The sequence below is a fragment of the Microbacterium paraoxydans genome (assembly GCF_020524545.1).
Lineage (GTDB): Bacteria > Actinomycetota > Actinomycetes > Actinomycetales > Microbacteriaceae > Microbacterium > Microbacterium paraoxydans_C.
Genome location: NZ_JAIVLG010000006.1, coordinates 112,828 through 225,492 on the forward strand (window position 1 = coordinate 112,828; position 112,665 = coordinate 225,492).

General features: G+C 68.7%; 108 protein-coding genes (2 of these 108 cut by a window edge). 58 read left to right on the plus strand and 50 right to left on the minus strand.

Annotated features, from left to right (window positions below):
• The 4 genes from LC041_RS13175 to LC041_RS13190 all read left to right on the plus strand — a co-directional run.
• Positions 1-1,084: the 3' portion of a hypothetical protein gene (locus LC041_RS13175; RefSeq protein ID WP_226533543.1), read on the plus strand. The gene continues 296 nt to the left of window position 1, outside the view; the window shows 1,084 of its 1,380 coding nt (coding positions 297-1,380); its start codon lies beyond the left edge, outside the window; it ends in the stop codon at positions 1,082-1,084.
• A gap of 130 nt (positions 1,085-1,214) precedes the next feature.
• Positions 1,215-1,976: an SDR family NAD(P)-dependent oxidoreductase gene (locus tag LC041_RS13180; RefSeq protein WP_226533544.1), complete on the plus strand. Its 762-nt coding sequence runs from the start codon at positions 1,215-1,217 to the stop codon at positions 1,974-1,976.
• Complete coding sequence (locus LC041_RS13185) at positions 1,973-3,049, plus strand: mandelate racemase/muconate lactonizing enzyme family protein (RefSeq protein WP_226533545.1); 1,077 nt, start codon at positions 1,973-1,975, stop codon at positions 3,047-3,049. Before LC041_RS13180 ends, LC041_RS13185 begins: the two co-directional genes overlap by 4 nt.
• Before the next feature lies 1 nt (position 3,050).
• Complete coding sequence (locus LC041_RS13190) at positions 3,051-3,842, plus strand: SDR family NAD(P)-dependent oxidoreductase (protein WP_226533546.1); 792 nt, start codon at positions 3,051-3,053, stop codon at positions 3,840-3,842.
• 12 nt (positions 3,843-3,854) lie between these two features.
• On the opposite strand, the gene LC041_RS13195 is transcribed toward LC041_RS13190, so the two are convergent.
• Positions 3,855-4,685 carry a zinc-ribbon domain-containing protein gene (locus tag LC041_RS13195; RefSeq protein ID WP_226533547.1) on the minus strand — a complete coding sequence of 277 codons (831 nt, stop codon included), beginning with the start codon at positions 4,683-4,685 and terminating at the stop codon, positions 3,855-3,857.
• A 106-nt stretch (positions 4,686-4,791) separates the two neighbouring features.
• Between LC041_RS13195 and dinB the strand changes: the two genes are divergently transcribed.
• Positions 4,792-5,988 carry a DNA polymerase IV gene (gene dinB, locus LC041_RS13200; protein ID WP_226533548.1) on the plus strand — a complete coding sequence of 399 codons (1,197 nt, stop codon included), beginning with the start codon at positions 4,792-4,794 and terminating at the stop codon, positions 5,986-5,988.
• A 143-nt stretch (positions 5,989-6,131) separates the two neighbouring features.
• Here the strand turns inward: dinB and LC041_RS13205 are convergent, their stop codons facing one another.
• Positions 6,132-6,476: a nuclear transport factor 2 family protein gene (locus tag LC041_RS13205; RefSeq protein ID WP_226533549.1), complete on the minus strand. Its 345-nt coding sequence runs from the start codon at positions 6,474-6,476 to the stop codon at positions 6,132-6,134.
• Positions 6,469-7,215 carry an SDR family NAD(P)-dependent oxidoreductase gene (locus LC041_RS13210; protein WP_226533550.1) on the minus strand — a complete coding sequence of 249 codons (747 nt, stop codon included), beginning with the start codon at positions 7,213-7,215 and terminating at the stop codon, positions 6,469-6,471. The genes LC041_RS13205 and LC041_RS13210 overlap by 8 nt, the downstream gene beginning before the upstream one ends.
• A gap of 88 nt (positions 7,216-7,303) precedes the next feature.
• On the opposite strand from LC041_RS13210, the gene LC041_RS13215 reads away from it, so the two are divergent.
• Together LC041_RS13215 and LC041_RS13220 are read left to right on the plus strand one after the other, a co-directional pair.
• Positions 7,304-8,278, plus strand: coding sequence for a C-terminal binding protein (locus LC041_RS13215; protein ID WP_226533551.1), 975 nt, complete (start codon positions 7,304-7,306; stop codon positions 8,276-8,278).
• Positions 8,279-8,292: 14 nt separating this feature from the next.
• Entirely contained in the window at positions 8,293-9,147 is an 855-nt protein-coding gene (locus LC041_RS13220; RefSeq protein ID WP_226533552.1) for a fumarylacetoacetate hydrolase family protein, read from the plus strand.
• A gap of 191 nt (positions 9,148-9,338) precedes the next feature.
• Here the strand turns inward: LC041_RS13220 and LC041_RS13225 are convergent, their stop codons facing one another.
• The 6 genes from LC041_RS13225 to LC041_RS13250 form a co-directional block, all read right to left on the minus strand.
• Positions 9,339-10,187, minus strand: a complete 849-nt coding sequence (locus LC041_RS13225) for an SMP-30/gluconolactonase/LRE family protein (protein ID WP_226533553.1) — start codon at positions 10,185-10,187, stop codon at positions 9,339-9,341.
• Positions 10,184-11,014: a hypothetical protein gene (locus tag LC041_RS13230; RefSeq protein ID WP_226533554.1), complete on the minus strand. Its 831-nt coding sequence runs from the start codon at positions 11,012-11,014 to the stop codon at positions 10,184-10,186. Before LC041_RS13230 ends, LC041_RS13225 begins: the two co-directional genes overlap by 4 nt.
• 43 nt (positions 11,015-11,057) lie before the next feature.
• On the minus strand, positions 11,058-11,495 hold the full coding sequence (locus LC041_RS13235) for an SHOCT domain-containing protein (protein WP_226533555.1): 438 nt from the start codon (positions 11,493-11,495) through the stop codon (positions 11,058-11,060).
• 84 nt (positions 11,496-11,579) lie between these two features.
• A complete protein-coding gene (gene manD / locus LC041_RS13240; protein ID WP_226533556.1) occupies positions 11,580-12,818 on the minus strand; it encodes a D-mannonate dehydratase ManD in 1,239 nt (412 codons plus the stop codon).
• Positions 12,815-13,999 (minus strand): N-acetylglucosamine-6-phosphate deacetylase, encoded by a 1,185-nt coding sequence (locus LC041_RS13245; RefSeq protein ID WP_226533557.1) that lies wholly within the window; start codon positions 13,997-13,999, stop codon positions 12,815-12,817. The genes manD and LC041_RS13245 overlap by 4 nt, the downstream gene beginning before the upstream one ends.
• Entirely contained in the window at positions 13,996-14,778 is a 783-nt protein-coding gene (locus LC041_RS13250) for a 6-phosphogluconolactonase (protein WP_226533558.1), read from the minus strand. Before LC041_RS13250 ends, LC041_RS13245 begins: the two co-directional genes overlap by 4 nt.
• 139 nt (positions 14,779-14,917) lie before the next feature.
• Between LC041_RS13250 and LC041_RS13255 the strand changes: the two genes are divergently transcribed.
• The 7 genes from LC041_RS13255 to LC041_RS13285 all read left to right on the plus strand — a co-directional run bounded on the left by LC041_RS13255 (position 14,918) and on the right by LC041_RS13285 (position 22,331).
• The gene (locus tag LC041_RS13255; RefSeq protein WP_226533559.1) at positions 14,918-15,934 is read left to right on the plus strand and encodes a LacI family DNA-binding transcriptional regulator; all 1,017 of its coding nucleotides are present in this window, start codon (positions 14,918-14,920) and stop codon (positions 15,932-15,934) included.
• 44 nt (positions 15,935-15,978) lie between these two features.
• Positions 15,979-16,980 (plus strand): Gfo/Idh/MocA family protein, encoded by a 1,002-nt coding sequence (locus tag LC041_RS13260; RefSeq protein WP_226533560.1) that lies wholly within the window; start codon positions 15,979-15,981, stop codon positions 16,978-16,980.
• Positions 16,981-17,026: 46 nt separating this feature from the next.
• Positions 17,027-18,058, plus strand: a complete 1,032-nt coding sequence (locus LC041_RS13265; RefSeq protein WP_226533561.1) for a Gfo/Idh/MocA family protein — start codon at positions 17,027-17,029, stop codon at positions 18,056-18,058.
• Positions 18,059-18,073: 15 nt separating this feature from the next.
• Positions 18,074-18,937: a Gfo/Idh/MocA family protein gene (locus LC041_RS13270; protein WP_226533562.1), complete on the plus strand. Its 864-nt coding sequence runs from the start codon at positions 18,074-18,076 to the stop codon at positions 18,935-18,937.
• 234 nt (positions 18,938-19,171) lie between these two features.
• Positions 19,172-20,449 carry an extracellular solute-binding protein gene (locus tag LC041_RS13275; RefSeq protein ID WP_226533563.1) on the plus strand — a complete coding sequence of 426 codons (1,278 nt, stop codon included), beginning with the start codon at positions 19,172-19,174 and terminating at the stop codon, positions 20,447-20,449.
• Positions 20,449-21,429, plus strand: coding sequence for a carbohydrate ABC transporter permease (locus tag LC041_RS13280; protein ID WP_226533564.1), 981 nt, complete (start codon positions 20,449-20,451; stop codon positions 21,427-21,429). Before LC041_RS13275 ends, LC041_RS13280 begins: the two co-directional genes overlap by 1 nt.
• Entirely contained in the window at positions 21,426-22,331 is a 906-nt protein-coding gene (locus LC041_RS13285) for a carbohydrate ABC transporter permease (RefSeq protein ID WP_226533565.1), read from the plus strand. Before LC041_RS13280 ends, LC041_RS13285 begins: the two co-directional genes overlap by 4 nt.
• Positions 22,332-22,461: 130 nt before the next feature.
• On the opposite strand, the gene LC041_RS17380 is transcribed toward LC041_RS13285, so the two are convergent.
• Entirely contained in the window at positions 22,462-23,814 is a 1,353-nt protein-coding gene (locus LC041_RS17380; protein ID WP_226533566.1) for a mannitol dehydrogenase family protein, read from the minus strand.
• Between the two features lie 47 nt (positions 23,815-23,861).
• On the minus strand, positions 23,862-24,995 hold the full coding sequence (locus LC041_RS13295) for a GntR family transcriptional regulator (RefSeq protein WP_226533567.1): 1,134 nt from the start codon (positions 24,993-24,995) through the stop codon (positions 23,862-23,864).
• Between the two features lie 242 nt (positions 24,996-25,237).
• Between LC041_RS13295 and LC041_RS13300 the strand changes: the two genes are divergently transcribed.
• The 3 genes from LC041_RS13300 to LC041_RS13310 all read left to right on the plus strand — a co-directional run bounded on the left by LC041_RS13300 (position 25,238) and on the right by LC041_RS13310 (position 29,041).
• Entirely contained in the window at positions 25,238-26,896 is a 1,659-nt protein-coding gene (locus LC041_RS13300; RefSeq protein WP_226533568.1) for an Ig-like domain-containing protein, read from the plus strand.
• A gap of 169 nt (positions 26,897-27,065) precedes the next feature.
• Positions 27,066-27,941, plus strand: coding sequence for an alpha/beta fold hydrolase (locus LC041_RS13305; protein WP_226533569.1), 876 nt, complete (start codon positions 27,066-27,068; stop codon positions 27,939-27,941).
• A complete protein-coding gene (locus LC041_RS13310) occupies positions 27,938-29,041 on the plus strand; it encodes a M20 family metallopeptidase (RefSeq protein ID WP_226533570.1) in 1,104 nt (367 codons plus the stop codon). The genes LC041_RS13305 and LC041_RS13310 overlap by 4 nt, the downstream gene beginning before the upstream one ends.
• Positions 29,042-29,138: 97 nt before the next feature.
• Here LC041_RS13310 and LC041_RS13315 read toward each other — a convergent pair whose 3' ends face one another.
• Positions 29,139-29,855: a TetR/AcrR family transcriptional regulator gene (locus tag LC041_RS13315; RefSeq protein ID WP_226533571.1), complete on the minus strand. Its 717-nt coding sequence runs from the start codon at positions 29,853-29,855 to the stop codon at positions 29,139-29,141.
• Between the two features lie 194 nt (positions 29,856-30,049).
• On the opposite strand from LC041_RS13315, the gene LC041_RS13320 reads away from it, so the two are divergent.
• From LC041_RS13320 to LC041_RS13355, 8 genes are all read left to right on the plus strand, one after another.
• Positions 30,050-30,661 (plus strand): hypothetical protein, encoded by a 612-nt coding sequence (locus tag LC041_RS13320; protein ID WP_226533572.1) that lies wholly within the window; start codon positions 30,050-30,052, stop codon positions 30,659-30,661.
• Between the two features lie 193 nt (positions 30,662-30,854).
• Entirely contained in the window at positions 30,855-32,699 is a 1,845-nt protein-coding gene (locus LC041_RS13325) for an alpha/beta hydrolase family protein (RefSeq protein WP_226533573.1), read from the plus strand.
• A gap of 119 nt (positions 32,700-32,818) precedes the next feature.
• A complete protein-coding gene (locus LC041_RS13330) occupies positions 32,819-34,519 on the plus strand; it encodes an ABC transporter substrate-binding protein (protein ID WP_226533574.1) in 1,701 nt (566 codons plus the stop codon).
• A gap of 43 nt (positions 34,520-34,562) precedes the next feature.
• Positions 34,563-35,528, plus strand: a complete 966-nt coding sequence (locus LC041_RS13335; protein ID WP_226533575.1) for an ABC transporter permease — start codon at positions 34,563-34,565, stop codon at positions 35,526-35,528.
• A complete protein-coding gene (locus tag LC041_RS13340; protein WP_226533576.1) occupies positions 35,525-36,427 on the plus strand; it encodes an ABC transporter permease in 903 nt (300 codons plus the stop codon). The genes LC041_RS13335 and LC041_RS13340 overlap by 4 nt, the downstream gene beginning before the upstream one ends.
• On the plus strand, positions 36,424-37,431 hold the full coding sequence (locus LC041_RS17385; protein WP_226533577.1) for an ABC transporter ATP-binding protein: 1,008 nt from the start codon (positions 36,424-36,426) through the stop codon (positions 37,429-37,431). The genes LC041_RS13340 and LC041_RS17385 overlap by 4 nt, the downstream gene beginning before the upstream one ends.
• Entirely contained in the window at positions 37,428-38,426 is a 999-nt protein-coding gene (locus LC041_RS13350; protein ID WP_226533578.1) for an ABC transporter ATP-binding protein, read from the plus strand. Before LC041_RS17385 ends, LC041_RS13350 begins: the two co-directional genes overlap by 4 nt.
• A 104-nt stretch (positions 38,427-38,530) precedes the next feature.
• Positions 38,531-39,616, plus strand: coding sequence for a tartrate dehydrogenase (locus tag LC041_RS13355; RefSeq protein WP_226533579.1), 1,086 nt, complete (start codon positions 38,531-38,533; stop codon positions 39,614-39,616).
• Positions 39,617-39,710: 94 nt separating this feature from the next.
• Here LC041_RS13355 and LC041_RS13360 read toward each other — a convergent pair whose 3' ends face one another.
• From LC041_RS13360 to LC041_RS13370, 3 genes are all read right to left on the minus strand, one after another.
• Positions 39,711-40,148: a VOC family protein gene (locus LC041_RS13360; RefSeq protein ID WP_226533580.1), complete on the minus strand. Its 438-nt coding sequence runs from the start codon at positions 40,146-40,148 to the stop codon at positions 39,711-39,713.
• A 9-nt stretch (positions 40,149-40,157) separates the two neighbouring features.
• On the minus strand, positions 40,158-40,508 hold the full coding sequence (locus LC041_RS13365; protein WP_226533581.1) for a TraR/DksA family transcriptional regulator: 351 nt from the start codon (positions 40,506-40,508) through the stop codon (positions 40,158-40,160).
• Positions 40,509-40,645: 137 nt separating this feature from the next.
• Positions 40,646-43,192: an MMPL family transporter gene (locus LC041_RS13370; protein ID WP_226533582.1), complete on the minus strand. Its 2,547-nt coding sequence runs from the start codon at positions 43,190-43,192 to the stop codon at positions 40,646-40,648.
• Between the two features lie 69 nt (positions 43,193-43,261).
• On the opposite strand from LC041_RS13370, the gene LC041_RS13375 reads away from it, so the two are divergent.
• Complete coding sequence (locus LC041_RS13375; RefSeq protein WP_226533583.1) at positions 43,262-43,834, plus strand: TetR/AcrR family transcriptional regulator; 573 nt, start codon at positions 43,262-43,264, stop codon at positions 43,832-43,834.
• Between the two features lie 35 nt (positions 43,835-43,869).
• On the opposite strand, the gene LC041_RS13380 is transcribed toward LC041_RS13375, so the two are convergent.
• Together LC041_RS13380 and purL are read right to left on the minus strand one after the other, a co-directional pair.
• Positions 43,870-44,010, minus strand: a complete 141-nt coding sequence (locus LC041_RS13380; protein ID WP_165875457.1) for a hypothetical protein — start codon at positions 44,008-44,010, stop codon at positions 43,870-43,872.
• Entirely contained in the window at positions 44,007-46,337 is a 2,331-nt protein-coding gene (gene purL, locus LC041_RS13385) for a phosphoribosylformylglycinamidine synthase subunit PurL (protein ID WP_226533584.1), read from the minus strand. The genes LC041_RS13380 and purL overlap by 4 nt, the downstream gene beginning before the upstream one ends.
• Before the next feature lie 136 nt (positions 46,338-46,473).
• Between purL and LC041_RS13390 the strand changes: the two genes are divergently transcribed.
• Entirely contained in the window at positions 46,474-47,544 is a 1,071-nt protein-coding gene (locus tag LC041_RS13390) for a hypothetical protein (protein ID WP_226533585.1), read from the plus strand.
• A 149-nt stretch (positions 47,545-47,693) separates the two neighbouring features.
• Here LC041_RS13390 and LC041_RS13395 read toward each other — a convergent pair whose 3' ends face one another.
• The 9 genes from LC041_RS13395 to LC041_RS13435 form a co-directional block, all read right to left on the minus strand.
• A complete protein-coding gene (locus LC041_RS13395) occupies positions 47,694-48,422 on the minus strand; it encodes an SGNH/GDSL hydrolase family protein (RefSeq protein ID WP_226533586.1) in 729 nt (242 codons plus the stop codon).
• The gene (locus LC041_RS13400; protein WP_226533587.1) at positions 48,419-49,594 is read right to left on the minus strand and encodes a DUF4185 domain-containing protein; all 1,176 of its coding nucleotides are present in this window, start codon (positions 49,592-49,594) and stop codon (positions 48,419-48,421) included. Before LC041_RS13400 ends, LC041_RS13395 begins: the two co-directional genes overlap by 4 nt.
• A gap of 50 nt (positions 49,595-49,644) precedes the next feature.
• Positions 49,645-51,762 (minus strand): hypothetical protein, encoded by a 2,118-nt coding sequence (locus LC041_RS13405; RefSeq protein WP_226533588.1) that lies wholly within the window; start codon positions 51,760-51,762, stop codon positions 49,645-49,647.
• 25 nt (positions 51,763-51,787) lie between these two features.
• Positions 51,788-52,600 carry a carbohydrate ABC transporter permease gene (locus LC041_RS13410; protein WP_226533589.1) on the minus strand — a complete coding sequence of 271 codons (813 nt, stop codon included), beginning with the start codon at positions 52,598-52,600 and terminating at the stop codon, positions 51,788-51,790.
• Positions 52,600-53,475 (minus strand): carbohydrate ABC transporter permease, encoded by an 876-nt coding sequence (locus LC041_RS13415; RefSeq protein WP_226533590.1) that lies wholly within the window; start codon positions 53,473-53,475, stop codon positions 52,600-52,602. The genes LC041_RS13410 and LC041_RS13415 overlap by 1 nt, the downstream gene beginning before the upstream one ends.
• 8 nt (positions 53,476-53,483) lie before the next feature.
• Positions 53,484-54,752 (minus strand): ABC transporter substrate-binding protein, encoded by a 1,269-nt coding sequence (locus LC041_RS13420; RefSeq protein ID WP_226533591.1) that lies wholly within the window; start codon positions 54,750-54,752, stop codon positions 53,484-53,486.
• Between the two features lie 130 nt (positions 54,753-54,882).
• A complete protein-coding gene (locus tag LC041_RS13425; protein WP_226533592.1) occupies positions 54,883-56,721 on the minus strand; it encodes a class I mannose-6-phosphate isomerase in 1,839 nt (612 codons plus the stop codon).
• Entirely contained in the window at positions 56,718-57,599 is an 882-nt protein-coding gene (locus LC041_RS13430; RefSeq protein ID WP_226533593.1) for an ROK family protein, read from the minus strand. The genes LC041_RS13425 and LC041_RS13430 overlap by 4 nt, the downstream gene beginning before the upstream one ends.
• 181 nt (positions 57,600-57,780) lie before the next feature.
• On the minus strand, positions 57,781-58,803 hold the full coding sequence (locus LC041_RS13435; RefSeq protein WP_226533594.1) for a LacI family DNA-binding transcriptional regulator: 1,023 nt from the start codon (positions 58,801-58,803) through the stop codon (positions 57,781-57,783).
• A gap of 263 nt (positions 58,804-59,066) precedes the next feature.
• On the opposite strand from LC041_RS13435, the gene LC041_RS13440 reads away from it, so the two are divergent.
• The 6 genes from LC041_RS13440 (at position 59,067) to LC041_RS13465 (ending at position 62,869) form a co-directional block, all read left to right on the plus strand.
• The gene (locus LC041_RS13440) at positions 59,067-60,254 is read left to right on the plus strand and encodes a MalY/PatB family protein (protein WP_226533595.1); all 1,188 of its coding nucleotides are present in this window, start codon (positions 59,067-59,069) and stop codon (positions 60,252-60,254) included.
• A 95-nt stretch (positions 60,255-60,349) separates the two neighbouring features.
• Complete coding sequence (locus LC041_RS13445; RefSeq protein WP_047523674.1) at positions 60,350-60,577, plus strand: hypothetical protein; 228 nt, start codon at positions 60,350-60,352, stop codon at positions 60,575-60,577.
• 47 nt (positions 60,578-60,624) lie between these two features.
• Complete coding sequence (locus LC041_RS13450; RefSeq protein WP_226533596.1) at positions 60,625-61,347, plus strand: 3-keto-5-aminohexanoate cleavage protein; 723 nt, start codon at positions 60,625-60,627, stop codon at positions 61,345-61,347.
• 35 nt (positions 61,348-61,382) lie between these two features.
• Positions 61,383-61,541: a hypothetical protein gene (locus tag LC041_RS13455; protein WP_226533597.1), complete on the plus strand. Its 159-nt coding sequence runs from the start codon at positions 61,383-61,385 to the stop codon at positions 61,539-61,541.
• Between the two features lie 96 nt (positions 61,542-61,637).
• Entirely contained in the window at positions 61,638-62,543 is a 906-nt protein-coding gene (locus LC041_RS13460; protein WP_226533598.1) for a hypothetical protein, read from the plus strand.
• Positions 62,544-62,572: 29 nt separating this feature from the next.
• Positions 62,573-62,869: a hypothetical protein gene (locus LC041_RS13465; protein ID WP_226533599.1), complete on the plus strand. Its 297-nt coding sequence runs from the start codon at positions 62,573-62,575 to the stop codon at positions 62,867-62,869.
• A gap of 62 nt (positions 62,870-62,931) precedes the next feature.
• On the opposite strand, the gene LC041_RS13470 is transcribed toward LC041_RS13465, so the two are convergent.
• Positions 62,932-63,933, minus strand: a complete 1,002-nt coding sequence (locus LC041_RS13470) for an SDR family NAD(P)-dependent oxidoreductase (protein ID WP_226533600.1) — start codon at positions 63,931-63,933, stop codon at positions 62,932-62,934.
• Between the two features lie 75 nt (positions 63,934-64,008).
• Here LC041_RS13470 and LC041_RS17200 point away from each other — a divergent pair, with 75 nt between their 5' ends.
• Complete coding sequence (locus tag LC041_RS17200; protein ID WP_308012785.1) at positions 64,009-64,578, plus strand: TetR/AcrR family transcriptional regulator; 570 nt, start codon at positions 64,009-64,011, stop codon at positions 64,576-64,578.
• Positions 64,579-64,581: 3 nt separating this feature from the next.
• Here the strand turns inward: LC041_RS17200 and LC041_RS13485 are convergent, their stop codons facing one another.
• Together LC041_RS13485 and LC041_RS13490 are read right to left on the minus strand one after the other, a co-directional pair.
• Positions 64,582-65,499 (minus strand): hypothetical protein, encoded by a 918-nt coding sequence (locus tag LC041_RS13485; protein ID WP_226533601.1) that lies wholly within the window; start codon positions 65,497-65,499, stop codon positions 64,582-64,584.
• A 47-nt stretch (positions 65,500-65,546) separates the two neighbouring features.
• Positions 65,547-66,050 (minus strand): DUF4188 domain-containing protein, encoded by a 504-nt coding sequence (locus tag LC041_RS13490; protein WP_226533602.1) that lies wholly within the window; start codon positions 66,048-66,050, stop codon positions 65,547-65,549.
• 70 nt (positions 66,051-66,120) lie between these two features.
• Here LC041_RS13490 and LC041_RS13495 point away from each other — a divergent pair, with 70 nt between their 5' ends.
• A complete protein-coding gene (locus LC041_RS13495) occupies positions 66,121-66,735 on the plus strand; it encodes a MerR family transcriptional regulator (protein WP_226533603.1) in 615 nt (204 codons plus the stop codon).
• A 17-nt stretch (positions 66,736-66,752) separates the two neighbouring features.
• On the opposite strand, the gene LC041_RS13500 is transcribed toward LC041_RS13495, so the two are convergent.
• The 6 genes from LC041_RS13500 to LC041_RS13525 form a co-directional block, all read right to left on the minus strand.
• Positions 66,753-69,857 (minus strand): type I restriction endonuclease subunit R, encoded by a 3,105-nt coding sequence (locus LC041_RS13500; RefSeq protein ID WP_226533604.1) that lies wholly within the window; start codon positions 69,855-69,857, stop codon positions 66,753-66,755.
• On the minus strand, positions 69,854-71,074 hold the full coding sequence (locus LC041_RS13505; RefSeq protein WP_226533605.1) for a restriction endonuclease subunit S: 1,221 nt from the start codon (positions 71,072-71,074) through the stop codon (positions 69,854-69,856). Before LC041_RS13505 ends, LC041_RS13500 begins: the two co-directional genes overlap by 4 nt.
• Complete coding sequence (locus LC041_RS13510; RefSeq protein WP_226533606.1) at positions 71,071-72,639, minus strand: type I restriction-modification system subunit M; 1,569 nt, start codon at positions 72,637-72,639, stop codon at positions 71,071-71,073. The genes LC041_RS13505 and LC041_RS13510 overlap by 4 nt, the downstream gene beginning before the upstream one ends.
• 57 nt (positions 72,640-72,696) lie before the next feature.
• A complete protein-coding gene (locus LC041_RS13515; protein WP_226533607.1) occupies positions 72,697-73,917 on the minus strand; it encodes an McrC family protein in 1,221 nt (406 codons plus the stop codon).
• A gap of 8 nt (positions 73,918-73,925) precedes the next feature.
• Positions 73,926-76,067 (minus strand): McrB family protein, encoded by a 2,142-nt coding sequence (locus LC041_RS13520; protein ID WP_226533608.1) that lies wholly within the window; start codon positions 76,065-76,067, stop codon positions 73,926-73,928.
• Positions 76,068-76,195: 128 nt separating this feature from the next.
• Positions 76,196-76,579, minus strand: a complete 384-nt coding sequence (locus LC041_RS13525) for a hypothetical protein (RefSeq protein ID WP_226533609.1) — start codon at positions 76,577-76,579, stop codon at positions 76,196-76,198.
• 247 nt (positions 76,580-76,826) lie between these two features.
• Here LC041_RS13525 and LC041_RS13530 point away from each other — a divergent pair, with 247 nt between their 5' ends.
• On the plus strand, positions 76,827-77,342 hold the full coding sequence (locus LC041_RS13530; protein WP_226533610.1) for a hypothetical protein: 516 nt from the start codon (positions 76,827-76,829) through the stop codon (positions 77,340-77,342).
• A 30-nt stretch (positions 77,343-77,372) separates the two neighbouring features.
• Here LC041_RS13530 and LC041_RS13535 read toward each other — a convergent pair whose 3' ends face one another.
• Positions 77,373-78,551 carry an FxLYD domain-containing protein gene (locus tag LC041_RS13535; RefSeq protein ID WP_226533611.1) on the minus strand — a complete coding sequence of 393 codons (1,179 nt, stop codon included), beginning with the start codon at positions 78,549-78,551 and terminating at the stop codon, positions 77,373-77,375.
• A gap of 320 nt (positions 78,552-78,871) precedes the next feature.
• Here LC041_RS13535 and LC041_RS13540 point away from each other — a divergent pair, with 320 nt between their 5' ends.
• The 7 genes from LC041_RS13540 to LC041_RS13570 all read left to right on the plus strand — a co-directional run bounded on the left by LC041_RS13540 (position 78,872) and on the right by LC041_RS13570 (position 87,854).
• On the plus strand, positions 78,872-79,774 hold the full coding sequence (locus LC041_RS13540) for a Rossmann-like and DUF2520 domain-containing protein (RefSeq protein ID WP_226533612.1): 903 nt from the start codon (positions 78,872-78,874) through the stop codon (positions 79,772-79,774).
• The gene (gene panC, locus LC041_RS13545; RefSeq protein ID WP_226533613.1) at positions 79,771-80,658 is read left to right on the plus strand and encodes a pantoate--beta-alanine ligase; all 888 of its coding nucleotides are present in this window, start codon (positions 79,771-79,773) and stop codon (positions 80,656-80,658) included. The genes LC041_RS13540 and panC overlap by 4 nt, the downstream gene beginning before the upstream one ends.
• Positions 80,655-81,524, plus strand: a complete 870-nt coding sequence (gene panB, locus LC041_RS13550; RefSeq protein WP_226533614.1) for a 3-methyl-2-oxobutanoate hydroxymethyltransferase — start codon at positions 80,655-80,657, stop codon at positions 81,522-81,524. The genes panC and panB overlap by 4 nt, the downstream gene beginning before the upstream one ends.
• 226 nt (positions 81,525-81,750) lie before the next feature.
• Positions 81,751-83,091 (plus strand): HNH endonuclease signature motif containing protein, encoded by a 1,341-nt coding sequence (locus tag LC041_RS13555; RefSeq protein WP_226533615.1) that lies wholly within the window; start codon positions 81,751-81,753, stop codon positions 83,089-83,091.
• A 226-nt stretch (positions 83,092-83,317) separates the two neighbouring features.
• A complete protein-coding gene (locus tag LC041_RS13560) occupies positions 83,318-83,971 on the plus strand; it encodes a PadR family transcriptional regulator (RefSeq protein WP_226533616.1) in 654 nt (217 codons plus the stop codon).
• Positions 83,972-84,016: 45 nt separating this feature from the next.
• The gene (locus tag LC041_RS13565) at positions 84,017-85,708 is read left to right on the plus strand and encodes an ABC1 kinase family protein (RefSeq protein WP_226533617.1); all 1,692 of its coding nucleotides are present in this window, start codon (positions 84,017-84,019) and stop codon (positions 85,706-85,708) included.
• Positions 85,709-85,844: 136 nt separating this feature from the next.
• Positions 85,845-87,854: a BCCT family transporter gene (locus LC041_RS13570; protein WP_226533618.1), complete on the plus strand. Its 2,010-nt coding sequence runs from the start codon at positions 85,845-85,847 to the stop codon at positions 87,852-87,854.
• Between the two features lie 5 nt (positions 87,855-87,859).
• On the opposite strand, the gene LC041_RS13575 is transcribed toward LC041_RS13570, so the two are convergent.
• Positions 87,860-89,398 carry an SDR family oxidoreductase gene (locus LC041_RS13575; protein ID WP_226533619.1) on the minus strand — a complete coding sequence of 513 codons (1,539 nt, stop codon included), beginning with the start codon at positions 89,396-89,398 and terminating at the stop codon, positions 87,860-87,862.
• 120 nt (positions 89,399-89,518) lie between these two features.
• On the opposite strand from LC041_RS13575, the gene LC041_RS13580 reads away from it, so the two are divergent.
• From LC041_RS13580 to LC041_RS13590, 3 genes are all read left to right on the plus strand, one after another.
• Entirely contained in the window at positions 89,519-90,739 is a 1,221-nt protein-coding gene (locus LC041_RS13580) for an MFS transporter (RefSeq protein WP_226533620.1), read from the plus strand.
• 111 nt (positions 90,740-90,850) lie between these two features.
• Positions 90,851-91,333, plus strand: coding sequence for an SRPBCC family protein (locus LC041_RS13585; protein WP_226533621.1), 483 nt, complete (start codon positions 90,851-90,853; stop codon positions 91,331-91,333).
• Positions 91,330-91,647, plus strand: a complete 318-nt coding sequence (locus LC041_RS13590; RefSeq protein WP_226533622.1) for an ArsR/SmtB family transcription factor — start codon at positions 91,330-91,332, stop codon at positions 91,645-91,647. Before LC041_RS13585 ends, LC041_RS13590 begins: the two co-directional genes overlap by 4 nt.
• Before the next feature lie 188 nt (positions 91,648-91,835).
• Here the strand turns inward: LC041_RS13590 and LC041_RS13595 are convergent, their stop codons facing one another.
• Positions 91,836-92,390 carry a MarR family winged helix-turn-helix transcriptional regulator gene (locus LC041_RS13595; RefSeq protein ID WP_226533623.1) on the minus strand — a complete coding sequence of 185 codons (555 nt, stop codon included), beginning with the start codon at positions 92,388-92,390 and terminating at the stop codon, positions 91,836-91,838.
• A complete protein-coding gene (locus tag LC041_RS13600; RefSeq protein ID WP_226533624.1) occupies positions 92,387-92,629 on the minus strand; it encodes a hypothetical protein in 243 nt (80 codons plus the stop codon). Before LC041_RS13600 ends, LC041_RS13595 begins: the two co-directional genes overlap by 4 nt.
• Before the next feature lie 129 nt (positions 92,630-92,758).
• Here LC041_RS13600 and LC041_RS13605 point away from each other — a divergent pair, with 129 nt between their 5' ends.
• Positions 92,759-93,202 carry a MarR family winged helix-turn-helix transcriptional regulator gene (locus LC041_RS13605; protein ID WP_226533625.1) on the plus strand — a complete coding sequence of 148 codons (444 nt, stop codon included), beginning with the start codon at positions 92,759-92,761 and terminating at the stop codon, positions 93,200-93,202.
• A gap of 67 nt (positions 93,203-93,269) precedes the next feature.
• Positions 93,270-93,596: a DUF7882 family protein gene (locus LC041_RS13610; protein ID WP_226533626.1), complete on the plus strand. Its 327-nt coding sequence runs from the start codon at positions 93,270-93,272 to the stop codon at positions 93,594-93,596.
• Positions 93,597-93,742: 146 nt separating this feature from the next.
• On the opposite strand, the gene LC041_RS13615 is transcribed toward LC041_RS13610, so the two are convergent.
• Positions 93,743-94,495 (minus strand): SDR family NAD(P)-dependent oxidoreductase, encoded by a 753-nt coding sequence (locus LC041_RS13615; RefSeq protein WP_226533627.1) that lies wholly within the window; start codon positions 94,493-94,495, stop codon positions 93,743-93,745.
• 148 nt (positions 94,496-94,643) lie between these two features.
• Entirely contained in the window at positions 94,644-95,396 is a 753-nt protein-coding gene (locus tag LC041_RS13620; protein WP_226533628.1) for a GntR family transcriptional regulator, read from the minus strand.
• Between the two features lie 216 nt (positions 95,397-95,612).
• Between LC041_RS13620 and ehuB the strand changes: the two genes are divergently transcribed.
• From ehuB to ehuA, 4 genes are read left to right on the plus strand one after another with little or no spacing between them, the layout of a single operon-like run.
• Positions 95,613-96,503, plus strand: coding sequence for an ectoine/hydroxyectoine ABC transporter substrate-binding protein EhuB (gene ehuB, locus LC041_RS13625; protein ID WP_226533629.1), 891 nt, complete (start codon positions 95,613-95,615; stop codon positions 96,501-96,503).
• 12 nt (positions 96,504-96,515) lie between these two features.
• Positions 96,516-97,235: an amino acid ABC transporter permease gene (locus tag LC041_RS13630; protein WP_226533630.1), complete on the plus strand. Its 720-nt coding sequence runs from the start codon at positions 96,516-96,518 to the stop codon at positions 97,233-97,235.
• The gene (ehuD, locus tag LC041_RS13635; RefSeq protein WP_226533631.1) at positions 97,232-97,888 is read left to right on the plus strand and encodes an ectoine/hydroxyectoine ABC transporter permease subunit EhuD; all 657 of its coding nucleotides are present in this window, start codon (positions 97,232-97,234) and stop codon (positions 97,886-97,888) included. Before LC041_RS13630 ends, ehuD begins: the two co-directional genes overlap by 4 nt.
• A complete protein-coding gene (gene ehuA, locus LC041_RS13640; RefSeq protein ID WP_226533632.1) occupies positions 97,872-98,663 on the plus strand; it encodes an ectoine/hydroxyectoine ABC transporter ATP-binding protein EhuA in 792 nt (263 codons plus the stop codon). Before ehuD ends, ehuA begins: the two co-directional genes overlap by 17 nt.
• Positions 98,664-98,744: 81 nt before the next feature.
• On the opposite strand, the gene LC041_RS13645 is transcribed toward ehuA, so the two are convergent.
• The 5 genes from LC041_RS13645 to LC041_RS13665 are packed head-to-tail and all read right to left on the minus strand — an operon-like array spanning position 98,745 to position 103,947.
• Positions 98,745-100,340, minus strand: coding sequence for a carbohydrate-binding domain-containing protein (locus LC041_RS13645; RefSeq protein ID WP_226533633.1), 1,596 nt, complete (start codon positions 100,338-100,340; stop codon positions 98,745-98,747).
• Positions 100,322-101,170 carry a VTC domain-containing protein gene (locus tag LC041_RS13650; RefSeq protein ID WP_226533634.1) on the minus strand — a complete coding sequence of 283 codons (849 nt, stop codon included), beginning with the start codon at positions 101,168-101,170 and terminating at the stop codon, positions 100,322-100,324. The genes LC041_RS13645 and LC041_RS13650 overlap by 19 nt, the downstream gene beginning before the upstream one ends.
• A complete protein-coding gene (locus LC041_RS13655) occupies positions 101,167-101,769 on the minus strand; it encodes a DUF4956 domain-containing protein (protein WP_226533635.1) in 603 nt (200 codons plus the stop codon). Before LC041_RS13655 ends, LC041_RS13650 begins: the two co-directional genes overlap by 4 nt.
• Positions 101,766-102,896, minus strand: coding sequence for a glycosyltransferase (locus tag LC041_RS13660; protein WP_226533636.1), 1,131 nt, complete (start codon positions 102,894-102,896; stop codon positions 101,766-101,768). The genes LC041_RS13655 and LC041_RS13660 overlap by 4 nt, the downstream gene beginning before the upstream one ends.
• Before the next feature lie 4 nt (positions 102,897-102,900).
• Positions 102,901-103,947: a phosphodiester glycosidase family protein gene (locus LC041_RS13665; RefSeq protein WP_226533637.1), complete on the minus strand. Its 1,047-nt coding sequence runs from the start codon at positions 103,945-103,947 to the stop codon at positions 102,901-102,903.
• A gap of 223 nt (positions 103,948-104,170) precedes the next feature.
• On the opposite strand from LC041_RS13665, the gene LC041_RS13670 reads away from it, so the two are divergent.
• The 5 genes from LC041_RS13670 to LC041_RS13690 all read left to right on the plus strand — a co-directional run bounded on the left by LC041_RS13670 (position 104,171) and on the right by LC041_RS13690 (position 109,283).
• The gene (locus tag LC041_RS13670; RefSeq protein WP_226533638.1) at positions 104,171-104,905 is read left to right on the plus strand and encodes a response regulator transcription factor; all 735 of its coding nucleotides are present in this window, start codon (positions 104,171-104,173) and stop codon (positions 104,903-104,905) included.
• Entirely contained in the window at positions 104,902-106,350 is a 1,449-nt protein-coding gene (locus LC041_RS13675; protein WP_226533639.1) for a sensor histidine kinase, read from the plus strand. The genes LC041_RS13670 and LC041_RS13675 overlap by 4 nt, the downstream gene beginning before the upstream one ends.
• Positions 106,351-106,405: 55 nt before the next feature.
• A complete protein-coding gene (locus tag LC041_RS13680) occupies positions 106,406-106,795 on the plus strand; it encodes an ArsR/SmtB family transcription factor (protein WP_226533640.1) in 390 nt (129 codons plus the stop codon).
• A 1-nt stretch (position 106,796) separates the two neighbouring features.
• Positions 106,797-107,774 (plus strand): SRPBCC family protein, encoded by a 978-nt coding sequence (locus tag LC041_RS13685; RefSeq protein WP_226533641.1) that lies wholly within the window; start codon positions 106,797-106,799, stop codon positions 107,772-107,774.
• 156 nt (positions 107,775-107,930) lie between these two features.
• Entirely contained in the window at positions 107,931-109,283 is a 1,353-nt protein-coding gene (locus LC041_RS13690; RefSeq protein ID WP_226533642.1) for a flavin monoamine oxidase family protein, read from the plus strand.
• On the opposite strand, the gene LC041_RS13695 is transcribed toward LC041_RS13690, so the two are convergent.
• Together LC041_RS13695 and LC041_RS13700 are read right to left on the minus strand one after the other, a co-directional pair.
• Positions 109,274-109,999: a Pr6Pr family membrane protein gene (locus tag LC041_RS13695; RefSeq protein WP_226533643.1), complete on the minus strand. Its 726-nt coding sequence runs from the start codon at positions 109,997-109,999 to the stop codon at positions 109,274-109,276. The two genes, LC041_RS13690 and LC041_RS13695, sit on opposite strands and share 10 nt — an antisense overlap.
• Positions 110,000-110,028: 29 nt before the next feature.
• Entirely contained in the window at positions 110,029-110,592 is a 564-nt protein-coding gene (locus LC041_RS13700; RefSeq protein ID WP_226533644.1) for a TetR/AcrR family transcriptional regulator, read from the minus strand.
• Positions 110,593-110,629: 37 nt separating this feature from the next.
• Here LC041_RS13700 and LC041_RS13705 point away from each other — a divergent pair, with 37 nt between their 5' ends.
• A complete protein-coding gene (locus tag LC041_RS13705; RefSeq protein ID WP_226533645.1) occupies positions 110,630-111,814 on the plus strand; it encodes an FAD-dependent monooxygenase in 1,185 nt (394 codons plus the stop codon).
• A 16-nt stretch (positions 111,815-111,830) separates the two neighbouring features.
• Here LC041_RS13705 and LC041_RS13710 read toward each other — a convergent pair whose 3' ends face one another.
• Positions 111,831-112,583, minus strand: coding sequence for a ribonuclease H family protein (locus LC041_RS13710; RefSeq protein ID WP_226533646.1), 753 nt, complete (start codon positions 112,581-112,583; stop codon positions 111,831-111,833).
• Between the two features lie 39 nt (positions 112,584-112,622).
• Positions 112,623-112,665, minus strand: the 3' portion of a protein-coding gene (locus tag LC041_RS13715) for an LLM class flavin-dependent oxidoreductase (RefSeq protein ID WP_226533647.1). Its footprint extends 1,061 nt past the window's final position; the window shows 43 of its 1,104 coding nt (coding positions 1,062-1,104); its start codon lies off the right edge, out of view; the stop codon is at positions 112,623-112,625.

Here is a 112,665-nt window from a genome sequence, read left to right on the forward strand (position 1 = left end):
TCAGCTGATGCTCTCGCTCTCGCATACCCACGCCGGCGCGGTGCTCTGCGCGGCCGATGTGCACCTCCCGGGCGGGGAGCTCATCCCGGACTACCTCGAGGCGCTCGCGGCAGCGGGCATCGCAGCCGGGCAGGACGCGCTCGACGGGGCCGTTCCGGGACTCATCGAGTGGACGACCGGGCGCTGCGCGCTCGCCGCGGACCGTGAGCTCGACGTGGACGGTCGAGCGCTGGTGGGGTACAACCCCGCGGGGACGGCGGATGACACCGTGATGATCGGTCGGCTCAGCGTCGACGGCACCGTGCGCGGCACGCTCGTGAACTATGCGTGCCACCCGACGACGCTCGCCTGGCAGACCCGCGAGGTGTCGCCGGACTACGTCGGCGCGATGCGTGAGATCGTCGAGTCCGCGACGGATGCGCCGTGCCTGTTCGTGCAGGGCGCATCGGGCGAGCTGGCTCCGCGCGAGCAGTACACCGGCGACGTCGTGGTCGCCGACCGGCACGGACGCTCGCTCGGGCACGCGGTGCTCGCCGCTCTCGATGCTCTGCCCGCTCCGGGCGAGGTGCTGACGCTCGACGGCATCGTGGAGTCCGGCGCTCCGCTCGCGATCTGGACCGGGCGCGCAGCCGGTGGAGGTGAGGGGGCGGCCTCGTCGGTGACGAGCGTGGAACTGCCGCTGCGTGACCTTCCGACCCTCGAGGAGCTCGCCGAGGAGTGGCGGGACATCGATCCGCGCTCGCGTGAAGAGCGTCTGGGCCGAGCCCGCAACCTGCGCGACGGGTACATCGACGGTCCGACCGTGCAGCATCCGGTCTGGGCCTGGCGGCTCGGAGACGCCGTGATCGTGGGGCATCCCGGCGAGGCCTACTCGCGCCTGCAGACCACGCTGCGCGCACGGTTCCCGGAGACGCCGATCGTGGTGATGAACCTCACCAACGGCCCGGGGTTCGTGTATCTGCCGACGCGGGGTGCGTACGACCGCGGTGCGTACCAGGCCTGGCAGACGCCCTTGGCGCCCGGGGCACTCGATCTGCTCGAGGAGCACGCGGTCGCTGTCGTGGCCGAGCTGCTTGATCGCTGACCCCCCGGCCTTCGAATCGCGTGAATGGTCCGATCCTGGGCCGGAATGGGGCGATTTGCGTTATTCGAAGGCGGGAGGCCCCGTCGGCCCCTAAACTTGCTATAGCAAAAAAGTGATCGTGAGGAGAGACATGACCGTGCAGCGCCCCGTCGCCATCGTCACCGGAGGCTCGGCCGGCATCGGCTGGGAGATCGGGCGACGGCTCTCCTCCGACGGCTATCGCGTCGTCGCTGCCGACCGCGTCCCCGGACTCACGGAGGATGACCACACCGCGGGCATCCTGTGGCGCGAGCTCGATGTGACCGACCATTCCGGTGTCGACCGCGTGTTCGGCGAGATCGAGGCCGAGCTCGGGCCGATCGAGGTGCTCATCAACAACGCCGGTATCCAGCGTCACCGCGGCATCGAAGACCTCAGCTGGGACGAGTGGTCGGCCGTGGTCGACGTCAACCTCCACGGGGTGTTCTCCGCGTTGCAGGCAGCGGGGCGGCGGATGCTGGAGCGTGGCGAGGGGCGCATCGTCAACATCTCCTCCATCTCATCCCGTGGCTCTGCGGGGCGCGCCCCCTACGCCACGACCAAAGCCGCCGTCATCGGCCTGACCTCGACGGCGGGTGCCGAGTGGGCCTCCCGCGGGGTGCGGGTCAACGCGGTCGCACCCGGCTACGTCGACACGGGCGTCTTCCGCCAGGGTGTCGAGGCGGGGACGCTCAGCCTCGACACGATCCTGTCGCGCATCCCCGCGAAGCGTCTTGCCGAAGCGAGCGAGATCGCCGCCGCGGTCAGCTTCCTCGTCTCCGACCAGTCGCGGTACATGAACGGGCAGACCCTCTACGTCGACGGCGGGTTCATGGTCGACTACGGCGTGCCCCTGGCGAAGAAGCCCGAATGATGACGATCGCCCGCATCGACACGGCGACGGCCGTGCTGCCGCTCCCGGCACCGCTGCACCTGGGGGCGATGACCGTGACCCGCCGGGAGTACAGTGCGGTGAGAGTGACGGCCGATGACGGCACCGTCGGTGTGGCCTACTGCCTGTCCAGGGAAGCGCCGATGGCCGAGATCGTCGACCGCCTCGTGGCGGTGCACGCGGTGGGGGCGGATGCCGACGACCCGGCTGCGACGTGGGGGCGGATGCTGCGCGGCAGTGCCATCGTCGGACGGGTGGGTCTCGTGCGGCGGGCGATCGGCCTGGTCGACATCGCACTCTGGGACATCGCCGCCCAGCGTGCCGGTGTGCCGTTGTGGAGGCTGCTCGGAACGGGCGACGGGCCGCGCGAATCGATGCTGGTCGCCGCGTACCCCTCCGCGGACCGGTCTCCGCGGGAGGTGGCCGACGAGGTTCTCGCTCAGGCGGACGGCTGGACGAACGTGAAGATCTCCCGCATGCCGGATCCGGCATATATGCGGGAGCTCCTCGCTCTGCTGAACGCCGAACTCCCCGACCCGACAGGACTGGTCGTCGACGTGGGCTTCGGATGGCCGGATGCCGACACGGCGCTGAGGGAGGTCGCGCAGTGGGGTGATCCCCGGCTCGCATGGCTCGAAGATCCGCTGCTCCCCGAGGATGCCGCCGGCGTCGCGCGCATCCGCCGCGAATCGGGGCTGGCCGTGGCGGTCGGCGACGAGGTCACGGATCCGTCGGTGCTCAGGGCGCTGGTCGAGGTGGGCGGCGTCGAGGCCCTGCGGCTCGATGCGGTCGCGATCGGCGGCGTGACGCCGGCACTCGAGGTGATCGCGTGGGCGGCCGAGTGCGGGGTGCCGGTCTCCGGTCACGTCTATCCTGAGGTCACCGCGCATCTGGGCATCGGCGTAGAGACTTTCGCGCGCGGCGTGAACCCCTACGACCCGGCGCCGTCGTTCATCGTCGGAGGTCCGTCGTTCGATGGGCGGGTGCGCCCGACGGACGCCGCGGGCCTGGGCTTCACGCTCGATCCCGGCGTCTTCCGATTCGAGGAGGACTGAGATGACGGATTCACCCCGCAGCGTCGTGGTGACGGGCAGCGGCAAGGGCATCGGACGTGCCATCGCGGAACGCCTCACGGCCAGCGGCTGGATCGTGGTCGGGATCGAGCGCTCCCCGGGCTCCGGCACCGTCGAGGACGGCATCGTCGCCGGGGTCGTCCTCGGAGACGCGGCCGATCGCGCGACGCACGAGCGTGCGGCTGCTGCGGCCCGGGCCAGGGCTCCGCTCGCCGGCTGGGTCAACAACGCCGGCATCACCAAGCGCACACCGTTGCACGAGCTCGACGAGGACACCGTGCGCGACGTGGTCGGCATCAACGGCCTCGGCTACATCTGGGGATGCTCGATGGCCGTCTCGGCCTTCGTCGACCAGGGCGTGCCGGGCGCGATCGTGAACATCGGCTCCATCCACGGACGCGCCAGCTTCACCGACCACGCCGCCTACGAGTTCACCAAGGGTGGCATCGATGCCTTGACCCGCAGTGTGGCGGTGTCGTATGGCGGATTGGGCATACGCGCGAACACGGTCGCTCCCGGCGGGGTGCGCACACCTCATCTGGAGGCGCAGATCGCGCGGGCGGCCGACCCCGAGGCTGAAGAGCGGGCGCTCGCGGAAGGTCCGCCGATGGGCCGTATCGCACGTGCGGACGAGGTCGCGGCGGTGGTGGCGTTCCTGCTCTCCGACGAGGCGCCCTACCTTTCGGGGCAGTCGATCGCGGTCGACGGCGCGTGGACGGCATCGTTCGGCGACATCGCCATCGACCCGGCTCTGCGGGAGCGCTTCGAGGGGTGATCCGCGGCCTAGCTACCGCAGATACGCGTCCACCATCAGCGCTCCACGAATGGCCCGCAACTCGTCGAGGATGCGGGCGATGCTCTTCGCTCCCACCGAGGACAGAGCCAGGTCATGCGGTCCGAGGGGTTCGAGTTTCCCGGTGCGGATGCGGATGACTTCCCAGCCCGCAGCACGGAGGGCACGGTCCTTGCGCAGGTCGGCGTCCTCCCGCTTGCCCACGTGTTCCAGGCCGTGACGGCCGACCGTGTCGTATTCGAGAGCGACCCGCAGCTCGGCGAACACGACATCGGGCCAGACCTCGGTGTGGCGGAAGAACGGGCGCGACACCTTCACGGCATTCACAGCCGGGTCGAAGTCGATGGCCGCGGCAAGCGCCGCGCGCAGGCGGCCTTCAGCGGCGGAGGCGGGTTTCGGGGCGCACGCGCTCACGAACGCGGTGCCGGCGGGCAGGTCGGGGGTCTTCGTGCAGAGCGCGGGCGTGGTGCGACGGGGTCTGCGCGGAAGCGCGCGAGCTTCGCCGAGCACGACGGGTTGCGGTCGGGCGAGCGCTGAGCACTCCGGGCACCACGAGGAGCGGCGCCGGACCGTGCCGGGACGCTCGCGCTGTTCGGTCGGGGTGGCGGCGAACCGATGCCCGACCGCACACTCCCAGCACAGCAGCACGTCGGCTGCGAGTGGGATCTGCGACAGCACGATGCCGTGGTTCAGCTCCGGGTGGTATTGACGTACCAGTTCCGGATACGCCGCCCAGCCGGCGCGGTAGGTGCCCACGTCATAGGGAACAGCGCGACCGCGGGAGAACTGCCGTCGCGCCCACCACTGCTTCACCGGTTCCGGCACGCACCGACGATAACCGCGAGCACCGACACCGCGTCCTCTCCTCGGTGACCGCGCATCCCGATGTCCCCGGTTCGTGCGACGATCCGCACGTCGACGGGAGAGCAGGATGCGCGGGGAAGCGACGGTGCTGCACGCCGACCTCGATGCGTTCTATGCGTCGGTCGAGCAGCGCGATGCGCCCGAACTGCGCGGGCGCCCCGTCATCGTCGGGGGCGGGGTCGTGCTGGCGGCGAGCTACGAGGCGAAGGCGCGCGGCGTGCGCACCGCGATGGGCGGGCGGCAGGCGCGAGAGCTCTGTCCGGACGCCGTCGTCGTCCCTCCGCGTATGGAGGCATACTCCGCGGCGAGCAAGGAGGTGTTCTCGATCTTCCGCGACACCACCCCGCTCGTGGAGGGGCTGTCGATCGACGAGGCGTTCCTCGAGGTCGGGGGACTGCGACGCCTCGCAGGAAGCCCCGAGCAGATCGCGGTGAGATTGCGGGAACGCGTGCGGAAGGAGGTGGGGCTCGCCATCTCGGTCGGGGTCGCGCGCACGAAGTTCCTCGCGAAGGTCGCCAGTGCCGTGAGCAAACCCGACGGTCTGCTGGTCGTGGATCCCGAGCGCGAGGAGGACTTCCTTCTCCCGCTCCCCGTGGAACGGCTGTGGGGCGTCGGCAAGGTCACGGCTGAGAAGCTGCACCGCTACGGCATCCGCACGGTCGGCGAGCTCGCCGAGCTCGAGGCGGCGACTGCGGAGCGGATGCTGGGCAAGGCGACGGGCGCGCACGTGCACGCGCTCGCGCGCCTGCGGGATCCGCGACCGGTCGACACGACTCGGCGGCGCGGGTCGATCGGCTCGCAGCGCGCGCTCGGCACCCGCCCCCGTTCGTCCGCGGAACTCGATCTCATCCTCACGCAGATCGTCGACCGGCTGGGCCGGCGACTCCGCGACGGTGACCGTGTGTGCCGCACCGTCGTGCTGCGTCTGCGCTTCGGGGACTTCTCGAAGGCGGCCCGCTCCCGCTCGCTCCGCGCTCCGACCGACCGCACCGCGGTGCTGCTGACCATGGCCAGGACCCTGCTGGTCGCCGCGCAGCCCGAGATCACCGACCGCGGCATCACGCTGCTGGGCATCTCGCTGTCGCACCTGGACCGCGCCGACCGCGTGCAGCCCGAGCTGCCGATCGACTGGGGTGAGGAAGCGCGTCTCGACACGGCTCTCGACTCCCTGCGTGACCGCTACGGTGCGGCTTCCGTCTCGCGGGCGGCTCAGCTCGGACGCGACCCCGGCTGGTCGTCGCCAATCCTGCCCGAGCACGAGTGATCCACAACGGGCCTCGCACGTTCCGAAGGAGAACGCGCGGGATGAAGGAGGCTTTTCGCGACGCGCTCCTTCGCGCCGCGAGAACTCCTTCGCGACGCGCTCCTTCCCGCCGTGAGAACTCCTTCGCGGCGTGGGGTGTGCGATCACGCCTTGAGCATCGAGGCGCGCGCGATCACCCCGTCGACCACGTCGAAGGTCGCGATCGTCTCGGTGGCGACGCCCGCGTTGATGACCTGCTCCTGCGCGACGACCCACCGGGTGCCGAACAGCACGCTGGTCTCGATCACGCACGAGAGCTCCGGGTTCTGCAGGCGAGGCTCATAGAACGCCCGGATCGCTGCGGAGCCGACCACGGGTTCGGGGGCGACCCCCGTGATCACGGCGTCCTCGGCGTAGGTCGCGACGAACGCGTCGAGGTCGTGCGCGTTGAAGGCGTCGAGCTGCGCCTGCACGGTCTCCAGGGCAGAGCGGGCGTTGTGGTCAGTCAATGCGAACCCCTCCGTTGACGTCATAGGTGGCGCCGGTGATGAAGCGGGCGCGCTCCGACGCGAGTGATGCGATGATCCAGGCGACGTCCTCCGGCTGTCCGAACGCCCCGAGCGGGATGCCGGCCTCGAGCTTCGCGCGCCCCGCGCCCTGCAACTGATCGGTGATGGCGCTCGCCACGGGGCCGGGGGTGACGGCGTTCACGCGGATGCCCTCGGGAGCGAGGTGCCTGGCGAAGCTCCGGGTGATCGCGAGGATGGCCCCCTTGCTGGCGGCGTAGTGGATGCCGGTCTGCAGGGCGCCGACCTGGCCGGCGATCGAGGCGATGTTGATCACGGACCGATCGCCCTCGGCGGCCCGGAGGAGCGGAAGGGCTCCGCGGGTGAGGAAGAAGGTGCCGCGCGCGTTGGTCTCCAGGACCATGTCCCACTCATCGGACTCGATGTCGTCGTAGGGCGTGTACGGGCAGACGCCGCCGTTGTTGACGAGCACGTGCAGTGCTCCCCACGCGGCCACGACCTCCTCGAGCAAGGTGTCGATCGACGCGCGCTCGCGCAGGTCGAGGCGCGAGACGTGAACCTCGGGCGAGCCGGCGTCCCGGCACTCCTCGGCGATGCGCACGGCTTCGGCCTCCCGTCCGGCATACGTGATCCAGAGGGCGGTGCCCTCGCGGGCGAGTTCGAGGGCGGCGGCGGTTCCGATGCCGGAACTGGCTCCCGTGATCAGTGCGCGTCGAGTCATGACCTCGATGCTATAGCAAAATTTCACGTCAGGGCGAAGGGATGTTCGCGCTGTACAACCATTTGCTAGATGCTATAGCATCGCATGCATGACCGCGCCATACATCCTCGTCAGCGACTGCGACCTGCCGGGAACCGTCATCGAAGACACGCTCCGGCAGGCGGGCCTGCGTGCCGAGCGGGCCGCCTCCGGAGCCCTCGAAGACATCGCCGCTCTCGGAGCCGATGCCGAAGGTCTCGTCGTGCAGTGGGCGCAGATCACGGGTGAGGTGATGGATCGGATGCCGAACCTCCGCATCATCAGCCGGGTCGGGATCGGCTACGACATGGTCGATGTCGAGGCGGCATCCGCTCGCGGCATCGCCGTCGCGAACACTCCGAGCTACTGCATCGAAGAGGTCGCCGCGCACACGATCGCGATGATCATGACGCAGGCGCGCGGACTCCCCGCCTACGACCGCGGTGTGCGCGCCGGCGTCTGGAAGGCGGTCGATGCCCACCCGCTCGCCGTGCGCCCCTCGGCCACCACGGTCTCGGTCCTGGGCTTCGGCCGCATCGGCTCGATGGTCGCCCGCGGGTGTCGTGCGCTCGGCTTCCGTGTGCTCGTCGCCGACCCCTACGCCTCCCCGGACGCGGTGCGCGAGGCCGGATGCGAGCTCGCCGAGGTTCCGGATGCCGTCGCGCGGGCCGACGTCCTCACCCTGCATGTGCCGCTGACCGCGGAGACCCGCCATCTGATCGATGCCGCAGCCCTCGCGAGCATGAAGCAGGGAGCCGTCGTGGTGAACACCTGCCGCGGTCCGCTCATCGACGAGGAGGCGCTGGCCGCGTCCCTCCGCTCCCGGCACGTGGGTGCCGCGGCGCTCGACGTGTTCGCGGGAGAACCCCTCGCCGCCGATTCCCCGCTGCGTGACCTCGACGGCGTGCTGCTCACTCCGCACGCCGCCTGGTACTCGCCCGAGGCGCTGGCGGACCTGCCCGTGCACGCGGCCGAGAACATCATCCGCTACCTGGCCGGCCAATCGGTGCCGATCGTCAACCCGACCCACGCTGCTGCGCGCTGACCGGAAGATCATCCATGGAACTCCTGCGGCTCGGCCCCCTCGGCCACGAACGTCCCTTCGTGCGGAAGGCGGGCGTCACCTACGACCTGTCACCGCTCACCGCCGAGATCGACGGCGCCTTCCTCGCCGCAGACGGCATCGCGCGCGTGCGTGATGCCCTCGGGCGGGGAGAGCTCACTCCGGCTGCGGTCGACGGACTGCGCGTCGGCGCTCCGATCGCCCGCCCGACCGCCGTGGTCTGCATCGGCCAGAACTACGCGGCCCATGCGGCCGAGTCCGGATCCGAGCCGCCCGAGCACCCGGTGATCTTCTTCAAGCACCCCAACACCGTGGTCGGCCCGGACGATGTCGTGCTCCTTCCGCCGGGCGCGGAGAAGGTCGATTGGGAGGTCGAGCTGGCGGTCGTGATCGGCAAGACCGCACGATACCTGTCCTCACCGGAGGCTGCCCGCGAGGTCATCGCCGGGTACACGATCTCGAACGATGTCTCGGAGCGCGCGTATCAGCTCGAGGTCTCGGGAGGCCAGTGGTCCAAGGGGAAGTGCTCCGAGAGCTTCAACCCGCTCGGACCGGCACTCGTGCCCGCAGACGAGGTCGACCCGCAGGCGCTGCGGCTGCGCTCGTTCGTGAACGGCGAGCCACGCCAGGACTCGTCGACGGCGGACATGATCTTCTCCGTGCTGCAGATCGTGCACGAGCTGAGCCAGTATCTGGTGCTCGAGCCGGGGGACATGATCAACACCGGGACGCCGCAGGGCGTCGCGCTGTCCGGCCGCTTCCCCTACCTGCAGGACGGCGATGAGATGACGATCGAGATCGACGGCCTCGGGCGGCAGCACCAACGCACCGAGCGGGTCGTCCTCGGCTGACCTCGAGGTATCCCCGGCGGCCTGTGCCCGGGGCACGGTTTCTTTCGCTGAGTGCACCGTGCCTCGGGCAGAGGCCGTCGCGATGGGGGAGCATCGCCTCGCGTGCTCAGGCGTTCCCGCCGCATCAGGCCGTTGCGTTCGACATCAGCCTGTTCTCGCGGGATCGCCTGATGCGGCGGGAGCGAGCGACCCTAGCCGGCGAAGGGCAGGACCGGGACGCCGCGCACGCCGGGGCGTACGGCGAACACCGACCCCGCTTCGGTGCCGTGATCGGCGGGCAGGCCCTGCGCGGAGGTCGTGATGTAGAGCGTGCCGAGGTCGTCTTCGCCGAAGGTGCAGGCCGACACCTGCGGAACGGGCAGGGCGATCCTCTCCCTCAGCGCCCCGGAGGCGTCATAGCCATGGACCGCGCCCCCACCCCAGAGCGCGACCCACACGCTGCCGTCCGCAGCGACGGTCAGGCCGTCGGGCAGCCCCAGGTGCTCGGGAACCGTGACGAAGGTGCGCCGTCCGCGCAGCTCGCCCTCGTTCACGTCGAACACGTCGATGCGGCTGGTCATGGTGTCGACGTAGTACGCCCGGCGACCGTCTGGCGAGAAGCCGACGCCGTTCGAGACCGTGGTGTGCGCCAGCACCGTCGTGACCGAGAGGTCCGCGTCGATCCGCAGCACGGTCCCGGCATCGGGCGTCGCGTCGTAGGCCATCGACCCCGCGAGCAGGCGTCCTTGAGGGTCGCAGCATCCGTCGTTCAGGCGTACGCGGTCATCGTCGAGCAGGGTCGCGACCGCTTTCGCGTCGCCGTCGGCGTCGTCGGCGAGGTACACGGTGCGGGCGCCGACGGCCACCAACCCGCCGCCGACCCGGGGGCGTGCGAACGCGAGGTATTCGTCATCGATGTGCCGGCGGATCACGCCGTCGTCGCGCAGGGTGAGCAGGTCGCCGGCTCCGCCGTCGACCCAGCGCAGTCCACCCCATCCGGCCCACCACACGGGTCCTTCGGCGTGGTGGGCGACCGGGCCGGTGACGTTCTCCGCGCTCATGCGTCGTCGCGCGGCGGTGCGGGACGCAGCGGGTCGGCCCGGGGAATCCGCTCCGGCTCCGGTTCGGGCGCGGTGTCGGCGGCGGTGGCGTGCGCCGGCAGCTCCCGCGCGACCTGCTTCTCGAGCACGGTGACGGCATCTTCGGAGAGCAGGATGAGTCCGTCGAGCTCCTCGCGTACACGCTTGTACGCGACGTTGCGCTCGGCCTGCGTGGCCGATTCGTCGACGGCGACCTTGAGCAGCTGCTGCGCCCGCTCGAGGCGCTTGCGCTCCGGCTCCGTGAAGGTCGAGTCGCGGAGGCGCCTGGCGTCCTTCTCCGCGATCTCGAACGCGACGGCGTAGTCGCCGACCGCCTGCAGGTACTCGGTGATCTGCTGCTCCGACACCTTCGCGTCGGCCGACGCCGGTCGCAGGGCATCCGCGGTCTTCTTCGCGCGCAGGAAGGCGGCGGTCAGGGGCTGGCGTCCGTCGCTCATGGCCGGGAAGGCGATGAGCTTCGCGACGTCGAGCTCGTAGTCGAGCCAGCGTGCGGTGATCTCGTCGTGCTCGGCGAACAGGCGCGCGAGCAGATCGTTCGGAGCGACGGATGCGGTCGTGTCGACCACGGCAGGGCCGCGGCGCTTGGACTGCTGGTTCAGGGCGCGCGCCTCGATCTCGGCGGTCTTCAGCTGCGCCTTGATGCGAAGGGTCTCCAGACGGCGCTCGTGACGGCGCTTGGAGTTGCGCTCCCAGGCCTTCGCCGCACCGCCGGCCATTCCCATGATCGGGAAGATGAGCCACCAGTAGTTCCCCGCGAAGTTCCAGAAGCCCTGGATGAACTCTTCCATGATGGGCTCAGCCTACTGCGCTGAGCCCATCACGAGAGGGCTGTCAGCTCAGCGCCTTGGCCTTGAGGGCGTCGTACTCCTCCTGGGTGATGGCCCCGGACTCGTGCAGCGCACGGGCCTTGGCGATCTCGTCGGCCGCGCTGGTGGCGGTGCCGCCGGCCACCGACTTGATGTACTCGGACTGCGCGTCCTGGATGCGCTGTGCCTGTGCGGCGCTGCGCTCACCCATGCCGCGTCCGCGCGCGATGAGGTACACGAGGGCGGTGACGATGGGGAAGAAGAGCAGGAAGATCACCCACACCGCCTTCCACCACCCGTTGAGCTTGTGGTCGCGGAACAGGTCGCCGATGATCGCGACGAGCACGAACAGGTAGCTGACGAAGACGAAGATCGTCAGGAACCACCAGATGATGTCCCAGAACGAACCCCAGAAGCCCTGGTACTCGTAGCTGATCGGGGTGATGGTCTCGAGAAGTCGCATGTCTGTTCCCTTCAGAGCGACGGTGAGCAACAGCTCACGGTATCGTCGCGCGACCCTCGAACGCCATAGCGGATGTCGAAGATGTCACCAGTCGTGAACGGTCCCGTCGCGCAGGCGGTTGTACGGCAGATAGGCCCGCTCGTACGGATACCTGCCCGCTTCGTCGATGTCGAGCTCGACTCCGAGGCCGGGCTTGTCGCCGGGGTGCAGGCAGCCGTCGGACCAGGTGAACGATTGCTGGAACACCTGGTCGGTGCGTGCACCGTGCTGCATGTACTCCTGGATCCCGAAGTTGTGGATCGACAGTCCCAGATGCATCGCCGCGGCCATGCCGACCGGGGAGATGTCGGTCGGGCCGTGCATGCCGGACTTGATCTGGTACATCGCCGCGTAGTCGAGGGTCTTCTTCAGGGCGCTGATGCCGCCCATGTGGGTGACCGCGCCGCGGACGTAGTCGATGAGCTGTTCGCGGATGAGGTCCTTGAAGTCCCAGACCGTGTTGAAGATCTCGCCGATCGCCAGCGGGGTCGTGGTGTGCCGACGGACCAGACGCAGCGCCTCCTGGTTCTCGGCGGGGGTGCAGTCCTCCAACCAGAACAGGTCGTACGGCTCCAGGTCCTTCCCCAGCCGCGCGGCCTGGATGGGCGTCATCCGGTGGTGTCCGTCGTGAAGCAGCGGCAGGTCGGGGCCGAACTCGCCGCGCACGGCCTCGAACACGCCGGGCAGGTGATTCAGATAGGCGCGGGTGTCCCAGTCCTCCTCCACGGGCTTCGCGCCGCGGCGGGCGGGCTCGTGGTCGTAGCGGGCCTCGCCGCCGAACGTGTCGGCAGTCTGCGAGGCGATGCCGTAGATCGCCTTGAGGCCGGGCACGCCGGTCTGCACCCGGATCGCCCGGTACCCCTGCTCCTGGTGCGCTCGGATCGAGTCGAACAGCTCGGGCAGCTCCTTGCCGGAGGCGTGCCCGTACGCCAGCAGCCCGTTGCGGGAGGCCCCGCCGAGCAGCTGATACACCGGGAGGCCGGCGACCTTGCCCTTGATGTCCCACAGCGCCATGTCGACGGCCGCGATCGCGGCCATCGTGACGGGTCCGCGACGCCAGTAGGCGCTGCGGTACAGGAACTGCCAGGTGTCCTCGATCCGCGACTCGTCGGCACCGATCAGCAGAGGCACGACGTGCTCGGTCAGGTAGGCGACCACGGCGAGCTCGCGCCCGTTCAGGGTCGCATCGCCGAGTCCCGTCACCCCGTCCGCGGTCGTGAGCTTGAGGGTGACGAAATTGCGGTCGGGGCTGGTGACGATCACCTCGGCCTTGTCGATGGTCATGCGATCCCTCCTGCGGTGGCGTGTGCACCGGTCGTCGTCTCGATGAGCTCGCCGGCGATGCGCACCTCGCGCGGGCGGATGCAGGCATCTCCGGGCGCCCAGTCGAACAGCAGCACGTCCGCGCGCGCCCCGATGGTCCAGTGCGGGCCGTCGGCGAGGACCGCGGCCGGTGCCGCGCTCGCGAGCCGCATCGCCGTGCCCAGAGACCCCGTCACGCGCGCGACGGTCGCGACACCCACGTCGAGCGTCTGCACCGATCCGGCGAGGAACCCGGTCGAGACGTGCCGCAGAGCGCCGTCCTCGGCGAGGTACACACCGCCACCGACGGTGGACAGGCCGCCATCGCGGAGGGCGGCGGGAGTGGCCACGGCGTCGCTCACGAGGAACACTCCGTGGTCGCGCTTGGCGGCGATCATGGTCGCGAGCGTCGCATCGGGGAGGTGGTGTCCGTCGGCGATGACCCCGGCGGTCAGGCGGGACTCGGCGAGCTGCGTCCACAGGTAGTTCGGATGCCGCGGGAGAACGGCGTGCGCGCCGTTGCCGAGGTGCGTGGAGAGGGTGGCCCCCGCGTCGACCACGGCGGCGATCTCGGCGTCGGATGCGTGGGTGTGCCCGACCGCGACCCGCACCCCGTGGGCGACGAGGAATCGCGTCGCCTCGATCGAACCGGGGTGATGCGGCGACAGGGTCACCACGCGCAGCAGTCCGGGTGCGGCATCCAGCCAGGTCTGCAGCTCGGCGGTCGACGGTGGCCGGATGTGGGCGACGGGGTGCACCCCGCGCGGACCGTCCTGTTCGGACAGGCTCGGACCCTCCACGTGGATGCCGGCGACCGCGCGCGAGGCCTCGGTCGAGGTGCGCACCGCCTCTCCGATCGCACGGATGCGGGCGCGCATCTCCTCGTCGGACGCGGTGATCACGGTCGGCAGGAAGCTGGTCACCCCGCGCGCGGCGAGCGAGTGCGCCATGGCGGAGATCTGCGCCGGATCCGGTTCGGCGGCGTTGGCGTCGCCGTCGAGATGTCCGTTGACCTGCAGGTCGATCAGACCGGGACCGATCCAGGGTGCGCGCTCCCCGGGGTCGACGGTGGGCGTGAGAGAGCGGATGCGGCCGTGTTCGATCGCGACCTCGAGCCCTCCGGCGCCGAGCGCGTTCCGGCCGCGCAGGGTCTCGATGCTCATCGCGCCGCCTGCACGGCTTCGATCGCGGCGGGATGCAGCAGAGAGGCGGCGTCGCGGTCGACGTGGACCTCGCAGCGGGAGTGCCGGCGCAGCACGGTGCAGGGCCAATGCGCGCTGATCGGCTCTTCCACGAGAGCCCTGACGGCCTCGGCCTTCCGGGCATCCGGCACCGCGCACACCAAGTGGGCGCCGGCCATGAGCGCGGGGATGGTGAGGGTGAGCGCATGGGTCGGCACGGCGTCGAGGGTATCGAAGCACTCGTCGTCGACCTGCTGCACGCGGCTGGCGAGGTCGAGCTGCACGGTGCGCACGGGGCACGGGTCGGTGAGGTCGGCGTCGGGCGGGTCGTTGAACGCGATGTGCCCGTTCACCCCGATGCCCAGGCACACGAGGTCGACCGGGCCCTCGTCGAGCAGGGCGGAGTACTCCGCGATGGCCGCCTGCGTGCCCTGCTCCGTGCGCATCGGGTGGAACGCGGCGGCCCGCACGACGTCGACCAGATGGGCCCGCAGCCAGTTGCCGAAGCGCTGGGGAGCCTCGGCGTCGAGTCCGAGGTACTCGTCCATGTGCAGCACGGTGATGCGGTCCCAGGGTACGTCGGGCTCCGCGGCGAGAGCGCGGTAGACGTCGAGCTGGCTGGGGGCCGCGGCGGCGATCATGCGCGCCGATCCGCGAGCGGCCACGGCTTCGCGCAAGGTCCGGGCCGCGGAGCGCGCGGCAGCGGCACCCATCGCGGTGCGGTCGGGATGGGTGTGCAGGGCGAACGTCGTCGTGCTCATGATTCGCTAGAGTAATGCAACCGCTTGCAAAGTCAAGCCCCAGATCGAGGGGTGCCCCGGTGCGCGGCCACGGGTGGCGTCGGCGGGGAAGAGAACGCGATCGCGCGCGGGACGGCGCCCCGGGCTTAGTGTGTGTGTCGTGACCGCCAACAGGAAGACGCCATCCGGATCAGCGACGATCGGCGACATCGCGGGTGTGGCCGGAGTGTCGCGCTCGACGGTGTCGCGCGCGTTCAGTCGGCCCGAACTGCTCAACCCCGAGACGGTCCGGCGGGTCAAGGCCGCGGCCGAAGAGCTCGGCTACGTGGTCAACCATGCTGCCCGTGCTCTCTCGACCGGCCGCTTCGGCAACGTCGCCGTCGTCGTCCCGGACATCGCCAACCCCTTCTTCCCGCCGCTGGTCCGGCGCGTGCAGACGCTGGCTGACGCGGCCGGGTACGCCGTGTTCCTCGGGGACTCCGACGAGATCGCCGACCGGGAGGCGAACCTCACCTCGCGGCTGAGCGCGCAGGTCGAGGGCTTCGTGCTCGCCTCTCCGCGCCTCGACGAGGAACGCATCCGCGAACTCGATGCGGCACGCCCCGTCGTGCTGGTCAACCGCGACATCGAGGGGCTCGCCCGGGTGCTCATCGATCCGAGCGGCGGTCTGGACGAGGCGGTCGCGCACCTGCACCGTCTGGGTCATGAACGCGTGGTCTATCTCTCGGGCCCGCGGGAGTCGTGGTCGGACCAGCAGCGCCGCGCGGCGCTCGCGAAGGCCGCGGAGCGTGCGCGACTCGAGGTGATCGTGCAGGAGCTGGGGCGCCCGAGTTCCGCGGGCGGACGGGACGCGGTCGGGGGCATCCTCGCCTCGGGGGCCACGGCCGTGATCGCGTTCGACGATGTCGTGGCGCAGGGCGTGATGGCGGGACTCGCGCTGCGCGGGGTCGATGTGCCCCGCGACATCAGCGTGATCGGCTGCGATGACACGCTCGCCTCCGGCACTCATCCGGCCCTCACCACGATCTCCGCCGCCTCAGCGGCTGCGGGCGATGCGGCGGCAGAACTGCTGCTGGGAGTGCTCTCCAGCGGCGAGCGCTCGGCTGCTCGCGTGACGATCGCCACGCACCTGGTGGTCCGTGCCACGACGGAGGCCGCGCGACCGAGCACGACCTGACGACCGGTTGACACTGCAACCGGTCGCATGATTCACTGTCGCCCATGCCTCGGATCGCGATCATCGGTGCCGCCCATCCGCACGTCGACTACGTGCTGGACGAGCTGGAGCGCGCAGACCGCGCCGCCTACGAGCTCGTCGGCGTGCAGGACGCCGACCGCGCGACAGCCGAGCACCACGCGGCCCGCTTCGGTGTTCCCGCCTTCGACAGCGCGGCGGAGCTGCTCGCCCTCGGCGTCGACGTCGCGGTGATCGCCGGCGTCTACGGCGACCGGGGAGACGACGTCGTCGCCGCGCTGCACGCCGGGGCGCACGTTCTCGCCGACAAGCCGCTGTGCACCTCGCTCACCGGGCTCGAGCGGATCGAGATGGCTGCCGCAGAGTCCGGCCGCACCGTCAACCTCCTGCTCGAGAAGCGCGGCTACCCGGAGACACTCGCCGCCGAGGCCGTCGTGCGCGCCGGCGAGCTCGGCGACATCGTCGGGATCACCTCCTCCGGTCCGCACAAGCTCAAGCGGGACGAGCGGCCGAGCTGGTTCTTCCAGCGCGAGAGCTACGGCGGCATCCTCGCCGACCTGGCGGTGCACGACCTCGATGCCGCGCTGCTGTTCGCTCCGGCCGCGGCGGGCACCGTCTCCGGGGCGGTCTCGGCCCCGCTCGATGGCGCGGAGGGTTTCGCTCGCTTCGGCGCCGTCACGCTCACGACTTCGACCACCGTGGTCGCCGCCGAGGTGAGCTGGCTGACCCCGCGGGCCTCCGAGGTGCACGGCGACTACCGCCTGCGGCTGATCGGCACGCGTGGCACCGCCGAGCTCTTCTGGGCACGCGGGAGGGTCGAGGTGACGACCGACGAGCGCCCGCTGCGCGTGCTCGAGCTGCCGCCGGGCCGTCGTCCTGCCGAAGAGGCCCTCGATGCCTTCGCTGCGGGCCGGACGCCCGAGGTCGGCACCGTGACCTCCATCCTCGCGGCGCGGCTCGCACTGCTCGCTCAGGCCTCCGCCGACCAGGGCGGTGCGGTGCTCGACTGGGCGCACGCCGTCGACTGATCCTCCCGCCCCCGCCGACTCCCCACCCCTCACGACAGGAGCCACCATGACCGAACCGCTGCGTATCGCCGTCGTCGGCGCGGGGGTGATCGGCGCCGTCCATGCCCGCCTTGTCGCAGCACTCGGAGACGAGGGGCGTCTCGTGGCCGTCGTCGACGTCGACGAGGAGCGCGGGCGCGCGCTCGCCGCCGCCCACGATGTGCCTTTCCATTCCTCGGCCGCAGAGGCCTACCGGGGAGAGCAGATCGACATCGCATCGATCTGCCTGCCCAGCGCCTTCCACGCGGATGCGGTCGTCGAGGCGCTGGAGGCGGGGGTGGACGTGATCGTCGAGAAGCCGATCGACGTGACCCTCGATGCGGCCGACCGTGTCCAGGCTGCGGAGCGCGCCACCGGACGCACCGTCTCGGTCATCAGTCAGCGCCGCTTCCAGCCGGTCGCCTCGTTCATCCGCCGGTCGATCGATCAGGGGGCGCTCGGACGGGTGACCTCGGGTGTCGTCGAGTCGGCGTTCTTCCGGCCGCAGGAGTACTACGAGTCGGGGGACTGGCGGGGGACGGCGTCGATCGACGGCGGCGGTGCGCTCATGAACCAGGGCATCCACGCGCTCGACCTGCTGCTGTGGATGCTCGGCACCCCGGTCTCGGTGAGCGCGAAGACGGGTCGTCTCGCACACGAGGGCATCGAGGTCGAGGACGTCGCCGGCGCCACGATCGAGTTCGAGAGCGGCGCGATCGGCCTGCTGCTGGCGAGCACCGCCGCCTATCCGGGGCTCCCGGTCCGGCTCGCCGTGCACGGGTCCGCGGGCACTGCGGTCATGGAGAACGACGGCCTGTCCTTCTTCTCCTCCGCGACCGCTGCCGAGCCCGCACCCGACACGCTCGTCGAGCATGCCGTGCCGGAGGGGTGGAGCGACGTCGACGTGGCGCATCATCGGCAGTACCTCGACGTCATCGCGGCGATCCGCGACGGGCGTCGTCCGGCGATCACCACCGACGACGGGCGGCGCGCGCTCCAGGTCGTCCTCGCGGTCTACGAGTCGGCGCGCACGGGGCGTCCGGTCGATCTCCACGAGTGAAAGAGGATGAGGAACATGGAAACGAAGAACGTCGCGATCGTCGGCATCGAGAACAGTCATGCCGAGGAGATCATCCGCTACCTCAACGTCGAGCAGCCGTCCGACGTGCCCGTGCGCGTCGTGGCCCTGGTCGCGGGTGAGGACGAGCGCACGCGAGAGCTCGCGAGACTCGGAGGGATCGAGCGCATCGCCGCCGACTCCTCCGAGCTGCTCGGCAGCGTCGACGCCCTGATCGTGACCTCGCGCGACGGCGCGCAGCACCGGGCGCACGCGGTGCCGTTCCTCGAGGCGGGGACCCCCGTGTGGGTCGACAAGCCGCTCGCCGCGAGCATGGCCGATGCGCGGGAGATCCTCGCGGCGGCCGAGCGAGGAGGCACGACGCTCACCTCGTCATCCGCCCTGCGCTGGGTGGCCGACACGGACGCCGTCGCCGAGGAGCTCGTGACGATCGGTGAGCTGCAGGCCGTCACGGTCACCGGCCCGGCGGATGCGGCGAGCCCGTACAGCGGCATCTTCTTCTACGGCATCCACATCGCCGACGTCGCCCAGCGCCTCGTGCCCGGCGAGCCGGAAGACGTCGAGGTGCAGCAGCTGCCCGGCGGCCTCGTCGCGCGGTACCGGGTCGGCGGAGTGCTGGTGACGCTCGAGTTCATCCGTCCGGACGGGGAGGGCCAGGTGCCGTTCCGCGCCACGGCGGTCGGCGGCCACGGCGTCGTCAGTCGCGACATCGTGCTCGGACACGACTACGTGCAACCCGGTGTCGACGCCTTCGCGCGCATGCTCGCGACCGGGGCGCGCCCGATCCCCGACGCCCAGCTCCTCGCACCGATCGCGGTGCTGGAGCAGGTCGCCACAGCGGGAGCGCCGCTGCCAGCCTGACCCGTGCAACGCAGTGCACACTCCCCCCTCGCATCGGGCAGCATCGAGGTGCGCCCGGTGCGGGACCGAGGTCCCAAAGCCCGGAAATACAACAGAAACACAACCGTTACACCCTATTCAATGAAGAAGCCCTTGTAATGCAACCGATTGCACGTTAGCGTGAGAAACGGTTGAACCACCCGTTCATCGGGCACCCTCTCGGTGCCCGTCGAGGAAGACCATGGAGGAACGAGAATGGCAAGACGCACCCTGATCGCGGCAGCCGCTTCACTGGCCGCAGTGCTGGCCGTCACCGGTTGCAGCTCCGGCAGCGGCGACGGTGACGGCGAGGCCGAGAGCGGAGACCTCCGCGTGTGGCTGATGCAGGACTCGGTGTCCGAAGACGCGGTCGCGTGGCTCGAAGACGAGTTCGCGGCACAGAACCCGGGTTCCACCCTGACCGTCGAGATGCAGCCGTGGGACGACATCGTGTCGCGCTTGCAGACTTCGCTCGCCAGCGCCTCCGAGACCCCGGACATCGTCGAGATCGGCAACACGAAGACCGCGACGTTCGCCAATGTCGGCGCTCTCGCGGACATCTCCGACCTGTATGACGAGGTCGGCGGAGACGACCTGATCCCCAGCTTCGTCGAGCAGGCGACGCTCGACGGCAAGACCTACGCCTACCCCCTCTACGCCGGCACGAGCGTGGTGTTCTACCGCACCGACCTGCTCGAGAAGGCGGGGATCGAGGCGCCCGAGACGCTGGACGACCTCGTCGCCGCCGCCGCGACGGTGCAGCAGGCGAACCCGGACGGGGTCGACGGTTTCAAGGGGATCTACTTCCCCGTCGTCGACGTGCACGGGCTGGAAGGCTGGCTGTTCTCGCACGGCGCGAACTACGCGATCGAGAGCGACGGCGCCTGGAAGAGCGGACTCGACACCCCGGAGGCGAAGGCCGCGCTCGCCCAGATGCAGAGCATCTGGCAGACCTCGGCCCTGGGCGCCCTCGACGCCAAGGAGACAGCGGGCAACCCCTGGGTGCCGTACAACAACGGCGAGGTCGCGATGTTCTCCTACCGCGTGTTCGCACAGGACAGCATCGATCCCGAACTCGCCGACGTGACCGGCGTCATGGCGCTCCCGCCCGTGGAGGCCGGCGGCGAGAGCCACCAGTTCCTCGGCGGCTCGAACGTGGGGATCGCCGCGAACTCCTCGCAGCAGGGACTCGCGAAGAAGGCGATGAAGCTCATCCTCAGCGAGGACTTCATGAGCCAGCTCGCCGAGGACTCCGGCTGGGTTCCCGGCAACACCCAGTACGCCTCGTCCATCCCCGACGGCATCGTCGACGCCGAGTTGCAGCAGCAGATCGCCGAGACGAGCGCCCTCACCCCGGCAGCCCCCAACTGGGCGATCGTCGAGGGCAACAACATCCCCGTCGATCTGTACTCGGCGATCGCCAAGGGCGAGGACATCGACGACGTGGTCGCCCGCATCGGCGCGAAGATCGAAGAAACCCTCAACGCGGACTGATGATGGCCACCCCCGTGATCGACGTCGAGGCCGCACCCGAGGCGCCCCCGCAGCAGTCCGCTCCCCGCGCGCGCGTACGCCGCGCGCGGGGAGCGCTGCTCCCGTACCTTCTGATCACCCCGCTGATCGCCGCGGTGCTGATCGCGCTGGGGTGGCCGCTGCTGCAGCAGTTCCTGATGTCGCTGCAGAAGTTCGGACTGGCGCAGCAATTCGGCGCCGAACCGGAATGGGTGGGCCTCGCCAACTACGGCAAGATCCTCACCGATCCCAACATGTGGGTCGTGTTCTTCCGCTCCGTGGTGTTCTGCGCCGTGTGTGCGTCGCTGTCGATGGTCATCGGGATGCTGATCGCCCTCTTGCTGACGAAGGTGAGCAGCTGGGCGCGCATCGCCCTGCAGATCACCCTGCTGCTTGTGTGGGCGACACCCGCGCTGGTGACGATGGTCATCTGGCAGTGGCTGTTCGACGCCCGCTACGGGCTGGTGAACTGGATCCTCGCGCGCATCGGCTTCCCCGACATGGCCGGCTACCCGTGGACGTCCACCCCGATGGGCGTGTTCACGATCGCCGCGATCACCGTGATCTGGGGCAGCCTCCCCCTGATCGTGTTCATGATCTACTCCGCCCTGACCCAGGTGCCCGCGGAGGTGCTCGAGGCCGCGGAACTCGACGGCGCGGGGCCGTGGGCGCGTTTCCGCAACGTCACGCTGCCCCTCATCACCCCCGCCGTGATGATCGTCGGACTCCTGCAGATCGTGTGGGACCTGCGCGTCTTCACGCAGATCTACGTGCTCCAGCAGGCCGGCGTGTCGATCGAGGAGACCAACCTCCTCGGCACCTACATCTACCGGATCGGCATCGGCCAGGGGGAGTACGGCGATGCGTCCGCGCTCGCGACGGTCGTGCTCATCCTCACCCTGCTGCTCACCTGGAAGTACATCGCCAAGATGTTCGCCCAGCAGAAGGAGGTCTCGGAATGAGCGCCCCGACCATGACCCGAACCACCGACATCCCCGCCGTCGTGCCTCCGCGCTCGCGCCGGACGATCGGCAGTCGCAACGACGCCCGACGCCGTACGTGGAACGGCGTCGCCGTCGCGGCCGCGTTCCTGCTCGTCTTCCCGATCTACTGGATGGTCAACACCGCCCTGTCGGAGAACGAGGAGCTCTTCTCGCGCACACCGCGATTCTTCCCCTTCCCGCTCAGTTTCGACAGTTTCGCGGGGATCCTGGCCGATGGCGGGTTCTGGTCGGCCCTCGGTATGAGCGCGGCGGTGACCGCGGTCGTGGTCGTCGTCGCCGTGCTGTTCGGGTTCTTCGCGGCCATCGCCGTCAGCCGCTTCCGGTTCAAGGGCGGCGGGGTGATCATCCTGCTCGTCCTGATCGTGCAGATGATCCCGACCGAGGCGCTGTTCATCTCTCAGTTCCGCATGCTCGACGGCTGGCACCTGCTCAACACGGTCGGGGGCCTGTCGCTGCTGTACATCGGCACCGTCGTGCCTTTCACAGTGTGGCTGCTGCGCGGTTTCATCCACGGTATCCCGGCCGACCTCGAAGAGGCCGCGATGGTCGACGGCTGCAGCCGGTTCGGAGCGTTCATGCGGGTCACCCTGCCGCTGCTCGGGCCAGGCATCGTCACGGCATCCGTCTTCGCGTTCCTGCAGGCGTGGAACGAGTACACCCTGGCGCTCGTCGTGATGACCAAGCCCGGCAACGCCACCCTGCCCCTGTGGCTGCAGACGTTCAGCAGCGAGCTGTCGGCGACCGACTGGGCAGGCATCATGGCCGGTGCCACGCTCATCTCGGTGCCCGTCGTGATCCTGTTCCTCATCGTGCAGGGTCGTCTCGGCGCAGGCATGATGGCCGGAGCCGTCAAGGGCTGACCCCCCGTCCCCCCCCGTCCCCCCGTCCCCGCCCCCTCCCGCGGTGCGGGATCAGAAACGGTCCTCCGGAAGCGTTCGGAGGACCGTTTTCGATCCCGCAGTTTCGATCCGGCGGCTTCCGGCGGCGGTGTCAGGCGACCGCGGCGAGGTCGGGGGCGAGGAGCTCGATCAGTGCGAGGCGCGGGTCGGATGCGCGGGCGCGCCGGGTCAGCTCGGCGGACGCGACGTCATCGAGGGTGCGTCCGGCGCGGGTCTCGGCGACGACGAAGCGCGCCCACGCGTCGACGAGCGCCCGTGCGGCCGTGTCGTCATGGCCCTCCTCCCGCGCGCGCCGGAGCGGATCGACCGCGCGTGCGCGCAGTTTCACGCTGCCGTCGCTCGCGATCTGTCGCAGTCGGTGGGCGATGGCCGGATTCGAGAACCGTTCCATGAGCGCGTCGCGGTAGCCGGGGAGGTCGAGAGCGGGCCCCGCGGGCGCCAGGAGAGCCTCGTCCAGGTCCCACAGCTCCCGCACGCGGGCGGCGCAGGCGGGGTCGGCGATCGCTTCGGCGACGGTCTCGTGACCGCGCAGGAGTCCCTCGTAGGCGAGCGAGGAGTGCGCGCCGTTCAGCAGCCAGAGCTTCCGGCGCTCGAACGGGCGGATGTCGGAGACGAACGCCGCACCGGCATCCTCCCAGCGCGGGCGTTCCCCACGGACCTGCCCGGAGAGGATCCAGCTGTGGAAGGGCTCGGTGACCACGAGGGCCTCATCGCGGACCCCCGTGCGCGCCGCCGCCGCGTCGATCTCCTCCGCCGTGGTGCGCGGGGTGATGCGGTCGACCGAGGTGCTCACGACATCGACCTGCGCCTCGAGCCAGTCGCCGAGCGCGGGGGAGACGGTGTTCGCGAGGTCGCGCAGGACGGTGCGCAGCGCGGTGCCGTTGTCGTCGATGTTGTCGCAGGGGATCAGTGCGATGGTCGCGTCGGGCAGGGCGCGGCGTCGCGCCTCGAGCCCCCACAGGAGCCGCCCGGGCATGGTCGCGAGCGCACCCGGTGCCACGATCGGCGCGTCCGCGGTGAATGCGGCGGCCAGCACACTCCGGTCGGAGGAGACCTCCGGGTCGTCGAGGTCGAGCCCGCCGCCGGCCGCTCGGCGGTAGCCCTTCTCGGTGACCGTCAGGGTGACCACCGTCACCTCGGCACGGGCGAGGTAGTCGCACAGGGCTTCGGTGTCGGCGCCGTCGTGCGCGGCGACGATGCTCTCGATGGTCTCGGTGGTGTTCTCTGCGCTGCCGCGGGTGACCAGCGTGTACACGCAGTCCTGCCGGTCGAGTGCCGTGGCCGCGGCGGGTGAGCGGCCCGTGAACGCGGCGATCCCCCACTCGTGTCCGGGGTCGGCGTGTGCGGTGTACCAGGCCTGGTGCGCGCGGTGGAATGCGCCGAGGCCGAGGTGCACGATGCGCACGGGGGCGCGGGGGGAGCGGCGGCTCGGGGTGTCGGGCACGGGTCACCTCTGGTGTGCGGGGGCCGGATGCGTCCCTGCATCCCAATCTATGATGCGACCGGTGACAATGCAAGCGATTGCACTGCGCCGCTTCCTGAGGGGCTTCCTGCGGGCGCCGTCGAGGCGCGGGTGCGCACGGTCGGCTGCACCATCATCCGCACGGGTGCGCCACCGTCTGAGCGGGCGATCCGCCGCAGCAGCGTGGATGCGGCCAGGCGCCCGATCTCCCGCTTCGGCGGCGACACGGCGGTCAGCGGCACCACGGCATCCGCTGCCTCCTCGTCGTCGTAGGCCACCAGCGCGACGTCGTCGGGAACGCTGAGCCCCGTGCGCTGCAGGTGGGGAAGCAAGGCGGCGGCCTCGCGATCGCCGAGGCAGACCACCCCGTCCAGGCGCAGCGTGCGCGCCGTCTCGGCGTAGTCGGCGAGTGATGACGGCGACCACTCGTCGCGCCGCACGGATGCCAGCGGGAGGTCTGCGACGGCGAGGTCGTCGACGGCGCGGCAGAACCCCCGCCAGGCCGCGTCGGCCGTCGCGGTGTCTCGGCGTCCGAGGAAGCCGATGCGCCGCCGCCCCTGCCCGACCAGGTGGCGCACGGCCGCATAGCCGCCCGCCACCACGTCGGTGCACACGGCGGAGAGACGGTCGTCGGGCGGGGAGTCGCGGGGCAGTCGCTCCATCAGCACGACCGGCACCGGAAGCGCGCGCAGCAGGTCGAGCCGTGCGGAGGGGTCGGCCAGGTGCAGGGTGGGCGTGATGAGCAGGCCCGTGCAGCCGGCGGTCAGCAGCGTGCGGATGTGGCGGACCTCGAGGGCGTCGTCGTACTCGCTGGACTCCACCCGCAGCGCCGCACCCGCTGCCTCGGCGACCTCGGTGATGCCGCCGACGACCGACGGGAAGTAGTACGCACGCGACGGCACGATCACTCCGATGACCGCCCGCGCGCGCCGGTCCTGCGCGGAGAGGTACGTGCCCGAGCCCTGGCGGCGCACCACGATGCCCTCCGCGACCAGCAGCCCGATCGCACGGCGGACCGTGTTCACCCCGACCGCATGGGCCGCCGCCAGCGCGGTCTCGGGCGGCAGGCGCTCGCCGGTCGACCACTCGCCGGCTCTGATGCGCTCGCGGAGCTGTTGCGCCAGGCTCACGAACAGCGGCTGCGTGTTGGGAAAAGCTCCCATGTCGCCCTCCTCGGCCGTGGATGCCCCGCGCTCTCCAATGCAACCGTATTCATTGCGGCATGCCCAGGCAAGGATCTGCCGCTCTCCGTGCGGCGCGTGCACCGTGCGCAGAGGCCGGGCCCTGCCCGAGTCCTTCCTCGATTCCTTCCCCCTGCTCAGCGGATCGTTGACCCTCGCCGGGTCCCGGGTCACGGTGGCAGTCACGACGCCTCCGCACTCGGCGGAGCGGAAGGGAGACACCGATGAGACGCACACGCTGGTTCTCGGCGCTGGTCGCCGCGAGCCTTCTCGCCGCAGGCGCGGTCGCCGCGGGCGCGCCCGCGCCCGCGCAGGCCGTCACGACCGAGCTCACCATCACGTCGCCGGTCGACGGCGACACCGTGAGCGGTTCGACGCTCACGGTCGAGGGCACGTTCGCGAACACGTCCGAGCTGGTTCTGGTGGTGGGCGCGCAGGAGCTCGTCCCGATCCCGGTCACCGGCACGCAGGGCTCCTGGACGGTCGACATCGACATCGCCGACGTCGACGGGCGGCTCGACCTCGCCGTCCGGGCGCGCGACCTCACCACGCTCTACACGACGTGGTCGGAGTTCCTCGCCGTCGAGGTCGACAACCCGGCAGCCTCCCGACCGGTCGTCACCATCACCTCGCCGTCCGAGGGGGCGTACGCGGGGACGACTCTCGACGTCGAGGTCGACGTCGCCTCGGACCGTGCGCTCGACGCCGTCGAGGTGCGGCTGAACGGCGGGGCGTGGCAGAGCGCGACGGCGCAGGGCGGATGCGCCTATGCGGCATCCTTCCCGGTCACCGGCTCCGGATTCGCGAGCATCGAGGCGCGGGCGACGGACTCCTCCGGCCACACCGCGGACTCCTCGACGACCTACGTCGCGCTCGGCGGCGCCACCCCCGCACCGCCGGTCGTCTACCACCAGGACCGGGCGATGTGGATCTGGGAGCGCGCCTCCTACGAGGCGGTCTTCGACGAGGATGCGCGTGATCGGCTCGGCACCGTGATGGACGACACCGCGACCTTCGGGTCCGACCCCGTCCGCACCATCTACCTCGGCGTCGACGCGTACGGCTCCACGGACATGCTGCGTGACTCGCGAGCCGAGGTCGCGGCGTTCGTGGAGTGGGCGCGGGGGCGCGGATACCACGTGCAGGCGACGGTCGCGGGAGGCACTCGCCCGCCGTACCTCGGTGCGCTGGAGCAGTTCGAGCACTTCGCGGTCGACGAGTTCGAGAAGGTGCTCGACTACAACCTGGCCGTGCCGGCGGCCGCGCGCTTCGACGGCATCAACGTCGACATCGAGCCCTACATCCTCAGTGCCTGGAAGGAGGCGGGGAACGGCGGCCTCCCGAACCGGTGGCTCGAGATCCTCGACACGCTGATCGAGCGCCGCGACGCCTCGGGGCTCCCGGTGCTCGTCGGTCCCGCCATCCCGCGCTGGCTGGACTCGTCGACCTGCTGCACGTCGATCACCTGGAACGGGCAGACCAAGGCGCTCAGCGATCACATCCAGGACATGACCGACTACATCGCGATCATGGACTACCGCGACACGGCTGAGGGAAGCGCGGGGATCATCGCCCAGGCGCAGCACGAGATCGACTACGCGAATCAGATCGGCAAGCCGGACTCGGTCGTGGTCGGCATCGAGACCAAAGACCTCTCCGGTACGGGTGACCCCGAGACGGTGACGTTCTGGGAGGAGGGGCGAACCTACCTCGAGGGCGAGCTCGACAAGACGTACGCGGCGTTCGATGGCGACGCGTCGTTCGGGGGCATCGCCATGCACCACTACGACGACCTGCTGATGCTGCCCTCGGCGTGGGACGACACCCCGCCGGTCTACTATCCCGTCCCGGGTGCCGGTCCGGGTGGCCCCGCGCTGCCCTGATTCCGCTCCATTCCCCGCTCCCGTCGCACTTTCGCGCGTCGATCGATCCGATCGCGCGGGAAAGCGCGACGGGAGCTGGCGCTTTTCCTGGTCAGCGGTATAGTCAACGGGAATGACTTGATGAGTGAACCCGCACGCGGACCGCGCGCGAGACCGGAACGAGTGAGCGATGATGACACCTTCGGCCCCCACGACGACGACCTTGGACTGCGACGGCATCGGGATCGCCGCCGAGATACGCGGCTCGGGGCCCGCGGTGCTGCTGCTGCACGGCTATCCGGAGACCAGGGCCATGTGGGAGGCCGTCGCCGCCGTGCTGGCCGAGACCCGCACGGTCGTGGCAGCGGACCTGCGCGGCTACGGGGACTCCGCCAAACCCCGGGGTGATCACTACGCCAAACGGGACATGGCTCGCGACCAGGTGGCGCTCATGCGCCGGCTCGGTCACGAAAGTTTCGCGGTCGTCGGACACGACCGCGGCGGACGCGTCGGGCACCGCCTGGCGCTCGACCATCCGGAGGCCGTGACCGCGCTCGCGGTGCTCGACATCGTGCCGACGCTCCACATGTTCGAGCATGTCGATCGGGAGATGGCGACGGCCTACTTCCACTGGTTCTTCCTGGCGCGGGGTGACGGGATGCCCGAGGCGCTGATCTCGTCCGCGCGGGACACGTGGCTGCGCAGCCGCTTCACCGGACGGCGCCACGACGGCGACCGTCTCCCGGATGCGTACGACGAGTATCTGCGCTGCTTCGACGAGGACACGGTGCACGCGTCCTGCGCCGACTACCGGGCCGCGGCGACGGTCGACCTGGAGCACGACCGCGCCGACCGCGACGCAGGTCGCGCACTCGACATCCCGGTGCTCGCGCTGTGGGGCGCGCACAGCTATGTGGGGCGGAGCTTCGACGTGCTCGAGACCTGGAGGCCATACGCCCCCGGCATCGTGGGAGCCGCGATCGAGGCGGACCACTACCTCGCGGAAGAGGCGCCGGAGACCACGGCCGTCGCGCTGGACTCCTTCCTCGCGGACGTGGCCGCATGAGCCCGCACGAGCAGGCCGTCGCCCGTCTCGACGCGCTCGTGTCGATCGAGACCCCGACCGGAGATGCCGCGGGGCTCTCCGCCGCGCAGGACCTGGTGCGTACGTGGCTCGATCCCGTGCTCGGTGCCGGTGTCGTCGAGACCGTCGAGGGCGTCGATCACCTGCTGTGGCGGGGTGGACCGGCGCCGCGCGTCCTGCTGCTCGGGCACCTCGACACCGTGTTCCCCGCCGGTACGCTCGCCTCGCGACCGTTCCGTCTCGACGGAGACCGCGCGACCGGCCCGGGGGTCTTCGACATGAAGGCGGGCATCGTCATCATGGCAGCGGTCCTCGAACGGGTCGCTCGTCCAGATGAGGTCGCGGTGCTGCTCACCAGCGACGAGGAGACGGGGTCGCTGACCTCGCGTCCGCTCATCGAACGTGAAGCGGCCCGGGCCGGCACGGTGCTGGTGCTGGAGCCGAGTCTCGACGGCGCACTGAAGATCGCCCGTCGCGGCGGCAGCATCTACCGTGTCGAGCTCACCGGGCGGGCGGCGCATGCGGGCCTGGAGCCGTGGAAGGGGCGCAGTGCTCTCATCGAACTGGCGCACCACGTTCTCTCGCTCCCGGCGCTCGCCGATGACGAGCGCGGCACCACGGTCAGCCCCACGGTCGCCCAGGCGGGAACCGCGACGAACGTCATCCCCGAGCACGCGGAAGTGCGCGTCGACGTCCGCGCCTGGACTCTCGACGAGCTGGAGCGGGTGGATGCCGCCATGCAGCGCCTCGACCCGCACACCGAGGGGGTGGGGGTCGAGGTCATCGGCGGCATCAACCGTCCTCCGATGGAGGAGAGCTCATCGGAGGAACTGCTGGCCTGCGCACGGCTCGTCGCCGAACGGCTCGGTCATCCGGAGGTCGAGGCGGTGTCGGCCGGGGGTGCGTCCGACGGCAACTTCACCGCCGCCGTCGGGGCTCGCACCCTCGATGGTCTCGGACCCCGCGGTGCCGGGGCGCATGCCGACCACGAGTGGGTCTCGGTCGACTCCATGATCGAGCGGATCGATCTGCTCACGGGCATGCTCGACGAGCTGTCATCCGTCGAGACCCGCGCGCTCTGAAGGAGGTCTCACGTTCTGAAGGAGCCCATGCCCAGAGCGCTCTTTCACAACGCGCGTTCTCCTTCAGGGCGTGCGCGGGGGATGGCGCACGAGCACGTCAGGACGTGGGGGCGTGGCGCTCGATGCTCTCGAGCAGCAGGTCGAGCGCGGTCTCCCAGGCTCGCGGGTCGCGCACCGCGGGGAGGGTGTCTCCGGCCCAGGTGATCGCGGGGAACTCCGCAGGGTCGAGTCGACGGAAGTCCATCTGCCAGGTCAGCTCATCGGAGTCCTGGACCTCGGTGGGGAGGGCGGTCAAGGCGGCCTGGATGCTGGACGCCGAGCGGATCAGCTGGCCCAGCGCGCGGGCATACAGTGCGGCCTGCTCGCGGTCGTATCCGCCGCGGCGCAGAGCCCCTATCGAGAACTCCATCGATGAGAAGTCGGTCGGGCGGCGCAGCGCCATCTGCAACGCGAACTCCGGATAGCGCATGTAGTGGTCATGGATCAGGTGCGCCTGCCGACGCAGGTCGTCGAGCCAGTCGTCGGTCGCCACCAGGCCGCCGCTGTAGGAGCGGGCGCGGAGGGTGTCGATCAGGGCGAGAAGAAGCTCGTCCTTGTCGCGGAAGTGCCGGTAGATCGAGGTCGGGTGGGCGCCGAGCTCCTCGCCAATCGCCTGGAAGGTGAGACGGTCGAGGCCGTCCCGCTCCACCACGCGGTCGGCGGCGGCGACGATGATGTCGCGGCTGAGGGAATCGCGGGCGCGTCGGGGGCGGGGGGTCGAGCTCGTGGCGCGTGTCGGCGTCTTCGCCGGTTCCGCGGCCTTCCGTGTCGGCATCGGGAGCACTCCGTTCGTCGTCGCGTATGGTCACGCAGAGATCACGGTACCCCACGCCTGTCACGGAGTCTGTCAGCGGCATCGACAACAAGGATTCGGACGCCGCGTCACTTCTCGCACGCCTTCGACTCCTTCTCCGTGATCGTCGCAGTGCGCGGAGAGGCCGCGCCGACGCCTGGACAGGGGAGATAGTCATGGAGAAAAGCACGGAGGCACGTGCGCTGCCGGAATCGTCGGTGAGTCGCCGCACCGTCGTGGTCGGCGCCGCGTGGTCGGTTCCGGTGATCGCGGCGGCCATCGCGGCACCGCTCGCCGCGGCGAGTGCGCCGGAGCCGCTGGCGGCGCCGGGCGGCGGTCTGTCGGAGTGGCAGGGCGGCACGTCGGTGGGCACGTGGACGGTGTCGCAGCCGCATCGTGTGCAGGTGAACGTCGGACAGAACATCGGTTTCACGGTGCTCGACCCCGACACGGGTGACATCGCCGCCGACGGACGCTTCACCTCGGGGGTGGTCACGGTCACGGTGCAGTGGGGCGCGGGCAACGGGGTGTCGACACCGACCAGCTATCGCCCGGAGGAGCGCAACCTCAACGGCTGGACGCGCGTCGGGGCTCTTCCGGAGCCGGGAGAGACCGGGTCGGTCGAGTACGTCTACACCGGCATCCTCAACGGCGCGGCGAACCTGGTGCCGCTGCCCGTGCTGTGGCTGTACCCGACCGCGGGTGGCTCGCTCACCCCGACCTACGTGAACACCGCGCTGTCGGCGGTGCACCTGAGCGAGAAGACGTCGGGCGCGCGCGTTCCCTGATCGCAGGATCACGCACGCACTCACTCACTCACGCGCCGCGCGCCGCGCGCCGCGCGCCGCGCGCCGTTCGCCGAGTGCCGGCATCCAGAGGCTCCCCGCTCCTCGCGGGGAGCCTCTCTTGTCGGGATCCCTTTCACGACCTGCATAGCCAGTGTTATAGTCAACGTCATTGACCAGGTGAGAGGGAGCAAGGATGCTGCAGAGCCGGGAAGAGTCGACGACGGATGCGGTCGAGGCGCGCTTCGCCGTTCCGTACCTCATGACCGTTCGCCCCGCCGCGGGCGCACACGACCTCGCCCTGGTCGTCGAGGATCATCCGGACGGCGCTCGCGGACGCCTCTGGCGCGCTCCGGACGCTCCGGGCGAGATGCTTCCCTTCGAGGTCAGCACGGGCGCGATCGTCACGAACGACGGGCGCTGGGTCATCGATCTCGACGACGGGGGCGGCTCCGAGGTCGGAACGCTCGTCGCCACCTCGCCCGACGGCCGCGAACGCGTCGCTCTGACGCCCGGCCGGGACCCCTACGTCCTGCGCGGCCTGAAGATGTCGCACGACGGCTCCGCCCTGGTGGCCACGCTCGTGGACGAGGACGGCTTCCACGTGGTGGTGATCCCGGCGGCGCCCTGGGGCGAGCCGCGGGTCGTGTACTCCCACCCGGTCGAGGCCTGGTTCGGTCTGCCGTCGTGCGACGCCTCGCTGGTCTCGATCGACACGACCGCCCACAACCCCGGCATCCGTCGTCCGCTGATCACGGTGGTCGACGTCGCGAGCGGCGCCTCGGTCGGCACCCTCGACGATCTGCCGGCCGGACCCGTTCGCGCCGTCTGCTTCTCGTCGGAGCGGGGAGATGACCGTCTGCTCCTCAACACCGAGCGCAGCGGCTTCTCGCGACCGGCGATCTGGCACGTCCGCACGGGCGAGCGATACGACTTCGACCTGCCCGATCTCGCCGGAGAGGTCATCGCCCTCGACTGGAATGCCGCGGAGGGGCGCGTCCTCGCCCTCCACGTCGACGGTGGCATCCATCGGCTGCTCGAACTCGATGAGACCGACGGCTCGATGCGGACGGTCCTCGAGGGGGGAAGCTTCGCGGAGCCCGACGTCGCGAGTCTGCATCCCTACTACTGGACGTCGTACTACGCGCCCGGTGGCGCGATCCGGGCGCTGCGTTCGAGCTGGGACGTGCCGTTGCAGGTGACCGAGGTCGCCGACGACGGTCGCGAGTCGACGCTCATCGCTCCCGCGGAGGTCCCACCAGGGCAGCCGCTCACGTCCACCCTCGTCACGAGCGCCGACGGCACCGCGGTGCAGCTGTGGTCTGGGCGCCCTGCGGGGCGTGCGCCGCTGGGCACCGTGCTCGAGATCCACGGCGGACCGAACCTGGTCGCCGTGGATCACTACAATCCCTCCGCCCAGGCGTGGCTGGATGCCGGCTTCGCCTACGCGTCGCTGAACTACCGCGGCTCGGTGACCTTCGGGCGAGCCTTCCGTGAGGGGTTCTGGAACGCCGGAGGCGACCGGGAGATCGAGGATGTCGCTGCGGCGGTCGACTGGCTGCGCGCGCAGGGCCTCGCCGATCCGGCCTCCACCTTCATCACCGGAGCGTCGTACGGCGGGCACATGACCCTGCTCAGTGTCGGACGTCTCCCCGAGCTGTTCGCGGGTGGCTTCGCCCACGTGGCGGTCGCCGACTGGTCGGTGACGATCGAGGCCATGAATCCCGCGGTGCGCACGGTGTGGAGCTCGTGGGTCCCGCCTGAGCTCGTCGAGCGCTTCTCCGCCATCACCTATCTCGACGACGTCACGGCATCGGTCTGGATCAATCAGGGCTCCGTCGACACCCGCACCCCGGTCGTCGGCGTGCAGGGCTACGTCGACCGTCTGCGTGCGCGCGGCGGTGACGTCGTGCTCGAGATCTTCGAGGGCGGTCATGAGCCGACGGGCCTGGAGGGGGCCGCCCGCGATCAGCGCCGCATGCACGAACTCGCTCTGCGGACCCTCGCCGGCGAACGCTGGGACGACGAATCTCGCCACTAGTCACGAACATTGACTAAAAGGCTTGCTATCTCTTCCCGTCAGTTCTAGAGTCGGACCATTACCCGCACGACAGCACGTTCGCACTGTCCCTCAGTCGCACGATCACTGGAGATCCGTCCATGTCGAAATCACCGCTCCGCACCGCTGTACCCGCCTCCCGCCGCATCCTCGTCGCTGCGCTGACCGTCACCGCGCTGGTCGGCTCACTCGCCGCCTGCGCGCCGTCGTCGGCGACGCCCGAACCCAGCGAGGTCGCCGTCGTCGACGGCGGCGAGCTCGTGATCGGCGCCGAACAGGAACCCGACTGCACCGATTGGATCGCCACGTGCGCGGGGTCGATCTGGGGCACCTACGTCATGCAGGTGCCGACCATGCCCGCCGTCTTCCAGACCCGCCAGGTCGATGAGGAATGGGTGCCCGTCCCGTCCGACCTCGTCACCGAGGAGCCGGTCGCCGAGGTCGCTGCCGACGGCACGCAGACCATCACCTACTCGATCAACCCCGACGCGGTGTGGTCGGACGGCGAGCCCATCACCTCGGCCGACTTCGCCTACACCGCGCTGCAGATCCGCGATGGCGACGACATCTTCGACAAGACCGGCTACGACCGCATCACCGCCGTCGACTCGAGCGATCCGCAGACCGCGGTCGTCACGCTCGGCTCCGCGTATGCCGGATGGCGCACGCTGTTCAGCGTCTACGGCATCATGCCGTCGCACCTGCTCGAAGGGCAGGACCGCGCCGCGCTCATGACCGACGGCTACGACTTCAGCGGCGGCCCGTGGAAGATCGAGAAGTGGACCCGCGGAACCTCGGTCACCCTCGTGCCCAACGAGAACTACTGGGGTGAGAAGCCGCACCTCGACAAGGTCACGTTCCTGTTCCTGCCCGACACGACTGCGGCCTTCCAGGCGCTCAAGAGCGGCCAGGTCAGCGCGCTCTACCCGTCGCCGCAGCTCGACGCGCTCACGCAGATCGAGGCCGGGCTGCCCGGCATCCGCTCCCAGGTCGACGCGCGCAGCGGGAACCTCGAGGCGATCTGGCTGAACAACGCCGCCGCCCCCTTCGACTCGGTCGCGGTGCGGCAGGCGCTCGCGTACTCGATCGACCGCGACGCGATCGTGAAGCGCCTGTTCGGCAGCCTCGGCATCGAGGAAGCGCAGCAGAGCTTCAACTCCCCGATGGTCGCGCCCTTCGCCGCCGACGACTTCTCGCGGTACACGCTCGACCTCGACAAGGTCGACGAGCTGATGGAGGGCGACGGCTGGTCCAAGAACTCCGACGACGTGTGGGCGAAGGATGGCGAGACGGCGACCTTCGCGGTCAAGACCCTCGCCGGCAACAAGCGCCGCGACCTCACCGTGCAGGTGCTGCAGTCGCAGCTCGCCGAGGCCGGGTTCGAGATGACGATCGACCAGGTGACTCCCGCCGATCTGTTCGGGACGACCGCGCCGCAGGGAGATTTCCAGGCAGGGCTCTGGGCCCTCGTCGACACGTTCCCGGACCCCACGCTCAGCTCGACGTTCTCCTCGGTCAACATCCCGAGCGAGGCGAACGGCTTCTCCGGCATCAACTTCTACCGCGTGGACATCCCCGGGCTGGACGACCTGCTCGGCCAGGTCGACAGCGAGATCGACACGGATGCCCGCATCGCGGCGTCGCACGAGGGCGATGCCCTGATCGCCGAGAACGTGCCCTCGCTGCCGCTGGACACGGTGCCGAACGTGCTGCTGTGGAGCGACACCGTCGGCGGCCCCCTGCAGATCAACCCGGTCGAGGGACCGTTCTGGAACCTCGCCGAATGGGGTCTGGCCGGCTGACGCCGACCGGGCTCGACGACCAGGACAGAGACGGGGCGACGACGTGATCACCTTCATCACACGGCGAGTGCTGTACTCGGTGCCGGTGATCCTCGTCGCCTCGTTCATCCTGTTCTGGGCGGTGCGCTCGACGTTCGATCCGCTCGCGAAGCTCCGGCAGGCGCAGGATCCGACGGCGGTCGCCCGGGAGATCGAGCGGCTGGGACTCGACCGCTCGATCCCCGAGCAGTACTTCCTCTGGCTGCGTGCGATGGTGACAGGCGACTGGGGGGTGAGCACCCGCACCGGCACCCCTGTGCTGCCCCTGATCGGCGAGGCGCTGTGGCCGACCCTCCAGCTCGCGTTCTGGGGGCTCGTCGCCGCCGTGCTGATCGCCGGAGGCGTGAGCGTCTACTCGGCCGTGCGGCAGTACTCGCTCGGCGACAACCTGCTCACCGGAGCCTCGTACATCGGCATCGCGATGCCGGCGTTCTGGTTCGGGCTGATCCTCATCCAGACCTTCGCAGTGTGGCCGAAGGAGCAGTTCGGGCTCAGCGAGCCGCCCCTGTTCTTCATCGGACTGCATTCTCCGGGGCAGACGGGCGTGCTCGACTACATCCGCCATCTGGTGCTGCCGGTCGCCGCACTGATGATCGCTCTCGTCGCGTCCTGGAGCCGGTTCGGGCGCGCGGCCATGCTCGACGCGCTGTCGAGCGACTACGTGCGCACGGCACGGGCGAAGGGCGTCCCGCGGCGACAGGTCATCTGGCGGCATGCGGTGCGCAACTCGCTCGCGCCGTTCGTGACGGTCGTGGCACTGGATGCCGCGATCCTGATCGGCGGACTCGTCGTGACCGAGCAGATCTTCGCGATCCCGGGCATGGGGCGGCTGTTCCTGCAGTCCCTGGTCGCCGGCGACGTGTTCGTGCTGCTGCCGTGGATGCTCGTGGTCGCGGTCGCGGTGGTCCTCAGCAATCTGATCGCCGACATCGCCTACGCGGTGCTCGACCCGAGAGTGAGGCTGTCATGAGTGGTGCAGGCATCGCCGGAAGCGAGGAGCTGCTCACCGAGCAGGACCCGCAGAAGGCCCCCACCCGCCAGCTGCTGAAGGGCTTCCTCCGGCACCGACTCGGCGTGGTGAGCCTGGTCGTCCTCGTGATCCTGCTGATCGCGTGCTTCGGCGCCGGTCTGATCGCACCCTACGCGCAGGGGCAACAGGACCTGCTGCTCGGACCGACGCCGCCGTCGGCGGAGCACTGGCTCGGGACCGACGAGCTCGGGCGCGACTACTTCAGTGAGATCCTGTTCGCGGGCCAGGTGTCGCTCGCGATCGGACTCGCGGTGGCATTGCTCGCCACGATCGTCGGCACGGCCCTCGGCGCGATCGCCGGCTACGTCGGCGGCTGGATCGGTGAGCTCCTCATGCGCATCACCGACCTGTTCCTGATCGTCCCCGCCATCGCCCTGCTCGCCGTGATCCTCCAGGGGCTCGGGCCCTCGCCGACGACGATCGTGTTCGCGCTCACCGCTCTGGGCTGGACCTACATCGCCCGTGTCGTCCGCGCCCAGGTGCTCTCGCTGCGGGAGAAGGACTTCATCGACGCGGCCAGGGGCATCGGCGCGTCCGGGCCGCGCATCGTGATCTCGCACCTGCTGCCGAACCTCGCGGGGGTGATCGCCGTCGCGATGAGCCTGGCCGTCGCCTCCTCGATCATCGCCGAATCGACGCTCAGCTTCCTCGGCTTCGGAGTGCAGCCGCCGCAGACCAGCTGGGGGTCGATGCTGAGCCAGGCGGCCGGCTACGTCGGTACGCCCCAGGTGTATCTGCTGTACTTCCCCGGCCTGTTCATCCTCATCACCGTGCTGTGCGTGAACTTCATCGGCGACGGACTGCGCGATGCGCTCGACCCGCAGGGGAAGAACCTGTGAGCGGGCGGGAGGTGCTCCTCGCCGTCGAGGACGTGTCGATCAGCTTCCCGACCGATGCAGGGCTCGCCAGGGCGGTCGAGGGAGTCTCCTTCGTGCTCTACGAGGGCGAGACGGTCGGCATCGTCGGGGAGTCGGGCTCGGGCAAGTCGATGACCGCGATGGCGATCATGGGCCTGCTCCCGAAGAAGGCCGTCGTCACCGGGTCCATCCGCTTCCGCGGTCAGGAGCTGGTCGGGCTCGCGGATGACGAGTTGCGGGAGATCCGCGGCAAGGACATCGCGATCGTGTTCCAGGATGCCCTGACCGCGCTCAACCCGGTCATGCGTGTCGGGGAACAGCTGATCGAGGCCGTGCGCGTGCACCGTCCGGAGTCGACGGCGTCCGAGCGCCGGGCCAGGGCGGTCGAGTTGCTCGACCTGGTCGGCATCCCTTCGCCCGAGCTGCGCGTCGACCGTTATCCGCACGAGTTCTCCGGCGGCATGCGGCAGCGCGTCATGATCGCGATGAGCATCGCGAACGAACCCGATCTGCTGATCGCCGACGAGCCCACGACCGCGCTCGACGTGACGGTGCAGGCGCAGGTGCTCGAGGTGCTGCGCGAGGTGCAGCGGCGCACCGGCACCACCGTGCTGTTGATCACGCACGACCTCGGGGTGGTCGCCGGCACCGCCGACCGCGTGCTCGTGATGTATGCGGGCGGGCTGGTCGAGACGGCCGACGTCGACCCGCTGTTCTACGAGACCGCGCACCCGTACACGGCGGGGCTTCTGGCCTCGCTGCCCCGCATCGACCGGCGGGTGTCGCGGGACGAACGGCTCTATCAGATCGCCGGACAGCCGCCCGTGGCCACCGCCTGGCCCGTCGGATGCCGTTTCGCGCCGCGGTGCGCCCACGCGGTGACAGGCCGCTGCGACGTGGCCGTGCCGGAGGCGGTCGTGGTCGGCGAAGAGCACACGGCCGCCTGCGTGCGGGTCGGCGAGTGGCAGAAGGAGGCCGCGTCATGAGCACTGGTCTGGTCGTCGAGGACCTCGTGAAGGAGTACCGCGTCGGCGGAGGACTCTTCGGCCGGACCCGTGACGTGGTTCAGGCCGTGTCCGAGGTCAGCCTGTCGATCGAGGGCGGACGGACGTTCGGGCTCGTGGGCGAATCCGGATGCGGGAAGTCGTCCCTCGGGCGCAGCGTCGCCCGTCTGCAGTCCAGCGAGGGCGGCGCGATCCGACTCGGCGAGGACGACATCACCCGGGTCGAGGGGACGCGCCTGCGAGCACTGCGTCGCCGCGTGCAGTTCGTGTTCCAAGACCCGTACGCCTCGCTGAACCCGCGCAAGTCGGTGCGGGCGACGCTCACCGAACCGCTCGTGATCCACGGGCTGCATCGCGGGGACCACGACCGCCGCGTCGAGGAACTGCTCGCGCAGGTCGGGCTCGACCCCGCGCACGCCGACCGCTTCCCGCACGAGTTCTCGGGTGGACAACGGCAGCGGATCGGCATCGCCAGGGCGCTCGCGGTGGAACCCGAGGTCATCGTGCTCGACGAGCCGGTCAGTGCGCTCGACGTGAGCGTGCAGGCGGGCGTGCTCAACCTGCTCGATGACCTGCAGCGCGACCTCGGGCTCACGTACCTCTTCATCGCGCACGACCTGTCCGTGGTGCGGCACCTCAGCGACCGGGTCGGGGTCATGTACCTCGGCCGGCTCGTCGAGGAAGGACCCGTCGACGAGCTGTACGAGCGACCGCTGCATCCGTACACGCAGGCGCTGCTGTCGGCCATCCCGGTGCCCGATCCCCGGGCCGAGCGGGCACGCGAGCGCATCGTGCTCACCGGTGACGTACCGAGTCCGGTGTCGCCGCCGAGCGGATGCCGTTTCCGCACGCGCTGCTGGAAGGCCACCGAGATCTGCGCCGAGGTCGTTCCCGTTCTGGAGTCGCCGACCGTGCTGACCTCCGCTCCCACCCACCGCGTCGCGTGCCATCACCCCGCCGAGCGCGACGTGCTCTGACCCCCCCGCCCCTGCGCTGCTCATAGCGCAATATGTCACCTCGAACGAGCGATTCAGGTGACATATCGCGCCCGGAGCAGGGCGCATCCCGGAAGGAACCATCCATGACGACCACACACCGCATCGCCGTGATCGCCGGAGACGGCATCGGCCCCGAGGTCATGCCCGAAGGGCTGCGGGTGCTGCGATCGGCGGCCGCCCGCTTCGACATCGCACTCGAGTTCGAGGAGTTCGACTTCGCGAGCGCCGCATACTGGCAAAGGCACGGGCAGATGCTGCCGGACGACTGGTTCGAGACCCTCCGCGGATTCGACGCGATCTTCTTCGGTGCGGTGGGCTGGCCCGATGTCGTGCCCGATCACGTGAGTCTCTGGGGGAGCCTGATCCAGTTTCGCCGGGCGTTCGACCAGTACGTGAATCTGCGGCCGGTGCGGCTCATGCCCGGCGTCGTGTCGCCGCTCGCCGGACGAGCCCCCGGTGACATCGACTTCTACGTCGTGCGCGAGAACACCGAGGGCGAGTACTCCTCGATCGGCGGTCGCATGTTCGAGGGCACCGACCGCGAGTTCGTGCTGCAGGAGACCGTGATGACCCGCACCGGCGTCGACCGGGTGCTGCGCTACGCGTACGACCTGGCGCAGCGGCGCGCGGCGAAGCACCTGACCTCGGCGACCAAGAGCAACGGCATCTCGATCTCGATGCCCTACTGGGACGAACGGGTGGCCGCGGTCGGCGCCGACTACCCGGACGTGCGCCGCGACCAGTTCCACATCGACATCCTCACCGCGAACTTCGTGCTGCACCCCGACTGGTTCGACGTGGTCGTGGCGAGCAACCTGTTCGGCGACATCCTCTCCGATCTCGGCCCCGCATGCACCGGCACGATCGGCATCGCCCCGAGCGCCAACATCAATCCCGAGGGCGTGTTCCCCAGCCTCTTCGAACCGGTGCACGGCTCGGCGCCCGACATCGCGGGCCAGGGCATCGCCAATCCGATCGGTCAGATCTGGTGCGGTGCGATGATGCTCGAGCACCTCGGATATCCGGAGGCCGGAGCCGCGGTGCTGGCTGCGATCGAAGAGGTACTGGCCCGTGGCGCGGATGCAGCCCCGTTCACACCGGATCTCGGTGGCACGGCCACGACGACCGAGCTGGGGGCGGCGATCGCGGAGGCCCTCGCCGCGATCTGAGGCGCCCCCTCTCTCTCCCCCCGGTTGCGGGATCAAGAGTGCACCTTCGCGAGGCGCTTCCGGCGCGTTTTTGATCCCGCACCGGCGCGACGGGTCAGCTCTTCCGGAGGTCTTGCGCGAACATCACGAGGATGCCGCTGGGGCCGCGGAGGTAGGTGAGCGTGTAAAGGTCCTGATACGTCGCGACGCCGCGGAGCGGGTGGTAGCCGTGGCGGGCGGCGATGGCGAGGGACTCGTCGATGTCGTCGACGGAGAAGGCGATGCGGTGCATCCCGATCTCGTTCGGCAGTGTCGGCGCGGTCTCGATGGCGTCCGGGTGGATGTACTCGAACAGCTCGATCTGGCCGTGCCCGTCGGGGGTCTGCAGCACGGCGATCTTCGCGTGGTTCCCGTCGAGCCCGACCGCGGTCGATGCCCATTCGCCGCTGACCTCGTCACGGCCGAGGACGGTGAGACCGAGGTCGGTGAAGAAGGAGATGGTGGCTTCGAGGTCGCGGACGGCGATGCCGACGTTCTCCAGGGCGATGGGCATGGAAGGATGCTACCCGCCGAGCGTCTCTGCGCACACGACGCAGTACTCCGCGAACGGCCGAACCTCCAGGCGCCCGGCGGGGATGGGCCTTCCGCAGTTCGCGCAGAGGCCGTAGGTCCCGGCATCCACCCGGGCCAGAGCGTCGTCCACCTGGCGGAGTTCGGAAGCCGCCGCCTCGGCGAGACCCGTCAGCCGCGACCACTCCGACGACAGCGTGACGCCCTCCGGGTCGTGCTCGTCGTCGTCGTTCGAGCCCGCGCGATCGTGCATGAGCTCGTCGAGGGCCACAGCCGTCGCCCGTACCCGCTCCTGAGCCCGGGTGCGCAGGGCGACCAGGCGATCCCGCGCGTCGTCCGTCATCCGCTCACTCTAGACACCGCCCCGTCCCCGACACCCCGTCCGACCCTCGGGGTCCGTTCGAATCGCGCAAATGGCTCCATTCGGCACCAGAACCGAGCCATTCAAGCGATTCGAACGGGGGGAGAGGGGGAGGGGGGCTATGCGGGCGGGGGGCTCGTCGGCACGGAGTCGGTCGTGGTCGGCACAGCCACGGCTTTCATACCGGGGTGGTCGCGTTCGAGCGCAGCACCTTCCATGTCGACGTTCGGCAGCAGGCGGTCGAGCCAGCGCGGCAGCCACCAGGCCGAGCGTCCGAGCAGATGCATGAGCGCGGGCATCAGCAGCATCCGCACCACGAACGCGTCGAGCAGCACGCCGAACGCCAGCCCGAAACCGATCGAGCGGATGATCGTCGACTCGGAGAAGATGAACCCGCCGAACACCGACACCATGATGAGCGCGGCGGCGATCACGACCGAGCGTCCGGCGCGGAAGCCCTGCGCGACGGCATCCCGCGCCGAGGCCCCGTGCACATACGCCTCGCGCATGCCGGAGGCGAGGAACAGCTGATAGTCCATCGCGAGCCCGAACAGGATGCCGACGAGGATCACGGGCAGGAAGCTCAGGATCGGCCCGGTGCTGTGCAGCCCGATGATCTCGGCGCCCCAGCCGAACTGGAACACCGCCACGATCAGCCCATAGGTCGCGAAGAGGGAGAGCACGAACCCGCCCGTCGCGATGATCGGCACCAGCAGCGAGCGGAACACCACGATCATGATCAGCAGCGAGAGTCCGACGACGACCGCGAGGTACAGCGGCAGGACTCCGGCCAGGGCCTCCGAGATGTCGATGTTGATCGCGGCCTGACCTGCTACGCCGAGGGTGATCCCGTCGTCGATCGCCGGCATCGAGCGCAGATCCTGCACGAGTGCCTCGGTCGACGCGCTGTTGGGTCCCTCCTCCGGCACGACCTGGAACGCGAGCAGGGCGTTGTCGTCGGAGGTCGCGATCGGTGCGACGGCGGCCACGTCGTCCTGGTCGGCGATGGCCTGCGCGATCGTGACCTGCGTGGCGAGCAGGTCGTCGTCGCCGACCGCGTCGTCGAGGGTCGCGGTGACGAGAAGAGGTCCGTTCGCGCCTGCGCCGAACTGCTCGTCGACGGTCTGGAAGGCGCGGTAACTGGTGGAGTCGCTCGGCTCGCTCGATCCGTCCGGCAGCCCGAGTCGCATCGACATCGCGGGGATCGCGATGATCAGCAGGGCCACGACGCTCACGACGGCCGTGACCACGGCCCGGAGCGTCGACATGCGCTTCACCGGCTTGCCCGCGGCATGCTCTTCGCCGATCGTGCCGCGCGCGCGACGGCTGAGCAGGCGCGGGCCGACGAGGCCGAGGATGGCGGGGGCGAGGGTGATCGCGACGAGCACGGCCACCGCCACGCACACCGCGCCGACCGTTCCCATGAGTCCGAGGAAGGGGACGCCGGTGACGTTGAGGGCGAGGAGGGCGACGATCACCGTCGTGCCGGCGAAGACCACGGCCGTGCCGGAGGTTCCCGTCGCGAGCCCGATGGATTCGCGCACCGGGACGCCGGCGAGCAGCTGCTTCCGGTGCCGGTTCACGATGAACAGGGAGTAGTCGATGCCGACCGCGAGGCCGAGCATGACACCGAGGACGGGGGTGACCGAGGCCATGTTCACCACCCCTGAGAAGGCGAGGGAAGCCGTCACGCCGACTCCCACACCGACGATGGCGGTGACGATCGGGAGGGCGGCGGCGAGGAGAGAGCCCAGCATCACGATGAGGACGATCGCGGCGAACGCGAGGCCGACCGCCTCGCCGACGCCGAAGATCTCCGGGACGCCCTGTGCGATGTCGGTGCCGAAGTCGACCTCGACGCCGTCGATCGGCGCGGATTCGAAGTGGTCGATCGCCCCCTGCTTCACCTCTTCGGAGAGTTCGAGGCGCGGGTCGACGAAGGAGATGTTGACGATGGCGGTCGATCCGTCCTCGGACACCACGCCGATGCCGTCGGCCAGGTCGAGGAGGGTCGTGCCCAGCGCGACCTGAGCGGCGTTCTCGTCCAGTTCGATCCTCTTCGACGCGAGAGTCGCCTGCTGCGCCTCGAGTTCCGCCACCTGTGCGTTCAGTGCCGCCAGCTGCGCGTCGAGGGCGGCCAGCTGCTCCGGGCCGGCTCCGGCCTGTTCCGCCTGGGTGCGGGCGGCGGTGAGCTGCGCGAGCCCGGCATCGAGCTGAGTCCTGCCGTCATCGAGCTGGGTCTGAGCCGCATCCAGCTGCGTGCGGCCGTCGTCGATCTGCGCCTGACCGTCGGCGAGCTTCTGTGCCTGCTCGTCCTGCTGCTGCTGGGCGTCGAAGGGGTCGATCACCCGCGCGACGCCGTCGAGGTCCTCCGCGCTCTCGGCGAGGTCGGAGATCTCCCGCTTCTGCTCGTCGGTGAAGGGCGATCCGTCTGCGGTCCGGTAGACGACCGTGCCGGTGCCGCCGGCGGTGTCAGGGAGCTTGTCGGCGAGCTCGTCGGTGACGGCGCCCGAGGCGGTGCCGGGGATGTCGAAGCTGTTGCTCAGCGTGCCGCCGAGGGTGAGGAAGGCGCCGATGCCGAGGCCGAGGATCAGGACCCACGAGACGATCACCGTCCAGGCTTTGCGCGCAGCGAACGAACCCAGACGGTACAACAGTGATGCCACAGTGGTCTCCTTCAGACTCGAAGATCATACGGCACGTCTCGTCTAGGGATCTGTGGCTATCCTGAACCCATGGCCAATGAGCATCGCAGCGGGCCCGTGCGCAGCACCGCGGCGCGCGAGGCGATCCTCGATGCGACCGCCCGCCTGTTCCATGCACAGGGGTACGACCGACTCACGATCGAGGGCATCGCCAAGGAAGCCGGGGTCGGCAAACAGACCATCTACCGCTGGTGGTCGTCGCGCGGCGCGCTGATCGCGGACTGCCTGGTCGACGGACGCCTCATCCCGATCGACTTCGTCGTGCCCGACACCGGCGACCTCCTCGCCGACGTCGAGACCTGGCTGCAGTCGGTCTTCCGGATCCTCGCGACGCAGCAGGGCCAGGCGCTGCTGCAGTCGCTGGTCGCCGCCGCCGCGGAAGACGCCGCGGTCGGAGCTCACCTCGGAGGAAGCCTCGGTGTCGAGCAGCATCTGTCCGAGCGTCTGCGCGGCGGGATCCGCGACGGCGAGCTGCCGGAGGGCGCCCCCGTGTTGCAGCTCGGCCGGGCGATCCTGGGCGCCATCATCGTGGGGTCGCTCGGCCGCGAGAGTGATGGGCCCGACGGGATCATCGAGCTGATCCGGTACCTCTTCGCACGTTGACGTGCGCGTGTGCCGCGCGGCCGCCGAGCTCGTCCTCAGCCGAGGAGCAGCGTGAGCACGGTCGCACCGCCACCGGCGAGGATCAGCGCGATGATGACGGTCCACGCGACGATGCGGATGCGCCGGTTGCGCTTCTCGCCGAGGTCGCCGTAGTCCTCGCTCAGGTTGTCGCTCATGCGCTGACCTCCGTGACGGTCGGACCGAAGTAGGACGGGAGCGTGGCCTGCGAGCGCTCGCGGAGTTCGGCGGCCGAGACGGTGAAGACGCCCTGGACCTCGAGCTTCGCGCCCTCGTCGTCCGTCACACCGATGCGCATCACCGGGTAGTCGCGTCCCTCGCAGAGTCCGCGGAACTTCACGTCGTCCTCGCGGGGGACGGTCACGATCACGCGCCCGGTCGACTCGGAGAACAGGGCGGAGGCGGCATCCACTCCGTCGCGCTCGATGATCTCGTTCAGCCAGACCCGGGCGCCGACGCCGAAGCGCATGACGCCCTCGGCGAGCGCCTGGGCGAGTCCGCCCTCGGAGAGGTCGTGTGCCGAGGAGATCAGCCACTCGTCGCGAGCCGCGGAGAGCAGTCCGGCCAGGCGCTTCTCCGCCGCGAGGTCGACCGCAGGAGGCAGGCCGCCGAGGTGCTGGTGGACGACCTCGGCCCACGCGGAACCCGAGAGCTCGGTCGAGGTGGTGCCGAGGAGGTAGATGTTCTGGCCCTCGTCCTGCCATCCGGAGGGGATGCGACGCGAGACGTCGTCGATGATGCCGAGTACGCCGACCAGCGGGGTCGGGTGGATCGGCACGTCACCGGTCTGGTTGTAGAACGAGACGTTGCCGCCCGTGACCGGCGTCCCCAGCTCGTAGCACCCGTCGGCCAGGCCGTCGACGGTCTGGCCGAACTGCCACATGACCTCGGGGTTCTCGGGGGAGCCGAAGTTGAGGCAGTCGGTGATGGCCGTGGGCACGGCACCGGTGACGGCGACGTTGCGGTACGCCTCGGCGAGGGCCAGCTGCGCGCCGGCGTACGGGTCGAGCTGGCAGTAGCGGCCGTTGGCGTCGGTCGAGACCGCGAAGCCGAGTCCGGACTCCTCGTCGACGCGGATCATGCCGGCGTCATCGGGGAAGCTCAGCGCCGTGTTGCCGAGCACGTAGTAGTCGTACTGGTTGGTGATCCAGCTGGCGTCGGCGAGGTTCGGGGAGGCGACGATGTCGAGGAACTGCTCGCGCAGCGTCTCCGGGTCGTTCGCGCGGGGCAGGTTCTCGGCGGCGTCCGCCTGGAGGGCATCGATCCACGTCGGGTAGGCGACCGGGCGGTCGTAGACGGGGCCGTCGACCGCGACGGTCGAGGGGTCGACGTCGACGATGCGCTCGCCCTGCCAGTCGATGATGAGGCGTCCATCACCGGTGACCTCGCCGAGCACGGAGGTCTCGACCTCCCACTTGTTCACGACCTCGAGGAACGCGTCCAGCTTCTCTGGCGCGACGATCGCCATCATGCGCTCCTGCGACTCCGACATGAGGATCTCCTCGGCCGTGAGCGTAGGGTCGCGCAGCAGCACGTTGTCGAGCGAGACCTTCATGCCGCTGTTGCCGTTGGCCGCGAGCTCGCTGGTCGCACAGGAGATGCCGGCGGCGCCCAGGTCCTGGATCGCCTCGACGAGCTCGCCGCGGTACAGCTCGAGGCAGCACTCGATGAGCACCTTCTCGGCGAAGGGGTCGCCCACCTGCACCGCGGGGCGCTTGGTCGGGCCGGTGGAGTCGAAGGAGTCGGAGGCGAGGATGCTCGCGCCGCCGATACCGTCGCCGCCCGTGCGAGCGCCGAACAGGACGACCTTGTTGCCGACGCCGGTCGCGTTGGCGAGCTTGAGGTCCTCGTGACGCAGCACGCCCACCGCGAGCGCGTTCACGAGGGGGTTGGCCTGGTAGACGGCATCGAAGACCGTCTCGCCGCCGATGTTCGGCAGTCCCAGGCAGTTGCCGTAGAAGCTGATGCCGCTGGTGACGCCGTGAACGACGCGGGCGGTGTCGGGGTGGTCGACCGCACCGAACCGCAGCGCGTCCATGACCGCGACCGGGCGGGCGCCCATCGAGATGATGTCGCGGACGATGCCGCCGACGCCGGTTGCCGCCCCCTGGAAGGGCTCGATGAACGACGGGTGGTTGTGCGACTCGGCCTTGAAGGTGACGGCCCAGCCCTCGCCGACGTCGACGACGCCCGCGTTCTGCCCCATGCCCACCATGAGGCGTTCCTTCATCTCGTCCGAGACCTTCTGGCCGAAGCGGCGCAGGTAGTTCTTCGACGACTTGTACGAGCAGTGCTCCGACCACATGACGGAGTACATCGCCAGCTCTCCCGAGGTGGGACGGCGGCCGAGGATCTCCTTGATGCGCGCGTACTCGTCGTCCTTGAGCCCGAGGGCGCCGTACGGCTGCTCCTTCTCGGGTGTCGCGATCGCGTTCTCGACGGAGTCGGGGACGTGCTGGTGGGAAGGTGCAGGGGCGGTGGTCACGCGCACTCCAAGGGAAGGGGCCGGCGGGGCGTGTCCAGTCTACCGGCGCGTTCTCGGCCCCGATTCCTGGCGGGCGGCATCGGATCGTTGTACACGGCTCCGCCGACGCGGGCGCCGGGATCCGTAGGGTGGCGGTATGCGCCTGCGTTCTCTCGCTCTTCTCGGTGTCGCCGCCGTCATCGTGCTGTCCGGATGCACTCCGGAGCCGGTGGACTCACCGCGCCCGACGGCGTCGTCTCCGTCTCCGGCGCCGACGCCCACCCAGGAGCCGATCGTCGCTCCGGAAGCAGCGTTCGATGTGACGTGCGACGACGTGTCCGGCGTCGTGACCTCCCTGCTGGGTACCTCGGTCGAAGGGCGGAAGGACGCGTTGCTGCAGGTCAACGCGCCGAACTGGTATCCCGGACCCCCACAGTTCATGATGCAGCGGGCGGGCGGCATCGGGTGCTCGGCGGGGGACTCTGTCAGCCCCGGCGCCGCGGGGAACATGGATCTCGTCTGGGAGATCGTGATCGTTCCGAAGGCGCAGATCATCGTCGACGGCGTCGTCACCCGAGGGGGGCGGTTTCCAGAGCGCGAAGACGTCTGGTGTGGTGACGGCCACTGTCAGGTCAGCCTCCTCGACGGTGACGTGCTGATGACGGGGATGCTCCGAGCGCCGGGGCTCGTCGAGAGCGACGCCGACCGTGTGCGGACTGCGATGGCGGGGCTGCTGGCATCGGCCGCCGGAACACTCCGCGACGTCGAGTACGGGGAGAGTGAGGTCGCCGGATTGGCGTGTGAGAGCCTTCTCACCGCAGAAGAGCTGACCGAGCATCTGGGCACGCCTGTCGAGATCGTCGATTTCACCCGGCTGGGAGGGTGGGGCGTTCCCGCTGAGGTGTACTACGTGAACGGCGGGGGCCGTTACTGCATGTATGCCGAAGGGCAGGACGTCTACGACGACGCCACGTTGCTCTCGTTCACAACCCTCCCGTCGGGTGCGTGGGCGTTCGAGACGCTCGACGGTGAGACCCCTGTCGCCGTCGCGGGTACGGATGCTGCGCTCTCCGGCGTCGACTTCTACGGCCGGCCGGTGCTGGATGTACGCGTCGGGCCAGACTGGCTCCGTTTCGTGACTCCCGAGGGCTCCGACGCTTCCGCGATGACTCCGATCGCCGAGATGGCCATCCAGCACCTCACGCGAGGACGCCCTGCCCCGCAGTGATCACGGCTCCGTCGGCGTCTTCCTGAGTTGCGCGCGGCTGTCGCGGTGAAGAACTCCTCAAATACAGGGGCGTTTCGGCCCGCGGGCGGCCATCCGGCCCCGAGCAGACACATTCTTGAGGAGTTATGCACGCGGCCGCGCGAAGACCGTCACGCGGGTGGCCAGTGCGGATGGCGGGCCACGGCCACGCGTGCAGCCAGATCCGTGCGCACGCGCGAGGAAGGATCGTCGAACCCGAGGGCGTCGGCCCACCCGAGCGCGAGCAGGGCGTGCCCCGCCGCGTTCGGGTGGAAAGCGTCGTCGAGCAGACCCCACGACATGTCGTCGTTGCCGGGCCCGGTCCCCTCCGAGAAGGCGGTGAACGCGGCATGGTGGTCGACCAGGATCGCCCCCTCCCGCACGGCTGCGTCGCGGACCGCCCGCGCGAACTCGCCGATGCGGGCACGATCGGGTGCGTGACGCAGGTCCACGGTCGGCGGCGTCTGCAGCACGGGGATTCCGCCGCCGTCCCGCACGCGGCGGACGACCTCCACGACCGATGCCGTGAACGTCGCCACCTCGACCACAGGGTCGAGCCAGTGCGTGGTGCAGTCGTTCGTGCCGATCATGAGCGTCACGACATCGGGCTGCCAGCGGGCGACGCGACGGTCGAAGTCGTCCAGGATCAGGTCGGCCCGCCACCCGGTGATCGCCGTGTTGATCAGCGTGTCCTGCACCCGACCCACGTCACCGCGGATCAGCTCGTGCAGATGGTCGACGTAGTTGCGGGCGCCGCGGGTGTGGATGAGTCCGTGCGTGATCGAATCACCCGTGAACACCCAGGTGAGCGGTGCTCCGGAGGCGAGGAGCTCCCGGAGCACCGGCAGGTCATCGGTCATCCGGTGACCTTCAGCTGCACGTCGATGAACCGCGGACGGTAGATCGAGGCGTCGTCGTACACGTCGCCCACGTTGTCGAACGTGTTCACGTTGTAGGAGACGAGGATGCGGTTGCCGTGTCGCAGGTTCGGGTGCTCGTGTGCGTTGTAGGTGAACACGTCCGGGTCGCCGTAGCTGCCCAGCGCGCCGGTCTCGGGAGTGCGGTACAGCTCGACGGGATCGGTGAACGGCCCGGTCGGCGAGCATGAGGTGCGCGCCACGATGCGGGTGCTGAACAGTTCGGAGGTGTCCTGCGTCACGAGCAGATACCCATCGCGGAACGACGCCACGCTGAACTCGTTCGCCACGTACGGCACCACGGGCACGGCATCGGCCTCATCCGCCGCCCAGGCCGCGCCGTCCCAGTAGGTCCAGGTGCCCTTGAGGCCGTCCTTGCCCTGCACCTTGGCGACGTAGGCCGAGCGCACCCCGCCGGGGTCGGCGATGCCGTAGATGTAGGTCGTTCCGCGTTCTTCGAGCGTCCAGGAACCCCAGTTGATGCCGGTCGCGGAGGGCAGATCCACGATGCCGTCGAGCTGCAGCGTGCGGCTGTCGAGCGTCGCGAGCCTGTTCGCGGTCCACGCGAAGTCCCACTGCCCGGTGCCGGTGCGTGCGAACTGCAGCAGCGGTACCTGTACCGTGCCGTGACGGCCGGGTGTCGGGTCGCCGATCCAGTACCACTTGCCGTCGGGCTCGGGTGGGATGATGCCGGCCGGCTCCTCGGGTGTGCCGCCCGTGATGGTCGTGAGGTCGCCGCGGCGGTCCTGCACGACCACGGAGTTGTTCACGAAGGGCGAGTCCGTGGGGCGCGACCCGTCGGGGTTCACCGCGCCGAGGAAGGTATCGGAGAAGAACCATCCGGTCTTCCCCTTGCCGAGGGGCAGGGAGTAGGTGCTGTCACCGCCGGTCCACTCCCCGCCGGTGTTCCCGTAGGTCGTGAACGTCTCCGTCAGGTTCTGGTTCACGCTCGCCGTCGCCGTGAGCGTCTTGTCGACGAGCGAGCACTGCCCGCTCCCGTGTCCGCTCCCGTGCCCTCCGCCGGCGGGGACGGTCGCGCTCGCCGGGGCGGCGAACAGGGCGCCGGCGCACAGGGAGGCGGCGGCGAGACCGGCCGCGATCATTCGTCTTCTCATCTCGATCACTCCTTCGTGTTCGTGCGGGTACTGCGTGGTGGTCGGGGAGCTCAGCCGGCGGTATCGGTGATGCCTCCGGAAGCGTCGACGTCGTAGCGGCGGTCGCCGACGCGCAACCCGCGCAGCACCGCCTGCGGGTCGAGCGCGGCGACGCATCCGGCCGCGCGGACCGTGCCGTCCGCCGAGACCGAGACGCCGAACAGAGCCTCGACCACGAGCTCGATCCAGGCGCCGGACGACGAGCACGCCCAGTCGATGATGTACGGCAGCTGCGGGGGCGCCTTGCGGGCACCGCCGTTGATCCCTGGCACGGCCTCCTCCACGAAGTGCGCCTGTCCCATCGGGCCCTGGTTCGCGGTGCGCGACAGCCCTTCGATCCACGAGGTGAGCACCTCGGGAGCGCCGAGGGCGGCGAGCGCACGACCGGCATCCGCCGGCCAGGCGGGGTAGGCACCGTTCCACTGGTGGTCGGGTCGCGGGCTGTAACTGGCATCGGGATCCCACGGGGAGAGGGCGCGCATCCAGTTGTCGGTCTGCAGTTCGCGCTGGAAGAACGAGACCATGTCGTCGCGCACGTCGGGGGTCAGGTCGTCGGCGATCGTGGTCCCGACCACGCTGAAGTCGTAGCAGTGCCGGATCGGCAGCTGGGTGCCGTCGGGCTGTCCCGCGGTGAAGATGCCCTCGCCGGGGACGTAGCGCGCGATCACCGCGGGGAGCAGGGCCTCGGCTTCGGAGCGCAGGCCGGCCGCGGAGGCACCGTCACCCCGCAGTTCGGCGAGCGAGGCCGCCGTGCGCATGCTCCACACGTTCGCGGCGTTGAGGCTCGCGACCTCGTGCGTGTACGAGCTCACACACTCGAGCAGGTTGTCGATCTCGCCGTAGTCGGCCAGGGGCGTCTCACGACGCAGGTCCTTCCACGCGGTCGCCCACTCCCGGACGGATTCGGCCACCGTCCGGTCGCCGACGACCTCGTCGAGGAAGGCCGCGTCTCCGGTGAAGCGCACGTAGTCGTGCACCAGCCGGGTCATCGCGTAGTCGTTGACGGAGTACCACCGGCCGACCGGTCCACCGGTGAGCGACGAGGTGCCGAAGTGCGAGTGGATGTCGAGGGAGATCCAGTGCCGCAGCTGGGAGCGCATCTCGCCCGGGTCGAGCAGGGCGTGGCTCAGGGAGCTCAGGCTGTAGTCCCAGATGAACGTGGTGGTGCCCCAGTAGTTGGGCATGAGGGTGTCGTACGAGCGTCCGAGCACGTTGCCCGCGAAGTCGCGGCGGAACCAGATCACGCCCAGAGCGGCCCACCAGTACAGGCGCCGCAGCGGAGCCGAGCTGGTCTCCAGCACAGGCAGCGCGCCGGTGAACTCTCCGTCGTCGGGGTCGAACGCGGCGTGCAGCTGACGGTTCCAGAACTCCTCGGCACCGGTCACGGCACCGGGCAGGTCAGCCGCGACGAGGTCGTAGGTGCGGGTGGCGTCGGACGCAGAGGCGCCGATCGCCTGCACGTATCCGGTGCGTCCGCTTCCGCCGGCCGGCACGGCGAGCGACACGGTGAGCTCACCGCCGCGGCCGTTTCCTCCGATCCCGGCGTCGAAGGCGTCCGGCAGCTCGGCGACACCGCTCAGTGCGGCGGATCCGCCCACGACCCCCTGCACACTCCAGGCCGCGGCATCCGCCGAGGAGAACACCAGGCGCTCGCCGTCGACGGTCGCGGTGTCGCGCTCCGAGGGCGATTCGGCGTCGAGCCAGGACTCGGCGGAGCGGGTCACGCGGGCGGCGGCCGAGAGCCCGAGCCGCACCACCCGGTCCATCGCCCCGGTGTTGCGCACGACGATGTCGATCGCGACTGCGGTCCTCCCCGGAACGCACACGGTCGTGGTCTCGATCTCGAGCTCCCCCACGGTCGCGCGCCGCACCACTCGGTCGGGCCGCCACTCGTGCGTCACCGGCACGCCGTACGAGGCGAACAGACGGCCGTCCACGAACAGCACCGCCGTCTGGGTGAGCCCCTGCGACACGGGCGGGAACTGCACGGCGCTGACCGCGGTGAGGTCGTGGTCCACGCGCACCGTGCCGAGCATGTTGGTGAGGCCGGTCGGCGCGATCAGGTCGTCGTCGTGATGCGTGACGGCGTCGGCGGCGAGATCCTCGACGGTGGGGATGAGGGGATTCATGATGCCTTTCGAGGCGGAGTGAGGGTCAGTACTGTCCGAGCGCGAGGCCCTTGGCGAAGAACCGCTGGGTGCACAGGAACAGCACCACTGTGGGGAGCGATACGAGCACGGCCGCGGCGAGCACGACCGACATCTGCGCGCCGCCGTAGGTGCTCTGCATGCCGGACAGGGTCGTGATGATGGGGCGGATGTCATCGGACTGGCTGAGCGTGAGGCCCAGCAGCAGGTCGTTCCACACGAAGGTCGCCTGCAGGATGAAGATCGCGACCAGCGCGCTCGACGCCATCGGCAGGTACATGCGGGTGAAGATGCGCCAGGTGGTGGCACCGTCGAGGACCGCGGCCTCGAACACGTTGTGCGCGACGCCGGTGAAGAAATTGCGCATCACGAACGCCGAGAACGGGATCGAGATCACGGTGTAGATCATGATCATGCCCAGGCGGGTGTCGAACAGGCCGGTGCGGGAGTACGCGTCGAACAGCGGCAGCAGCACCATCTGCAGCGGGAACACGGTTCCGCCGAAGATCACCACGAACCAGAGGAAGCCGCGCTTGAGCCGAAGGGCCACGATCGCGAAGCCGGCGGCGGCGCCGATCAGCACCGCGATGGTGGGCGAGACGATCGAGTAGATGAGGGTGCTCACGATGCTGTCGCCGATGCCCGAGAGCTCCAGCGCCTGGCCGAAGTTCTCGAACAGGTGGAAGTCGGTCGGGACCCATGACTCCTTCGAGGTGAAGGTCAGCGGGTCCTTCATCGCGTTCACGACGAGCAGGTACGCGGGCAGCAGCCACACGATCCCGAGGATGACGAGCACCGTGGTGCGGATGATCTTCGACATCACATCTCCTTCTTCGGGGAGAGCTGCTGGCGCAGGTAGAGCACCGAGGCGATCAGGGTGATGACCGTCAGGAACACGGCGATCGCGGAGCCGAGCCCGTAGTCGCTGTTCACGAAGGTCTCCTTGTACATCGTCAGCGCCAGGGTCTCGGAGACCGTGCCCGGGCCGCCCTTGGTCATGCCCCAGACGATGTCGAAGGTCTTCAGGCTCGCGACGATCGAGAGCCCGACGACCACCGCGGTGAGCGGGCGCAGCATCGGCCACAGGATGCTGGTGAACAGGCGCGGGCCCCCGGCGCCGTCGATGCGTGCGGCCTCCAGAGGCTCTTTCGGGATCGCCTGGAGACCGATCGTGAACAGGAGCGCGTTCACGCCGACGCCCTGCCACGACGAGGCGATGATCATGACGATCGTGTTGAGCGGAGCATCCAGCAGCCACCGCGGCGGGTCGGTGATGCCGAACGCCGCGAGTGCCTGGTCGAGCGCGCCGCCTGAGGAGAGGATGAACGACCACACCACGCCGACGCCGATGCCGGAGAGGGCGTAGGGGATGAGGAAGGGGAGGCGCAGCCAGATGCCGCCGCCGAGGTTCCAGGTGAGCAGGGCGATCGCCAGGCCGATGCCGACCGGGACGATGAGCGTGCCGATGACCCAGAGCACGGTGTTCAGGGCCGAGCCCACGAAGTCGCCGTCGGTGAACATCTCGACGTAGTTGTCGAGGCCGATCCACTTCGGGCTGCCGAGTCCGTTGTACTTCGTGAAGCTGAGGAACACCGTCCACAGCAGCGGGAGGTAGAGCAGGACCGCGACCAGGATCACGCCCGGGGCGACGAAGCCCCGGGCGGACCACTGGTACGGCGTCTTCTGGTGCGCCATCCGCTCGCTTACTCCTGCTCTGCCCAGTACTTGTCAGCCGTGGCCTGGATCTTCTCCAGGAACGGCATCGGGTCTCCGGGGTTGGCGTTGAAGGCACCGAACTGCTCGATCGCGGTCGTCACGATCTCGGTGGGCATGGCCTCGAAGAACCGGTCGTAGAGCGAGTAGCCGTCGCCGGCGATCTGCTCCCCGATCTCGGCCAGGGCGGGGTCGGACACCTCCGTCTTCGGGTTGAACGCCACGTCGCCGTGCGCGTCGTTCCAGGCCGTCTGGGCTTCGGGCGACATCCACCACTCGGCGTAGGCGAGACCGAGGTCGCGCTGCTTCGAGTTCTCGGCCGTGCAGATCGGACCGGACTCGACGGCCACCGGCGTGGTGTCGAGGTCGCTGTTGACCGCAGGGATCGCGAACATCCCGTAGTCGTCGGAGGTCATGCCGGCGCCCTCGAGGTTGCCCGCGAAGAACGTGCCGAAGTTGATCATGGCGTAGTCGCCCTGCTTGAGGCCGACGGCGGGGTCGGTCGTGCTGCCCGCGTCGCTGAACCAGCCGTTCTGCTGCTCCTCGAGCCACACGTTCATGATGTCGACGATCTCGGGATCGGTGTACTTGACCTCGCCCGTGGTGAGGCCGGCATACAGGTCGGGGTCGGTGGAGGCGACCAGGTGCTGGAACCACTGGAAGGTGAACAGCACACTGGTCTGGTAGTACGGGGTGACCCCGGCGGACTTCAGCGTCTCGGCCGCCGTGTTCAGCTCGTCCCAGGTGGTGGGCACGTCGACGCCGTTGTCAGCGAAGGCGGCCTTGTTGTAGAACATGATCCAGTAGGCGATGTTCATCGGCACGCAGTACTGCTTGCCGTCGAAGGTGTAGCTGTCGCGCAGGTCCTCGCTCACCCAGCCCTCGTCGACCGCCTTCGTCCAGATGTCGGTGGTCTCGGCGACCAGTCCTTCATCGACGAGCTGCTTGAGCGAATCGCCGGTGTGCCACGTGAACAGGCCGGGCGACTTGTCGGTGCGGAACGACTGCTTGATGAAGGCGTCGTACTGGTTGGCGTCGGAGTAACCCGTGGTCTTGAGCGTGATGTCGACGGCGTCGCCGCTGACCTCGTTGAGCGACTCGAAGTCGGGCTTCCACGCCGCCTTGTCGGTGTAGAAGTTGAGCGTGCCGGTCACCTCGCCGGCCTCTCCGGAACCGGAGTCGCCGGCGCACCCGGCGAGAGCCAGGGTGCCCAGGAGGAGACCGGCCGCGGCTGCGGCGATCGTGCGTCGCGAAATCATTCAGAACTCCCTTGTTCGTTTGGTATCGTTACCAGAAATCTGGTTTCACGCTACCAAGGTGATGGATGCGGTGCAAGGGATTCCTGTGGTGGGAGTCCCCGGCGCTGGATGCTGCGTGGTGCCTCGGTGTTCAGTTGTCACTCGTGCGCGAGCCGCGCACGTAGGCCTTGACGGTCGCGAAGCGGGCGCTGCGCGAGTTCTCGGTCCGTTCGATCCGGTACGGTCCCACGGCGGCCGGCACGATGAACGTCTCGGCGTAGTGGATCACGAAGGGCGCGAAGGCGTCGGTCGGACTCACCACGCGCACCTCGTCCCCCTCGACCAGGTTGAGCACGTTGACCGTGCCCTCGGTGTCGTGGTCGGCGCCCTGTTCGAACCAGTGCCGGCGCACCTCGATGAACTCCAGTTCGTGCAGGCCGGTGCTCTCCTCGATGACGTCGCCGTCGGTGCGGATGGTCTCGACCTGGTCGAGGAGGTTGTCGCCGACCCAGGTCGTGTCGCGGTCCCACTGGATGTTGCGGGCGCCGTGGTCGAGGTGGACGGGGCGGGGGACGCCGTCGAGGCCGACACGGCCCCAGTCCCAGAGCTTGAAGGTGAAGATGAACGGCGTCGCCGAGATCTCCAGCACCATCGAGTTCGCACCCGAGCAGTGGATGGTGCCCGCGGGGATCGCGAAGTGGTCGTGCTTGCGGGCCGGGAAGGAGTTGACGTACTTGTCGGCGGGGAACGGGTGCTCGCCGTCCTGAGCCGTCGCGAGGTCCTGCAGCATCTCGGTGCGGTCGACGCCCTCCTTCGTGCCCAGGTAGACCACGGCGTCGTCGCCGACATCGAGCATGTAGTAGCTCTCGTCCTGCGTGTAGTGCATGCCGAACGTGTTCTGGATGTAGTCGGTGAGCGGATGCACCTGCAGGCTGAGGTTGCCGCCGTCCATGGTGTCGAGGAAGTCGAAGCGGATCGGGAACTCCGCACCGAAGCGCGAGAAGGTCTTCGCGCCGAGCAGATCGACCGGGCGGCTGAACACCAGGTCGAGCGCCGGGATCTCGACGACTCCGCCCTCGCCCTCCAGCAGCAGCGAGTTCTCCTCGGGGACGCAGTCGAAGCACCACGCGTAGTTGTCCTTCGACGGGTCGAGCCCGATGAGGTTCTTCATCCACTGCCCGCCCCAGACGCCGGGGTCGAAGAACGGCACGACGCGGAAGGGCCGATGCGCGGCGTCCTGGAGGGCCTGCCGGAAGGCGGTGCCCGTGATCATGCCCGCCTCCGGGGAATCCGGGTGCGGCTCGGCGGGGGCGATCGCGTTGCCGTCGAGCACGAAGTCGAGGGTCTCGAAGAGGCTGCGCTTGTGGCGGTCGGCGACGCGCCACTCCACGAAGAAGCCGCGCTTGTACTTGCGCAGGTTGTCTTCCGAGGCGTTGTCCGCGCGCCAGTTCGTGGCACCCTTGCGCTGGCGGAGCTGGATCTCCCAGCGGGCCATGTCGACGAGCACCGTCGCGGCAGAGCCGGCCAGACGCGGTGCGAGGAGAGCGGCGCCCCAGCCGATCACGACGGTCGGGGTCTGCGTGATGCCTGCGGCGAGGGCGTCGAGCTGCGCGGCGTCGTAGAAGTCGTCGAGGGTGAAGTGGCTCATGACGCCGAAGACCCGGTCGTCGGTGAGGTTCGGGGCGATCAGCTGCTCCACCTCGGCGACCGGGCGAGCCGCGGTCTCGACGTCCTGCACGGTCCACTCCGGCAGGGCGGAGCGTACCTGTGCCGTCAGGGTCGCCAGGTCGACGCCCGGGTACGTGTCCACGAGGAGCACGGGGGCGGTGCCGGTCACCCGGGCGCAGGCCTCGGCGAGCTCGGCCGCGGCGGTCCAGCCCTCGTCGCCGCGGAGGATGCGCTCGCCGTCGGGCAGGGCCACGGTGGGCTGGGTGTCGTAGCGACCTCGGGTCGTGTGCCCTTCGTGCATGTCGCTGATCGGGGTGGTCACTTTTCCTCCTGCGGTGTTGCGGTGTGAGTGATCGTCGCGCGGGCCAGGACGCTGAGTCCGCGGGCGACGGCGAGTTCGGGCTCCGGCGGGACGACGAAGCGCGGAGGCGTCATCGAGGGCCAGAGGTGTTCGCGGACGTGGGCTTCGATCGGCGCGCGGACCGCGTCTCCCGCACGGAGGATCCCCCCGGAGAGGATCACCACGGACGGGTCGTAGGAGTGCACGAGGGTCGTGACGACCGCGCCCCACACGTGCAGGAACCTTGCTCGGAGCGCCGGGTGCGCCTCGGTGGTGAAGACCGCGCTCATCGTGACGGCGTCCGGGAGGGCGCGCGTGCTCGCCAGGGCCTCTCCGCAGCCGACGTTGCCGCACGGGCAGAGGGGGCCGTCGAGGTCGACGGTGAGGTGTCCGCCGAGGATGCCGGCGTGCCCGGTGCGGCCGCGCAGGGGTGTGCCGTCGATCAGGGCCGCCGTGCCGATCCCGGTGCCGAGGGTGACGAGCACCGCATCGCGCTCTCCGGGTGCGCTGCCCGACGACGTCTCGCCGATCAGGGCGGCCCTGGCGTCGTTCTCGACAGTGGCGGGAAGCCCGAACTCCGTCACGGACCAGGCGCTCAGGTCGAAGTCGCGGAGGAAGTCGTACTTGGCGTTGGCGTGCAGCATGCGCCCGGAGTGGGGGTCTACGACGCCGGGCACGGCGATGCCGACGGCCTCGGCGGGACGATGCGCTTCGTCGAGGAGCCGGTGGGCTGCGGTGGCGGCTGCGGCGAGGTCTGCGGTCGTTCCTTCGATGCGGACGCTGTGGGAAGCGGCGACACGGCCGCCGTCGATCAGGGCGAGCTTGATCTCGGTGCCCCCGAAATCGATGCACAGCTCCATCGGTCCTCCTCGTCGAATGATTGGTAACGTTATCAACGCGGTGGCGGGGTGTCAACACCTCGCACGAACGTCGGGAGCTTTGCTGCTTGCACGGCCCGTCGACCCGGATCTTCCCGACGCCTGTACCTGCTCCCGACAGATGTGCTCGGAGCCCGCGCGGAGACGGTTGCGTCAGGTGGGCTCAGCGCACCCCGCGGAGTGACACCGGGAGCTCGAGCTCGCGGGCCGCGGCGTCGAGCTTTCCGCCATCGAGACGGTCGAGCAGCAGGCGCGTGGCCGCGCGGCCGAGTTCGCGCGGGTCGTGGTCGATCACGCTGATCGGCACCGGGGAGAGCTCGGCGAGCTCGAAGTCGTCGAAGCTCACGATCTCGGGGAAGTCGCTCGCGTGGCGTGACCCGGCGTTCAACTGCGCGCTGATCTCCTTCAAGGCACCGATCGCGTTGCGGTTGTTGGCGCAGAAGATCGCGGTGGGCGGATGCGCGGCGTCGAGGAGGGCGCGGGTGGCGTCGCGGGCCTGGTCCACGGTCTGCTGATTCGTGGCGACGATGTCCGGGTCGACTGTCAGACCGTGCTCCGACAGGGCGCGGACGAAGCCGGCGTAGCGGCGCTCGCCGGTGAAGATCGAGAGCGCGTTGCCGAGGTAGCCGATGCGGGTGTGGCCGTGATCGATGAGCGCGGTCGTGCCGCGGTGGGCGCCGTCGTCGTCCGCGAGCACGACGCTGTCCGCGGCGAGACCTTCGATGCGGCGGGAGGCGAGAACCACGGGAACGCCCTGACTCTGCGAGTGGGCGAGGTGCGCGGAGGAGGTGCCGGCGGGGACGACGATGAGCCCGTCGACGCGGCGGCCGAGGAAGTCGCCCACGAGGTCGGCCTCGCGCGCGGCATCCTCCGAGGTGTTCCCGAGCAGGATGCGCCGACCCGTCAGGGCTGCTTCCTCCTCCACGCCCAAGGCGAAGGTGCTGTAGTACGGGTTGGCGATGTTCGTGATCGCGACGCCGATGAGCCCGCTGCTGTGGCCGGGGCGGATGCTGCGGGCGTTCTCGTTGCGGTGGTAGCCGAGTTCCGCGACGGCCGCCATGACCCGCTGCTGCACGTCGGGCTTCACATTCAGTCCACCGGAGAGGGTGCGCGACACGGTCATGGGGCTCACGCCCGCGCGGGTCGCGACCTCCTTGACGGTCGGGCGGCGCGCTCGTTCGCTCATCACTGCCCTCCGAGGTGTGGGTCGCCGATCAAGGGAACGTTACCAGCGGGGCGGGCTGCAGCGCTGCGCGTTCACAACTCCTCGAGAATCCGGTCGATTCGGTCTGTCCGGCCCTGCACCGCGCCGAATGGGCTCGATCCTGCGGAGTTGTGAACGCGCCAGACCTGAGCCCCGCCCCGAGAAGCCTCGTCATGCGCCGAAATCTGACCCGCGCCGGCACGCGGCCGTCCGTAGATTGGTCGGATCCTGCCGTGGAGGAGACCATGCCTGACGACTGTCCGTCGCATCCGTTCGATGCGCGCACCCGAGTGCAGCTCGATCGTCCGCAGAGCCGCAAGTGGAGCCTGCATCCGGGGCGGATCGGGGCGTGGGTGGCGGAGATGGACTTCGGGATCGCGCCCGAGATCGCCGAGGCGCTGCACCGGGCCGTCGAGGACGAGAACCTCGGCTACCTGTCGCCCCCGCAGGCCGCAGAACTCGGCGAGGCCACCGCCGCGTGGATGCGGAGCGAGTACGACTGGGCGGTCGACCCCGAAAGGGTGCACCCGGTGTCGGATGTGATGGCGGCGCTCGGGGTCGCGGTGCGGGAGTACGCGCCCGCGGGGTCGCCGGTGATCGTGCCCACTCCGGCCTACATGCCGTTCTTGACATATCTTCCCGCGATCGGGCATCCGGTCATCGAGGTCCCGGGCATCGAGGTCGACGGGCGGTGGCGGCACGACCTGCAGCGCATCGACGAGGCCTTCGCCGCGGGGGCACGCACGCTCGTGCTCTGCAATCCGCACAACCCCACCGGCACGCTGGTCGGCCGCGAGGAGCTCGAGGCGATCGCGGAGGTGGTGGAGCGGCACGGCGGGCGGGTGTTCGCGGATGAGATCCATGCTCCGCTCCGCTACGACGGCGCCCCGTTCGTGCCCTACGCCTCGGTGTCGGAGGCGACCGCCGCGCACACCGTCACGGGGACGAGCGCCTCGAAGGCGTGGAACATCCCCGGGCTGAAGACCGCCCAGCTGATCACCTCGAACGAGGCCGACCAGGCGCTGTACCGACGGTTCGGGTTCGCGGTGCAGCACGGTGCGTCGACGTTGGGGGTCGTCGCGTCGACTGCCGCGTACCGTCACGGCCGCCCATGGCTGGCGGACGTGATCTCGTACCTCGACGGGTCGCGGCGTGTGCTGGCGTCGCTGGTGGACGAACACCTGCCCGGAGCGCGCTATCGGGTGCCCGAGGCGACGTACATCGGCTGGATCGACACCGCTGCGCTGGACCTCCCCGTGCCGCCCGCCGAGTTCTTCCGTGAACGGGCGGGGGTCGTGCTCACCGAAGGGCGGTTGCTGGGGCGCGGCGCGGAGCACCATGTGCGAGTCGTGTTCGCGACGCCTCGACCCATCCTCGAGGAGGCTGTCGCGGCGATGGGCGCGGCTGTGCGCAAAGCCGGTCTCCTGCGCTGACGGGATCTGCTTCGGACGCCCGTCCGAAGGTGTCAAGGGGCTCTGCCGATGTCGGCGCCCTCACGTATAAAGGGATACGAGAGAAGGGATCCCGCATGGCCGCCGGCGACATAGAGACGTTCCACCGCAACGGCATCTGGTTCAACCGCATCGAGGGTGAATCGCAGACGTTGGGCAGCAGCTTCGAGGATGAGGCCGAGGCGGTGAAGGTCGGTCGCAGCGCGGCGGTCGCGCGCCAGGTCGCGCACACCGTGCGCACGGAGGAGGGTCCGTCGCCGGAGGCGCACATCTATGACCTCCACCCGCGCGAGCTGATCGGGTGATGGCGGCGCCCTCCGATCCGCCTTCCCTCCAGGATCCCGCGCGAAGGATGCTGTTGCAGGCATGTGTCAACGGCGCCCGAGACCCGGTGGAGCATCCGTGGTTGAGTGCCGATGAGAGCGTGGTCGCCGAGGACGCGGCGCGGGCGGTGGAGGCGGGGGCGCAGGAAGTGCACGTGCACCCGAAGAACGCCCTCGGGCAGGACAGCCTCGAGGCAGCCGACGTCGCACGGTGGGTCTCGGCGGTTCGCGCGGCTCGGCCCGCCGTTCCGGTGGGGATCACGACCGGGGCATGGGCGGAACCCGACGCCGAACGTCGCCTGGAGGCAATCGCGTCCTGGACGGATCTGCCTGACCATGCCTCCGTCAACTGGCACGAGGTCGGCGCCGACGAGGTGGCCGCTTTGCTGCTGCGTCGTGGCATCGCGGTGGAAGCGGGGCTGTGGGATGCGTCCGGATTCGAGGTGTGGAAGCGCTCACCCGTCCGTGGTGACTGCCTCCGGGTACTGATCGAGCTCCCGGATGAGCCGGCGGAGACCGTGCGCGACCACGCCGAGGCGATGATCGCGCATGTCCGTCTGGAAGAGCCGGATATCCCGATCCTGCTCCACGGCGAGGAGAGGTCGACCTGGCCCGTCTACGACCTGGCGGTCGAGCTCGGCCTCGCCGCGCGGATCGGCCTGGAAGACACGCTCCTCCTCCCCGATGGCAGCGCGGCGCCCGGCAACGCGGCGCTGGTGCGGGTGGCTCTGGAGCGGATGCGGGGAGTCTGACCGACGGGGCAGAACCCGTGGGGCATCCTGGGGCCATGTTCGGTGACTCCCTCGTTCCTCTGCTTCTCATGAACCTCGCGTTCATCCTCATCGGCATCCTCATCTCGTGGCTGGTGATCTACTCGGCCGTGCGTGCGGCGCTCTCCTCGCATCGGCAGGCGATGGCGCGGGACGGCCGACCCGGTCCGAGGTGATCGCCGCGCGCTTCGGCCGAGCCGCGTCGGGGCAGCCGGGTGGTGGCGGTCGTGTCCTCCCGAGACTCCGGCGAAGAATGTGACACGTTCTTCTCTATGACGCAAACCCCTGCCGACGCTGCCGATCCGATCGAGCGGTCGCGTGTTCTGCCGCTCTTCCTCGGCCTCGGTGGTGGTGTGCTGGGCCTCTTGCCGTGGGTGATCGCCGGGACGCTTCCGTTGCAGAACCTCTGGGCGTCGCCGACGATGCCGGAGGACATGCCGTTCGTGCTGCTGCCGCTCAGTCAGTACTTCGCGACGCTGCTCTTCTCTCTGGTGCTGCTCGGCGGGGTGTTCGCCGGCATCGCCGTGCACGTGGTGGCGCGGCGACGCGACATCGCCGTCTGGCCGGCGGCTCTCGGTGTCGCGGTCGTGCATCTGGTCGCGATCATGCAGAGCTTCGGTGTCCTGGCCCAAGGTCTCGCACTCGGCCGTGGGGGTGACCCGCGCGCGATGGTCTACTTCGCCGGGCTCCTGAGCGGCGTGATCGTGGCAGCCCTCCTGGCGCAGCTGGGCGTGTGGATGACGTCGCGCCGTTCGGTCGCCGTCGCGGCTCTCGGCATCGCGCTCGCGGCCGTGCCGTTCGGAAGCTGGGTCGGACGGTGGTTCCTGGCCTTCACCGGCGAGGTGTTCCCGCCGATGTTCCTGCCCGATCTGCTGCGGTGGGTCCCGGCGATCGTGGTGGGCGCTGCACTGGTCTGGTGCGGGGTTCGGCCGGCGGTACGGATCGTGGTGTGGGTGGTGGCGCTGTTGTGGCTGTGGGTGATTCCCGCGCTGTTCACGGCGATCCAGTACGGGCTCGGGATGCGGGTGCTCGACGGCGATGTCGCCGAGATGGCACGGGTGTCGGTGCAGTTGTTCCCGATGGCGCTCGCCGAGGTGTGGCTGCCGGTGGTCGTGGCTCTCGTGATCGGCGTGGTCGGGACGGTGGTGCGGATGGTGGTGGAGCGCGATCGTCGGTGAAATCGTCCCGCCGCCGATAGGGTGCAGGCATGGATGCGACACAGGGCGATGCAGCGACCGTCTCAGCGGAGGAAGCGCAGCGGACGGTCATCCGCCGCTGGTCGTGGACGGTTGCCGTCGGCCTTCCGCTGATCGCGTCGATCATCGGCATCGCGCTCACGAGCACCGGGACGGTGGAGCAGTGGAACTCGCTCGGCGATGACACGTACGACGTGGTCATGTTCGCCGTCTGGCCCGCCGGCCTCGTGCTGCTCAGCGTCGGACTGCTCGGCCTGATCGCCACGGCTCTCACCGCCGCCGTGCTCACGACGAAGCGCTCCTCCTAGCCCGGACGCGAAACGCCCCCGCCGTTCGGGTCGGCGGGGGGCGTCGGTCTCGCGGCTGCGGACTACTGCACCGACCATCCGCCGTCGGAGGCGAGGATCGCGCCGTTGATGTTCACGGCGTCGTCCGAGAGCAGGAACGTGATCGACGCCGCGAGGTGCTCGGCCGTCGCCACGGTCGGGATCGCCTGCTGGAACGGGGCGAGGCGGCCGGAGCCGTACTCGGACATGTGCGGGGGCATCGGGATGCCGGTCGCGACGCCGCCCGGGGCGACGGAGTTCACGCGGATGCCTTTCGGCCCGTACATGAAGGCTGCGGACTTGGTGACGCCGATGATGCCGTGCTTGCTGGCGGTGTAGGCGTTGCCCGAGGCGTTGCCGCGCAGGCCCGCCTCGCTCGAGACGTTGAGGATCGCGCCGCGACCGGCCGCCTCCATGACGGGGATGACCGCGCGCATGAGCTTGAACGGAGCCGTGAGGTTGATCGCGATCACGCGGTCCCAGACGGCGTCGGGGGTCTCGCCCGCGGGGGAGAAGTCGTCGTTGATCCCGGCGACGTTCGCGAGACCGTCGATCCGGCCGCCCGCTGCGGCGAGCACGGCGTCGATCGCATCCTGCTTCGTGAGGTCGCCCGCGACGGTGACGATGTCGGCGTCCGGAAGCTCGGCTTTGAAGGCGTCGAGCTTCTCGGCGGCGATGTCGCTGGCGATCACGCGTCCACCTTCGCGGGCGATGCGTGAGGCGGTGGCCTTGCCGATGCCCGAGGCAGCGCCGGTGACGATCACGGTCTTGCCGGCGAAGCGGCCGGAGGTGGGCTTCTCGGTCCAGCCCTCGGAGGCGTCGTCTTCGGGGATCTCGCCGTCGTTGGCCGCGCGGACGAGGTCGTCGACGACCGACTGGGGGAGCTGGCCCTGGCTCATCGCGACGAGCTGCTGCAGGGGGAGACCGAGCACCGGGGTGAGGAGTTCGGGGTCGGCGCCCGTCTTCTCGAAGAGTCCGCGGATGAGGGGCCCGCCGGTCGGGTCGTTCATCCAGTCGCCGATGGTGGAGTGTGCGGTGAGGGCCATGCTCTTTCTCCTTGTTCGGGTTTCGCAACGGTGCGTCTACTTATGTTCCAGTCTACGCCTGAGTACGCTCGGATGGTGCCCCGTCCTCGCAGTGAAGAAGCCCGTCAGTCCGTGCTGGAGGCGATGCGTCGCGCGCTCGCCGCGCACGGGTATGAGGCCGTGACGATCGAGGGCCTCGCAGAGGCGGCGGAGGTCTCGAAGCAGACGATCTATCGGTGGTGGCCGTCGAAGGCGGCGATCCTCGGCGAGGCGCTGCTCGAGGGCGGCTTGCCGGGCGCCGAGGTGTCGGTGCCGATGACGGCCGACCTGGGGGCGGATCTGCGGGCGTGGTTCTCGGCGATGAGCGCATCGCTGGCGGATCCGGAGGGTGTCGCGGTCGCGCGCGCGTTGATCGTGGTGACCGCGTCGGCTCCCGAGCTCGGACAGGCGTTGAACGAGAAGCTCGCGGCGCCGATCCGCGAGTGGGTCGCGGACCGGGTCGCGCAGGCGGTCGAAGCCGAAGAAGTGCCGGCGGATGTGGATGCGGCGGCCATCGCGGATCAGTTCGTCGCGATGGCCAGTTATGCCGCTCTGCTCGGCAGGCCGTTGAGCGAGGAGCGTGTGGAGGCGACGGTGTCCGTGCTGCTGCGAGGGGTCGCGGCGTAGGGGCTAGAGCTCGTGCCGGTGGAAGAGCAGGAGAGCGGCGGCGGCGACACGGATCGAGGCGTCGTCGACGTGTCTTCCGCTGAGGAGGGCGAGCAGCATCCCCTCGATGGAGCGGAGGATCGCATCCACCTGGCGCGCGTGTGAGGGGTCGCGGCGGATCCCCTCCCACCGGGATCGGAACGAGCGGAGCAGTTCCAGGATCAGTCCGATGAACGCGGCCGTCCGGCTGTCGATCCCCAGCTCGGCGGTGGCCGGCCACCACTGTTCGCCCACCGATTCGTCGAGGCCGGCCAGGGCGTGCTCGAGGGTGTCCCGACCGAAGAGGTCATCGCACGTGCGGATGAGGCTCTCGCGGTCGAAGCTGTCCCAGTGCGGGGTGGCGGCCGGCGGCGCGGGGTCCGCTCGCGGAGGTGTGTCGCGCGCGCTCAGCGACGTCAGGTCGGACTGGATGAGAGACAGGCGTTCGCTGATGTCCCCGCCCTGGGAGACGACGGTGGTCTGCAGCTCCTCCAAGCGTGACCGGGTGGCGGTGGTCGTGTCGTCGATGTGGGCGGTCGTGTCGCGGGTCTCGGTGACCTTCTCCTCGACCTTCTGCACGAGCTTCTTGAGGGTCACGCCGAACGCGCTGAACTCCGAGAGGTCGGGCCAGAGCAGCAGCAGGACGAAGATCACCGCGGCGAGCACGCCAGCGCTCGTGAGGTTCGGGCCGGAGCAGGTGCGGGTGATGCCCTCCTTCTCGGAGTCGACGACCTCGCAGACCTGGAACCATCCGGTGAGCGACAGGTAGACGGCGAGCCCGACGATGATGAGGACGAGTAGATAGCGGAGGACGCGTCCGCCGGGACTCGTGACCCAGTCGTGGAGCTTCTCCAGCCGGCCCGGCGCGGGGTCGGGGTCCTTTCTGGGGCTGTTCTCCGTCATGGGGCTCATGGTGGCAGAACTCCGGGTGCTCCGGAAGGGGTGTTGCGTCAGGATTCGGAGGTCATCGAGGTCGCGGTTCGCCCGTCGGCGAAGCGTGCCTGGGCCCGGTCGTGGCGCTTTCCGACGGGGACGAGCTCTGTGGCCTTGGGGAGCCCCATCGGCTTGGTCGAGACGTACACGCTCTCGGCGGTGTCGACGCGGAAGGTCTCGTGCCAGATGCCCACGGCTCCCGGAGCCTTGCGTGCTGCGCGGTTGAAGGCGGTCCAGGCGGGGCGGTGCTGCTGGTTCGGGCTGGACGCGTAGGCGTAGAGCTTGTCGACCGATGACCAGTACTGCACCACATAGGGTCCGCCCGAGCCGAAGAGCAGGTGGTAGCCGAGGAGGCCCGAATCGGGGTCGGTGCTGAGTTCGCGCAGCATCCCCGGCATGGCGAAGAAGGCCGGCATCCACAGGTCCGGGCGCCACCAGCGGTTGATCTGCATCCCGATGTGGAAGACGACGAGCTCGCCTTCATGGCGGTGGGTCATGCGACCCGTGATGACTTTGGACATGGAGTCTCCTTGATTGGATAGTGGTGCTATCCATAATGGATAGCGCTACTATCGAAGTCAAGAGGTGGCCATGAGAATTTCCGAACTGTCGATCCAGACCGGTGTGACCGTGCCGACGATCAAGTACTACCTGCGCGAGGGGCTGCTGCCCGAGGGTGAGCGGACCTCGCCAACGCAGGCTGCCTACGGCGAGAAGCACGTGGAGCGGCTGCGGGTGATCCGGGCGCTGCTCGACGCCGGGGTGAGCATCGCCGAGACGCGGCGGGTGCTCGGGGCGCTGGACGATCCGCCCGCGAGCGCGAACGATCTGCTCGGGACGGCGCACGCGGCGATCACTCCGCCGGTGGAGGGGGCGTTGGATCTGGGCGCGGCGGAGGCCCTTGTCGCGGGGCTCGGGTGGAAGCCGGGGATGTGCGATGAGGCGGTGCTGTACGCGGTCGCTCGTGCGCTGCAGGGGCTGGAGCGCGTCGGGTTCACCGTGCCGGACGCGGTGATGGCGGAGTACCTCGCGAGCATGCGGCGGATCGCGGACGCGGAGATCGCCGGGGTGCCGGAGGAGTCTGCGGAAGCCGCGGTGCGGTACGTGGTGCTGGGGTCGGTGCTGGTGGAGCCGTTGTTGTTGGCGCTGCGACGGGTGGCGCAGCAGGTGAGCTCGGGGGAGCGGTTTGGGGACGGTGCGGGTTAGCTAGCGATCGCAGGATCTCAGGAGTCACTCCCTGGACCCAACCCGAAGAATCGGTCGAAGAAGCGCGCCAGCGCCTCGACGGCAGTCCGCTTCTTCTCGCCGTGCCCGCCGTTCGCAGCGAACCGCGATACCGGCGGAAGGATCTTCGTGATGGCGGTCCCCGTCGTCCGGAGCTGGCCGTCGCGAAACGCTGCCTCGATGAAAGCACGCGTTTCATCGGGGCGGAGCTTCTGATCGGTGATCAGCGTCTCAAGCTCGGCGTCGCGCTTCGCCATCACGAAGGCCTTCCACTGTTCGTCAATGGCGCCGGTCACAGAGACCGAGTCGACGAAGTCTTCGACAAGGTCGCGCTTGCTGCGAAGGCTCGGGCTGGCATCGACCGCCCGGGAAATCTCTGCGCGAATCTCCTTGTCTTCGCCGTCCCCGAAGCTGGCGCGGTACTTCTCGACAAGCATCAGGATGTAGTCGACATTGATCTCGACCTGCTTGATCAACTCGATCTCGAACACGACGTCGTCGTTGATGAGTTCCTTGTCCGAGTCACGGTCTTTGCGGAACTCGGCGTAGAAGTCGAGATAGCAGCTGCGATAGTCCTGTGCCTGACGCTCGGTCAGCGGATCCTGACCCGCGAAGTCATCGAAGGAGGTGAGGATGTTCTGGAGTCGCAGGATGGCGCCGAACAGCGCAATGAAGTCCTTCTTCGCCGACTCGCCGATGATCTGGGTGCCGAGCGGGAAACGTTGCAGTAGCTCGGTGACCTTCTCGACGTAGTCGCCGTAGTAGTCCTGGTACGGCTTGAGGAGAACGACTCCGCGGGCATCCTTGTTGCCGAATAGCTCGAGGGCGGCGTTCGTCGCATCCTCGAGATTTCGGAACGAAACGATGTTGCCGTAGGTCTTGACAGAGTTCAGGATGCGGTTTGTGCGCGAGTACGCCTGGATAAGGCCGTGCGACCGGAGGTTCTTGTCCACGAAGAGCGTGTTGAGGGTCGTGGCATCGAAGCCGGTCAGGAACATGTTGACGACGATGACCAGGTCGACCTCGCGGTTCTTCATCCGCTGCGACAGGTCTTTGTAGTAGTTCTGGAACTTGTCGGCACTCGTGTCGTAGCTCGTCCCGAACATGTCGTTATAGTCCTGGATGGCATCTTCCAAGAACTCACGATTGTCGGTGGAGAGCGCATCCGTATCGAACGCCTCATCGTCGAGGATGTCCTCATCCGCTGCGTCGTTGGCGCCGTAGGAGAAGATGATGCCGACCTTTAGGCGACGGTCCGGTGTCAGGTCCTGCTGCTGAAGCTGGAAATGGTTGTAGTAGCGGCGGGCTGCCTCGATTGATGCGGTAGCGAAGATCGCATTGAACCCGCGGACACGCTTCTTTTCGCGCAGCGCCTCAGCACGTTTCCCGGTCCGGACCGACTCAGCGACGTTCGTGACGACGGAGTGTTCGTAGCTCGAAGCGCGCTTGGTCTTCTGATCGAAGTGCTCAAGTGTGTACTTGACGATCTCGCTGATGCGCCGAGAGTCGAGTAGTGCCTTCTCGGTATCGATGGACGACACTTGCTTGTCGTCTGGGTCGCCGATCTTGACGGTATTGATGTAGTCGATCCGGAAGGGCAGGACGTTCTTATCGGTGATCGCGTCGACGATCGTGTAGGTGTGCAGCTTGTCGCCGAACGCCTGTTCGGTGGTCTTGAGTTGGGGGTTGCCACTCGTTCCCGAGTTCGCGGCGAAGATCGGCGTTCCGGTGAACCCGAAGAGGTTGTAGCGCTTGAACGCCCGGGTGATATCGGTGTGCATGTCGCCGAACTGGGAGCGGTGGCACTCGTCGAAGATGATCACGACGTGGCCTGAGTAGATCTCGTGGCCCTTGTTGGCGCGGATGAAGTTCGAGAGCTTTTGGATCGTGGTGATGATGATCCGAGCGTTCGAGTCCTCCAGCTGCTTCTTCAGGACTGCGGTTGACGCATTCGAGTTCGCTGCGCCCTTCTCGAAGCGGTCGTACTCGCGCATCGTCTGGTAGTCGAGGTCTTTACGATCCACGACGAATAGCACCTTGTCGACGCTGGCAAGCTTCGATGCGAGCTGCGCGGTCTTGAACGAGGTGAGCGTCTTGCCCGAACCGGTCGTGTGCCAGACGTAGCCGCCGGCGTCGACCGTGCCGAGGCGCTTGTAGTTGGTGGCGATGTCGATGCGCTGGAGGATCCGCTCCGTGGCGACGATCTGGTACGGACGCATGACTAGCAAGTCGCGGTCGACCGTGAGCACGCAGTACTTCGTCAGGATGTTCAGCAGCGCGTGCTTCGCGAAGAAGGTCTTCACGAACGCGGTCAGCTCCTGAATCGGCCGGTTCTGTGCGTCCGCCCACCACGACGTGAACTCGAAGCTGTTGCTGGTCTTCTTCTTGCTGCCCGAGGTCTTCTTGCCCTCGTCGATGTGACGGTTGCGTGTGGTGTTGGAGTAGTACTTGGTCAGCGTGCCGTTGCTGATCACGAACAGTTGGACGTACTCGAAGAGACCCGAACCGGCCCAGAAGCTGCTCCGCTGGTAGCGGTTGATCTGGTTGAAGGCCTCGCGAATGTCGACGCCGCGGCGCTTGAGCTCGATGTGAACCATCGGAAGGCCGTTGACCAGCACCGTCACGTCGTATCGGTTGGCGTGCTTCGCGCCACCCTCGGTTTGCCCGATCTCGTACTGATTGATGACCTGCAGGCGGTTGTTGTGGATGTTCTTCTTGTCGATCAGCGTGATGTTCTTCGTCGAACCGTCGTCGCGCGTCAGGATCTGAACGTGATCCTCTTGGACGCGGATGGTCTTCTCGGCGATTCCGTCGTTCTGGCTGGCGACCTTGTTCTTGAAGAAGTCGTCCCACTCCGTGTCGCTGAAGGTGATGTCGTTCAGTGTCTCCAGCTGGATGCGCAGGTTCGCGACGAGTTGCGCCTCCGTCGTGATCGGAAGGTACTCGTACGCCTGCGACTGCAGCAGACGGATCATCTCGCGTTCGAGATCCGCCTCCGACTGGTACGCCGTCGCCTGAGCGGAGTCGGGGACATACTCAGCAACGACGGTGCTCTCGGCCGAGACGGCGATCGGATCGTGCTTGCGGACGGGTGCGTCGCTCATGCCGAATCCTCCTCGAAGGTTAGGAGCTTGTCGCGGTAGTGCTCGTACTGCTTCCGACGGGCGGCTAGCTCGGCGGGGAGACCGAGACTGAGGTCATTGACGAGGGCATCGAACCTGTCCAGCAGCGCAACTATGCGCTTCTGTCCAGGGACGCTCGGTACGGGGATCGTGATCTTGGCGAGTCCGGCAGAGGAGAGCCGCTTTACCTTGCCGCGCGCGACGTAATTCGCCTTCTGCGCATGGAAATCCTGGGTCTGAACGGCGTAGGCGACGTACTTTGGATCGAGGTTCGACGTGAACGAGAAAGTGTCATCGTGCACTGCGACGGGTCCATCTCCCAGCCACGCGACAGCCTTGCCAACATCTTCGACAGTCTCACCAACGCCCGCAAATATTACGTCGAGCGGCTGTGCGTACCGGAGCTGACCGGCCATGTCTGAACGTACCTCTCGATTCGCGCGCGACGCGGACACGCCATAGTCGGTATAGATCTCGCCGTAGTGAATGCTCGGAATGCCCTCCTCTACGACGTCATTCTTGGTAAACCGTCGGCCCCGGATGAACTTGCCAATCTCGCCCATGGAAACCGCTTTGCCATCGACCGCACCCACCAGCGCGTCGCGGTAATAGGAGTATTGCTGCCGACGGGCCTCCAGCTCCGTCTCAAGTTCCGCCTCCAGCTGCGTGAACTGATCCAGTACTCTCACGACTTCGCGCTGGACGTCGAGAGGCGGCACGGGAACTCGGTAGGCACGGATCATGACAAGATTCAGGCCGCCACGCGATCCGCCACCCGACGACACGTCACGCAGGCGCGAATACTGCGTCTGTAGGAAGTAGTACAAAAAGTCGCTGTCTAAGTCGTCGTTCGGGACGATCGAGGCGAGTGATTGATTAGTGCAGCACGACAATCTGGTCCGGGCAACCATGCCGCGTGTCTTTCCCTGCCCCGCAAGTGCTATGACCACGGCGCCCGCAGGGATCATCTTCGTACTACACGAGTCGTAACCTGCTTGAGTTATGAGGGTGTCGGCCTCATAGATAGTCCCCTTGTTCACTTCGCCCGAGCTCAACCACGGAATAGTTCCACCCGTCCAGTACCCCGCAACAGACTTCGACGGTGTAGCGCCAGCGTTGACCTGGGCTACTTCGCCGATCGGCGCAAAACGCACACCGTCAGGGCAGTGCTCTTGAATCAGCTCATAAATGCGACTCACTTGGAGCCCTCCAGATCCGCCACGATCGCGTCAATCGAAGTTCGGAGCTCCGCCTGGCGTGCCACGATCCGCGCGATTTCAGCGTTTAGCGTCGCGATATCGATCGTCTCGCGAGTGTCTTCAGCTTCGACGTACGAGGAGACGGCGATGTTGTAGCCGTTGGCGGCGACATCCGCGATGGAGGCCAGTGTGGAGTAGTGCGCCGCCTCGACGCGGCCTTCGAGGGTCGTCAGAATGTTCTGCTGATGTTCGGGCGTCAGCTTGTTCTTGTTGCCGACACGCGTGAACTCAGCCGAGGCATCGATGAACAGCACGGAGTTGTCCGATTTGGACTTCTTGAGCACGATAATGCAGGTCGCGATGGCCGTGCCGAAAAAAAGATCTGGCGGCAGCTGGATGACGGCGTCGACGTAGTTGTTGTCGATGAGGTACTTGCGGATCTTCTGCTCCGCCCCGCCTCGATAGAGCACACCGGGGAACTCGACGATCGCGGCAGTGCCGTTCACGGCGAGCCAGCTGAGGATGTGCATGGTGAAGGCCAGGTCGGCCTTCGACTTAGGCGCGAGCACACCGGCTGGTGCGAAACGCTCGTCGTTGATCAGCAGTGGATTCGCGTCACCCTCCCACCTGATCGAGTACGGCGGATTGGACACGATCGCCTCGAACGGCTCGTCATCCCAATGGGCCGGGTCGACAAGTGTGTCGCCGTGCGCGAGGTTGAAATCGGCGTAGTTGATGTCATGCAAGAACATGTTGATTCGCGCAAGGTTGTACGTGGTCAGGTTGATCTCCTGACCGTAGAAGCCCTCGCGGACGTTCTCCTTGCCGAGCACCTTCGCAAACTTCAGCAGCAGTGAGCCGGAACCGGCAGCCGGATCGTAGACCTTGTTCACCGAGGTCTTGCCGAGCACGGTGATGCGTGCCAACAGCTCGGATACTTCCTGCGGCGTGTAGTACTCGCCACCCGACTTTCCGGCGTTGGCCGCGTACATCTGCATGAGGTACTCGTAGGCGTCGCCGAACAGATCGATCGAGTTGTCCTGCAGATCGCCGAGTGGAAGGTCGCCGATGGCGTCCAGCAGCTTGACCAGGGTCTTGTTGCGCTTGGGGACCGTGGCGCCAAGCTTGTTGCTGTTGACGTCGAGGTCGTCGAAGAGACCTTTCACATCGTCTTCGCTATCCGTGCTGAGAGCGGAACCCTCGATGTTCTTGAAGACCCGCTCCAGAGTCTCGTTGAGGTTCTCATCCGACGCCGCCCGAGCACGGACGTTTGCGAAGAGCTCTGACGGGACGATGTAGAAGCCCTTCTCGGCCACCGTCTCTGCCCGACCGAACTCGGCGGCGGCATCAGGGAGCTGGGCATAGTCAAACTCTGCGTCGCCCGCTTCGTGCTCGCCCTTATTGATATATGCCGTCAGGTTCTCGGAGATAAATCGGTAGAAGAGCATGCCAAGCACGTAGGACTTGAAGTCCCAGCCGTCGACGGAGCCGCGAAGATCATTCGCGATCCGCCAAATCGTCTTGTGCAGCTCGGCTCGCTGGCCTTCTTTGGTGGTCGGTGCCATGGTGTTCGTCTCCTGCGCTGCGTGACGCGCTCCATAGTGGTCACGCTCACATCCAAGCTATCGGTCGATTCCGACACCGGGCGGGAGTGCCACTGCGGGAACGAGCGAGGCGCCGAGCTTCATCACCCGCGCCACCAACTCCCCCGGCCCCCCACTCACATCCACCGCATGCGCCACGACCACTGTCCCCGTCGCCGCGATCTCATATCGCCGCGGCTCCACGTCCCCGGATACGTACAACAGGTGCACCTCCCGCACCCCGGCCGTTTCGGCGTACGCGAGCGCTTGATACACATCCGCGTTCGGTGGTGACCCGTCGTTCGCGCCCCACACCTTGTACTTCGTATCCGCAACTGTGACCACTCGCCCGTGCCGCGAGATCACGATGTCCGGACGCATCCGGATCTTCCCGTCCGTGTCCAAACGCCAGTCCGAGACTTGCAGATCGACGTCAAACCCCTCCGGACGCAGCGTCGTCCGAAGCACCCGCCCGACGAAGTCTTCGTAGACCTTCGCCACGTTGAGCAAGAAGGCGGAACCCGAGCTCGCACCCTCGGCGTGTGCCCACGAGGTCGCCTCGAGCACCCATCGTGCGAGCCGCAGCGCCGGTTGGTAGTGCGCGTTCAATCGGGACTCCGCGGGCAGCAGGAGAGGCCCTGTCGCACGCAGATCCGTCACCTCGGAGAACAACCCCAGCAACGGGCCGAGCTTGTCGACCACTCGTCGCGGAAGCTGCTCCAGTCGCACCAGCGCGCGCAGTGCGGCCTTGAGGATCCTGTTCTCCTCGACGTCTTCGGTGTAGTCGTCATAGGTGAGCTCCACCGGCACCGGGATACCTGGACTCGCCTTGAGCTGCCGCGCGATGTCCCAGCGACCGCGGATCACAGTGCCGGTCTCCTCGATAGAGACGTATCCCTTGAGCAGCCCCCGGGCCGTCGCCTCCCCGACTGCCCGTATCAACGCAGAGGCCAGCGCGGCGGGCAGGTCCTGGTCGGCATCGAACGCGAACGACGCGTCATCCACCTCGGCCTGCAAACCGGAATACGAGGCCATGAAGATGAGGCTTCGCAGAGGCGTCTTCGGCCGCACGATCAGGCGCACGTCATCGATTGCCACTACGCCGACGCGCGTCACGTCCGTGATACGCCAGATGCCGAAATCTGACGTCGGCGAGACGCGGCAGAACCTCAGCTCCTGCAGGCGCGCAGCCTGCGACGAGGTGAGCGTGACGAAGGACTCGCCCTTCTCAGCGATGTCCTCGACGCGAGGCTCGACCATGACCGAGTTCATGTCTCGGGCGTTGCGTCCGTGCTCGTGGAGACGTTGGTGAGCAGAACATCCAGGCCGTACTTCACGTGCACGTCGACGCCCGTGCCGATGTGCCGCTCTTCGAGCAGGGGCAGGATGCTCTCCTCCCATACAGCGTGCAGGTCGTCCAGGCTGAGGTCGTTGGTCCGGAGCAGGTGGCTTGGGCCGATGCGGTCTTCGCGATCGCGGATGCTCTCGTTCAACAACTCGAACAGAGCGGCGACCGGCAGCGACTGCGGATGATGCTCGGACCACCGCCCGAGGATGCCCTTTACCGGAGCGACGTCCGGATGCAGCTCGAAGAAGGCGAAGCGGCGGCGCATCGCCGAGTCGAGCAGCGCGATCGACCGGTCGGCGGTGTTCATCGTGCCGATGATCAGCACGTTCGCGGGAAGGCTGAAGGACTTCCCGCCATCGTCCCCCGACCCGGCGTAGAGCACATCGATCGCGTCGTCGCGGTACTCGAGCAGGTAGTACAGCTCGCCGAATACCTTGCTGAGGTTCGCGCGGTTGATCTCGTCGATCATGAGAACATGCGGAACGTCCGGGTTCTTGCGCGCCTCGTCGGCGATCTCTCGCAACGGCCCGCGCGTGAGAGAGAACGACAGCTGCCCCGCGGCATCCGTCACCGGACGGTAGCCGGCGAAGAAGTCCTCGTAGGTGTACGACGGATGGAACTGGATGCGCTTCACGACGCTTCCCGGCTTGCCGAGCCGGTCCGCGAGAGCGCGAGCGACGTACGTCTTGCCCGTTCCAGGAGGGCCGTAGAGGATCACCTGGCCGCGGCGGTGGAGGGCGTTCGTGACCTTCCCGAGCCATGCTTCATGCAGATGAGTAGCGTCGGCGAGCTCGGCGAGGTCTACGTCGGTCGGGATGAAGCCACGAGGATCGTCGACGATGGTCGGGTCATCGGCGGGCGCGGGCTCCGGATTGGGGTCGCTCTTGTCCTGGTGAGCATCTGGATGCCAGCGGCTCCTCAGTGGCTCGTCATACACGCTGACCGGCTTGCCTTCCTTGAGCTGCAGCGCGATTTGAATGCGTTGCAGATCGGTATCGGCATCGTCGGAGAACTCGCCGCCGATCTCGCCAATGAACGTCTCACGGATGCGACGACGATGGTCAGCCGAGACGATCGGCCCGAAGAACCCAGGGTGAACCAGATAGAGCAGTGCGTAGCGTTGGGTCGGGAAGCTATCGTCGGAACCGAGCACGAGGTCGCGCCATCGGAGCGGATCTTCCAACGCCGCGAGCTGGTCCTCGTCGTTCAGCTCAGTCCAGCCGAGAAGCACATCAAGAATGACCGTGATGGCGCGGTTGATGTGCGACTGCATACCTTGGCCGGGGTTGAATGCGCCACCGCCGAAAGCCTCGTCGAAGATGCGCGGGATCTCCACCGGGTGCCGCATCGACGACAACATCGACTCCACCCTTTCGCGCTTCTTGGCATGGCCGATGATCCACCCGGTCGGCAGCACCTGAAGCGCGATGACCTCGGCCATGAGGAGGCGCTCGTCATCCGTAGCGTTCTCGAACTGCAGCGCAAGGTTGCCGGTGAAGCCCTGCCCCGCAATCGCTTCCGCGTTGGTCCAGATTCGGTGGACCGCACGGATGTTGTCGCTGCTCCATACTTCACGGCCGGGGGCGAAGGCGGACAGGCCTTTTCGAAGCCCCTCCTGCACCATGACGTCCGCGGCAGCGAGGAGCTTCCGTTGCGCGCTATCTGTGCTCACCCAGCGGTCAGGAAGCGCCAGTTCTGTCTCATCACGCAACTGCGCTCGAACCGCGGCGTACCGGCGCTGAGCTTCGAGGAGGAGCGCGTCCCCTTCGTACGTGCTCAACGCGGCGATGCCCTCCGAGGTGACGGCCCATTCGCCGATGCCGGACGGGTTCTTGCGCAGCCATCCAGCGGCGACCAGGTCAGCGCTCGACCACCGCCAATCGATCTCTCCTCTTGGGCGGTTGTGCGACTTGAGTTCGGATTCGTACGGCGTGAGTGGGACGCGCTGAAGACATTCAGCCCACACGTTCGACACGGTCAGGTAGGCACCGTCCGGTGCGCGCTCGGCAAGAATCTCCAGGCCGGTGCGTGCGCGCTCGGCGCGCTTTACGTTCTTGTCCATCGATCTCCTCCGGATCAGGTCGTCGCGTTGGACCGAGGGGCGCCACCGCCGTCCATATGTCGATCATGGCTGAGATGACTCACGGATCCCTAGCCGAACGCACCGATAGTCGGACCTTGCCTGCTCACTTATTCGATGGTCAAGCCGAGGAGGTGAAACCCCGTGGCGATGAGCGCGAACAGCGCGGCATGCAGGGCGAGCAGTTTGCCCAGATAGTCGTATCCCGCCCGTCGTGCCAGCTCGGCTTGCTCCTCCTGCGCCCGTCGACGACGTTCCTGAACTTCCCATTCGCTCGCACCCGCAGGCACCCGTCGCGTAACCTCGTCGCCGGGCCAGCGCACGTGGCGGTGGCCTGCCAGCCGGGAAATGCTGGCGCCAAGTGAGAGAAGGCCTACTCCGAGTCCGAGCCAGACGATGAGCTCATTTGCGGTCTTCGGCTGTGGCGCGATGATCGTGATCGCGCACACGACGACGAACGTGCCAACGGAAACAACGGCGGCCTGCTCGCTCACGAATCGGCCGAGGCTCCATCCTCCGGTCGCGGCGTCGATTCTCGATTGCTCTGGGGGACTCATGACCAGCAAGGTAGCCCGCTAGCACCCTGTCTGTGCGTGGGAAGCACCAACATCGGCACGAGTACACCGGCATTCCACTCCCGGGCCGTCGTTCCCATCGCAATCACCGCACAACCTCGCCCCTCTTCCCCCACCGCCGGTTCCTCCGACAGGATGGAGAGGACCGGCCTCGAAGGAGTCCGCCGTGTCACTCACACCGCCTCTGGCGCCGCAGGCCGACACCACTGCCGCCGGGCTCCCCGGAGCTGTGGTGATCGCGGGCATCCGCCGGCTCCTGATCTGGGCGCTCGTCGCCGGGGTCCTCTACTCCGTCTTCATGAGCGCTAGCAAGGGAATCTGCCCGGGTGGTATCGATGCGGGCGGAGGGTTCATCGACTCCGAAGGTCGCTCGGTCGACCAGGCTCCGCTGTGCGTCTCTCTGGCGCTTCGCCCCAGCGCGTTCGTGTACGTCGGCCTCGCGGCGATCGTCCTGATCGCCCTCGGCCGCGTCGCCAAGGCGGCCGACGAGCGTGCGGCGCTGCGGACGCTGGAGCGCGCGATCCGAGGAGCCGGGCTGCTCATTGCCGTCGCGCTCGTGGTCTCGCACGTGTGGTTCCAGTTGATCCCGCTCGAACAGTTCTCGTCCGATTCCTGGTCTGTCTTCAGCCCTTTCCCGCTCGGGGTCATCGACGTCGTGACCGAACCGATGACGGGACCCTGACGCCGACTCCCCTCCGCGCCGCCCCACCTCTCAGAGGCCGGCGTACGCCTCGAATGTCGTGTCGCCGGGGAGCGCGTCGAAGAAGAGCACCTCGAACTGCGCGGTACCTCCGGCGGGGAGGCGCTCGACGTACCCGACGTCCGCTCCGATGATCGCACCGGCGGCGTTACGGGCGATGACGACGACCTGCACGAACTCTTGATCCTCGCCGAACGTGCTCGCCACCGTCCCGCGGACGGTCGTCGAGTAGTCGTCGGTCGTGGGGGTGAGATCGGCGATCTCGAAGCTGCCTGTGGTCGAACCCGGCGCCTTGATCGCATCGGTCGCCCCCGGACCGCGGAGGCTGAGCTCGGTGATCTGCCCGTCGCCGACCGAGAAGAAGCTTCCGGCGAGTGCCGTGCGACCGGACAGGAGCGTGCGGTAGTCGCTCGACGAGTCGAGGATCGTGCCGTTCTCGTCGAGAGCTTCGATGTCGATGCCGGAGAACGAGAAGATGTAGTCGTCGTTCGGGTTCTCGATGATGGCGACGTACCACCAGGTGCCGGGGTCGTAGGAGCTCTGGCCGAACGCCGTTTCCACCACGGTGATCTCCTCGCGAGCACCCGCCGCGTCGTCCGCCGTACCGGTGTCCTCGTCGGTCGTCGTGCCGGTCGAGACCTCATCGCGCATGGTGTCGTCGATGGCCGCCTGGCCGATGATGCCGAATGAGGCGATCGTGACGATGATCGACACGATCCACCCCACCACCGATACGGCGATCGACGCGATCGCGAGGCCCTTACCGCCCTGCTTCTTGTTCACGAGGGCGACGATGCCCATGACAAAGGCAGCGAGAAGAGGAAGCCCGGCGAACCAGGTGACGAACGGGATGAAAGCCATCACGAGACCGACCGCGGCGAGGACCAGCGCGATGATCGCCAGTACCTTCGGACGTTGTGGTCCCGGTGCGCCGCCGCCGTATCCCGGTGCCGGATAGCCGGGGCCGCCCGCAGCGGGGTATCCCGGCGCCGCGGGGTATCCCTGGCCCCCGGGAGCAGGGTAGACCGGGGCGCCCGGTGCTCCGGGAACTGCGTGACCGGGCGTTCCGTAAGGGCCCGAGGGCGAAGACCCGCCCTGAGCGCCCGGGTAGCCAGGGTACGCAGTCGGCGGGGCCGGCGGGATCGGGGGAACCGGCACGTCTGGCGATGCGGGCGTCTGGGGATCGGTCATCTCGGGTTCCTCGGAGCATTCGGAGAATCGGCGTTGCGGTGAGCGGCAGCCGAAGCAGCCGACTCCGGGATGCGCGGAAAGGACACCGCGAAGGCGGCGTGCCGATGTGCGTCCCCTGTGCGCCGAGCCCTGCGGCCCGGCTGATGGTCACAGTAGACCAGTAGTCGGACATCCGGGTCAACACGCCGACGCGTCGGACGGCGTCGCTTTGGTCCGCGGGATCAAAAAGCGATGCCAATCGCGCCGAAAGGCACCACAGTGACAGGTCAATGGTTGATCCAAGGTGTCATTCTGGCCACTGATTTGGAGCGGATGCCGTGATGGGCGGATACTTCTGGCATCCAAGCCGTCGTGCGGACTGGGCACTCGACATGCAGAACTCCACTTCACTCGCGCCAGGTACGACCATCGCCATCGTCGGCGCCGGTCGTCTCGGACGCGTGCTCACCGGGGCGCTGCGTGCGGCGGGGCTCGAGGTCGTCGGCCCCCTCCGCCGCGAGCAGTCGATGCCGAAAGCCGACATCGCGCTGCTCTGCGTCCCGGATCGCGCCATCCCTGCGGTGGCCTTCGTCGCTCGACCGCACGTGCGGCTCATCGGACACGTCTCGGGTGCCACTTCGCTCGACGACGTCGACTTCTGCCTCCATCCGCTGCAGACCTTCACGGGGGATGAAACGCCCGACGTATTCCAGGGCATCGGCGCCGCGGTCGCCGGTCGCACCGAGAACGACCGCGCGGTCGCCGAGCAGCTGGCCCGTGTGCTCGGCGCGCGCCCGTTCGCAGTCGACGACGCGCACCGTGCGAGCTATCACGCGGCTGCATCGTTCGCCTCGAACTTCGTGCTGACGGTGCTCGATGCAGCCGAGCAGCTTGCCTCCACAGCGGGCATCTCGCCGCGTGAAGCCCGCGAGCTTCTCGCCCCTCTCGTGCACCGCAGCGTCGACAACTGGGCGTCCACCGGAGCCGCGGCCGCGCTCACCGGCCCCATCGCTCGCGGCGACGAATCCACGGTGGCCCGCCAGCGTGAGGCGGCTTTCGCCATCGGCCAGGCAGACCTGTTCGACGCCTTCGCCGTTGCCACGCGTGCCATCGCCTCGCGCACCGAAGACCACGCACGGACGTCGGGAGAACGCACGGATGCAGGGAGAGGACCATCCGTTCGCTCCGACATCCGCCCGTTCTCCCGACAAACGACCACGGACCCCGAGGAGCCTCCCGCATGAGAGTCCTCCGCACGATCACCGAGGTACGGGCGGCTGTCCGCGAAGCCCGACGCGCTGACGCGTCCGTCGGGCTCGTCCCCACGATGGGTGCGTTCCATGACGGACACCTGTCCCTCATGCGTGCAGCCCGAGCGGCATCCGACCTCGTGGTCGTCTCGCTCTTCGTCAACCCCACGCAGTTCGGCGCGACCGAAGACCTCAGCACCTACCCGCGTGACGAGGCGCGGGACGCCGCGCTCGCCGAAGCGGAGGGTGTGGACATCCTCTTCGCTCCCTCCGTATCCGAGATCTACCCCGACGGTTTCGCGACGAACGTCCACGTCGCCGGCCTCACGGATGTTCTCGACGGCGCGAGTCGCGGGGCGCATCACTTCGACGGCGTCGCCACGGTCGTGACGAAACTGTTCGGGATTGTCCGCCCGGACGTCGCCTACTTCGGGCAGAAGGATGCGCAGCAGGTGCTCGTCGTCCGCCGCGTCGTACGCGACCTCGATCTCGATGTGCGGATCGTCGCCTGCCCGATCGTGCGCGAGGCCGATGGACTCGCGATGAGCTCGCGCAACGTCTACCTCGATGCCGACGCCCGCGCGCAGGCGACCGCGCTCAGCCGCGCGCTCGATGCGGCCACGGTGGTGTTCGACGGCGGCGCCCGAGACGCCGGCAGCATCCTGTCGACCGCTCGGCGTGTGTTGGACGAGGCCGGCATCGACCCGGAGTACCTCGAGCTCCGGGATGCCCGGACTCTGCGTCCGCTCGCGCGCGTCGACCGCGACGCCCTCCTCGCCGTGGCCGCCCACATCGGTACCGCTCGGCTCATCGACAACCACATCCTCCCCGGCGGCGTTGCCTCCGCCGACTCGACCACGACGGAGGTCCGCGCATGAGCGCCCACGCCGCTTCCCGCCCCCGCGTCACTCTTGCTGCCCTCGCCGCGAAGAAGGACGTCGGCGAACCTCTGGTCATGGTCACCGCGTATGACCACCCCAGCGCGCAGATCGTGGAAGTCGCCGGTGTCGACATCGTGCTCGTGGGCGACTCGGCCGCGATGACCGTGCTCGGCTACGACAGCACGGTGCCGGTCACGGTCGACGAGATGCTCATGCTCACCAAGGCGGTGCGCCGCGGCCTCGCCACACCGTTGCTCGTCGGCGACCTGCCCTTCGGCTCGTATGAGGCGTCGGACGAACTCGCGCTCGCGACGGCGCAACGCTTCATCAAGGAAGCCGGCTGTGACCTTGTGAAGATCGAGCGTGGCGGCACGACCGTCGACCGCGCGCGGGCCCTGGTGCAAGCCGGCATTCCCGTGGTCGGGCACGTCGGCCTCACCCCGCAGACCGCCACAGCCCTCGGCGGCTACCGAGCGCAAGGTCGAACCGCCGACGACGCACTCGCTGTGATCGATGACGCACTTGCCCTGCAGGACGCCGGATGCGCGATGCTCGTGATCGAAGCAGTGCCCTCCGAGGTGACCGCAGCGCTTATGCCGCTCATCGACATCCCGGTGATCGGCATCGGTGCCGGAGCGGATGCCGACGGCCAGGTGCTCGTCTTCCACGACCTCCTCGGCCTCTACGGCGGCGGGTCGGCGAAGTTCGTCAAGCGCTATGCGGACCTACGCAGCGCGGCGATCGGCGGCGTCGAGGCGTATGCGCAGGAGGTGCGCAGCCGTGCGTACCCAACGGCGGAGCACGGTTACGCGATGTCGGGTGCTGAGAAGGCGCGCTTGGAGGCGATGCTCGCGGGGCGCTGATCCGTGCGAGGGGCGCGTCATCGCGGAGCAGCTTGACGGTGCTACCGGTGCGCGGCTCGGATACGGGATCGCTGTGCATGGACATATCTGTATAGTACATAGCTTCGAATATAGGCGGTAACTGATTTTCGGGCATGACGCGAAACCTCCCGTCTTGCGTCTGATATTCCGGTACAGAGGGGAACAAATCTTCGAATCTGGAGCGTGAGACGAGTTAGAATGAAGCATGTCCACTTTGACCGGGTTGCACGAAGCGATGGCTCGCCTCGACCACGCCTGGTCGGGAGCCGAGCGGTCTGAGGCTCTGTCGCGAGCGCAGCTGATCGCCGTCAACGATGCGATCGGGCTGCTGCAGCGCCGCCTGGACGCCGTGCATGCGGAGGTGGCCGCCGGCATCTCGAGGGAGTCGCGCCCTGAGCTGGGGGCGGAGAGTCTCGCGAAGCAGCAGGGTTATCGAAGCCCGGCGAAGCTGATCGCGGCGACGTCGGGTGTGTCGACGGGTGATGCGCAGCGTCTCGTCAAGGTCGGTGAGGCGACGGCGCCTCGCACGGACCTGATCGGAGCGCAGTTGCCGGCGAAGTATCCGCTCGTGCGCGCGGCGCTGGCAACCGGCGCTCTCAGCGCTCAGGCGGCGGCGATGATCGTCGGGCTGCTGGATCGGTGCCGGGTGGCTGCCGGCCTGGAGCGCATCGCCGAGGGGGAACGGGTGCTCGTCGAGAAGGCGCAGGGTCTTGCGCTCGATGACGTGCGCAAGCTCGTGGTCCGCGCGGAGGCTTGGCTCGATCCGGACGGGGTGGAACCGAAGGAAGAGGAACGCCGCGGAAAGCGCGCGCTGACGCTCTTTGAGCGTGACGGGATGGTGCATCTGAACGCGGTCCTCGACGTCGAGACGGCGGCTCCGGTGGTGACGGCGATCCGGGGGTATGTGACAGCGGCTTTCGCAGCGCGAAAGGACGCCCCGGATTCCGACGCGGTGGATGCGGATCGTCGTTCGGTGCCCATGCTGCAGGCGGATGCGCTCGCGGTGTTCGCCGCGCATGTGCTGGGGTGCGAGGCGCGGGTGCCGTTGGCGGGTGCGACGATCGTGGTGCGGGTGCGGCTGGAGGACCTGGAGTCGGGATCCGGGTCTGCGGAGGTCGACGGGATCGAGCAGCCGGTCAGCGTCCGTGCGGCGAGGCGGATGGCCGCGGGTGGTGGTGTGATCCCGTGCGTGCTCGGAGGCGCGAGTGAAGTGCTCGACTGGGGGCGGGAGAAGCGCCTGTTCACCAGGGCGCAACGGTTGGCGTTGGTCGAACGCGACGGCGGGTGCGCGATGTGCGGGGTGCCGCCGGGCATGACGAAGGCGCATCACATCCGGTGGTGGCGACGTGATCACGGGGCCACTGATCTGTCCAACGGGGTGTTGTTGTGTGAGACCTGTCACCATCGTGTGCATGACAACGGGTGGGAGATCCGCATCGACGGGGGTGGCACGGTAGGACAGGTATGGTTTGTCCCGCCCGGGTACGTCGACCCTGCCCGCGTGCCACGTCGGGGTGGCAGGGCGCGCTTCGACATCGCCGCCTGAGTGTGTCGCCTGAGTGCGCCGCCTGAGTGTGTCGCTTGAGTGCGCCGCCTGAGTGCGCCGCCTGAGTGCGCCGCCTGAGTGCGCCGCGTGAGGATTTTTCAGGCCGTGTGGGTTCCTCGTGGTGGGTGGCCGGGGATGCTTCCCTCGTCCCAAGTGCGGATTCCCATCCCATCTTCAGCCTGAGCGATATATCGTTAAGTATCGTTCACCCCAGCAGGAGGTCATCATGAACAACGCATTCCCCTCCAACCCGTTCGGCGGCAACGGCGGCTCCGGGAACAACGGCGGGTCCGGCGGCACCGGCGGGCCGGGCGGAATCTTCGGCGGCACCGGCTTCGGGGCGGGCCCCGGTGGCCCCGCTGCCGCGATCTTCGAAGCCATGGATCAGCTCCGCAAGTCATTCGAATCCCGCCCGTCCGGCGGCTCGCGCATGGCACGCGGTGACGTCCGCGCCGCAGTGCTCTCCCTCCTCGCCGAGAAGCCCATGCACGGCTACCAGATCATCAACGAGATCGCCGAGCGCAGCGGCGGCACCTGGAAGCCGAGCGCCGGCTCCGTGTACCCGACGCTGCAGCTGCTCGCAGATGAAGGGCTCATCGAGGCCGAGGAGCAGAACGGCCGCAAGACCTACTCGCTCACCGAGGCCGGCCGCGCCGTCGCCGAGGAAAGCTCCGAGACCCCGGCCCCGTGGGAGTCGTCGTCCGGCAAGGAAGGCCACCGCGACAGCGCGCGTTTCAACGCACTCCCGAAGGCGGGCGTCGACCTCGCCGCCGCTGCCGCCCAGGTGGGACGAAGCGGCTCGCCCGAGCAGGTGCAGCAGACGATCGAGGTCCTCGACGAGGCCCGCCGTAGGCTGTACTCGATCCTCGCGCAGGACTGACCGCGCAGTGCGGCATCGAGTGAGGACCTGCGAACGGGCCACACGATGACGGATGCCGCGGCACACGGCGCCCACCGCGCCCGATACCGCCGCATCCTGTCGTTCGCCGGCCGGGAGTTCCTCAAGATCTGGTGGTTCGAGCTCGTCCTCCCGCGCTTCGGCATGAGCAGGGTCGCCGAGCGCACGCGCGGGCCGCGGATGCAGACCTTCGCACGTCGCTTCCACGCGCTCGCGGTGGAACTCGGCGGACTCATGATCAAGGTCGGACAGTTCATGTCCTCGCGCCTCGACGTGCTGCCTCCGGAGATCACCAAGGAACTCGAAGGACTGCAGGACGAGGTGCCTGCCGTCCCCACCCCGGCGATCCGTGCACTCGCCGAGGCCGAACTGGGCATCCCCCTCGATCGCGCCTACGCGTGGTTCGACGACACCCCGGTCGCGGCGGCCTCACTCGGCCAGGTGCACCGGGCCCGGCTCTCCGCGCTCGACGCCGCCGACACGGGCCTCGAGGACGTCGTGGTCAAGGTGCAGCGCCCCGGCATCGACGAGATCGTCGCCGTCGACCTCGCTGCGCTCCGCCGGGTCGCGCGCTGGCTGACCCGTGTGCGCCTGGTCGCCGACCGCGTCGACGCGCCCGCACTCGTCGAGGAGTTCGCCGAGACCAGCAGGGAGGAGATCGACTACCTGCATGAGGCCGCCAGCGCCGAGCGGTTCCGCGAGAACTTCGCCGACGACCCCCGCGTCGGCATGCCGGAGATCGTGTGGGAGCGGTCTACCCGCCGCGTCCTCACGCTGTCCGATGTCACCGCCATCAAGATCAACGACACGGACGCGCTGCGGGACGCCGGGATCGACCCCGCCCAGGTCGCCGCCGTCTTCGCCGAGGTGATGTTCGACCAGGTGTTCACGCACAGCTTCGTGCATGCCGATCCGCATCCCGGCAACATCTTCGTCACGCCGACTCCGTCGGCACCCGGTGGCTTCCGGCTCACGTTCATCGACTTCGGCATGATGGCCGAGATCCCCGCAAGCCTCCGCGACGGCCTGCGCACCCTCCTGATCGCCGTCACCGGCCGCGACAGCCGTGGCCTCGTGGCTGCGGCCCAGGAGATCGGGGTCCTGCTGCCCTCCGCCGACACCCGCGAACTCGAACGTGCCCTCACCGCACTGTTCGCCCGCTTCGGCGGGATGGGCTTCGCCGAGCTCAGCAAGGTCGACCCCCGTGAGTTCCGCGACTTCGCGGAGGAGTTCGGCGACATGGTGCGCTCGCTCCCCCTGCAGCTGCCCGAGAACATGCTGCTGCTGATCCGCGCCGTCTCGCTGACCTCGGGCATGTGCAGTGGGCTCGACCCCGCGTTCAACGTCTGGGACGCCGCCGAGCCCTACGCCGGCCGTCTGCTGCGCGACGAGAGCGGAAACATCGTGCAGGCGTTCGCGAGTCAGGCGATGGACACCATGAACACGACCTGGCGCCTCCCGAAGCGCATCGACGACATCATCACGCGCGTCGATGACGGCACCGTCTCGTTCGACACCTCGCGTCTGGAGCGCCGCCTCGATCGGCTCGAGGGCATCGCGCGTCGTATCGCCTCGGGCGTGCTGTTCGCGGCCCTGCTCATCGGCGGCGCGCTCCTGGTGCCCGCGGTCCCGCCGCTCGGCATCACGCTGATCTGCGTCTCGGTGCTCCCCCTGCTGCACTCGCTGTTCGCCGGCGTCGGTCGACGAGGTCCGCGCTAGTCGCGGCGCGCCCGGGAAACCCTCCCCCTCGCGCATCCCCGCGCCCCGTCGTGAGCCCGGAGCGGCGGGGATCCGGAGGGTCTCGCGGCTCATCGCCCCCGGCTCATCGGCATATCGCGTGACAGGATGGGATGCCATGGAGACCCCTGACGAGAAGCCCGCTGAACGCTCCCCAGGGAAGACGCCTCCGAGGCCCCGGACGGACGCCGTCGCCACGGGCGTGAACCGTCTGCCGGCCAAGGCCACAGAGACCGCCAAGAAGATCGTCCGCGACATCGCCGCGGTCCCCCCGCGCAGCGTGCACCCGGCGCTCGTCCCTGGAGTCTCGGTCGAGGAGACCGGCCGCACCTATCGCACCGACCCGCTCGTGTTCGGCGTGGCAGCGACCCTGACGGTCGCCTTCATCGCCTGGGGCGTGTTCGCGGGCGACAACCTCGCCGGCACCACCCGCACGGTCCTCGACTGGGTCGTGCAGTACTTCGGGTTCTTCTTCACCACCATCGCCACCGTCATCCTGGTGTTCATGCTGTTCATCGGCTTCAGTCGCTACGGACGCATCCCGCTGGGCCGCGACGACGAAGAGCCCGAATACTCGATGTTCTCCTGGATCTCGATGCTCTTCGCCGCCGGAATGGGCATCGGCCTCGTGTTCTGGGGCGCCGCCGAGCCGCTCACGTTCTTCGAGAGCCCGCCCCCGGGCACCGTCGAGGCGAGCACGCTCGACGCGATGCACACCGCACAGACGCAGGTGCTGTATCACTGGGGTCCGCAGGCCTGGGCGTTCTACGCGCTCGTCGGTGGTGCGATCGCCTACGGCGCCTATCGCCGCGGCCGCACGCCGTTGATCTCCTCGATCTTCGCGCCGCTGCTCGGCGAGGGACGCACGACCGGCCCCCTCGGTCGAACGATCGACGTCTTCTCGATCATCGTCACGCTGTTCGGCACGGCGGCGTCTCTGGGCCTCGGCGCCCTGCAGATCGGCCACGGCGTCGAAATCGTCAGCGGCGCAGGGCCTCTCGGCAACGGCGTCCTGATCGCCGTGATCGCCGTGCTCACGGCCTGCTTCATCGCGTCCGCCGTCTCGGGGGTCTCGAAGGGCATTCGCGCGCTGTCCAACATCAACGCGGTCGTCGCGCTCCTGCTCGCCTTCTTCGTGTTCTTCGTGGGACCCACGCTGCTGATCCTCAACGTGATCCCGTCGGTCGCGGTGCAGTTCATCGGCGATCTCCCGCAGATGATCGGCCGCTCGGCGTCGCAGGGCGAAGCGGCCGAGACGTTCCTGTCGGGCTGGACGATCTTCTACTGGGCGTGGTGGATCTCCTGGTCGCCGTTCGTCGGCATGTTCATCGCCAAGATCTCGCGCGGGCGCAGCCTCCGCCAGTTCGTCTCCGTCGTCATCGTGGTGCCGTCCGCCATCTCGCTCGTCTGGTTCGCGATCTTCGGCACCACGGCGATCCAGCAGCAGATGGACGGCGCGAACCTGACGGTCGACCCGCCGGAGGAAGTCCTGTTCGGCGTGCTCGACAACCTCCCGTTCTCGCTGATCACGAGCGCGATCCTCATCGTGCTGATCGCCATCTTCTTCGTCACGGGAGCGGATTCCGCATCGCTCGTGATGGGCACGCTGTCTCAGCAGGGGAGGCCGGAGCCGTCGCGCTGGGTCGCCGTCGTCTGGGGCGTGCTGGTCGGCGCGATCGCCGCGGTGCTGCTCGTCATCGGTGAAGAGGGCAGCGGCCTGAGGTCGTTGCAGAACGTCACGATCATCGCCGCGCTGCCGTTCGCGATCATCATGGGGTTCATGATGATCGCCTTCATGAAGGATCTGCGGCGAGATCCGCTGATCCTCCGTGAGCGCTATGCCCGCGCGGCCGTCCGCCACAGCGTGATGGCCGGCCTCGAAGAGTACGGGGACGACTTCGCGCTCGTGCCGGTCGAGTACGACCACTCCGAAGACGACCTCGACTGGATCGACGAGTCGACCGTCGACGAGACGCTCGCCGAGGTGTACGAGGCCGCGACCGAGGCGATCGACATCATCCCGCCCGCCGAGGTGGAGGCGACCGTCGACGCGGCGCTCGACGACGGGCCCGTCGTGCCGGCTGCGGCGGACGCGTCGGGTGCCGCAGAACGGCCCCGCACGGACTGATCCCGCTAGGCCGAACCTTCGGCTGCGGCGGTGATGCGTGCGGCCATCCCGGCGAAGATCAGCCCGTGGAACGGCAGCACCGCGAGCCAGTACAGCCGTCCGCTCAGCCCGCGGGGGAAGAAGATCGCGCGCTGCTCGTAGCGCGCGCCTTCGCCGTCCGGCACTGCGCGCAGTTCGAGCCAGGCCTCGCCGGGCACCTTCATCTCGGCGCGCAGGCGCAGCAGGGATCCGGCCTCGGTCCTCTCGACCGCTTCGACGCGCCAGAAGTCGATCGCGTCGCCGACCCGTGCGGCGGTGCGGCTGCGCCGGCCGCGACGCAGGCCCACGCCGCCGACGATCCGGTCCATGAACCCCCGCACGGCCCACAGCAGCGGAGAGGAGTACCAGCCGTTCTCGCCGCCGATGCCGAGGATCACGCGCCACAGTTCCGACGCGGAGGCGCGGGTGGCGACGGACCGGGAATCCGTGAACACGGTGCGTCCGGCCCAGTCCGGGTCGCTCGGCAGCGGGTCGCTGGGGGCACCCGAGACCTCCGAGTCCTGCCAGCTGGTCTCGATGCTGTCGCCGCGCACCCGTCCGAGCGCGAGGTCGACCGCACGCCGATACGGGGTCAGCCCGTCTTCGGGGCGAGGGATCAGTTCATCGACCGCATGATCCTTCATGATGCACTCGTTCTGCAGCGATGCCACCAGCGGACGGGCGATCGAGCGCGGCACCGGCGTCACGAGGTTCACCCAGTGCGAGGCGAGCCCCGGAGTGAGCACGGGCAGGGCGGCGATCGCGCGCTGTCGCAGTCCGGCCTCGACCGCGTACCCGTTCATCATCTGCCCGTAGCGCAGCACGTCCGGCCCGCCGATGTCGACGGCGCGGTTCACGTCGGCCTCGATGCGCGCCGCGCCGAGGAGGTAGTGCAGCACGTCGCGCACGGCGATCGGCTGGATGCGGTTGCGCACCCACTTCGGCGCCGGCATGTACGGCAGCACGTCGGTGAGGTGGCGGATCATCTCGAACGACGCCGAGCCCGACCCGATCACGACGCCGGCCTGCAGCACGAGCGTCGGCACGCCGGACCGCAGGAAGATCTCGCCCACGCGGACGCGCGAGCGCAGGTGCGGCGACAGCTTCGCATCGTCGGGGTGCAGTCCGCCCAGGTACACGATCCGACCCACTCCGGCCCGCGCCGCGGCCCCGGCCACCGTGGTCGCCGCCCGCTCGTCGCTCTCCTCGAAGCCCTTTCCCGCGGACATCGAGTGGATCAGGTAGTACACGACGTCGACGTCGTCCATGGCGGCGGACACGGCCTCCTCGTCCTCCGCCGAGCCTTCGACGATCTCGCAGTCGCCGCCCCAGGGGAACGATGCCGCGCGCGCGGCATCACGTGCCAGGACCCGTACCCGATAGCCGGCGTTCAGCAGCCGCGGGGTCAGGCGTCCGCCGATGTATCCCGTCGCGCCGAGGACGAGCGCGCGTGGCGCGGAGCCGTCGTCGCGGGGCGCGGCGCGCAGTGCCTCTTCACGGCCGGTGGGGTGGGTGAGTTCGGACATGGGTCGAGCGTAGATCGCCTCGCCGACCGGGGGAACGGGGTTGCGGCGTGCGATCGCGGCCGGTAGAGCCCGAACCCCGGGTGGCGGCGGGGGTGCCGCGAGCACCGTACGATCGAAGACATGGCTTCAATCGAATCGATTCGACAGGCGACGCCCGACCACGCGTCCCGCCGAGCTCGCATCGCCGTCTCGGCTCTCTTCCTGACCAACGGCGCGCTCTTCGCGAACATCCTGCCGCGCTACCCGGAGATCAAGGCGGGGCTCGGACTCGACAACCTCGGATACGGCTTCGCGATCGCGGCGTTTCCCGCCGGGGCCATCGCCGCCGGGCTTCTCGCTGCGGTGCTGATCCGCCGATTCGGCTCTGCCCGCGTCGCCGTGATCGGGACGGTGCTCACGAGCCTCGGCCTGCTCTCGGCCGCCCTGGCGCCCTCGGGGGTGCTGTTCGCCGTCGCGCTGTTCTTCGGCGGAGCATCCGATGCCGTCACGGATGTCGCGCAGAACGCTCACGGGCTGCGCGTGCAGCGACGCTTCGGCCGTTCGATCATCAACGGGTTTCACGCGATCTGGTCCGTCGGAGCGGTCCTGGGCGGCGTGATGGCCGCCGTCGCCATCGCCTTGCAGCTGCCGCTCTGGCTGCACCTCGGCATCTCGACCGCCGTCTTCGCGACCGTCGCTCTGCTCGCCCTCCGATTCTGTCTGCCCGGACGTGACGACGAGGGGGATGCGCGGGCGACCGAGCCTGCCGATCCGAAGGGCGCACTCCGTCGAGGTGTGACCCCACGCACCGTGATCGCGATCATCGCCCTGACTCTCATCGCCATGGCCGGCGCTGTCGCCGAGGATGCCGGGAACTCCTGGGCGACGCTCTACCTCACCGAGTCCCTCGGGGCCGCGGCGGCGATCGCCCCGCTCGGCTTCATCGCCCTCGTCGGCGCACAGTTCCTCGGCCGGATCATCGGCGATCCCCTGACCGACCGGTTCGGGCAACGGTGGGTCGCCCGGGTCGGCGGGATCATCGCGGCGGTGGGCATGACGCTCGCGCTCGCCTTCCCCACGGTGCCCGGCACGATCCTCGGCTTCGCGACGGTCGGGTTCGGCATCGCGACGCTGATCCCCGCGGCGATGCACGCTGCAGACGAGCTGCCGGGCCTGCGGGCGGGTGTCGGGCTCACGCTGGTGTCCTGGCTGCTGCACCTGGGATTCTTGCTGTCGCCCCCGTTCGTGGGATACATCGCCGAGAACGAGAGCCTGCGGGCCGGGCTCCTCGTCGCTCCCATCGCTGCCCTTGTCGCGGCGCTGCTGGCCGGCTTCCTCGAGAAGCGCCGCGTACGCGGGTGAGCCATTAATGCAACTCGGGGGTTGCGCGAGAATGCCGAACATGCAACGCTTGGGTTGCAGTCGGACCGATCGGTCGGGCGGGACGAGCAGGAGACGCTGAAAGGAAACATCATGGTGAACACGACCCACAACGAGGCATCCGTCGTCGATGAGGAGACCTTCTCGGTCCGACGCACCATCCGGATCGCGGCACCGGTCGAGAAGGTCTGGCGCGCCGTGGCCGAGCCGGAGCACATCTCCCGGTGGTTCGGGCGCACCGTGCTCGACGGCGCGGGCGTCGGCGCCACCGGCACGATGACGTTCCCCGACTACGACGTGATCCCTCTGCGGGTGGAGGAGTACGACGAGCCGCGGCGCATCACGTATCGCTGGAACAACGACGATGCCCTCGGTGCGCTCCCGGACAGCATCGACGAGGCCACCTCGACCGTGTTCACCTTCACGCTCGAAGAGGCCGACGGCGGCACGCGTCTCACGGTCGTCGAGAGCGGGTTCGAGCGCACGTCCGAGCCCCGCGCCAACCTCGAGTCGCACCGATCCGGATGGGACCTCGAACTCGACAAGATGGTCGCACTGGTGGAAGGCGAAGCATGACCGCAGCAACCCTCGTGCCCATGTTCTCGGCGCTCGCGGACGAGACGCGCTGGAGCATCCTGGCGGCTCTCGGTGACGGTGATGCATCCGCGTCCGCACTCGCCGGCCGACTTCCGGTGTCTCGGCAGGCCATCGCCAAGCACCTCGCGGTTCTGCAGGAGGTCGGTCTCGTCGAACCCGTGCGGGTCGGCCGTGAGGTGCGCTTCCGCGTCATCGGCGCCGAACTCTCCGCCACCGCGGCGAAGCTCGACGCGATCGGCCGTGGGTGGGACCGCCGTCTCGCTGCGATCAAGGAGATCGCCGAGGGGCTGTAGCGGCACTCGGCCGGGCGGCCGGTCGGCCGGGCGGCCACCACTCTCCCCGCGGGCGACACGCCAGATGTCGGACACTTCGGGCAGGAGCGTCCGACATCTGGCGTGTCGGCAGGTTCTGTGTGCGTGTGCGTGTGCGTGTGTGGGGGGGCGTGGACGGCGGCGGGGCGGCGGGGCGCGGCGGCGGGTGGTCAGTGTGCGGGGTCGGCGTCCTTCTCGTCCCGGATCGCGTCGCGCAGCTCCTGGTCGAGGTCGGAGGCCTCTTCGATCGCCGCCGTCATGCCGGCGAGGAACCGCGTGACCACGGCACGCTCGTCGTCCGACAGCTCGTCGACCAGGGCGAGCATCCGCCGATGCATCGCCCCGAGGGTGGCGCGGACCTCCTCGTCGCTGCTCACGCTCGGCACCACGACTCCCGCTCGGCGGTCCGTGGGATGGGGTTCGCGCCGGACGTGACCACCCTTCTCGAGCCGGTCGATGAGCGTGGTCGTCGAGGCCGTGGAGATGTCGAGCATCTTCGCGATGTCGATCGGCCGGACGATGCGGCCCGCCCGCTGCTCCCGGAGGAGGAAGCGCAGAGCCATCAGGTCGGTCTCGTTCATGCCCATCGATGCGCGGGTGCGGGCGCGCATCGCGGTCTCGGCTGCACGGTAGCGCCGGAGCATGTTCAACACGTCGACGGTGCTGACGTTCCCGCCATCGGGGTACCAGTATCCGGAGCGCGTGTACTCCTGGGGTTCGCTCATGACGCCACCACCTCTTCGTCCGTCTGGGGGAGCGATTCCCGTGTGAGCATCTCCACCGCACCCGCGGCGACGCCGACGGGGACCACGAGCAGGAATCCTCCGGTGATCGCGTCGTTCTCCGCCACGATGATCTGCTCGATCCGATCGCGGGGAATCGCGGGGAACCGGCTCTGAAGATGCTCCAGCAGGGACGCGTAGCCAATGAACTTCTCGTCCTCGAGCGTGACTGCGTCGACCATGTGTTCCTTTCGCGCGGTGAGTCAATCCTCTCATCGCGAGCGAGCGCCGGGCGACGGCCTTTTCCTAGTTCATCGGGTAACAAGGCTGTCGAGGTAACATGGGAATCTTGGGGAGCGGGGAGGTGTGGGATGGGGAGCAGTCTGGACGTCGTGGCGTCGGAGCTCGCCCGGGATGTCGAGGAGCTCCGGCGAGCCGAGGCGCAGCTGCGTCGACGGCTGGCGGCGGGACGGCGGCCCAACGAGACGGATCGCTCGGCCATGCGCATCATCGCCTCGGCTCCGGCCGATGCCCCGGTCACCCCCGGCGATCTGGCCGCTCAGCTCGGCGTGAGCACGGCGGCGATTACCTCCGTGGTGCGTCGTCTCGCCGAGCGCGGGCAGGTCGTCGTCGCCGTTCATCCGGACGACGCACGCTCGAAGGTCATCCGCCCGTCCCTCCGCGATCTGCACTCTCCTGTCGATGAGATCTCTCGCCGTATCGAGCGCGTGGAGAGCGAATTCGACCCCGAGCAGCTCGCCGTGATCTCGCTGTTCCTTCGACGCCTTGCCGGCGAGCTCGAAGACATCGAATAATCCGACTTCCATTTAGCTAGCTAAACTAGTAACCTAATTCCCGTACGAAATACGGGAAGAGGACGTCATGGGTCTGCTCAGCTACGCCGGAGAATCGCAGGTCATCGAGATCGACGACATGCTGCTCGCGCATCTCCGGCTCGTCGCCGTGACGAAGCTCCGGCGCGGAGAGTCCTTTCCGCTCACGCTGCGCACGTCGGAGTCGACGACCGAGACCCTGTGGATGCAGGCGGCGATTCCGGTGCGCTTCGTCGTGCATGACGAGCGGGAGCTCCAGCGGCCGTTGCTGGTGAAGATGATGGCTGCCGCGAGCTCGGCCAACGGCTTGGACCTCACGGATCCCGACTTCGCCGCATCATCGCCGTCCGCGGCGCCGATGCACGCGGTCGCCTGAAAGCTCGCCTCCGTCGTCCCCCGCTTCTGGGCAAAGCAGCGCGGGGTCGGGCGGAGGTGCCAGGCGGTGTCCCCGGGGGGTGAGACATCGCCGCTCCTGGCATCCGGCCACCGGGAATCGGGTCCCGGCGGCCGGATGCCCTTCGTTCAGAGCGCGGTGTACCCGCCGTCGACCAGGTGGTAGCTGCCCGTGATGAAGCTCGCGGCGTCGCTGGCGAGGAACGCGATGAGGTTCGCGACCTCGTCGGCCTGGCCCAGGCGTCCGATCGGGTGCTTGCTCACCAGGAACTCCTTCGCCTCGTCGCCCATGTTCGCCAGCAGCGGGGTGTCGATGAAGCCCGGGCCCACCGAGTTCACGCGCACCCCCTTCGCCGAGTACTCGAGGGCCGCCGACTTGGTCATGCCGACCACGCCGTGCTTGGCGGTGACATAGGCGGGGGAGCCGGCGAAGCCGACGCTGCCCAGGATCGAGGCGATGTTCACGACCGAGCCGCCGCCGTTCGCGAGGATCGACGGGATCTGCGCCTTCATGTTGCGGAACACGGCGTTGAGGTTGATCGCGATGACCTTGTCCCAGGCGTCGTCCTCGTACTCCGCGGTCGGGGCGGTCGCACCCCCGATGCCGGCGTTGTTGACCCCGATGCGCAGCGGCGCCAGGGAATTGGCGACCTCGATGGAGGAGGCGATCCAGGCGGCGTCCGTCGCATCGCCCACGGAAGCCTCCGCCGTGCCGCCGGCCGCGCGGATCTCCTCGACGACCGCGTTCGCGTGCTCTGCGTTCAGGTCGTTGACCACGACCGCCGCACCGTTCTTCGCCAGCAGGAGAGCGGTCGAGCGTCCGATTCCGCTGCCTGCTCCCGTCACGATCGCCGAGCGGTTCGAGACGTCGTACTGAGCCACGAGAGACTCCACTTCCGGGCGGGCACGGTGCCGGGAGATCTTCTCGGACGGTCCGTCCTTCCTTCCACCCTACGCCTTCACGAGCGGGGTGGATTCACGTGAATGGAAATGTCCCCGCACGGAAAAGACCGCGAGCGGATCGCGCCGGTCAGCCCTCGGCCACGTCGATCCTGCTGAGCGTGGGCGGTGCCAGGATCGCGCCGGTCTCCACGGTCTCGACGTCGCGCCGCCCGGTGAGTCGCGCGACCGCATCGTCGAACTGCTCGTCGAGCGCGGCCAGCGCCCCCGGGGCATCGCGGCGCGACAGGGCATCGATCAACGCCTGATAGGTGGGGGAGACGGAGGCGGGCACCGCATAGCCCTCCTCTGCGCTGAAGCTGGCGATCCGCGTCTGGAGTGCGAGCGTCATCATGGCCCGCGAGAGACGAGGGCTGTGAGCGGTGTCCACGAGGGACTGATGAAAGCCGATGTCCGCGTCGCCGATCGCGAGTGCATCCGCGCGGGTGCTCGCCGTCTTCAGCTCCGACAGCGCGGTCTCGAGCCGCTCCGTCGCCGGCAGTTCGTTCCGCACGATGAGGCGGACCGCCTCGCGCTCCACGGCCCGACGCTCGGTGTAGAGATCGGCGATGCCCTCGGCCGGGATCACGCTCACGCGCAGGCCGCGGCCGGGGAGCGCCGTCAGCGCGCCCTCCTGAACGAGTCGTTGGGCGGCCTCGCGCAGAGGGCCGCGGCTCACTCCGAGCTTCGCGGCGATGTCCACCTCGCCCAGCGGGCTCCCGACCGGCAGTGCGCCCGAGAAGATCGCCGACCGGAGCTCGGCCGTGATCAGGTCGACGGTCGAGGGTCGTGCCATGCGGAAGACCGCGCCGGGCATCCCCGTCGGGGCGGGCGTGAGTGACATGGGCGCTCCTGGTCGATCGTCGAGGACTCCATTCTGCCTCCGACCCGTGGTGCGCACGTGCCGGGGTCCTCCACCATAACGAGTTTGTATAAATGTAGACAATCCGACAGTCTGAATGTGCACAAACCGCGGATCCGGCATAACGTGGCCGTCGGCCGTGACCAGAACGGTCCCGCCCGCCCAACCGCACGCCCGATATATCGAAAGAGGAACCGTATGCCCTCCACCCGAATTCATCTGCGCGCCGGCGCCGTCGCGGCCTCCGCCGCGCTCATCGTGACTCTGGCCGCCTGTTCATCCGGCACGGAAGAGCAGAGCGGCTCGACGCTCGAGCAGCTGCAGAACGACGGGAAGATCACCGTCGCGATCGCCGACGAGCGCCCCTACTCGTGGGTCGAAGGCGGCGAGCCCACCGGAGCGACCATCGCCATGCACCGCGAGATCTTCTCGAACATGGGGATCGATGACGTCGAGGTGGTCGAGGTCGACTGGAACTCGCTGATCCCCGGACTCAAGGCCGGCCGCTTCGACGCGATCAGCGCCGGGATGTCGATCCTGCCCGAGCGCTGCGAGGAGGCGGCGTTCAGCGACCCCGAGATCATGTACACGACGACGCTGATGGTGCCTGAGGGCAACCCGCGCGGCCTCACCGACCTCGACTCGGTCGTCGACGACCCCGATGTCACGCTCGCCGTGCTCGGCGGAGGGATCGAGAGCGGATACGCCGAGAAGCTCGGCATCTCCAACACGGTGTCGGTGGACAACGCGCAGTCCGGCATGGACCTCGTCGCCAACGGGCGCGCCGACGCCTTCGCGATGACGGCGATCTCGCTGAACTGGATGGCGGACAACAACCCGGATGCCGGCGTCGAGACGACCGAGGCGTTCGTCCAGGAGATCGACGGTGTGCCCCAGATCGGCGCCGGGTCGACCGTGTTCCGCACCGGCGACACGGAGCTCCTCGACGCCTACAACGAGCAGCTCGCCGCCATCACGGGTGACGAGCAGGCCTACCTCGACCTCGTCGGGGAGTACGGCTTCACCGCGGAGAACCTCCCGCCGTCCGACCTGACGACCGCCCAGCTCTGCGCGGGCGACCTCGGCTGAGGTCACCGGAGAATGGACAATCTGTCCGCGTTGTGGGCGGCTCTGCCCGCGATCGGCGGCGGCGTGCTCGTCACGCTCACGCTGACCGTGGGCGGGGCCCTCCTCGCGCTCATCGTCGCGGTGGTGCTCGGCCTCTCGGTCCGTGCCGAGAACATCGTCATCCGGGGCACCTCGCGGGTGATCATCGAGTTCTTCCGCGGCACGTCCCTGGTCGTGCAGCTGTTCTTCCTCTTCTTCGTGCTGCCGCAGCTCGGCGTGTCGATCTCACCGATCGCCTGCGGCATCCTCGGCCTCGGGCTCAACTACGGCGCCTATGGCGCAGAGGTCATCCGCGGCTCGATCAACTCCGTCCCCACGGGACAGTGGGAGGCGACCACCGCCCTGAGCATGTCCCGCGCGCACCGGATGCGCCGGGTCATCTTCCCGCAGGCGTGGGCCCTCATGATCCCCTCGCTGACGAACCTGCTCATCCAGCTGCTCAAGGGCACGGCGATCGTCGGGTTCATCACGCTCATCGACCTGACCGTGGCGCTGGACCGCCTCCGCATCCAGACCGACACCTTCTTCTACGGCGTCGTCGGCATGGTGCTCTACTTCGTGATCGCCTACGCGCTGACTCTCTTCATGAACGCCCTGGAGGTGCGCGCGAAGCACAAGCTCGGGCGCGGGGAGTCGCTGGCTGAGACACTGCGCTTCCGCTCGCCCGTCACCCGAGGGGAGACCGCCGCATGAACGGACCCGTCTGGAGCTGGGACACCGCGTGGGCGGCGCTCCCGCACCTGCTCGAAGGCTTCTTCACGGTCACCCTCGTCGTGACCCTGGCCGGAAGTGCGATCGCCGCCGTGCTCGGCCTCGTGATAGCGGTCGTGCGTCGCAGCGCCCCCCGCCCGATAGCCGCGTTCGTCGGCTTCCTGGTGAACTTTATCCGGATGACCCCGATCGTCATCCAGCTGCTCTTCGCGTACTTCGCACTGGTGACCGTGGATCCGCTGACCATCGGCATCGCAGTGTTCGGCATCCACTACGCCACGTACATGGCCGAGGTCTACCGCGCCGGCATCGAGGCGGTCCCACGCGGCCAGTGGGAGGCGGCCACCGCACTGAGCATGTCGCGCCCGCGCACCTGGACCGCCGTGGTGCTCCCGCAGGCGATCAGGGCGACCGTGCCCGCACTGGGAAACTACGTGATCTCGATGCTGAAGGACACCCCGTTCCTCATCGCGATCACCGTGGCGGACATGGTCAGCAACGCCCTGGAGTTCGGTGGCAACAGCTTCCGCTACCTCGAACCCATCACCCTCGCCGGCGTGATCTTCTTCCTCGCCAGCTACCCCGCATCCGTCCTCGTCCGCAGATTGGAGAAGCGCCTTGAATACGCCTCCTGAGAACTCCCGTCCCGCCATCCGCTTCGATGCGGTGCACAAGCGGTACGGCGATCACGTCGTGCTCGACGGCCTCACCTTCGACGTGCAGCAGGGCGATCGGGTCACGCTGATCGGGCCGAGCGGTTCGGGCAAGACGACGATCCTCCGTCTGGTCATGACACTGGAAGAGGCCGACGGCGGATACATCTTCATCGACGGTGAGCCGCTCACGCACGTCGAGCGCGGGGGCAAGCGGGTGCCGCTGCGTGAGAAGCACCGCAACGAGGTGCGCAAGCGCATCGGCATGGTGTTCCAGCAGTTCAACCTGTTCCCGAACATGACCGTGATGGAGAACCTCATCGAGGCTCCGGTGCACGTGCTCGGCATGTCGAAGGCTGCGGCCACCGCGAAGGCCTCCGACCTGCTGCAGAAGGTCGGCCTCGCGGACAAGGCCGACGCCCACCCGCTGCAGCTCTCGGGCGGTCAGCAGCAGCGCGTCGCGATCGCCCGGGCCCTCGCGATGGACCCGGAGATCCTGCTGCTGGACGAGGTGACCAGCGCGCTCGACCCGGAGATCGTCGGCGAGGTGCTCGGGGTGCTGCGCGACGTCGCCGAGACCACCGACATCACGATGCTCATCGTCACCCATGAGATGCAGTTCGCCCGCGACGTCTCGAACCGCGTGCTGATGTTCGACCAGGGGAGCATCGTCGAGGAGGCCGACCCCGAGACGATGTTCTCGTCCCCCCGCGAGCAGCGCACGCGGGACTTCCTCTCCGCGGTGCTGAGCGACTGAGGGGTCGGCGGCCGGGACAGCGCGACGTGACACGGAGCGCCCCCTGGCGTGAGGCCAGGGGGCGCTCCTCTCGAGAGTTGCCTAGGGGCGCTGGTCACCGCCGGGTCTGCCGCCCGGGCCGCCCGGGCCGCCCATGCCGCCCATGCCGCCCTCGGTCGCCGTGCCCTCGGTGACGGTCGTGGTCGGCTCCCCGTCCACCACCACGCTGTAGGTCGCGCCGTCGACGATGTCCGCGGAGGAGTACACCACGGACTGGAACGTCTTCTCGGCGGTGAACGATGCGAGCACGGTGCCGGAGGAGTCGAGCACCTCGACGGTGTCGCCGTCGCTGCCGCTCGCGAGGGCGGAGATCCATGCCTGCGCGGAGTCGTCGTCGGGAGATTCGGCCATGCCGGAGCTGCCGACCGCGAGAAGCGTTCCGCCGCTGATGGTGAACGCGCCGTTGCTGTCGAGGGCGCCGTTGCCGTTGTCGGTCGGCCCGAAGACGGTGGTGGTGCCTCCCGTGATCGTGATCGATCCGTTGGAGTCGAGTCCGTCGCCTCCGGCATCGACCAGGAGGGTTCCGCCGGAGATGGTGAGCGTCTCGCCGGTGTCGGACATTCCTCCGCCTCCGCCTCCGCCCCCGCCGGTCGTGGTTTCGGTGCCGCCGGCAGCATTGATGCCGTCGTCCGATGCTGTCAGGTCGATGTCGCCGCCTTCGATGACGATGTCGACCCCCTCCACGGCCTCGTACGATTCGGTGACGATCACGCTCCCGCCGGCGAGGGCGAGAGACGCATCGGCGTGGAGGCCGTCATCCTGGGCGGCGACGGTGAGTTCGCCGTCGGTGACGACGATGTCGGTCGCGGCATCCAGCCCGTCATCGCCGGCCTCGGCGTTCACGGTGCCTCCGTCGATCACGATGTACCCGCGCCCTTCCTCCTCCTCGTTGTCGCTCTTGAGCGCGTCTCCGCCGGCGTCGAGGGTGATCGTGCCGCCTTCGATGGACAGGGAGTCCTTGCCGCGCAGGGCGTCATCGACGGCCTGCACGGAGATCGTGCCGGAGAGGATCGCGAGGTCATCGGTGCTGGTGATGCCGTCGTTTCCGTTGCCGTGAACGGAGAGCGTCCCGGTGCCGCTGATGGTGAGATCCGCCGAACTGTAGAGTGCGGCGTTCGCATCGGCATCGTCCGGGTAGGAGGAGGCATCCGACAAGGTGTTGGTGGAGCCATCGGCCAGCGAGATCGCGACGTCGTCGGCGGTGATGACGTTCACCGCCGGGCCGTCGGCGTTCGCGATGTCGACGCCGTCGAGGATCAGGACGACCTGGGCGTCCTCCGTGGCCGAGACCACCACGGAGCCGTCGAGCGAGCCGGTGAGTCGATACACTCCGGCCTCGGTAATGGTCACCGTGGAGCCGTCCACGCTGACGCCCGCGCTCGTCGTGGTGGCGCCGTCGCCGGTCAATTCGACATCGACGGCGTCGGCGGCAGACCATTCGTCGTCGCGGACGGCCGTGGAGTTCTCGTTCGCAGCCAGGATCGCTTCTGCGCCGACCGCGGTCGATGTCGATGCGGTCGTTCCGGCCGCCGCGTCGACGGACGTGCTGGCGGGGGTGGCGGTGGCGGCGCAGCCGGCGAGGACAAGCGCGGCGACCCCGAGGGGGATGGCGGGCAGGATCAGGCGGCGTAAATGCATGGTGTCTCCTCTGTGGGGGTGGTCTTCGATGTGGGATCTCCGGTGTCCGCGTCCGGCGTGCGGAGCATCCCGCCGGCGAGCGGTCCGCGAAGCAGCCGCGACCAGCGGTTGCGGGGAAGGCCGGGATGAAGGGCGGCGAGGCCGGTCGCGTACTTGCTGATGCTCACGGGACGGTGACCGGCAAGCCAGAGGGCTCTATCGAACTCCGAGGCCGCCGAGCCGGACTTCGTCTCGATGATGGTGAGGTCGGGGATGATCAGTGACCGCCCGGTGACATCACGCCATTCGAGCTCGGTGTCCACGGTGGAACGGGCGGATCTGTCAGCCGAGACGAACGTCGCTCGTCGATAGCGGGTGGTCAGCCGCATCCGCAGCTCGTCGGCGCGGGACCCGTCGATGCCGATGGCGTCGAGGCTGTCCGCCGCGTAGCCGCGGGCCTCATCCGTGAGGATCCGCCGATCGGACACCCGGTATCCGATGCGGTCTTTCACCGTCGCGCTCCTCGCCCCTCGCGTCTTCAGCTCGAGGAAGGTGGCGCCGGATTCCACATACGTGCGGCTGCGAATCTTGAACCGGCGCCTGCGCGGTTGCGCCGCCAGGCGGAAGCTGAGCAGGTCAGGGGTGTCGAAGTACACGGTCTCGTAGGGAAAGTCGCGGGTGCCGTCGGTGTCGAGGATGCGGACGTCGGTGCCGAGTGCGTCGATGACCTGTGCAGCGGCATCGCGTGAGACGACGTACTTGCGGTCGACCCGGGTCTGGAGCGCTGCCTCGGCGACGAGATGCTCGAGGCTGATCGTTCCGAACCGGTCGTAGCGGATGGACGTGGTCATCGTGCACCGCCTCCGGCAAGCGTCGCCGAGGCCGGCGTGGCGGGCACGGGGGACGCGGGCAGGCGGTAGCGCACATCGACGAGCGTCGTGTCGTCGACGAAGTCGAGGCTCTGAACCGTGAGCGAGGTGACCGTCGCGCCCAGCCGACGCTCCATCTCGGCGCGGAGTTCGCCCTCATCGGCGATCGCGCGGTCCAACTGGACGACCTGGTGTCGGGACCGGCGCAGGAGCGCGGGGTGGTCTGCCGCCCACAGCACGGCGAGGATCGTCGCCATGAGGGCGATGGAGACACCGGGTGCCGCGGAGGGGAGGCCGGCGACGAGGCCGATGGCGAGGGCTGCGAAGTAGTACGCGACCTCTCGCTGCGAGATCTCGGACGAGCGGAGTCGGATGATGGAGAGCACCCCGAAGAGGCCGAGGCCGAGCCCGGCGGCGACTTCCGCCGATCCGAGGACGGTGGTGACGGCGAGGACACCGATGTTCACTCCGAGAAAGGCGACCACCAGGTCACGACGCCGGTGGCGACGGTAATAGACGGCAAGGCTCAGGATGATCGCGGCGATCAGGTCGGCGGCGATCAAGAGCAGTGTGGAGTTCATCGGGGAGTCCTCTCGACGTGCGGTGTTCTTGCCTCCATACGAGTCGGCGCACCTTCACGCTTCCTAAGACGTTCCTTGGGCGCGGTGATGTCTTCGAAGACGAACTGTCGCTGGAGCCGATAGCTGAGGAGGAACAGGACTGCTTCGGTGACGACCTTGGCCGCGAGCAGCGGTGTACCGAGGCTGGTCAGCGCCTGCATCCACATGAAATTCGAAGCCAGCAGCAGGGAAGCGAGAGACGCGTAGCGCAGGACCTGGCGTCTCCGCCCCGGACCGCCACCGCGCCGAAACACGACGCGTCGATTGACGGTGAAGTTGAGCGACGCGCTCAGCACGCGGGCGATCACGATCGCGGCCGCCAGCGAGGCGGCCCCTGCGGGGAGGATCGCGGTGAGCACCAGCACCGCGACGGTGTCGACGAGGAACGCCAGCAGCGACGAGCCCGCGAAGACCACCATCGGGAGCATCACCGCCAGCGAGTCGGCGATCGGACGGAAGTGACTCGACGCATTGTGCTCGAGGTAGACGGTCTCGATGGGAACCTCCCGCGCCTCGAAGCCCGATCTCCGCACGCGCAGCAGCATCTCGATCTCGTACTCGAATCGCTCGCCGGGCACCGCGCGCGCCCAGTCCCGCATCGGGACGGGTATGCCGCGCAGGCCCGTCTGGGTATCCGACGCCCGCCAGCCCGCGGCCGCCCGGAAGAGCCCACGAGCCACCGCGTTGCCGAATCGGCTGCGCAGCGGGACATCGCCCTGGAGATCGCGCACGCCGAGCACGAGGGAGGCGGCGCCGATGTCGGCATCCGAGCGAAGCTCGTCCGCGATTCGCAGAATGTCGGAAGGCGTGTGCTGACCGTCCGCATCCGCCGTGACGACGTGCTCATCGGGGTGATGGTCGGCGAGGTAGGCGAGTCCGGTCTTCAAGGCCGCGCCCTTCCCGCGGTTGGTCGCATGGTGGAGAACCGTCGCCCCTGACCGATGCGCGTCGGCGAAGGTGCGCGAGTATTCCGGTCCGCTGCCGTCGTCGACGACGATCACCGCCGTCCCAGGGCGCAGCGCGAGGAGACTGCGCACGAGCGGCACCAAATGCTCCCCGGGCTCGTAGGAGGGAATGAGGATGGCCACGGTCTCATCCCGCCACGTAGAGGATGTCACTGGTGCCGCGCTCGCCACCATTGGACGGCTGATTGATCACGGCGCCGTTGAGATACATCGTCGATGACCCGCCGCCGTCGAGGTTGTACGCGGTCTCGGCCCCGAGGCCGGTCATGATGTCGGCGAGCTCGGTGAGCGTGACGCCCTTGCTGTATCCCTCCTCGCGGCCGTCGACGACGACGAAGACGTAGTGATTGTCGTCGATGATCCCGACGGCAGTACGCGGCTGGTCGCCCTGGATGGAGTGGTTGCCGACGTTCGTGTCGACCTCGACGTCGTCGATGCCGTCGAGCACCGCGCCGTCGTCGACGATGGCGGGGCCGAAGGAGAGGGTGTTCCAGACGCCGGCCGCGAGGAGCTCCTCGGCGGTCGTCGTGGTCTCGTCGTACACCTCGACGTGTCCGTCGGTGTAGAACGCGAGACCCTCTCGGGCACCCTCGTCTCGGTAGATGACACCGTTGCGAATCTCGATGCCGGTCGACCGGAACCCGTAGTAGTCGCCGTTGATGGCGAAGACCGCATCGTTGTCGGCGGCGATGTCGCTCGTGGTCTCGGTGATGTTCTCGCCGAACTGGTCCTTCGCGAATGCCGAGCGCACCTGAGTGGCGTCATCGACGACGACGTCGGCGACGTAGTAGGTGACGGTGTCCTCCCCGGTGCCGGTGCTGACTTGAGAGACCGTGATCGTCGTATCGGCATCGGTGTACGACGTCGCGGTAGTCACCGCGGACGAGTCTTCAGCGGTCGTGCTCGACGTCCCGGACGAGGCGGTGGAGTTCTCTGCCTCGTAGGCGGACACGTTGGAGATCTCGACATGCTCGATGAGGAACCGGTCGACCGCCCACGCCGCCGTGCCGCCGACGCTGAGGAGGACGGCGAGGCCGCCGGCGATGACGGCATTGCGGATGCGCCTGCGTTTGCGCGCGTGTACGGGGTCGCCATCGAGCGAAGGGGCGCGCGCAACCGAGGAGGGCGGAGTCTTCGAGGAATCGGTCGAGTCGGGAGTCTTCGGCGTGATCATGGCTCATGGATACGCACGGCTTCTTGACGGATGTTTGATCCGACCTAAGAGCAGCCAAAGAGGCGGGGGCTGTGCTCATCGTTTGGCTCGCGTTTGGGCTGCTCTTGCGTTTCTCCAAGGTGGTGCCGTGAGGATCAGTCCATGAAGAACCTTCGCCGCCGCACGGCGGCCGCCCGCACGATCAGAGGTAGCCGTCGGCTGCGGAACGGGAAAGACTAGTGCCATGACTCTGTTCAGCTCACGGCCCTCGCCGCTCACGCGACCGGATGGGTCGCCGGTTCGCGCCCTCATCGTCGACGACGAGGCGAATCTGAGCGAGCTGCTGCGCATGGCGCTGGCGAACGACGGGTGGGAGGTGCGCACGGCCGCGAACGGGCAGGAGGCTCTCAATCTCGTCCGTGAGTTCGCCCCCGACCTGATGGTGCTCGACATCATGATGCCGGGGATGGACGGCATGCAGGTCCTCTCCCGCATCCGCGCCGCCGGCAACGATCTGCCCGTCCTCTTCCTCACGGCCAAGGATGCGGTGGAGGATCGCATCGCCGGGATCTCGGCCGGCGGTGACGACTATCTGACGAAGCCGTTCAATCTCGAGGAGGTCGTGGTGCGACTGCGCGGGATGGCGCGGCGCCATGTCGCCGTCGCCGCGGCGAACGATCCTCGATTGCATGTCGGAGATCTCACACTCGACGAGGAAACCTATGAGGTGGAACGCGCCGGTGAGCCGATCAAGCTGACCGCGAAGGAGTTCGAGCTGCTGCGCTACCTCATGCAGAACCCCCGCCGGGTGCTGAGCAAGGCGCAGATCCTCGATCAGGTGTGGAGCTACGACTTCGGCGGGACGTCGAGCGTGGTGGAGATCTACATCTCCTACCTGCGCAAGAAGATCGACACGATAGGCGATCCGCTCATCCACACCGTCCGCGGCGTCGGCTACACGATCAAACCCGCTCGATGACCCGTCCGAAGTGGACGCTCCGACGAAAGCTCGTCGTCAGCTCGGCCGCGCTGGTCGCGGTCGGCTTGATCGTGACCAGCGTCACCACGATCCTCGCGCTGCGTTCGTTCCTCTATGAACGACTCGATGCGCAGGTTCTGGGGGCCCTCGACCTGGCGACCGGGCCCAACGGCGGCTTCGGTGGCCCGCCGGAGCCGAACGGCGGCGACCCCGGTGCCGGCGACGGCGGTCCCGCGCAACGGGTGGGGTCGCTGCAGATCGTCCTCGACAGCGGCGGACACGTCACCAGCTCCAGCTACACCGCGACGGACGGCACCGAGGTCGAGCTCTCATCGACGCAGCGTGATGTGATCGAGGGGCTCGACCTCGAGACGCGCACGCCGATCTCCGTCGAACTGGGCGGAGAGCTCGGCGCTTTCCGGATCGCCGCTCAGCCCGACGACGGCGAGACGGTGATCGCCGGGGTGTCCCTGGGCGACGCGAGGGCCACCACCGCGGCGCTCACGGTCATTCTCGTCAGCGTCGCCGCGCTGACCATCCTCCTCGTCGCAACCGCGCTCTCCCTCGTCGTGCGCCGCAACCTCCGTCCGCTCGACCGGGTCGCCGGCGTCGCCCAGCGCGTCGCCGGTCAACCGCTGTCGGAGGGAGATGTCGAGATCGCCGACCGCGTCGAAGCGAGAGACATCGATCCGCACACGGAGGTCGGTCGAGTCGGCATCTCGCTGAACACCCTTCTCGGCCATATCGAGGCCGCCCTCGCGGCGCGGCAGTACAGCGAAGAACAGCTTCGACGGTTCATCGCCGACGCGAGCCACGAACTGCGTACGCCCTTGGCGTCCATCCGCGGGTACGCGCAGCTCTCGCTCGGCGAAGGGGTGCCGATGACTCCGACTCAGGAACGTTCCCTCGACCGGATCGCGGCCGAGTCGGAGCGGATGAGCTCGCTCGTCGACGACCTGCTGCTCCTCGCCCGCCTCGACGCCGGGCAAGCGCTGCGTCGTGATCCCGTCAGCCTCACCCTGCTCGCCATCGACGCGACCAGCGATGCGCACGCGGCGGATGACTCGCACGAATGGCGTCTCGACGTGTCGGAAGAGCAGGTGGAGGTCACCGGAGACGAGAACCGGATCCGCCAGGTGATCGCCAACCTGCTTCGCAACGCCCGCACGCACACGCCGCCGGGAACCGTCGTGACCACCCTGCTCACCGCGGACGGTGCCGAGGCCGTGCTCGAGGTCTCCGACAACGGGCCGGGAATCGACCCGAGCGTCCAGCACCGCCTGTTCGAGCGCTTCGCGCGGGGCGACCACTCGCGCAATCGCGACGCCGGCAGCACCGGCCTCGGTCTGTCCATCGCGCACGCCATCGTCACCGCGCACGGGGGTTCGATCACGGTCCGCAGCGAACCGGGCGACACCGTCTTCACGGTCCGCCTGCCGCTCTGAGCGCTGAGGGGGCGGCGCTTGACACGTCCTCCGCGCAGGTCTAACGTACAACCAAATGGTTGTACGAACAGAATTGAGCGAAGCGGAGGTCGACCGTGTGTTCCACGCACTGGCGACGTCGACCCGGCGCGACATCCTGCGCCGGACGATCGAGCGGGAGCAGTCCGTCTCGGCCCTCGCCACCGAATATGAGATGTCGTTCGCCGCGGTCCAGAAGCACGTCGCCGTGCTCGAGGCCGCGAACCTCATCGTCAAGCGCGCCGAGGGACGCGAGCGGCTCGTCCGCGCGAACCCCGAGATGATCGCCCGCGCCAGGGCGCTCCTCGCCCGATACGAAGAGCTGTGGCGGTCGCGCATCGCCCGGCTCGACGACCTGCTCGCCGAGACGCCTCGGCAGGGACCCGCCGACAGCGCCGGCACCGCGAATCCGCAACAAGGAGACTGAAATGCCCGTCACCGATGTCATCACCGATACCGAGAACCTGACGATGACCGTCATCGCCGACTTCGCCGCCCCGATCGAGCGGGTGTGGAGCGCCTACTCCGACCCGCGTGAGCTCGAGCGCTTCTGGGGACCTCCCGGATGGCCGGCCACCTTCACCGTCTGGGACCACACCGTCGGCGGTCGCGCCGTCTACTCGATGAACGGACCCCGCGGGGAGAAGTCGTCCGGCTCGTGGGAGTTCGTCTCTATCGACGAGCCCCGCGGCTTCGACGTCATCGACTCCTTCGTCGATGAAGACGGCAGGCCCCTCGACGGGTTCCCCGCGCAGCGGATGATGTTCGCGTTCGAACCCACCGCAGACGGCACGCGCATGGTCACGACGAGTCACTTCGACTCGGTCGAGGCGCTCGAGCAGGTCGTCGAGATGGGCCAGGTCGAGGGCATCAAGATGGCGATGGCACAGCTCGACGCCGTGCTGCAGGACCTTCGCGCCTACGCCCAGGGCAAGGGCACCCGCGTGGAGCTCCTGGACGACACGCACGTGCGCATCACCCGCCTCGTCGAGGGCCCGCGCGAGCTGGTCTGGCGTGCGCACTTCGAGCCCGAGCTCATCCGCCAGTGGATGCTCGGACCCGACGGCTGGGAGATGACGGAGTGCATCGCCGCCACCGAGGTGGGCCAGTCGTACCGGAACTCGTGGGCACCGGTCGGCGACACCGAGGGGGAGCCGTTCGGCTTCGAGGGCGAGGCGCTGCTGATCGACGCCCCGCGCCGCGCGGTCAGCACCGAGCGGATGCAGGGCATGCCGACCGAGACCCTCAACGACCTGAACCTCTATGAGGAGGACGGCGCGACCCTGGTCACGCTCCTCATCGAGTACCCGGACAAGGAGACGCGCGACATGATCCTCGCCACCGGCATGGCCGACGGCATGGAGCAGTCCTTCGCCCGCCTGGAGCGCGAGCTGCTCGCCGTCTGAGCGTTCACAACTCCTCAGAACTGGTCGGGCCTGCGCGGGTCCGGCCAGTTCTGTGCATGCTGTCCCGCGTTTCTGAGGAGTTGTGAACCCTTGCCGCGGCTGCTTCGCCCCGTCGAACGGACAGAACCCGCTCACGCGGGATAAAGTGGCGACACGATGAGGATCACGCGCCGCACTCTGCTCCTCGGCGCCGGAGCCGGTGTCGCCTCGGTGCTTCTCGCGTCCTGCACCCCGGAGCCCGCGCCGACACCGACACCCACCCGGACGCGCGAGCCGGAACCGCCGCCCGGCGTCCCGGCCCCGGCCGGCAGTGTCCGCAGCACCTGGACCACCGACCCGTTTTCCCTCGGCGCCGCCAGCTTCACGCCCGTCGGAGTCCTCGCCGGCACACGTCTCGCGCTGGCGAAGTCCGTCGACGATCGCCTGTTCTTCGCGGGTGAGGCGACCGACGAAGAGGCCCCCGGCACGGTGCGCGGTGCCATCGCCTCGGGCGCGCGCGCCGCGGAAGAGCTCCTGATCCCGGCGACATCGGGCGAACGCGTCGCGGTGATCGGTGCAGGTCTCGCCGGGGCGACCGCGGCCGCGCTGCTCGCAGACGGCGGGATGCAGGTCACGGTCTTCGAGGCCAGGGACCGCGTCGGTGGACGGGTGTCCTCCCGCGTCGACGACTCCTGGCCGGTACCCGTGCAGCTCGGCGCCTGGCTGTTCGGTGCGGACGATGCCGAGGTGCTCGACCGGCTGAGCGGGGGCGAGGTCGGCATCGTCGATCTGGCCGGTGAACTCTGGCGCACACCCGACGGCGACATCGACCCCGTCGACCCGCAGCCGTTCGAGGCCGCGATGGCGGCGTCACAGGCCGCACCGGAGGACTCGTCGGTAGCCGACGCCCTGGTCGCCGCGGGAATCGACCCCGCCGATCCGGGCACCGCCGCTCTCCTCTCGCTCCTCGCCACCCGCAGCGGCGCCGGTGCCGACGAACTCTCCAGCTGGCTCGCGCCACCCCTGCCCGTCGGAGACCTGACCGCGGCGCGTGACGATCTCGCCCCGTTCGTCGAACACGCGCTCGACGGCGTGCAAGTGGGACTCAACTCCCCGGTCGCCCGCCTCGCCTACGACGACACGGGGGTGAGCGTGCGCCTCGGAACGGGTGAGGCGCTGTCCTTCGACCGTGTCCTCGTGACGGTGCCGCTCGGCGTGCTCCAGGACCGCAGCATCGAGTTCGACCCGCCGCTGCCGTTCTCCAATCGAGGCGCGGTCTCCGCCCTCGGCATGGGTGCGATCGAGACGGTCTGGTTGCGGTGGGACGAGCCGTTCTGGGACAACGACGAGGCGATCTGGCACGCCGTCGGCGCCGACGTGGTGATCCCGACCTGGATCAATCTGCGCGCGGCGACCGGCGAGAACGTGCTCGTGGGGATCGTGGGAGGACCTGCTGCCGTGGAGTTCGCGGCGCTCGACGAGGACGCCGCCCTCGACGCGGCTCTCGCCTCGCTCGCTCTCTACAGCTGAGCGACCTTCTCCCTGGCCGGGTCGGGTTCGGGGTGCGGCGCGGCGGGGTCGTCGTCCGCGTCCTCGCGCAGACGGTGGGGCAGCGGCATCCGGCTGATCAGCACGAGCACGGTGGCGACGGCCGCGAAGGAGCCCAGGGCGATCGCCGAGGAGATCAGGAACTCCGCCGGTCCGCTCACCTGACGCGGGTCGAGGAAGTAGTACGGATACCACCCGATCAGCGGCCCGCGGATCAACGTCGCGACGCCCCATACGACCGGATAGGCCAGCGACACGGGGATCACCCGCCACGGAACGCTCCGGTGTCCGGGAGCCAGTGCCCACGCCGCCACGGTCACCGCCGGCAGCCAGAAGTGCAGCACCTGATCGGACCACGGCACATCGATGCGGATCCCGCGGACCCCCGCCTGCCAGACCAGGATCGCGAAGACCAGTCCCGCCGTGATCGTCCAGGTCAGCACGAGGGCGAGCGCGACGGTGAGCCACCGAGGATCCTTCGCGCGGCGGAGCGCGAGGATGCCGGCGACGGTGAGCAGCACCACGAAGGCGATGTTCGACTGGTTGGTCAGGTAGGCGAAGAAGTTCTGGCTCGCGACGGTGTTCGACGCCAGCCCCCAGCTCAGCCGGTGGATCAGCGCGACGAGGCAGATGGCGGCAGCGCTGAGGCGGAGCAGGCCGAAGACGGTACGCGCCTTCACCGCTGCGTCACCCGCCATTCCCTCATCCGCTGAGTCTACGGACCGGTTCACCGGATCATCGAGAGGAGGAGCCGTCCTGCCTCCTCTCGCGAGAGCGCGGCGAACATCGGCAGCTCCAGCACATACCGCCCGAAGAGGAACCCGACGATGGCCAAGGCCATCCGGCGTGCGTGCTCCCGCCCGAAGTCGGCCACGAGCGGTTCGAACACCGCCACCTGGATGTAGCCGCTGATGGACGCAGCGGCGTCATCGGCCACGGCGAAGCGCCGCGCGAGGCGGACGAGCTGGGCGCCGTGCTCCGGATGCTCCCAGACCGCGAGGATGCCGTGGGCCAGGCGCGAGAGGCCGATGGGTCCGTGGCCGTCGCGTCCGCGGGCGAGCGCGATCACATCGTGCGGCGCTGCCCGCAGGGCGATCGCCGCGGCGATGAGGTCGTCCCGCGATCCGAAATGATAATTGACCAGAGTGTGGCTGACGCCGACCTCCGCGGCCAGCTTACGGGACGAGAGGGCCGCCAGATCGCCCCGGAGAACGTGCTTCTGCGCTGCCTCGAGCAGCCGGATCCGTGCGGTCGACGCTCCGCGCGGACGGCCCGGCGATTTATTGACCATGGTCGCATCGTCGCACGCGGAGCGCGACGCTGTCTGCATGGACACGAGAACCGATACCGACACCGTCATCGTCGGAGGCGGGCCCGGCGGGCTCATGCTCGGGCTGCTGCTCGCGCGCCGCGGGCTCCGGGTCACGGTGATCGAGAAGCACGCCGACTTCCTCCGCGACTTCCGGGGCGACACGATCCACCCCTCCACCCAGGAGCTGCTGGGCGAACTCGGATTGCTCGACGACTTCCTGGCGCGCCCGCACGCCGACATGTCGGAGGTCACGCTCAGCTGGCACGGCACCGAGCTGACCCTGGCCGACTTCTCGCGGCTGCCGACGGCGAGGAAGGTGATGACGTTCATGCCGCAGTGGGACTTCCTCGATCTGCTGGCCACCTCGGCCGAGGCGCTGCCCGGTTTCCGGCTGCTGCGCTCGACCCGCATCGACGGCGTCGTGCGGGAGGGCGGGCGGATCGTCGGGGTCACCGGGACCGGGCCGGACGGGCCGGTCGATATCCGTGCGCGCCTCGTCGTCGATGCATCCGGACGCGACTCCGAGCTCCGTGCCGCCGCCGGGCTCGTCCCCGTGGGGGTGGCCGCGTCGATGGACGTTCTGTGGTTCCGGCTGCCGAAGAGCGGCGACGAGAGCTACCCGTTCATCCAGGCCGGTGCGGGCATGGTCATCACGATCGACCGCACGGACTTCTTCCAGATCGCGCACGTGATCCCCGCGGGAGCCTGGACCGGATCCGAGGACGACCTGCGTGCCATGAACGAGCGTCTGCGCCGCATCTCGCCCCGTCTCGGCACCGCGGCGGCGCACCTCACGCCGTCCGACGTGCACCTTCTCCGGGTGCGGCTGGAGCGGTTGCGGCGGTGGCATGTCGACGGGCTCCTGTGCATCGGCGACTCCGCCCACGCGATGTCGCCCGCGGGAGGTGTGGGGATCAACCTGGCCATCCAGGATGCGGTGGCCACCGACCGCATCCTGGGGCCGGTGCTGGCAGAGCGCGCACCGGAGCGGGCGGACCTGCGCCGGGTGGAGCGACGCCGCGTCTGGCCGGTGATCGTGACTCAGGCGATCCAGCGACGGCTGCAGGGGCCACTCCTCGCGTCGGGGGCCGCGGGCGCACCTCTGCCCTTCCCGTTGCGGATGCTGCGGGACCACCCGCGGCTCTCACGCATCACCGGACGTTTCGTCGGGCTCGGAGCCCGCCCCGAGCGTCTCCGGTGACCTCCGCCTGCGCGCGTCAGATCAGGCGGCGGAGCGCTTCTTCGAGCGAGATGCCCTGCGCCTCGGCGCGGTCGCGCAACCGGGCGTGCTCGTCGGAGGAGAGCGGGACGCGCAGTTCGATCGGGTCGCCCTCCGGACCGGCCGCCGAGCCCGGGTCGTCGAGCCCGTCGAGGAGGTCGGAGGTCTCGGCCCACAACGGCTCCGCGAGCGCGGTCGACGGTGCCGCGGGGGCCGGAGCGGAGGCAGTGGCACGAGCGGAGGCGGCGACCGGAGCGGAGGCGGCCACGGCGGCACCGGCACCGGTCGCCCGGGTGAAGCCCGGCCCCCGACGCGGCTCGTCCCCCGCCTGATACGCCCTCGCCGCCGCGTTCGCGCGCTCGTCGGCAGCCTCGTTCAGCGGGTGCCCGGCGTGGCCCTTGACCCAGGAGAACTCGACGTCACGCCCCCGGATGGCTTCGTCGATGCCCTCCAGCAGGTCGCGGTTGAGCACTGGCCCGCCGTCGGACTTCCGCCAGCCCTTGCGCTTCCATCCCGGCATCCACTTGGTCACGGAGTCGATCACGTACCGGCTGTCGCACTCGATCAGCAGCTTCTCGTCGGTGCCGTCCGTCGCGCGCAGCAGCTCCAGCACCGCCCGCAGCTCGCCCTGGTTGTTGGTGCCATGCGGGGAACCCCCCGCGGCCCAGTTGGCGTCGTCGATGTACCAGGCCCAGCCGTTGGGGCCGGGGTTGCCCAGGGCGGAGCCGTCTGCGGCGGCGGTGATCGTCATCCCTCCACCGTAATGGTGGGTGCTCGGCCGTCCCGACGACTACCCGGTGCCGCGCGCGCCTGCGCCTTCTCCGAGCATCCCG

Excerpts from the sequence above, each read along its gene's own strand:
- LC041_RS13190 (WP_226533546.1), top strand. The coding sequence starts at position 3,051 with ATGACGGATTCACCCCGCAGCGTCGTGGTGACGGGCAGCGGCAAGGGC.
- LC041_RS13710 (WP_226533646.1), bottom strand. The coding sequence starts at position 112,583 with ATGACGATCACCGCCGCCGCAGACGGCTCCGCCCTGGGCAACCCCGGC.
- LC041_RS13610 (WP_226533626.1), top strand. The coding sequence starts at position 93,270 with ATGGGTCTGCTCAGCTACGCCGGAGAATCGCAGGTCATCGAGATCGAC.
- LC041_RS13380 (WP_165875457.1), bottom strand. The coding sequence starts at position 44,010 with ATGAGCGACAACCTGAGCGAGGACTACGGCGACCTCGGCGAGAAGCGC.
- LC041_RS13655 (WP_226533635.1), bottom strand. The coding sequence starts at position 101,769 with ATGAACTCCACACTGCTCTTGATCGCCGCCGACCTGATCGCCGCGATC.
- LC041_RS13250 (WP_226533558.1), bottom strand. The coding sequence starts at position 14,778 with ATGAGCACGACGACGTTCGCCCTGCACACCCATCCCGACCGCACCGCG.
- LC041_RS13470 (WP_226533600.1), bottom strand. The coding sequence starts at position 63,933 with ATGGCCCTCACCGCACACTCCACCATCGGCGACTGGATGAACGACCCG.
- ehuD (WP_226533631.1), top strand. The coding sequence starts at position 97,232 with ATGAACGGACCCGTCTGGAGCTGGGACACCGCGTGGGCGGCGCTCCCG.
- LC041_RS13185 (WP_226533545.1), top strand. The coding sequence starts at position 1,973 with ATGATGACGATCGCCCGCATCGACACGGCGACGGCCGTGCTGCCGCTC.
- LC041_RS13575 (WP_226533619.1), bottom strand. The coding sequence starts at position 89,398 with ATGTCCGAACTCACCCACCCCACCGGCCGTGAAGAGGCACTGCGCGCC.
- panC (WP_226533613.1), top strand. The coding sequence starts at position 79,771 with ATGAGAGTCCTCCGCACGATCACCGAGGTACGGGCGGCTGTCCGCGAA.
- LC041_RS13690 (WP_226533642.1), top strand. The coding sequence starts at position 107,931 with ATGAGGATCACGCGCCGCACTCTGCTCCTCGGCGCCGGAGCCGGTGTC.
- LC041_RS13325 (WP_226533573.1), top strand. The coding sequence starts at position 30,855 with ATGCTGCAGAGCCGGGAAGAGTCGACGACGGATGCGGTCGAGGCGCGC.
- dinB (WP_226533548.1), top strand. The coding sequence starts at position 4,792 with ATGCGCGGGGAAGCGACGGTGCTGCACGCCGACCTCGATGCGTTCTAT.
- LC041_RS13260 (WP_226533560.1), top strand. The coding sequence starts at position 15,979 with ATGCCTCGGATCGCGATCATCGGTGCCGCCCATCCGCACGTCGACTAC.
- LC041_RS13630 (WP_226533630.1), top strand. The coding sequence starts at position 96,516 with ATGGACAATCTGTCCGCGTTGTGGGCGGCTCTGCCCGCGATCGGCGGC.
- LC041_RS13585 (WP_226533621.1), top strand. The coding sequence starts at position 90,851 with ATGGTGAACACGACCCACAACGAGGCATCCGTCGTCGATGAGGAGACC.
- LC041_RS13495 (WP_226533603.1), top strand. The coding sequence starts at position 66,121 with ATGAGAATTTCCGAACTGTCGATCCAGACCGGTGTGACCGTGCCGACG.
- LC041_RS13285 (WP_226533565.1), top strand. The coding sequence starts at position 21,426 with ATGAGCGCCCCGACCATGACCCGAACCACCGACATCCCCGCCGTCGTG.
- LC041_RS13705 (WP_226533645.1), top strand. The coding sequence starts at position 110,630 with ATGGACACGAGAACCGATACCGACACCGTCATCGTCGGAGGCGGGCCC.
- LC041_RS13555 (WP_226533615.1), top strand. The coding sequence starts at position 81,751 with ATGTCCACTTTGACCGGGTTGCACGAAGCGATGGCTCGCCTCGACCAC.
- LC041_RS13245 (WP_226533557.1), bottom strand. The coding sequence starts at position 13,999 with ATGAGCATCGAGACCCTGCGCGGCCGGAACGCGCTCGGCGCCGGAGGG.
- LC041_RS13500 (WP_226533604.1), bottom strand. The coding sequence starts at position 69,857 with ATGAGCGACGCACCCGTCCGCAAGCACGATCCGATCGCCGTCTCGGCC.
- LC041_RS13270 (WP_226533562.1), top strand. The coding sequence starts at position 18,074 with ATGGAAACGAAGAACGTCGCGATCGTCGGCATCGAGAACAGTCATGCC.
- LC041_RS13465 (WP_226533599.1), top strand. The coding sequence starts at position 62,573 with ATGGATGCGACACAGGGCGATGCAGCGACCGTCTCAGCGGAGGAAGCG.
- LC041_RS13360 (WP_226533580.1), bottom strand. The coding sequence starts at position 40,148 with ATGCCCATCGCCCTGGAGAACGTCGGCATCGCCGTCCGCGACCTCGAA.
- LC041_RS13375 (WP_226533583.1), top strand. The coding sequence starts at position 43,262 with ATGGCCAATGAGCATCGCAGCGGGCCCGTGCGCAGCACCGCGGCGCGC.
- LC041_RS13230 (WP_226533554.1), bottom strand. The coding sequence starts at position 11,014 with ATGGAAGAGTTCATCCAGGGCTTCTGGAACTTCGCGGGGAACTACTGG.
- LC041_RS13350 (WP_226533578.1), top strand. The coding sequence starts at position 37,428 with ATGAGCACTGGTCTGGTCGTCGAGGACCTCGTGAAGGAGTACCGCGTC.
- LC041_RS13405 (WP_226533588.1), bottom strand. The coding sequence starts at position 51,762 with ATGAATCCCCTCATCCCCACCGTCGAGGATCTCGCCGCCGACGCCGTC.
- LC041_RS13215 (WP_226533551.1), top strand. The coding sequence starts at position 7,304 with ATGACCGCGCCATACATCCTCGTCAGCGACTGCGACCTGCCGGGAACC.
- LC041_RS13225 (WP_226533553.1), bottom strand. The coding sequence starts at position 10,187 with ATGAGCGCGGAGAACGTCACCGGCCCGGTCGCCCACCACGCCGAAGGA.
- LC041_RS13220 (WP_226533552.1), top strand. The coding sequence starts at position 8,293 with ATGGAACTCCTGCGGCTCGGCCCCCTCGGCCACGAACGTCCCTTCGTG.
- ehuB (WP_226533629.1), top strand. The coding sequence starts at position 95,613 with ATGCCCTCCACCCGAATTCATCTGCGCGCCGGCGCCGTCGCGGCCTCC.
- LC041_RS13410 (WP_226533589.1), bottom strand. The coding sequence starts at position 52,600 with ATGTCGAAGATCATCCGCACCACGGTGCTCGTCATCCTCGGGATCGTG.
- LC041_RS13600 (WP_226533624.1), bottom strand. The coding sequence starts at position 92,629 with ATGGTCGACGCAGTCACGCTCGAGGACGAGAAGTTCATTGGCTACGCG.
- LC041_RS13300 (WP_226533568.1), top strand. The coding sequence starts at position 25,238 with ATGAGACGCACACGCTGGTTCTCGGCGCTGGTCGCCGCGAGCCTTCTC.
- LC041_RS13680 (WP_226533640.1), top strand. The coding sequence starts at position 106,406 with ATGGTTGTACGAACAGAATTGAGCGAAGCGGAGGTCGACCGTGTGTTC.
- LC041_RS13330 (WP_226533574.1), top strand. The coding sequence starts at position 32,819 with ATGTCGAAATCACCGCTCCGCACCGCTGTACCCGCCTCCCGCCGCATC.
- LC041_RS13235 (WP_226533555.1), bottom strand. The coding sequence starts at position 11,495 with ATGCGACTTCTCGAGACCATCACCCCGATCAGCTACGAGTACCAGGGC.
- LC041_RS13485 (WP_226533601.1), bottom strand. The coding sequence starts at position 65,499 with ATGACGGAGAACAGCCCCAGAAAGGACCCCGACCCCGCGCCGGGCCGG.
- LC041_RS13540 (WP_226533612.1), top strand. The coding sequence starts at position 78,872 with ATGGGCGGATACTTCTGGCATCCAAGCCGTCGTGCGGACTGGGCACTC.
- LC041_RS13400 (WP_226533587.1), bottom strand. The coding sequence starts at position 49,594 with ATGAGAAGACGAATGATCGCGGCCGGTCTCGCCGCCGCCTCCCTGTGC.
- LC041_RS13510 (WP_226533606.1), bottom strand. The coding sequence starts at position 72,639 with ATGGCACCGACCACCAAAGAAGGCCAGCGAGCCGAGCTGCACAAGACG.
- LC041_RS13560 (WP_226533616.1), top strand. The coding sequence starts at position 83,318 with ATGAACAACGCATTCCCCTCCAACCCGTTCGGCGGCAACGGCGGCTCC.
- LC041_RS13565 (WP_226533617.1), top strand. The coding sequence starts at position 84,017 with ATGACGGATGCCGCGGCACACGGCGCCCACCGCGCCCGATACCGCCGC.
- LC041_RS13700 (WP_226533644.1), bottom strand. The coding sequence starts at position 110,592 with ATGGTCAATAAATCGCCGGGCCGTCCGCGCGGAGCGTCGACCGCACGG.
- LC041_RS13580 (WP_226533620.1), top strand. The coding sequence starts at position 89,519 with ATGGCTTCAATCGAATCGATTCGACAGGCGACGCCCGACCACGCGTCC.
- LC041_RS13455 (WP_226533597.1), top strand. The coding sequence starts at position 61,383 with ATGTTCGGTGACTCCCTCGTTCCTCTGCTTCTCATGAACCTCGCGTTC.
- LC041_RS13515 (WP_226533607.1), bottom strand. The coding sequence starts at position 73,917 with ATGGTCGAGCCTCGCGTCGAGGACATCGCTGAGAAGGGCGAGTCCTTC.
- LC041_RS13365 (WP_226533581.1), bottom strand. The coding sequence starts at position 40,508 with ATGACGGACGACGCGCGGGATCGCCTGGTCGCCCTGCGCACCCGGGCT.
- LC041_RS13595 (WP_226533623.1), bottom strand. The coding sequence starts at position 92,390 with ATGAGCGAACCCCAGGAGTACACGCGCTCCGGATACTGGTACCCCGAT.
- LC041_RS13645 (WP_226533633.1), bottom strand. The coding sequence starts at position 100,340 with ATGCATTTACGCCGCCTGATCCTGCCCGCCATCCCCCTCGGGGTCGCC.
- LC041_RS13295 (WP_226533567.1), bottom strand. The coding sequence starts at position 24,995 with ATGGGAGCTTTTCCCAACACGCAGCCGCTGTTCGTGAGCCTGGCGCAA.
- LC041_RS13460 (WP_226533598.1), top strand. The coding sequence starts at position 61,638 with ATGACGCAAACCCCTGCCGACGCTGCCGATCCGATCGAGCGGTCGCGT.
- panB (WP_226533614.1), top strand. The coding sequence starts at position 80,655 with ATGAGCGCCCACGCCGCTTCCCGCCCCCGCGTCACTCTTGCTGCCCTC.
- LC041_RS13395 (WP_226533586.1), bottom strand. The coding sequence starts at position 48,422 with ATGACCGATGACCTGCCGGTGCTCCGGGAGCTCCTCGCCTCCGGAGCA.
- LC041_RS13570 (WP_226533618.1), top strand. The coding sequence starts at position 85,845 with ATGGAGACCCCTGACGAGAAGCCCGCTGAACGCTCCCCAGGGAAGACG.
- LC041_RS13620 (WP_226533628.1), bottom strand. The coding sequence starts at position 95,396 with ATGTCACTCACGCCCGCCCCGACGGGGATGCCCGGCGCGGTCTTCCGC.
- LC041_RS13305 (WP_226533569.1), top strand. The coding sequence starts at position 27,066 with ATGATGACACCTTCGGCCCCCACGACGACGACCTTGGACTGCGACGGC.
- LC041_RS13415 (WP_226533590.1), bottom strand. The coding sequence starts at position 53,475 with ATGGCGCACCAGAAGACGCCGTACCAGTGGTCCGCCCGGGGCTTCGTC.
- LC041_RS13520 (WP_226533608.1), bottom strand. The coding sequence starts at position 76,067 with ATGGACAAGAACGTAAAGCGCGCCGAGCGCGCACGCACCGGCCTGGAG.
- LC041_RS13210 (WP_226533550.1), bottom strand. The coding sequence starts at position 7,215 with ATGACTCGACGCGCACTGATCACGGGAGCCAGTTCCGGCATCGGAACC.
- LC041_RS13315 (WP_226533571.1), bottom strand. The coding sequence starts at position 29,855 with ATGCCGACACGGAAGGCCGCGGAACCGGCGAAGACGCCGACACGCGCC.
- LC041_RS13180 (WP_226533544.1), top strand. The coding sequence starts at position 1,215 with ATGACCGTGCAGCGCCCCGTCGCCATCGTCACCGGAGGCTCGGCCGGC.
- LC041_RS13695 (WP_226533643.1), bottom strand. The coding sequence starts at position 109,999 with ATGGCGGGTGACGCAGCGGTGAAGGCGCGTACCGTCTTCGGCCTGCTC.
- LC041_RS13590 (WP_226533622.1), top strand. The coding sequence starts at position 91,330 with ATGACCGCAGCAACCCTCGTGCCCATGTTCTCGGCGCTCGCGGACGAG.
- LC041_RS13605 (WP_226533625.1), top strand. The coding sequence starts at position 92,759 with ATGGGGAGCAGTCTGGACGTCGTGGCGTCGGAGCTCGCCCGGGATGTC.
- LC041_RS13280 (WP_226533564.1), top strand. The coding sequence starts at position 20,449 with ATGATGGCCACCCCCGTGATCGACGTCGAGGCCGCACCCGAGGCGCCC.
- LC041_RS13430 (WP_226533593.1), bottom strand. The coding sequence starts at position 57,599 with ATGGAGCTGTGCATCGATTTCGGGGGCACCGAGATCAAGCTCGCCCTG.
- manD (WP_226533556.1), bottom strand. The coding sequence starts at position 12,818 with ATGACCATCGACAAGGCCGAGGTGATCGTCACCAGCCCCGACCGCAAT.
- LC041_RS13440 (WP_226533595.1), top strand. The coding sequence starts at position 59,067 with ATGCCTGACGACTGTCCGTCGCATCCGTTCGATGCGCGCACCCGAGTG.
- LC041_RS13650 (WP_226533634.1), bottom strand. The coding sequence starts at position 101,170 with ATGACCACGTCCATCCGCTACGACCGGTTCGGAACGATCAGCCTCGAG.
- LC041_RS13310 (WP_226533570.1), top strand. The coding sequence starts at position 27,938 with ATGAGCCCGCACGAGCAGGCCGTCGCCCGTCTCGACGCGCTCGTGTCG.
- LC041_RS13355 (WP_226533579.1), top strand. The coding sequence starts at position 38,531 with ATGACGACCACACACCGCATCGCCGTGATCGCCGGAGACGGCATCGGC.
- LC041_RS13685 (WP_226533641.1), top strand. The coding sequence starts at position 106,797 with ATGCCCGTCACCGATGTCATCACCGATACCGAGAACCTGACGATGACC.
- LC041_RS13265 (WP_226533561.1), top strand. The coding sequence starts at position 17,027 with ATGACCGAACCGCTGCGTATCGCCGTCGTCGGCGCGGGGGTGATCGGC.
- LC041_RS13670 (WP_226533638.1), top strand. The coding sequence starts at position 104,171 with ATGACTCTGTTCAGCTCACGGCCCTCGCCGCTCACGCGACCGGATGGG.
- LC041_RS13340 (WP_226533576.1), top strand. The coding sequence starts at position 35,525 with ATGAGTGGTGCAGGCATCGCCGGAAGCGAGGAGCTGCTCACCGAGCAG.
- LC041_RS13320 (WP_226533572.1), top strand. The coding sequence starts at position 30,050 with ATGGAGAAAAGCACGGAGGCACGTGCGCTGCCGGAATCGTCGGTGAGT.
- LC041_RS13665 (WP_226533637.1), bottom strand. The coding sequence starts at position 103,947 with ATGATCACGCCGAAGACTCCCGACTCGACCGATTCCTCGAAGACTCCG.
- LC041_RS13390 (WP_226533585.1), top strand. The coding sequence starts at position 46,474 with ATGCGCCTGCGTTCTCTCGCTCTTCTCGGTGTCGCCGCCGTCATCGTG.
- LC041_RS13675 (WP_226533639.1), top strand. The coding sequence starts at position 104,902 with ATGACCCGTCCGAAGTGGACGCTCCGACGAAAGCTCGTCGTCAGCTCG.
- LC041_RS13435 (WP_226533594.1), bottom strand. The coding sequence starts at position 58,803 with ATGAGCGAACGAGCGCGCCGCCCGACCGTCAAGGAGGTCGCGACCCGC.
- LC041_RS13535 (WP_226533611.1), bottom strand. The coding sequence starts at position 78,551 with ATGACCGATCCCCAGACGCCCGCATCGCCAGACGTGCCGGTTCCCCCG.
- LC041_RS13420 (WP_226533591.1), bottom strand. The coding sequence starts at position 54,752 with ATGATTTCGCGACGCACGATCGCCGCAGCCGCGGCCGGTCTCCTCCTG.
- LC041_RS13445 (WP_047523674.1), top strand. The coding sequence starts at position 60,350 with ATGGCCGCCGGCGACATAGAGACGTTCCACCGCAACGGCATCTGGTTC.
- LC041_RS13275 (WP_226533563.1), top strand. The coding sequence starts at position 19,172 with ATGGCAAGACGCACCCTGATCGCGGCAGCCGCTTCACTGGCCGCAGTG.
- LC041_RS13450 (WP_226533596.1), top strand. The coding sequence starts at position 60,625 with ATGCTGTTGCAGGCATGTGTCAACGGCGCCCGAGACCCGGTGGAGCAT.
- LC041_RS13490 (WP_226533602.1), bottom strand. The coding sequence starts at position 66,050 with ATGTCCAAAGTCATCACGGGTCGCATGACCCACCGCCATGAAGGCGAG.